The organism is Acinetobacter sp. BIGb0196 (genome assembly GCF_011759595.1).
Classification (GTDB): domain Bacteria; phylum Pseudomonadota; class Gammaproteobacteria; order Pseudomonadales; family Moraxellaceae; genus Acinetobacter; species Acinetobacter guillouiae.
Map to the genome: position 1 here is coordinate 403,700 of NZ_JAAOZA010000002.1, position 115,343 is coordinate 519,042.

Annotated in this window: 109 protein-coding genes, 2 tRNA genes, 6 pseudogenes and 1 riboswitch (2 of these 118 running past the window's edge); of the genes and pseudogenes, 80 read left to right on the forward strand and 37 right to left on the reverse strand. The window is 37.4% G+C overall.

The window, feature by feature from the left end:
• The 3 genes in view from FHR28_RS14610 to FHR28_RS14620 are tightly spaced (at most 40 nt apart) and all read right to left on the reverse strand, a layout consistent with a single transcriptional unit that may run on beyond the window.
• Positions 1-220, reverse strand: the 5' portion of a protein-coding gene (locus tag FHR28_RS14610; protein WP_166782943.1) for a VanW family protein. Its footprint begins 491 nt before the window's first position; 220 of the gene's 711 nt are visible here — the first part of the coding sequence; its start codon is at positions 218-220; the stop codon falls past the left edge of the window.
• A 16-nt stretch (positions 221-236) separates the two neighbouring features.
• Entirely contained in the window at positions 237-938 is a 702-nt protein-coding gene (locus FHR28_RS14615; protein WP_166782944.1) for a class I SAM-dependent methyltransferase, read from the reverse strand.
• Between the two features lie 40 nt (positions 939-978).
• A complete protein-coding gene (locus FHR28_RS14620; protein WP_035371612.1) occupies positions 979-1,179 on the reverse strand; it encodes a DUF3565 domain-containing protein in 201 nt (66 codons plus the stop codon).
• A gap of 110 nt (positions 1,180-1,289) precedes the next feature.
• Between FHR28_RS14620 and gshB the strand changes: the two genes are divergently transcribed.
• From gshB to lpxC, 8 genes are all read left to right on the forward strand, one after another.
• Positions 1,290-2,234 carry a glutathione synthase gene (gshB, locus tag FHR28_RS14625; protein ID WP_166782945.1) on the forward strand — a complete coding sequence of 315 codons (945 nt, stop codon included), beginning with the start codon at positions 1,290-1,292 and terminating at the stop codon, positions 2,232-2,234.
• Between the two features lie 305 nt (positions 2,235-2,539).
• Positions 2,540-3,637: an undecaprenyldiphospho-muramoylpentapeptide beta-N-acetylglucosaminyltransferase gene (murG, locus tag FHR28_RS14630; RefSeq protein WP_016539102.1), complete on the forward strand. Its 1,098-nt coding sequence runs from the start codon at positions 2,540-2,542 to the stop codon at positions 3,635-3,637.
• Between the two features lie 13 nt (positions 3,638-3,650).
• On the forward strand, positions 3,651-5,099 hold the full coding sequence (murC, locus tag FHR28_RS14635; protein WP_004718629.1) for a UDP-N-acetylmuramate--L-alanine ligase: 1,449 nt from the start codon (positions 3,651-3,653) through the stop codon (positions 5,097-5,099).
• Between the two features lie 81 nt (positions 5,100-5,180).
• Positions 5,181-6,110: a D-alanine--D-alanine ligase gene (locus FHR28_RS14640; RefSeq protein ID WP_004818390.1), complete on the forward strand. Its 930-nt coding sequence runs from the start codon at positions 5,181-5,183 to the stop codon at positions 6,108-6,110.
• A gap of 4 nt (positions 6,111-6,114) precedes the next feature.
• Positions 6,115-6,969: a cell division protein FtsQ/DivIB gene (locus tag FHR28_RS14645; protein WP_004718624.1), complete on the forward strand. Its 855-nt coding sequence runs from the start codon at positions 6,115-6,117 to the stop codon at positions 6,967-6,969.
• 63 nt (positions 6,970-7,032) lie between these two features.
• Entirely contained in the window at positions 7,033-8,295 is a 1,263-nt protein-coding gene (gene ftsA, locus FHR28_RS14650) for a cell division protein FtsA (RefSeq protein ID WP_004718623.1), read from the forward strand.
• A 163-nt stretch (positions 8,296-8,458) separates the two neighbouring features.
• Entirely contained in the window at positions 8,459-9,652 is a 1,194-nt protein-coding gene (gene ftsZ, locus FHR28_RS14655) for a cell division protein FtsZ (RefSeq protein WP_004718620.1), read from the forward strand.
• Positions 9,653-9,777: 125 nt separating this feature from the next.
• Positions 9,778-10,680, forward strand: a complete 903-nt coding sequence (gene lpxC, locus FHR28_RS14660; RefSeq protein WP_016539103.1) for a UDP-3-O-acyl-N-acetylglucosamine deacetylase — start codon at positions 9,778-9,780, stop codon at positions 10,678-10,680.
• Positions 10,681-10,777: 97 nt separating this feature from the next.
• On the opposite strand, the gene FHR28_RS14665 is transcribed toward lpxC, so the two are convergent.
• On the reverse strand, positions 10,778-11,227 hold the full coding sequence (locus FHR28_RS14665; protein WP_004718616.1) for a hypothetical protein: 450 nt from the start codon (positions 11,225-11,227) through the stop codon (positions 10,778-10,780).
• Positions 11,228-11,332: 105 nt separating this feature from the next.
• Here FHR28_RS14665 and FHR28_RS14670 point away from each other — a divergent pair, with 105 nt between their 5' ends.
• From FHR28_RS14670 to recJ, 10 genes are all read left to right on the forward strand, one after another.
• Positions 11,333-12,010 carry a M23 family metallopeptidase gene (locus tag FHR28_RS14670; protein WP_004718614.1) on the forward strand — a complete coding sequence of 226 codons (678 nt, stop codon included), beginning with the start codon at positions 11,333-11,335 and terminating at the stop codon, positions 12,008-12,010.
• 288 nt (positions 12,011-12,298) lie between these two features.
• Entirely contained in the window at positions 12,299-15,007 is a 2,709-nt protein-coding gene (gene aceE, locus FHR28_RS14675; protein WP_004718613.1) for a pyruvate dehydrogenase (acetyl-transferring), homodimeric type, read from the forward strand.
• A gap of 2 nt (positions 15,008-15,009) precedes the next feature.
• Positions 15,010-16,995 carry a 2-oxo acid dehydrogenase subunit E2 gene (locus FHR28_RS14680; protein WP_171527394.1) on the forward strand — a complete coding sequence of 662 codons (1,986 nt, stop codon included), beginning with the start codon at positions 15,010-15,012 and terminating at the stop codon, positions 16,993-16,995.
• Positions 16,996-17,543: 548 nt separating this feature from the next.
• Positions 17,544-17,700, forward strand: a riboswitch (yybP-ykoY riboswitch).
• Between the two features lie 89 nt (positions 17,701-17,789).
• Entirely contained in the window at positions 17,790-18,368 is a 579-nt protein-coding gene (locus tag FHR28_RS14685; RefSeq protein ID WP_166782947.1) for a TMEM165/GDT1 family protein, read from the forward strand.
• A 213-nt stretch (positions 18,369-18,581) separates the two neighbouring features.
• Positions 18,582-19,379, forward strand: a complete 798-nt coding sequence (locus FHR28_RS14690) for an MBL fold metallo-hydrolase (RefSeq protein ID WP_004718609.1) — start codon at positions 18,582-18,584, stop codon at positions 19,377-19,379.
• Between the two features lie 89 nt (positions 19,380-19,468).
• Positions 19,469-19,834: a YkgJ family cysteine cluster protein gene (locus FHR28_RS14695; RefSeq protein ID WP_081401065.1), complete on the forward strand. Its 366-nt coding sequence runs from the start codon at positions 19,469-19,471 to the stop codon at positions 19,832-19,834.
• A gap of 222 nt (positions 19,835-20,056) precedes the next feature.
• The gene (gene guaB / locus FHR28_RS14700; protein ID WP_004718605.1) at positions 20,057-21,523 is read left to right on the forward strand and encodes an IMP dehydrogenase; all 1,467 of its coding nucleotides are present in this window, start codon (positions 20,057-20,059) and stop codon (positions 21,521-21,523) included.
• Between the two features lie 118 nt (positions 21,524-21,641).
• On the forward strand, positions 21,642-22,973 hold the full coding sequence (gene glmM / locus FHR28_RS14705) for a phosphoglucosamine mutase (protein WP_004718603.1): 1,332 nt from the start codon (positions 21,642-21,644) through the stop codon (positions 22,971-22,973).
• Between the two features lie 32 nt (positions 22,974-23,005).
• Complete coding sequence (gene pdxH, locus FHR28_RS14710) at positions 23,006-23,662, forward strand: pyridoxamine 5'-phosphate oxidase (protein WP_105713893.1); 657 nt, start codon at positions 23,006-23,008, stop codon at positions 23,660-23,662.
• Positions 23,663-25,366 (forward strand): single-stranded-DNA-specific exonuclease RecJ, encoded by a 1,704-nt coding sequence (gene recJ, locus FHR28_RS14715; protein ID WP_166782948.1) that lies wholly within the window; start codon positions 23,663-23,665, stop codon positions 25,364-25,366.
• A gap of 55 nt (positions 25,367-25,421) precedes the next feature.
• Here recJ and FHR28_RS14720 read toward each other — a convergent pair whose 3' ends face one another.
• Complete coding sequence (locus FHR28_RS14720; protein ID WP_166782949.1) at positions 25,422-26,183, reverse strand: putative porin; 762 nt, start codon at positions 26,181-26,183, stop codon at positions 25,422-25,424.
• 377 nt (positions 26,184-26,560) lie between these two features.
• On the opposite strand from FHR28_RS14720, the gene FHR28_RS14725 reads away from it, so the two are divergent.
• From FHR28_RS14725 to FHR28_RS14750, 6 genes are all read left to right on the forward strand, one after another.
• Positions 26,561-27,103 carry a PadR family transcriptional regulator gene (locus FHR28_RS14725; protein WP_166782950.1) on the forward strand — a complete coding sequence of 181 codons (543 nt, stop codon included), beginning with the start codon at positions 26,561-26,563 and terminating at the stop codon, positions 27,101-27,103.
• Between the two features lie 38 nt (positions 27,104-27,141).
• Complete coding sequence (locus FHR28_RS14730; RefSeq protein ID WP_154129943.1) at positions 27,142-27,537, forward strand: Fur family transcriptional regulator; 396 nt, start codon at positions 27,142-27,144, stop codon at positions 27,535-27,537.
• 35 nt (positions 27,538-27,572) lie between these two features.
• Positions 27,573-27,875 (forward strand): DUF3861 domain-containing protein, encoded by a 303-nt coding sequence (locus tag FHR28_RS14735; protein ID WP_166782951.1) that lies wholly within the window; start codon positions 27,573-27,575, stop codon positions 27,873-27,875.
• Positions 27,868-28,191, forward strand: coding sequence for a DUF2798 domain-containing protein (locus FHR28_RS14740; RefSeq protein WP_374759599.1), 324 nt, complete (start codon positions 27,868-27,870; stop codon positions 28,189-28,191). The genes FHR28_RS14735 and FHR28_RS14740 overlap by 8 nt, the downstream gene beginning before the upstream one ends.
• 265 nt (positions 28,192-28,456) lie before the next feature.
• Positions 28,457-29,404 (forward strand): pirin family protein, encoded by a 948-nt coding sequence (locus tag FHR28_RS14745; protein ID WP_034611289.1) that lies wholly within the window; start codon positions 28,457-28,459, stop codon positions 29,402-29,404.
• A 157-nt stretch (positions 29,405-29,561) separates the two neighbouring features.
• Positions 29,562-29,960 carry an OsmC family protein gene (locus FHR28_RS14750; protein WP_004718587.1) on the forward strand — a complete coding sequence of 133 codons (399 nt, stop codon included), beginning with the start codon at positions 29,562-29,564 and terminating at the stop codon, positions 29,958-29,960.
• Between the two features lie 114 nt (positions 29,961-30,074).
• On the opposite strand, the gene FHR28_RS14755 is transcribed toward FHR28_RS14750, so the two are convergent.
• A complete protein-coding gene (locus tag FHR28_RS14755) occupies positions 30,075-30,521 on the reverse strand; it encodes a surface-adhesin E family protein (protein ID WP_034611292.1) in 447 nt (148 codons plus the stop codon).
• Positions 30,522-30,656: 135 nt separating this feature from the next.
• Here FHR28_RS14755 and FHR28_RS14760 point away from each other — a divergent pair, with 135 nt between their 5' ends.
• Together FHR28_RS14760 and FHR28_RS14765 are read left to right on the forward strand one after the other, a co-directional pair.
• The gene (locus FHR28_RS14760) at positions 30,657-31,298 is read left to right on the forward strand and encodes a glutathione S-transferase family protein (protein WP_004718584.1); all 642 of its coding nucleotides are present in this window, start codon (positions 30,657-30,659) and stop codon (positions 31,296-31,298) included.
• Positions 31,299-31,324: 26 nt separating this feature from the next.
• Positions 31,325-31,924: an alpha/beta fold hydrolase gene (locus FHR28_RS14765; RefSeq protein WP_105713888.1), complete on the forward strand. Its 600-nt coding sequence runs from the start codon at positions 31,325-31,327 to the stop codon at positions 31,922-31,924.
• A 41-nt stretch (positions 31,925-31,965) separates the two neighbouring features.
• Here the strand turns inward: FHR28_RS14765 and dinB are convergent, their stop codons facing one another.
• From dinB to mdtD, 3 genes are all read right to left on the reverse strand, one after another.
• Positions 31,966-33,021: a DNA polymerase IV gene (gene dinB / locus FHR28_RS14770; protein WP_034611297.1), complete on the reverse strand. Its 1,056-nt coding sequence runs from the start codon at positions 33,019-33,021 to the stop codon at positions 31,966-31,968.
• 122 nt (positions 33,022-33,143) lie between these two features.
• Entirely contained in the window at positions 33,144-33,902 is a 759-nt protein-coding gene (locus FHR28_RS14775; protein ID WP_056517195.1) for a GH25 family lysozyme, read from the reverse strand.
• Positions 33,903-33,981: 79 nt separating this feature from the next.
• Positions 33,982-35,373: a multidrug transporter subunit MdtD gene (gene mdtD / locus FHR28_RS14780; RefSeq protein ID WP_166782952.1), complete on the reverse strand. Its 1,392-nt coding sequence runs from the start codon at positions 35,371-35,373 to the stop codon at positions 33,982-33,984.
• 201 nt (positions 35,374-35,574) lie between these two features.
• Between mdtD and FHR28_RS14785 the strand changes: the two genes are divergently transcribed.
• Positions 35,575-37,407, forward strand: a complete 1,833-nt coding sequence (locus FHR28_RS14785) for a choice-of-anchor I family protein (RefSeq protein ID WP_166782953.1) — start codon at positions 35,575-35,577, stop codon at positions 37,405-37,407.
• A gap of 155 nt (positions 37,408-37,562) precedes the next feature.
• On the opposite strand, the gene tenA is transcribed toward FHR28_RS14785, so the two are convergent.
• The gene (gene tenA, locus FHR28_RS14790) at positions 37,563-38,234 is read right to left on the reverse strand and encodes a thiaminase II (RefSeq protein WP_166782954.1); all 672 of its coding nucleotides are present in this window, start codon (positions 38,232-38,234) and stop codon (positions 37,563-37,565) included.
• A gap of 234 nt (positions 38,235-38,468) precedes the next feature.
• On the opposite strand from tenA, the gene FHR28_RS14795 reads away from it, so the two are divergent.
• From FHR28_RS14795 to ssb, 3 genes are all read left to right on the forward strand, one after another.
• Positions 38,469-39,551, forward strand: coding sequence for a DUF475 domain-containing protein (locus FHR28_RS14795; RefSeq protein WP_171066888.1), 1,083 nt, complete (start codon positions 38,469-38,471; stop codon positions 39,549-39,551).
• Between the two features lie 139 nt (positions 39,552-39,690).
• Positions 39,691-41,055 (forward strand): MFS transporter, encoded by a 1,365-nt coding sequence (locus FHR28_RS14800; protein ID WP_016539108.1) that lies wholly within the window; start codon positions 39,691-39,693, stop codon positions 41,053-41,055.
• 51 nt (positions 41,056-41,106) lie between these two features.
• On the forward strand, positions 41,107-41,715 hold the full coding sequence (ssb, locus tag FHR28_RS14805; RefSeq protein ID WP_166782955.1) for a single-stranded DNA-binding protein: 609 nt from the start codon (positions 41,107-41,109) through the stop codon (positions 41,713-41,715).
• An 84-nt stretch (positions 41,716-41,799) separates the two neighbouring features.
• Here the strand turns inward: ssb and FHR28_RS14810 are convergent, their stop codons facing one another.
• The gene (locus tag FHR28_RS14810; RefSeq protein WP_166782956.1) at positions 41,800-42,264 is read right to left on the reverse strand and encodes a hotdog fold domain-containing protein; all 465 of its coding nucleotides are present in this window, start codon (positions 42,262-42,264) and stop codon (positions 41,800-41,802) included.
• A gap of 150 nt (positions 42,265-42,414) precedes the next feature.
• Between FHR28_RS14810 and FHR28_RS14815 the strand changes: the two genes are divergently transcribed.
• Positions 42,415-43,050 (forward strand): TetR/AcrR family transcriptional regulator, encoded by a 636-nt coding sequence (locus tag FHR28_RS14815; protein WP_166782957.1) that lies wholly within the window; start codon positions 42,415-42,417, stop codon positions 43,048-43,050.
• Positions 43,051-43,082: 32 nt separating this feature from the next.
• Here FHR28_RS14815 and FHR28_RS14820 read toward each other — a convergent pair whose 3' ends face one another.
• A complete protein-coding gene (locus FHR28_RS14820) occupies positions 43,083-43,418 on the reverse strand; it encodes a hypothetical protein (protein WP_034611310.1) in 336 nt (111 codons plus the stop codon).
• A gap of 220 nt (positions 43,419-43,638) precedes the next feature.
• Between FHR28_RS14820 and ahpC the strand changes: the two genes are divergently transcribed.
• The gene (gene ahpC, locus FHR28_RS14825) at positions 43,639-44,202 is read left to right on the forward strand and encodes an alkyl hydroperoxide reductase subunit C (protein WP_004718560.1); all 564 of its coding nucleotides are present in this window, start codon (positions 43,639-43,641) and stop codon (positions 44,200-44,202) included.
• Positions 44,203-44,270: 68 nt separating this feature from the next.
• Here the strand turns inward: ahpC and FHR28_RS14830 are convergent, their stop codons facing one another.
• Both FHR28_RS14830 and ycaC read right to left on the reverse strand, forming a co-directional pair.
• Entirely contained in the window at positions 44,271-45,194 is a 924-nt protein-coding gene (locus FHR28_RS14830; RefSeq protein ID WP_034611312.1) for a LysR substrate-binding domain-containing protein, read from the reverse strand.
• Between the two features lie 131 nt (positions 45,195-45,325).
• Positions 45,326-45,952 carry an isochorismate family cysteine hydrolase YcaC gene (gene ycaC / locus FHR28_RS14835; RefSeq protein WP_004818434.1) on the reverse strand — a complete coding sequence of 209 codons (627 nt, stop codon included), beginning with the start codon at positions 45,950-45,952 and terminating at the stop codon, positions 45,326-45,328.
• A gap of 277 nt (positions 45,953-46,229) precedes the next feature.
• On the opposite strand from ycaC, the gene FHR28_RS14840 reads away from it, so the two are divergent.
• The 3 genes from FHR28_RS14840 to FHR28_RS14850 all read left to right on the forward strand — a co-directional run bounded on the left by FHR28_RS14840 (position 46,230) and on the right by FHR28_RS14850 (position 50,098).
• Positions 46,230-47,105, forward strand: a complete 876-nt coding sequence (locus FHR28_RS14840) for a pirin family protein (RefSeq protein WP_166782958.1) — start codon at positions 46,230-46,232, stop codon at positions 47,103-47,105.
• A gap of 815 nt (positions 47,106-47,920) precedes the next feature.
• On the forward strand, positions 47,921-49,219 hold the full coding sequence (locus tag FHR28_RS14845) for an FAD-dependent oxidoreductase (protein ID WP_105713877.1): 1,299 nt from the start codon (positions 47,921-47,923) through the stop codon (positions 49,217-49,219).
• 60 nt (positions 49,220-49,279) lie between these two features.
• Positions 49,280-50,098 carry an SAM-dependent methyltransferase gene (locus FHR28_RS14850; protein ID WP_166782959.1) on the forward strand — a complete coding sequence of 273 codons (819 nt, stop codon included), beginning with the start codon at positions 49,280-49,282 and terminating at the stop codon, positions 50,096-50,098.
• A gap of 102 nt (positions 50,099-50,200) precedes the next feature.
• Here FHR28_RS14850 and FHR28_RS14855 read toward each other — a convergent pair.
• Both FHR28_RS14855 and FHR28_RS14860 read right to left on the reverse strand, forming a co-directional pair.
• Positions 50,201-50,276: transfer RNA gene (locus FHR28_RS14855), tRNA-Thr, on the reverse strand.
• Between the two features lie 344 nt (positions 50,277-50,620).
• Positions 50,621-50,848, reverse strand: a complete 228-nt coding sequence (locus FHR28_RS14860) for a hypothetical protein (protein WP_004718547.1) — start codon at positions 50,846-50,848, stop codon at positions 50,621-50,623.
• Positions 50,849-51,130: 282 nt separating this feature from the next.
• Here FHR28_RS14860 and FHR28_RS14865 point away from each other — a divergent pair, with 282 nt between their 5' ends.
• On the forward strand, positions 51,131-51,451 hold the full coding sequence (locus FHR28_RS14865) for a hypothetical protein (RefSeq protein ID WP_105713875.1): 321 nt from the start codon (positions 51,131-51,133) through the stop codon (positions 51,449-51,451).
• A gap of 178 nt (positions 51,452-51,629) precedes the next feature.
• Here FHR28_RS14865 and FHR28_RS14870 read toward each other — a convergent pair whose 3' ends face one another.
• Entirely contained in the window at positions 51,630-52,157 is a 528-nt protein-coding gene (locus FHR28_RS14870; RefSeq protein WP_166782960.1) for a hypothetical protein, read from the reverse strand.
• A gap of 936 nt (positions 52,158-53,093) precedes the next feature.
• Positions 53,094-53,825, reverse strand: a complete 732-nt coding sequence (locus tag FHR28_RS14885; RefSeq protein ID WP_166782962.1) for a hypothetical protein — start codon at positions 53,823-53,825, stop codon at positions 53,094-53,096.
• A 362-nt stretch (positions 53,826-54,187) separates the two neighbouring features.
• Between FHR28_RS14885 and FHR28_RS14890 the strand changes: the two genes are divergently transcribed.
• From FHR28_RS14890 to FHR28_RS14900, 3 genes are all read left to right on the forward strand, one after another.
• On the forward strand, positions 54,188-55,021 hold the full coding sequence (locus tag FHR28_RS14890) for a hypothetical protein (protein WP_166782963.1): 834 nt from the start codon (positions 54,188-54,190) through the stop codon (positions 55,019-55,021).
• A 212-nt stretch (positions 55,022-55,233) separates the two neighbouring features.
• On the forward strand, positions 55,234-55,863 hold the full coding sequence (locus FHR28_RS14895; protein ID WP_166782964.1) for an EcsC family protein: 630 nt from the start codon (positions 55,234-55,236) through the stop codon (positions 55,861-55,863).
• Positions 55,864-55,916: 53 nt separating this feature from the next.
• On the forward strand, positions 55,917-56,255 hold the full coding sequence (locus tag FHR28_RS14900) for a hypothetical protein (RefSeq protein WP_166782965.1): 339 nt from the start codon (positions 55,917-55,919) through the stop codon (positions 56,253-56,255).
• A gap of 521 nt (positions 56,256-56,776) precedes the next feature.
• On the opposite strand, the gene FHR28_RS14905 is transcribed toward FHR28_RS14900, so the two are convergent.
• On the reverse strand, positions 56,777-57,346 hold the full coding sequence (locus FHR28_RS14905) for a hypothetical protein (RefSeq protein WP_166782966.1): 570 nt from the start codon (positions 57,344-57,346) through the stop codon (positions 56,777-56,779).
• Positions 57,347-57,395: 49 nt separating this feature from the next.
• Positions 57,396-57,812 (reverse strand): annotated as a pseudogene (locus tag FHR28_RS14910) (hypothetical protein).
• Positions 57,813-58,044: 232 nt separating this feature from the next.
• Here FHR28_RS14910 and FHR28_RS21945 point away from each other — a divergent pair.
• The 4 genes from FHR28_RS21945 (at position 58,045) to FHR28_RS14925 (ending at position 62,687) form a co-directional block, all read left to right on the forward strand.
• Positions 58,045-58,275 (forward strand): HTH domain-containing protein, encoded by a 231-nt coding sequence (locus FHR28_RS21945; protein WP_228722091.1) that lies wholly within the window; start codon positions 58,045-58,047, stop codon positions 58,273-58,275.
• Positions 58,248-58,946: a WYL domain-containing protein gene (locus FHR28_RS14915; RefSeq protein ID WP_228722092.1), complete on the forward strand. Its 699-nt coding sequence runs from the start codon at positions 58,248-58,250 to the stop codon at positions 58,944-58,946. Before FHR28_RS21945 ends, FHR28_RS14915 begins: the two co-directional genes overlap by 28 nt.
• 115 nt (positions 58,947-59,061) lie before the next feature.
• Positions 59,062-61,347: an McrB family protein gene (locus tag FHR28_RS14920; RefSeq protein ID WP_166782967.1), complete on the forward strand. Its 2,286-nt coding sequence runs from the start codon at positions 59,062-59,064 to the stop codon at positions 61,345-61,347.
• A 5-nt stretch (positions 61,348-61,352) separates the two neighbouring features.
• Complete coding sequence (locus tag FHR28_RS14925) at positions 61,353-62,687, forward strand: McrC family protein (protein WP_166782968.1); 1,335 nt, start codon at positions 61,353-61,355, stop codon at positions 62,685-62,687.
• A gap of 81 nt (positions 62,688-62,768) precedes the next feature.
• Here the strand turns inward: FHR28_RS14925 and FHR28_RS14930 are convergent, their stop codons facing one another.
• The 3 genes and pseudogenes from FHR28_RS14930 to FHR28_RS14940 form a co-directional block, all read right to left on the reverse strand.
• Positions 62,769-63,245 (reverse strand): hypothetical protein, encoded by a 477-nt coding sequence (locus tag FHR28_RS14930; protein ID WP_166782969.1) that lies wholly within the window; start codon positions 63,243-63,245, stop codon positions 62,769-62,771.
• Positions 63,246-63,257: 12 nt separating this feature from the next.
• Positions 63,258-63,656, reverse strand: coding sequence for a lysozyme inhibitor LprI family protein (locus FHR28_RS14935; RefSeq protein WP_166782970.1), 399 nt, complete (start codon positions 63,654-63,656; stop codon positions 63,258-63,260).
• Positions 63,657-64,397: 741 nt separating this feature from the next.
• A pseudogene (locus tag FHR28_RS14940) lies at positions 64,398-64,621 on the reverse strand (Arm DNA-binding domain-containing protein); the annotation flags it as partial.
• 354 nt (positions 64,622-64,975) lie between these two features.
• Between FHR28_RS14940 and FHR28_RS14945 the strand changes: the two are divergent.
• Positions 64,976-65,706 (forward strand): annotated as a pseudogene (locus FHR28_RS14945) (Fic family protein).
• A gap of 42 nt (positions 65,707-65,748) precedes the next feature.
• Here FHR28_RS14945 and FHR28_RS14950 read toward each other — a convergent pair.
• Positions 65,749-66,618 carry a hypothetical protein gene (locus FHR28_RS14950; RefSeq protein ID WP_166782971.1) on the reverse strand — a complete coding sequence of 290 codons (870 nt, stop codon included), beginning with the start codon at positions 66,616-66,618 and terminating at the stop codon, positions 65,749-65,751.
• Between the two features lie 611 nt (positions 66,619-67,229).
• Here FHR28_RS14950 and FHR28_RS14955 point away from each other — a divergent pair.
• The 4 genes from FHR28_RS14955 (at position 67,230) to FHR28_RS14970 (ending at position 70,196) form a co-directional block, all read left to right on the forward strand.
• Positions 67,230-68,099, forward strand: a complete 870-nt coding sequence (locus FHR28_RS14955) for a YagK/YfjJ domain-containing protein (RefSeq protein WP_166782972.1) — start codon at positions 67,230-67,232, stop codon at positions 68,097-68,099.
• Positions 68,100-68,206: 107 nt separating this feature from the next.
• On the forward strand, positions 68,207-68,503 hold the full coding sequence (locus FHR28_RS21950; protein WP_166782973.1) for a hypothetical protein: 297 nt from the start codon (positions 68,207-68,209) through the stop codon (positions 68,501-68,503).
• Positions 68,504-68,633: 130 nt separating this feature from the next.
• Positions 68,634-69,287: a hypothetical protein gene (locus FHR28_RS14965; protein WP_166782974.1), complete on the forward strand. Its 654-nt coding sequence runs from the start codon at positions 68,634-68,636 to the stop codon at positions 69,285-69,287.
• Positions 69,288-69,440: 153 nt separating this feature from the next.
• Positions 69,441-70,196, forward strand: coding sequence for a hypothetical protein (locus FHR28_RS14970; protein WP_166782975.1), 756 nt, complete (start codon positions 69,441-69,443; stop codon positions 70,194-70,196).
• A 55-nt stretch (positions 70,197-70,251) separates the two neighbouring features.
• On the opposite strand, the gene FHR28_RS14975 is transcribed toward FHR28_RS14970, so the two are convergent.
• From FHR28_RS14975 to FHR28_RS14990, 5 genes are read right to left on the reverse strand one after another with little or no spacing between them, the layout of a single operon-like run.
• Positions 70,252-70,653, reverse strand: coding sequence for a hypothetical protein (locus tag FHR28_RS14975; RefSeq protein WP_166782976.1), 402 nt, complete (start codon positions 70,651-70,653; stop codon positions 70,252-70,254).
• A gap of 21 nt (positions 70,654-70,674) precedes the next feature.
• Complete coding sequence (locus FHR28_RS14980; RefSeq protein WP_166782977.1) at positions 70,675-71,031, reverse strand: hypothetical protein; 357 nt, start codon at positions 71,029-71,031, stop codon at positions 70,675-70,677.
• A 44-nt stretch (positions 71,032-71,075) separates the two neighbouring features.
• Positions 71,076-71,300 (reverse strand): hypothetical protein, encoded by a 225-nt coding sequence (locus FHR28_RS14985; RefSeq protein WP_166782978.1) that lies wholly within the window; start codon positions 71,298-71,300, stop codon positions 71,076-71,078.
• A complete protein-coding gene (locus tag FHR28_RS22035; RefSeq protein ID WP_259191802.1) occupies positions 71,297-71,428 on the reverse strand; it encodes a hypothetical protein in 132 nt (43 codons plus the stop codon). Before FHR28_RS22035 ends, FHR28_RS14985 begins: the two co-directional genes overlap by 4 nt.
• 2 nt (positions 71,429-71,430) lie before the next feature.
• Entirely contained in the window at positions 71,431-71,685 is a 255-nt protein-coding gene (locus FHR28_RS14990; protein WP_166782979.1) for a hypothetical protein, read from the reverse strand.
• Between the two features lie 667 nt (positions 71,686-72,352).
• Between FHR28_RS14990 and FHR28_RS14995 the strand changes: the two genes are divergently transcribed.
• The 4 genes from FHR28_RS14995 (at position 72,353) to FHR28_RS15010 (ending at position 75,896) form a co-directional block, all read left to right on the forward strand.
• Positions 72,353-73,384 carry a DUF932 domain-containing protein gene (locus FHR28_RS14995; RefSeq protein ID WP_166782980.1) on the forward strand — a complete coding sequence of 344 codons (1,032 nt, stop codon included), beginning with the start codon at positions 72,353-72,355 and terminating at the stop codon, positions 73,382-73,384.
• A 101-nt stretch (positions 73,385-73,485) separates the two neighbouring features.
• Positions 73,486-74,553 (forward strand): YqaJ viral recombinase family protein, encoded by a 1,068-nt coding sequence (locus FHR28_RS15000; protein ID WP_166782981.1) that lies wholly within the window; start codon positions 73,486-73,488, stop codon positions 74,551-74,553.
• Between the two features lie 104 nt (positions 74,554-74,657).
• Positions 74,658-75,587: a hydrolase or metal-binding protein gene (locus FHR28_RS15005; protein WP_166782982.1), complete on the forward strand. Its 930-nt coding sequence runs from the start codon at positions 74,658-74,660 to the stop codon at positions 75,585-75,587.
• 81 nt (positions 75,588-75,668) lie between these two features.
• Positions 75,669-75,896 carry a helix-turn-helix transcriptional regulator gene (locus tag FHR28_RS15010; RefSeq protein ID WP_166782983.1) on the forward strand — a complete coding sequence of 76 codons (228 nt, stop codon included), beginning with the start codon at positions 75,669-75,671 and terminating at the stop codon, positions 75,894-75,896.
• 118 nt (positions 75,897-76,014) lie between these two features.
• Here the strand turns inward: FHR28_RS15010 and FHR28_RS15015 are convergent, their stop codons facing one another.
• Entirely contained in the window at positions 76,015-76,464 is a 450-nt protein-coding gene (locus FHR28_RS15015; protein WP_166782984.1) for a hypothetical protein, read from the reverse strand.
• A 206-nt stretch (positions 76,465-76,670) separates the two neighbouring features.
• Between FHR28_RS15015 and FHR28_RS15020 the strand changes: the two genes are divergently transcribed.
• The 10 genes and pseudogenes from FHR28_RS15020 to FHR28_RS15060 all read left to right on the forward strand — a co-directional run bounded on the left by FHR28_RS15020 (position 76,671) and on the right by FHR28_RS15060 (position 89,546).
• Positions 76,671-78,242, forward strand: a complete 1,572-nt coding sequence (locus FHR28_RS15020; protein ID WP_166782985.1) for a type I restriction-modification system subunit M — start codon at positions 76,671-76,673, stop codon at positions 78,240-78,242.
• Positions 78,242-78,490: a DNA-binding protein gene (locus FHR28_RS15025; protein WP_166782986.1), complete on the forward strand. Its 249-nt coding sequence runs from the start codon at positions 78,242-78,244 to the stop codon at positions 78,488-78,490. The genes FHR28_RS15020 and FHR28_RS15025 overlap by 1 nt, the downstream gene beginning before the upstream one ends.
• A 287-nt stretch (positions 78,491-78,777) precedes the next feature.
• Positions 78,778-78,984: pseudogene (locus FHR28_RS22150) on the forward strand (restriction endonuclease subunit S); the annotation flags it as partial.
• Positions 78,964-79,638, forward strand: a pseudogene (locus FHR28_RS22155) (restriction endonuclease subunit S); the annotation flags it as partial. The pseudogenes FHR28_RS22150 and FHR28_RS22155, both read left to right, overlap by 21 nt.
• 56 nt (positions 79,639-79,694) lie before the next feature.
• Complete coding sequence (locus FHR28_RS15035; RefSeq protein WP_166782988.1) at positions 79,695-80,810, forward strand: PD-(D/E)XK nuclease family protein; 1,116 nt, start codon at positions 79,695-79,697, stop codon at positions 80,808-80,810.
• 170 nt (positions 80,811-80,980) lie between these two features.
• The gene (locus FHR28_RS15040; RefSeq protein ID WP_166782989.1) at positions 80,981-81,805 is read left to right on the forward strand and encodes an HNH endonuclease; all 825 of its coding nucleotides are present in this window, start codon (positions 80,981-80,983) and stop codon (positions 81,803-81,805) included.
• Positions 81,806-81,821: 16 nt separating this feature from the next.
• Positions 81,822-82,733, forward strand: a complete 912-nt coding sequence (locus FHR28_RS15045; RefSeq protein ID WP_166782990.1) for a DUF5655 domain-containing protein — start codon at positions 81,822-81,824, stop codon at positions 82,731-82,733.
• Positions 82,734-82,855: 122 nt separating this feature from the next.
• Positions 82,856-85,765 (forward strand): type I restriction endonuclease subunit R, encoded by a 2,910-nt coding sequence (locus FHR28_RS15050; protein ID WP_166782991.1) that lies wholly within the window; start codon positions 82,856-82,858, stop codon positions 85,763-85,765.
• A 254-nt stretch (positions 85,766-86,019) separates the two neighbouring features.
• Positions 86,020-86,961: a DUF1837 domain-containing protein gene (locus FHR28_RS15055; RefSeq protein WP_171527369.1), complete on the forward strand. Its 942-nt coding sequence runs from the start codon at positions 86,020-86,022 to the stop codon at positions 86,959-86,961.
• An 8-nt stretch (positions 86,962-86,969) separates the two neighbouring features.
• Positions 86,970-89,546 (forward strand): DEAD/DEAH box helicase, encoded by a 2,577-nt coding sequence (locus FHR28_RS15060; RefSeq protein ID WP_166782992.1) that lies wholly within the window; start codon positions 86,970-86,972, stop codon positions 89,544-89,546.
• Between the two features lie 117 nt (positions 89,547-89,663).
• Here FHR28_RS15060 and FHR28_RS15065 read toward each other — a convergent pair.
• Positions 89,664-89,843, reverse strand: a pseudogene (locus tag FHR28_RS15065) (integrase); the annotation flags it as partial.
• Positions 89,844-90,031: 188 nt separating this feature from the next.
• Between FHR28_RS15065 and FHR28_RS15070 the strand changes: the two are divergent.
• The 4 genes from FHR28_RS15070 to FHR28_RS15085 all read left to right on the forward strand — a co-directional run bounded on the left by FHR28_RS15070 (position 90,032) and on the right by FHR28_RS15085 (position 96,708).
• Positions 90,032-90,961, forward strand: coding sequence for a hypothetical protein (locus FHR28_RS15070; RefSeq protein ID WP_166782993.1), 930 nt, complete (start codon positions 90,032-90,034; stop codon positions 90,959-90,961).
• A gap of 96 nt (positions 90,962-91,057) precedes the next feature.
• Positions 91,058-94,027, forward strand: coding sequence for a type VI secretion system Vgr family protein (locus tag FHR28_RS15075; protein ID WP_166782994.1), 2,970 nt, complete (start codon positions 91,058-91,060; stop codon positions 94,025-94,027).
• Positions 94,020-95,735, forward strand: a complete 1,716-nt coding sequence (locus FHR28_RS15080; RefSeq protein WP_166782995.1) for a hypothetical protein — start codon at positions 94,020-94,022, stop codon at positions 95,733-95,735. Before FHR28_RS15075 ends, FHR28_RS15080 begins: the two co-directional genes overlap by 8 nt.
• Before the next feature lies 1 nt (position 95,736).
• Positions 95,737-96,708 (forward strand): PoNe immunity protein domain-containing protein, encoded by a 972-nt coding sequence (locus FHR28_RS15085; RefSeq protein WP_166782996.1) that lies wholly within the window; start codon positions 95,737-95,739, stop codon positions 96,706-96,708.
• An 82-nt stretch (positions 96,709-96,790) separates the two neighbouring features.
• Here the strand turns inward: FHR28_RS15085 and FHR28_RS15090 are convergent, their stop codons facing one another.
• Both FHR28_RS15090 and FHR28_RS15095 read right to left on the reverse strand, forming a co-directional pair.
• Positions 96,791-97,963 carry a tyrosine-type recombinase/integrase gene (locus tag FHR28_RS15090; RefSeq protein ID WP_166782997.1) on the reverse strand — a complete coding sequence of 391 codons (1,173 nt, stop codon included), beginning with the start codon at positions 97,961-97,963 and terminating at the stop codon, positions 96,791-96,793.
• A 182-nt stretch (positions 97,964-98,145) separates the two neighbouring features.
• Positions 98,146-98,236, reverse strand: a tRNA-Ser gene (locus FHR28_RS15095).
• A gap of 121 nt (positions 98,237-98,357) precedes the next feature.
• On the opposite strand from FHR28_RS15095, the gene FHR28_RS15100 reads away from it, so the two are divergent.
• The 3 genes from FHR28_RS15100 to FHR28_RS15110 all read left to right on the forward strand — a co-directional run bounded on the left by FHR28_RS15100 (position 98,358) and on the right by FHR28_RS15110 (position 102,183).
• Complete coding sequence (locus FHR28_RS15100) at positions 98,358-100,238, forward strand: potassium transporter Kup (protein WP_004718533.1); 1,881 nt, start codon at positions 98,358-98,360, stop codon at positions 100,236-100,238.
• A gap of 597 nt (positions 100,239-100,835) precedes the next feature.
• Positions 100,836-101,858 (forward strand): DNA/RNA non-specific endonuclease, encoded by a 1,023-nt coding sequence (locus FHR28_RS15105; protein WP_228722124.1) that lies wholly within the window; start codon positions 100,836-100,838, stop codon positions 101,856-101,858.
• A gap of 79 nt (positions 101,859-101,937) precedes the next feature.
• Positions 101,938-102,183: a hypothetical protein gene (locus FHR28_RS15110; RefSeq protein ID WP_004818484.1), complete on the forward strand. Its 246-nt coding sequence runs from the start codon at positions 101,938-101,940 to the stop codon at positions 102,181-102,183.
• Between the two features lie 107 nt (positions 102,184-102,290).
• Here FHR28_RS15110 and aqpZ read toward each other — a convergent pair whose 3' ends face one another.
• A complete protein-coding gene (aqpZ, locus tag FHR28_RS15115; protein ID WP_105713870.1) occupies positions 102,291-102,983 on the reverse strand; it encodes an aquaporin Z in 693 nt (230 codons plus the stop codon).
• Positions 102,984-103,258: 275 nt separating this feature from the next.
• The gene (locus FHR28_RS15120) at positions 103,259-104,266 is read right to left on the reverse strand and encodes an AraC family transcriptional regulator (protein ID WP_166782999.1); all 1,008 of its coding nucleotides are present in this window, start codon (positions 104,264-104,266) and stop codon (positions 103,259-103,261) included.
• Positions 104,267-104,418: 152 nt separating this feature from the next.
• Between FHR28_RS15120 and FHR28_RS15125 the strand changes: the two genes are divergently transcribed.
• The gene (locus FHR28_RS15125; RefSeq protein WP_034618016.1) at positions 104,419-105,057 is read left to right on the forward strand and encodes a sterol desaturase family protein; all 639 of its coding nucleotides are present in this window, start codon (positions 104,419-104,421) and stop codon (positions 105,055-105,057) included.
• 375 nt (positions 105,058-105,432) lie between these two features.
• On the opposite strand, the gene FHR28_RS15130 is transcribed toward FHR28_RS15125, so the two are convergent.
• Both FHR28_RS15130 and argH read right to left on the reverse strand, forming a co-directional pair.
• Positions 105,433-105,702: an oxidative damage protection protein gene (locus tag FHR28_RS15130; protein WP_004818487.1), complete on the reverse strand. Its 270-nt coding sequence runs from the start codon at positions 105,700-105,702 to the stop codon at positions 105,433-105,435.
• Between the two features lie 11 nt (positions 105,703-105,713).
• Positions 105,714-107,144 carry an argininosuccinate lyase gene (argH, locus tag FHR28_RS15135; RefSeq protein WP_004718519.1) on the reverse strand — a complete coding sequence of 477 codons (1,431 nt, stop codon included), beginning with the start codon at positions 107,142-107,144 and terminating at the stop codon, positions 105,714-105,716.
• Between argH and FHR28_RS15140 the strand changes: the two genes are divergently transcribed.
• From FHR28_RS15140 to FHR28_RS15185, 10 genes are all read left to right on the forward strand, one after another.
• Complete coding sequence (locus tag FHR28_RS15140; protein WP_034617632.1) at positions 107,135-108,295, forward strand: sensor histidine kinase; 1,161 nt, start codon at positions 107,135-107,137, stop codon at positions 108,293-108,295. The genes argH and FHR28_RS15140 overlap by 10 nt on opposite strands.
• A gap of 49 nt (positions 108,296-108,344) precedes the next feature.
• Complete coding sequence (locus FHR28_RS15145) at positions 108,345-109,082, forward strand: LytR/AlgR family response regulator transcription factor (protein WP_004818489.1); 738 nt, start codon at positions 108,345-108,347, stop codon at positions 109,080-109,082.
• Between the two features lie 96 nt (positions 109,083-109,178).
• Positions 109,179-110,102 (forward strand): hydroxymethylbilane synthase, encoded by a 924-nt coding sequence (hemC, locus tag FHR28_RS15150; RefSeq protein ID WP_166783571.1) that lies wholly within the window; start codon positions 109,179-109,181, stop codon positions 110,100-110,102.
• A gap of 13 nt (positions 110,103-110,115) precedes the next feature.
• Positions 110,116-110,898: a uroporphyrinogen-III synthase gene (locus tag FHR28_RS15155; protein WP_166783000.1), complete on the forward strand. Its 783-nt coding sequence runs from the start codon at positions 110,116-110,118 to the stop codon at positions 110,896-110,898.
• Positions 110,895-111,725 (forward strand): hypothetical protein, encoded by an 831-nt coding sequence (locus FHR28_RS15160; RefSeq protein WP_166783001.1) that lies wholly within the window; start codon positions 110,895-110,897, stop codon positions 111,723-111,725. The genes FHR28_RS15155 and FHR28_RS15160 overlap by 4 nt, the downstream gene beginning before the upstream one ends.
• A 4-nt stretch (positions 111,726-111,729) precedes the next feature.
• Complete coding sequence (locus FHR28_RS15165) at positions 111,730-112,923, forward strand: heme biosynthesis protein HemY (RefSeq protein ID WP_166783002.1); 1,194 nt, start codon at positions 111,730-111,732, stop codon at positions 112,921-112,923.
• Between the two features lie 9 nt (positions 112,924-112,932).
• Entirely contained in the window at positions 112,933-113,370 is a 438-nt protein-coding gene (locus FHR28_RS15170) for an acyl-CoA thioesterase (RefSeq protein ID WP_004718508.1), read from the forward strand.
• Positions 113,371-113,595: 225 nt separating this feature from the next.
• Positions 113,596-113,922 carry an H-NS family nucleoid-associated regulatory protein gene (locus FHR28_RS15175; RefSeq protein WP_004718506.1) on the forward strand — a complete coding sequence of 109 codons (327 nt, stop codon included), beginning with the start codon at positions 113,596-113,598 and terminating at the stop codon, positions 113,920-113,922.
• Positions 113,923-114,085: 163 nt separating this feature from the next.
• A complete protein-coding gene (gene gspN, locus FHR28_RS15180) occupies positions 114,086-114,829 on the forward strand; it encodes a type II secretion system protein N (protein ID WP_004718504.1) in 744 nt (247 codons plus the stop codon).
• A protein-coding gene (locus FHR28_RS15185; protein WP_004718502.1) for a type II secretion system protein N crosses the window boundary here: on the forward strand, positions 114,829-115,343 show its 5' portion. It continues 331 nt past the right edge of the window; only the first 515 of its 846 coding nucleotides appear in the window; it begins with the start codon at positions 114,829-114,831; its stop codon lies beyond the right edge, outside the window. The genes gspN and FHR28_RS15185 overlap by 1 nt, the downstream gene beginning before the upstream one ends.

Here is a 115,343-nt window from a genome sequence, read left to right on the forward strand (position 1 = left end):
CCAAACCGTTTATGCTCTGAATCGCAAGATCAATGTTATGGGTTTTATTTTCAAAATAATGATTTATCTTGATGCTTTGTTGGGTTGAAATTTGCTGGTCTGATTGCCACAGTGTTTGATGTTTTAAGGCAAACTGTAGCTTCGAGAAAAGGTGTTCACGACAATACCTGCGTAATAACTGATAAAGCAGTTTCCATGATTTGGGTAAATATTGCCGCATATTCCACCTGCTTATTCTAATTGTTTACTGACGGTTGTTTTTCTAAAACGACAACCAAGTATGATGCATATTCTTTTAAAAATGAACGGCACATCAAGCTGTCTAGGCTTCTAAACAGTGGGCGTAAAATCGTTGGAATACGATGGATAGGGAAAAATAAAAAGCCCTGACTTTCAACCAGCTTCCATTGAGGGCCAAGCAGCTTTTCAATCTCTGCCAATGTCATTTGATGAGCAGCATGCCAGCTTTGTTGTTGATGCTTTACAGCTTGTCGACGTTTGGCAGAGGGGAAATCAAAAATAAGCTTGCCATTGGTTTTTAATTTTTGATGCGCCTCATTCAGAAACTGTTCTGTGGTTGTATGGTCTTGATGCATGATCACATGAAAGCTATAAATGACATCGAGCTGATGGTTTTCGATTGGAATTTCAGTCAGAGAGCCTTCAAGCAAGATTTTATGCGGATATTTTTCTCTAGCGACTTTCAGCATTTCAGGGCTGAAATCTACACCGTAATCGGCATAATCGAGTAAACGACCTGTACCACAACCGATATCCATACAATGTGTAGGTGCTGTTTTACTGAGAATACGCTTGAGAAAAGAACGCTCTTGTTGGTCTAAATATTGCCCATAACTGTTGTTAAAACGGTTGTTATCGTAGTCGTGCGCAAGTTTGTTATAGTAATTTTTAATCTCTGAGTCAGGTTGATTCGACATTGAATAACTCTTTTTATTGACGAATAGAAACTAATTTAACTTATAAACTATTTTGTTGAAGATCACACGTTTTACACGCTAAAAACATGCCTATTTTTTCCTGCCGTCCTTGTTCTGTCAACACCCACGGACGATTCTGCCAAGGCGGAAGATGACGTACATGTTGTTGATGCCCACACGCAAGTTCAGCAACATAATGTTGCTCCTCATCCAAATGAAATCCCACAATGGCTTGTTGCATTTCGATCATCATATTCACAATAATTGCTAAGAGTTTAGCGAAATTTCGAAAAAGTACACCAGATTCTCCGCTATACTGCATTCAATCCAAAATTTTATAAGAGCATCAATATGCGCGTACTTGTTGTGATGGATCCCATCGAAAGTGTAAACCTGAAAAAAGACTCAACAATGGCAATGTTATGGGCGGCTACACGTCGAGGGCATGAGTTAGGCTATGCATTACAACAAGATTTATATATTGACCAAGGCAAAGCATTTGGTTTGATTTCACCGCTTCAGGTTTTTGAAGATTATGATCACTACTATGAGTTAGGTGAAAAAGCCAAAGAGTCACTTGCGGCCTATGATGTAGTGTTGATGCGTAAAGATCCGCCTTTTGACATGAACTTTGTTTATACCACTTATATTTTGGAACAGGCAGAGCGTGAAGGGGTGTGGATTATTAACAAACCACAAAGTTTGCGTGACTGTAATGAAAAACTATTTGCGACCCAATTTCCAGATCTACAAGTACCCACTTTAGTGACCTCACAGCAAAGTTTGATTCGTGAATTCTTAAAAGAACATGGTGACGTTATTGTTAAGCCACTGGATGGTATGGGTGGAATGGGGATCTTCCGTTTATATCAAGATGGCGTCAATATTGGTTCAACCATTGAAATTTTAACTGAAAATGGCACACAACCGATTATGGCACAACGTTATATCCCTGAAATTGTGGATGGTGATAAACGTATTTTGCTGATTAATGGTGAGCCTGTACCTTATTGCTTGGCTCGTATTCCTCAAAATGGTGAGGTGCGTGGGAATTTGGCAGCAGGCGGTTTGGGTGAAGCTCGTCCATTGACTGAAAATGACAAAGCCATCGCCGCCAAAGTTGGACCATTCTTAAAAGCCAAGGGTTTGGTTTTTGTCGGATTAGATGTGATTGGAAATTATGTCACTGAAATCAATGTCACCAGTCCAACCTGTATTCGTGAAATTGATGATCAATTTGGTACTTCAATTGCAGATGATTTGTTTAATGTACTAGAAGCAGGTCAGTCAGTTTAATTTAAGCTGGGATACTGCATTCTAAATCTCAACTAAAAAATAGAGTCGTTCGCGGCTCTATTTTTTTGCTGTCGATTGGCTATAAAAATGATAAATCATCGAGAAATATAAAAAAATAACGTTTAATTCCACTTTTTTTAACGGATTAATGATAAAAGTAGTTTAAACTTTCAAATCAGTAGAAAAAAACAATGAAAGGCTTGGTGAAAAAAAGTAAATAAACTTTTCCCCATAGCGGATTGTGATTACAATTGGTTGTTTAAGATATTCGTTAAATATTTATTTTTGCATTGAAGAATTAGACCGTGACCGAACCCCAGCAAAGCACACCGAAACACATCATGATGATGGCGGCAGGTACAGGTGGACATGTATTCCCTGCACTGGCAGTTGCAAAAGAATTGCAACAACAAGGCAGCCAAGTGTCTTGGTTGGCGACTCCGACAGGTATGGAAAATCGACTTTTAAAACAACATGATATTCCAATCTATCAAATTGATATTCAAGGTGTACGTGGCAATGGTATTGTACGTAAATTAGCTGCACCCTTTAAAATTTTAAAAGCAACCTTGAGCGCAATGCGCTATATGAAACAGCTCAATGTCGATGCAGTGGCTGGTTTTGGGGGGTATGTTGCGGGGCCAGGTGGTTTGGCTGCACGTTTGTTGGGTATTCCTGTGATTATTCATGAACAAAATGCAGTGGCAGGCTTTACCAATACCCAGCTTTCAAGAATTGCTAAAAAAGTCTGCGAAGCATTTCCAGATACTTTTCCGAAAAGTGAAAAAATTGTGACGACAGGTAATCCTGTACGGGCAGAAATTACCGCAATTTATAATCCTTCTTTTCGTTATAAAGAACGCGAAAATGCGGCTGAACCCTTACATATTTTAATTGTTGGCGGTTCTTTGGGTGCGCAAGCCCTGAATGAATGTGTACCTCAAGCCTTAAAACAATTTGATGTTCCATTAAAAGTATTTCATCAGTGTGGGCAAAACAAGCAAGAGACCACACAGGCTTTATATGCGGATGCACCTGCAAATATACAGGTTGAGGTTCAGCAATTTATTGAAGATATGGCACTGGCCTATAGCAACGCAGATTTAATTATTTGTCGTGCTGGCGCACTAACAGTCACTGAAGTGGCGACGGCTGGTGTGGCGGCAGTATTTGTGCCATTACCAAGTGCGGTGGATGATCACCAAACTGCCAATGCAAGATTTTTGGAGAAAACAGGTGCTGCGAAAATCTGTCCGCAGCAGAGCATGACTCCAGATTCGTTAAAGGATTTACTAACACCGTTGATGAACCGCCAATTACTGATGGAAATGGCGGTAAAAGCTCGTCAACAAGCTCAACCAGATGCAACACAACGTGTGGTTGGTTTAATTCAAGATTTGTAAGTTAGAGTTGATTATGTCTCCAACAAGCCCTGCTGATAAAGCAAAAAACCTAATTAAAATTCCAGAGATGCGCCGTATTAAACATATCCATTTTGTGGGTATCGGTGGCGCTGGGATGTGCGGTATTGCAGAAGTATTGAAAAACCAAGGCTATAAGGTTTCTGGTTCTGACATTAAGGCATCAAAAACAACGGTTCAACTTGAAGAAAACGGCATTAAAGTTTTTATTGGACATACGGCAGACAATATCAAAGGTGCAAATGTACTGGTTGTTTCTACTGCAATTGACCCTGAAAATTTAGAAGTAAAAGCAGCAATTGAAAATCGTATACCAGTAGTTCGTCGTGCAGAAATGTTGGGTGAATTGATGCGTTATCGTCATGGTATCGCGGTTGCAGGAACCCATGGTAAAACCACCACAACCAGTTTAGTGACCTGCATGTTGGCAGAAGAAAACATGGATCCAACTTATGTGATCGGTGGTCTGTTAAACCGTACCGGTGTTAATGCTGCGTTGGGTGCTAGTCGTTTCATTGTCGCAGAAGCAGACGAATCAGATGCATCATTTTTACATCTAGAACCTATGGCGGCCATTGTTACCAATATTGATGCAGATCATATGGATACCTATGGCGGTAGTTTTGATGTACTTAAAGACACCTTTATCAAATTTTTACAGAAAATGCCGTTCTATGGCTTGGCTGTAGTTTGTGGTGATGATGCCAATATTCGTGAAATCATGCCACGTATTGGTCGCCCAGTGCTGACCTATGGTTTTGATGAAGACAATGATATTCGCGCAATTGACGTTGAACAAGTCGGTATGCAGTCAAGCTTTACGGTATTGCGTAAAGGTCGTGAACCATTACGTTTAACCATTAATCTTCCGGGTTTGCATAATATTCTAAATGCACTGGCTGCGATTGGTATTGCAACAGATGAAGGTGTTTCTGATGCTGCGATCGCACGTGCCTTAGAAAGCTTTAGTGGTGTAGGTCGCCGTTTCCAAGTTCAAGGTGAGTTTGAGTTGGATGAAGGCACTGTAAAACTTGTAGATGATTATGGGCATCATCCGAAAGAAGTTGAAGCGACCATTAAAGCTGCACGTGCCAGCCATCCAGATCGTCGTTTGGTGATGATGTTCCAGCCACATCGTTATAGTCGTACTCGTGACTGTTTTGATGATTTTGTAGATGTGTTGTCACAAGTCGATCAATTGTTGTTGTTAGAAGTATATTCTGCAGGTGAGAAACCGATTGTTGGTGCAGATAGTCGTTCTTTGGCGCGGAGTATTCGTCTGCGTGGCGAAGTTGAACCGATCTTGATTGACCCAGTGGAAGGCAATTTGCAGAACGCGATACAAAAAGTGTTACAAGCGAATGACTTGTTATTAACACAAGGTGCGGGTAACGTGGGAGCAATTTCTGTAGAATTGGCTCAAAACCAACTGTATTTAAAATAATTGATTTGGCTTTGTTTAAATTTGGATTTGAATAAAGCCTAGAAATTAAATTGACTAACTTATAAGTTTAAGGATTTAAACGTGTCAAATGCTTCTAAATTCGGCAAAGTAGCGGTATTGCTTGGTGGGAAATCTGCTGAGCGTGAGGTGTCATTAGATAGTGGTAAAGCTGTTTTAGAAGCATTATTACGTTCGGGGGTGAATGCTGAAGGCTTCGATCCACAAGAGCGTAGTGTGACGGAACTCGTGGGCTATGATCGCGCATTTATTGTATTGCATGGTCGTGGTGGTGAAGATGGTCAAATCCAAGGCGCGTTAGAATGGATGAATGTACCGTATACAGGTACAGGGGTTCAGGGTTCAGCGATTGGCATGGACAAAGTTAAGACCAAACAAATCTGGCAAGGTTCAGATTTACCGACTGCGCCGTATCGTATTATTTCCAAAGATTCTGATTTAACTGAAGTGATTGAAAGCCTTGGCTTACCATTAATCATTAAGCCTGTACATGAAGGTTCTAGTGTTGGTATGAGCAAGGTTGAAAAAGCTGAAGACCTTGCTGCTGCAATTGAAAAAGCTACAGTACATGATGCTGTGGTGATGGCTGAAAAATGGATCACGGGGCGTGAATACACTATTTCTTTCCTCAATGGTTTGCCATTACCTGTGATTCGTTTGCAACCGCCTGCTGATGTTGCATTCTATGACTATGAAGCAAAATATAACCGTAATGACGTGGAATATGGTATTCCATGTGGTTTAAGCGAGTCAGAAGAAAAGAACTTACAAGAATTGTGTTTACGTGCTTTCCAAGCCGTCGGTGCCAGTGGTTGGGGACGGATTGATGCGATGTTAGATGAACAAGGTCATTTCTGGTTGTTAGAAGTGAATACAGTACCTGGCATGACCAGTCACTCGCTTGTGCCTAAAGCTGCAAAAGCTGTAGGTTATAGTTTTGATGAATTGTGTGTTGCGATTTTAGCGCAAACGCTCACGGAACAAGCACACTAAGTTTATGGCTCAACTTCCTGCTTCGATGCGTCGCAAACGTGCGGCTATTACATCAATACACGATAAGCCGCCAACACGTCAGGAAAAGCTTCTCAACGTGGGAAGCTGGTTGCTTATGGTCATTGCTATTGCTGTGCTATTTGCAGGAATCTATGGTCTGTATAAAGTGATTACCGATGCTCGGGTGGCCACACTTCAAGTGGTAGGTACTACCTCATCGGTAGAGTCACAAGCAATTACACAACATTTGGCACCTGTTGTTAAAAATAATTATTTCACCTCGGATTTAGAACAGATTCGAGATAAAGCACTAGAAGTATCATGGGTGGATCGTGTTGTGGTTTCACGGGCATGGCCAAATGGTATTCGCGTGCGGATTATGCCACGTCATGCAATCGCTCGTTGGGGAACCGGGCGATTACTGAGTGATGCTGGAGATGTCTATACAGAAGCGGTGGCGAAGAATTATTCAAACCTGCCATTGCTTCATGGGCCGCTCAGCCAATCCAAAGTGATGATGCGTCGCTATAATGAAATTAATCAATTATTTCACCCAGTCAACTTACGTTTAAAAGAGCTTTATCTCACTGAACGTATGACTTGGTTTATGCAGTTTGATTCGGGACTACGGGTGATCGTAGATCAAGATCAAACCATGAGTAAGCTACAACGTTTAAGTCACTTGGCACAAACTGATTTGAAACCTACTTGGTCGAATATTTCCGCCATTGATTTGCGCTACCGAAATGGTTTGGCAATTCAATGGAGAAATTCTATTTCACCAAAAATTGTGAATGGTCAGTTTGTTGTAACCAGTAATGACATAAGCGTTGCAGGTGGGATGGTTGCACAGCCATAATACGTGGCTTGAAAAAGAGGCATATAGCCAAACATAAACAATGAAGATAATGGTAGCAAAGTGATGAATGAAGCTGTTCCCTCAGTTGTTGCAATTGACATTGGGACACATAAAGTTTCAGTACTGATTGGTAAAGTACATGCCCCTGATAATATTCAGGTTATTGGCATGGCAAGCGCACGCAATAAAGGAATGAATAAAGGCAAAATTGTGAGCCTTGATAAAGTCACAAATGCAATTAAACAAGCCGTTCAAGAAGCTGAAGATATGGCTGAGTGTCGTATTCATTCAGCTTGGGTTTCTATTCCAAGCACCGAATTACAAAGCCATTATGCGATTGGTCGTACGCCGATTTCAAATTCAGAACATACCATTACGACAACTGAAGTGGTGCGTGCATTAGAGCTTGCTAAAGCTAGTCATATGACAGCCGATCATTACTTAGCAAGTGCAGTGCCTTTAGGTTTTGAGCTGGATGATTCAAGTGAGTGGGTACAGAACCCAATCAATTTATCTGCCAATAGTATGACAGCCCATTATCAATTGATGATGATGCCAATCAGTACTATGCAGAACTTGGATCGTGCAATGAAAGGCGCCAATATTTCGGTTGAAAAAATGGTGGTATCTTGTTTAGCAACTGCAGAAGGCAGTTTGCTGAAAGATGAAAAGGAATATGGCGTTTGTTTGCTCGATATTGGTGCTGGAACGACCAATATTGCAGTCTATATTGAAGGGCATTTGGCATTAGCCCATACCATTCAATGTGGTGGTGAAAATGTCACACGTGATATTGCAACAGTGTTGCAAACCACAACCGAAGAAGCTGAACGGATTAAGCTACTGCATGGTTGTGTTGATATTCACCAAGTTAAACCGGATCATATGATTCAGTTTGAGGCAATTGATGGCCCACAAACCATTAGTCGTATTGAGTTGACTGAAATTATTATCGCACGTTATGAAGATATCTTGGGTAAAGTACGATACGAATTAGAACAACGTAGTGCACTACAAAGTTTGTATCATGGTGTAGTGCTGACAGGTGATGTTTGCCAGATTGAAGGCATGGTGACATTGGCTCGTCGTATGTTGGGTATCTCTGCACACTTAGGCAATCCACCGTTACAAGTGGTGACCGATGATCAGAATTTACCATCTTTACGTCGTTCAATGTATGCTACAGCAGCAGGGTTACTTTTGTTTAGTCAAAGTGACATGCAAGAGGCGATTGAAGAACCTGAAGTTCAAGGTGGAAGACCATTCTTTGATCGGATTGTGAATGGTTGGAATGCCTTAAATAACAAATTAAAAGGTATTTTTTAGGTGTGGTTTTTTGGGGAATATTGTTAGGAAGTTGTAAGTGTTCTGTCCAATACTTGACAAGCTCTGCAATGAACAGCATCCTAAAAACAATTTTTATTATTGAAGATCAAGGCAGTATACGGGCTTAAGTGACTGCCAAATTATATTAGGAAATCTAAAGGTCATGGCCTCATTTGAATTTTTAGACGATGGACAAACCGATAACAACGGTCAAGCCCGTTTTACTGTGTTTGGTGTTGGTGGCGGCGGTGGTAATGCTGTACAACACATGGTGCAATCTGACATTAAAGGTGTGAAATTTGTTTGTGCAAATACAGACAAGCAAGCCCTTGATCGCATGAATGCCCCTTTTAAAATGCAACTTGGTGAGCAAAGCACACGCGGTTTGGGTGCTGGTGCTAATCCAGATGTAGGTCAAATTGCTGCTGAAGAAAGCCGTGAGCAAATCCGTCAACACCTTGAAGGTGCGGATATGGTATTTGTGACCGCTGGAATGGGCGGTGGTACAGGTACAGGTGCTGCACCCGTTGTTGCTGAGATTGCTCAAGAAATGGGTATTCTTACCGTGGGTGTGGTGACAACGCCATTTAACTTTGAAGGTCGTCGTCGTCAACGTTCGGCTGAAAAAGGGATTGAAGCATTAGAACAACATGTTGATTCTTTAATTATTATACCGAACCAACGTTTACTCAGCGTTTATGGTGACATCTCTATGCAAGATGCTTACCGTAAAGCAGATGACGTGTTACTGAATGCGGTACGTAGTATTTTTGATCTGGTTGTTCGTCCTGGTCATATTAACCTTGACTTTGCTGACTTGAAAACTGCGATGAGTACACGTGGTTATGCGATGATGGGTGAAGGTAAGAGTAGTGGTCCAGACCGTGCTGAAGAAGCTGCACGTTTGGCGATCCGTAGTCCGTTATTGGATAATGTAAATATCATGAATGCCAAAGGGGTGTTAATTAACATCACTGGCGGTGCTGATGTTACTTTACGTGAAACTGAAGTGATTACAGATGTTGTGAACCAGATTGTTGACCTTGAAGAAGGTGAAGTGTTCTTTGGTACTGTATTTGATCCAGATGCACGTGATGAAATCCGTGTCACTGTGATTGCTACAGGTTTAACACGTAATGCCAGTGATGCAACTGAAGCAAAACGCAGAACCCATATCAGCAATGTTGCCCAATCATATAGCCAGCAAGCTAGCCACAACACTGTGGTTGATGAAGATGACGTTCCAGCGATCAATAAACGTCAAGAAGATGGTGCACCTGTTGCAGCACCAAGTTCAAGCGGTCGTTCTACGCCAATGAGTATTCAAGATTATTTGAAAAATCAACAGCGTAAATGATTGATAATTATTAAAAATAATTAATATCAACGAAAAAGGTAGTGAGATTCATTACCTTTTTTGTTTTTTATCAATGGCTAAATGTGCTAACGTATAGCGGATTTGAGAATGAAGACCGAATTAGCATGTTGAAACAACGTACCCTGAAGCGAGTCGTTAAAGCGAGTGGCATCGGACTACATAGCGGACAAAAAGTCATGATTAACTTTTTACCGCATGTGGCGGACGGGGGTATTGTATTTCGCCGTATCGATTTAAATCCACCTGTCGATCTGCCAGCAGATGCTATGCTGATTCAAGAAGCATTCATGTGTTCCAATTTGGTTAGTCATGAAACCAAGGTTGGAACCATTGAACATGTCACCAGTGCAATCGCTGGCTTGGGTATAGATAACCTGATTATAGAAGTGTCTGCTTCTGAAATACCAATTATGGATGGTAGTGCAGGTCCATTTATATATTTACTCATGCAGGGCGAATTAGTAGAACAAGACGCACCGAAAAAATTTATTCGAATTCTCAAACCTGTTGAAGCACTCATAGAAGATAAGCGCGCAATTTTTACCCCTCACGATGGTTTTCAAATCAATTTTACTATCGACTTTGATCATCCTGCATTTGCAAAAGAATACCAATCGGCGACCATTGATTTTTCAACAGAAACGTTTGTCTATGAAGTCAGTGGTGCACGTACTTTTGGTTTTATGAAAGACCTCGATTATTTAAAAGCCAATAATCTGGCACTGGGTGCGAGCTTAGATAATGCTGTCGGTTTAGATGATACTGGCGTGGTCAATGAAGAAGGTCTACGTTTTGCTGATGAGTTTGTTCGGCATAAAATTTTGGATGCAGTCGGTGATTTATACCTACTTGGGCATCAAATTATTGCCAAATTCGATGGCTATAAATCGGGTCATGCACTGAATAATCAACTTTTACGCAATGTTAAAAGCGATCCAAGCAGCTATGAAATTGTAACATTTGATGACGAGAAGCTGTGCCCAATTCATTTTGTCAACGTGACATAAGTCTTTGTCTTTTAGGCATTGTGTTATAATGTAACAATAAAAAGTGTGATATCTGTCATATTTTAACCAGTTTTAATCTTAATTTAATCTAATTAGGTTACTTTTTATTGCTTGCCAAACGTAGTAAAGCTTGGCTAAGCTTAGGGTCGCTCACAAAACTAGCGGCATTTTGTAACATTTCAGATGTTGCAGGTTGTATGCTTCTTACAGTTTTATGGAGTTGTGGGGGTGTTTCAGTATTGCTGTTTTGAATACGTAAACGAACTTGCAGTTTTTGTAAATCACGAAGTTCGTTGATTTGTGACAATTGAGAAATATACTGTTTTTGAAGATAACCGAGTTGACTAATCATGGCTTGATTTTCACCGGTGATGGTCAAAATACCGTATTGATAACAGACAACTCGCCAATTCTCAGGTTGAGGAAGTAGCGGTTGAATTAATTTAGTAAGTTTTTGCCATTCGGCAACTTGCTTTGTAAGAAACGATAAGTTTCCTGTTTTTAAGTGTTGTCTTGTTGGTTGAAAGACGTTTTTGGGTTCAGACATACATGGTTCCTACATATTTATGTCTTATCTTAAGCGCTCATTTCGATAGATATCAAGGATGAGATCACTCAAGAAACTTGACTAAGAACAGTTAAAGAGGTTTTTATGCACACGCGACGTATTTTATTGGCTTTTACTTTAGCAGCTTCCGCTGCAACCGCTGCATTTGCAGACTTGGTTCAATCACCAGATCGTTTAGAACAATTATCCAAGACTTTATCTCAAGGCTCTTATAATCCAGATGATTTAGATCTTCCTGCTTCAGCAAAGATGAATATTACTTTACGTAGCCAGGATGCACCAATCGAGTTAAACAATGCAAGTATCGCTAAAAAATACGGTTCTAGCGCAAACTCTGCTTCTCGTTACACTGCAAACTCTCCATATTCTTGGTTAGTCACTCATCCGCTTCCAGATATGAAGCGCGTAAGCTCTGATTTTGGTGGCCGTACAATGGGTGGTCGTGCAGAACATCATTCTGGTTTAGACCTTTCAGCACCAAGTGGCACACCAATTTATGCAACAGGTCCTGGTATTGTGACCAAGTCTGGTTGGGGCACTGGTTATGGTCAATATGTAGAAATTAACCATGGTAATGGCTATATCACACGTTATGCGCATGCTTCACGTCTAATTGCCCGTGTAGGTGATCAGGTGAAGGCTGGTGAACATATTGCCAACGTGGGTTGTACAGGGCGTTGCACAGGTCCACATTTGCATTATGAAGTAGTGAAAGATGGTCAACGTAAAAATCCATCTTCTTACTTAGCAATGTTGCCTTAACGCTAAACATTTGATTGTTGAGCTTATGACTGATGCTCTGTATGCATGGTTGAATTCGTAGTCGCGATGAATTAAATAGTGTATTCAGACTATCATCAAATAAAAAATTATTTTGTATAAAAAACCGCCTTTATTGGCGGTTTTTTGTTATTTTAAGTGTTAATTAGTCAACAACTATTTAGTTGCTAAATAATCCTTACAATCTGCATTTGGCTGTAACGATAACTTAACAGGCCCAAAACATGATACATATAATATATAGAAAACTATTCAAGGAGTAAGTGGGAAATGGCGTATTATGGTGATAGCGACGCTCAGGAAACACAAGAATGGCAAGATGCCTTTGATTCAGTGCTCCAGCATATGGGTACGGATCGTGCTGCGTTTTTATTAGAAAAATTATATCAACAAGCAATTTCGAAGCATGTACCTATTCAGCGTCTAAATACCCCTTATTTAAATACCATTCCAGTTGAAGAATCTCCAGCGATGCCAGGCGACCAAGATATGGAGCGTCGTATTCGAGCATTAATTCGTTGGAATGCTTTGGCAATGGTTCTACGTGCCAATAAAACAGGTGATGACTTAGGTGGTCACTTGGCAAGTTTTGCGTCTTCAGCAACCCTATATGATGTCGGTTTTAACCATTTCTTCCGTGCCAATAGTGATAGCTTTGGTGGCGACATGATCTATTACCAAGGTCATTGTGCACCAGGTATTTACGCACGTTCATTTTTAGAAGGTCGTTTGACTGAAGATCAATTGAGTAATTTCCGTCGTGAAGTGGGTGGTCAGGGGCTTTCAAGTTATCCTCATCCTTATTTAATGCCAGATTACTGGCAGTTCCCAACCGTTTCGATGGGCCTTGGTCCAATCATGTCAATTTATCAAGCGCATATTCAAAAGTACTTGATGAATCGTGGTTTGATCAAAGAAGAAAACCGTAAGGTTTGGGCGTATCTTGGCGATGGTGAAATGGATGAGCCAGAAAGCTTAGGTGCAATCTCGCTTGCGGGTCGCGAAAAATTAGACAACTTAATCTGGGTGGTTAACTGTAACTTACAGCGTCTAGATGGTCCTGTACGTGGTAACGGTAAAATCATTCAAGAGCTAGAGTCACTGTTCCGTGGTGCAGGCTGGCGTGTGATTAAAGTGGTTTGGGGTCGTCATTGGGATCCTTTGATCGATAAAGACACTTCAGGTGCTTTAAAAGCCCGTATGGATGAAACGCTAGATGGTGAATACCAACGCTACCAAGTAAAAGGTGGCGCTTATACCCGTGAAAAATTCTTTGGTAAATACCCTGAAGCTGCGGAGTTGGTAAAAGGCTTAAGTGATGAGGATATTGATAATCTGAATCGCGGTGGTCATGACCCATACAAAGTATATGCCGCGTATGCAGCAGCAATGACCAGCAATGGTCAACCGACTGTAATCTTAGCGAAAACAGTGAAAGGTTATGGTTTGTCTGACGAAATTGAAGCTGTCAACAAAACCCACCAAATCAAGAAAATGCAACACGATTCATTGAAATATGTACGTGACCGTTTCAATTTGCCATTCTCTGATGAGCAACTTGAAGAGCTTCCATTCTATCGTCCAGGTGAAAACTCACCTGAATTGAAATATATGAAAGCACGTCGTGAAGCTTTAGGTGGTTATTTACCTGCACGTCGTAAAGACAGTGAAGTATTGGCGATTCCTGAGATTTCAGTATTTGATGGTGTGCTTAAAGGCAGTGGTGGTAAAGAGCAATCAACCACGATGGTTATGGTGCGTTTGATTGCTGCATTGTTAAAAGAAAAAGCCATTAAAGACCGTGTTGTGCCTATCGTACCTGATGAAGCGCGTACTTTCGGTTTAGAAGGCATGTTCCGTCAGTTGGGTATCTATGCTGCGCATGGACAAAACTATACCCCAGAAGACCAAGAACAGCTCATGAACTATCGTGAAGCGAAAGATGGTCACATGTTGCAAGAAGGGATCAATGAAGCAGGTGCAATGAGCGCTTGGTCAGCATTGGGTACCAGTTATTCAACCAATAACTTACCAATGATTCCGATGTATATGTATTACTCAATGTTTGGTTTCCAACGTATTGGGGATATTGCATGGGCAGCGGGTGATTCTCAGGCACAAGGCTTCTTGTGTGGTGCAACAGCTGGTCGTACCACATTAAATGGTGAAGGTTTACAACACCAAGATGGTCATTCTCATATCTTGGCAGGTACGATTCCAAACTGTGTAGCGTATGATCCTTGCTTTGGTTATGAGTTAGCCGTGATTGTGCATGATGGTTTACAACGTATGTATGTGAATCAGGAACGTGTGTTCTATTACTTGACCCTCATGAATGAAAACTATGATCAACCTGCATTGCCTGAAGGTGCTGAAGAAGGCATCAAACGTGGTATGTACTTGTTCAATAAAGATGAAAAAGCCACAGTTCAGTTATTGGGTTCAGGCGTGATTCTGCGTGAAGTGATTAAAGCTGGGCAAATTTTACGTGATGAATACCAAATCCATTCCAATGTATGGAGTGTAACAAGCTTCAATGAATTGGCGCGTGATGGTATGGCTGTTGAAGAATACAATCGTCTACATCCACTTGAAGATGGTAAAGAGTCTTGGGTTTCTCAGCAATTGCGTGACACGGATGGTATTGTTGTTTCAGCAACAGATCATATGCGTGCCTATAGCGAACAGATCCGTGCTTACCTTCCAGATAGCCGTCCATATGTAACATTGGGTACAGATGGTTATGGTCGTTCGGATACACGCAGTAATTTGCGTAGTTACTTTGGTGTAGATGCGGCACACATTGTGGTTGCAACATTGAAAAAACTTGCAGATGAAGGTGAAGTTGATCCACGTTTAGTGAAAGATGCAATCTCTTCATTTGAACTTGATGTTGATCGTCCAGTTGCATGGTTACCGCAAGCGCACCCATCTGTACAAGAAGTTGCTGCTTATACTGAAGTGACAGAGGAGAAATAATGATGCAAGTTAAAACTCCTGATATTGGCGTTGATAAGGCCACTGTTGCAGAAATCTTGGTGAAAGTAGGGGATACCATCGCTGTTGATGACAGTATTGTTCTACTTGAGTCAGACAAAGCCTCTGTTGAAGTGCCAAGCACTTCAGCGGGTGTGGTTAAAAGTATTGCTGTTACGGAAGGTGATGAGGTTTCAGAAGGTGCTGTGTTGATCGAAGTTGAATCAGCGGATGCAACAGAGACAGAAACTTCAGCACAGCCTGCTCAAGAAGCTGCAAAAACTGAACCTGCTGTAGAAACTAAAGCTGAACCTGTGGCGCCTGCTGCACCTTCAGCATCCGCGCCAGCTTCATCTCAAACAGTTGAAGTTCAAGTGCCAGATATTGGTGTTGAAAAAGCTTTGGTCGGCGAAGTTCTGGTTAAAGTGGGCGACGAAATTGCGGTAGATGACAGCATCGTCGTAGTGGAATCGGATAAAGCAACGGTTGAAGTTCCAAGTACAGTTGCCGGCACGGTTGAAAGTGTTGTGGTCAAAGAAGGTGATAATGTTAAAGAAGGTGTGGTACTGATTACAGTGAAAACTGTAGGCGCTGCAACGACTTCGGCGGCAGAACCTACTGAAGCGCCTCAACAAGCGTCAGCAACACCAACTCAAGCTGCGGCACCAGAAGCATCAGCGCCAGCCCAATCGGGTAAAGTTGAAGTTGCTGTTCCTGATCTTGGTGTAGATAAAGCAACAATTTCTGAAATCTTGGTGAGCGTAGGCGATCAAGTTGAAAAAGACCAAAGCCTTTGCGTCGCTGAGTCGGATAAAGCCTCTGTAGAAGTGCCAAGTACGGTTGCAGGTACGGTGACGGCGATCCATGTGGAATTGAATCAGTCTGTGAGTCAGGGCACTGCTTTGGTGACGATTGAAGCACAGGGTCAGACTGCACCAGCACCACAAGAAAAGCCAGCTGCTCAAGCATCACAAGCTGCATCAGCACCAGCCGCGAAAACGACAGCATCAGCGCCAAAAGCTGAAGTGGCCGTTGCTCAAGCGGGTACTGAAAAGTTATCTAAAGCACAACAAGCTGAAAATGCCAAAGTTTATGCTGGTCCAGCCGTGCGTAAGCTTGCGCGTGAACTGGGTGTGGTTTTATCACAAGTCGAGGCCTCTGGTCCTCATGCACGTGTGATGAAAGATGATGTTTTTGCTTTTGTTAAAGCCAAATTGACTGCACCACAAGCAGTAGCTCAAACCGCCGCTGCGCCAGCCGCTTCAGGATTGCCTGCATTACCAGATTTCAGTGCATTTGGTGGTAGTGAAATTGCACCAATGACGCGTTTACAGCAAGTGTCTGTACCGCAATTGTCATTAAATAATTTCATTCCACAAGTGACACAATTTGATTTAGCAGATATTACTGAATTAGAAGCTTGGCGCGGTGAGTTAAAAGGGAAATTTAAGCAAGATGGTATTAGCTTAACGATCCTTGCCTTTATTGCAAAAGCGGTGGCGTTCTTACTTAAAGAAGAGCCTTATTTTGCGGGTCACTTGGCAGATGATCAAAAGTCTGTGCTGTTGCGTAAAGAAATTCATATGGGAATCGCTGTGGCGACACCAGATGGTTTAACTGTTCCAGTATTGCGTAATCCTGATCAAAAATCGATTAAGCAAATTGCCATTGAATTAGGTGAGTTAAGTAAAAAAGCACGTGATAAGAAACTTTCTCCGAAAGACTTACAAGGTGCAAATTTTACCATTACCAGCCTAGGTTCAATTGGTGGTACTGCATTTACGCCATTGGTGAACTGGCCGCAAGTTGCGATCTTGGGTATCTCACCTGCAACGATGCAACCGGTATGGAATGGCTCAGGCTTTGATCCAAAACTGATGTTGCCATTGTCATTGTCTTATGACCATCGTGTGATTAATGGTGCGGATGCTGCGCGATTTACCAATAAATTGACCAAGTTGTTATCAGATATTCGTAACATCTTGCTTTAAGTTCTAAATCATAGAAGACCTCGCTTTAGGCGAGGTTTTTTATATGCATCTAATTTTGTTTTATCAATAATTTTCAAATCTGCTTTAAAGTTATCATTCAATATAGTCAATCTGTCAAAAAACTCAGGCACAAGAATATAATTTCTCTTAATTAATATTTTTTATTAAATCAATTATATGAAAAACAAATTATTTGATTATAAAAAAGCGTGCAATGCCACACCTTACATTCAAAGTTTAAATACCATTGCGTAGGCGATGCTTCACTTTTCGTAGGGGGATGCCAAACCTTGCGCTGCAAACAAAGCCGTACTTTGTTTTTGCTCATGGGCGAGGGGTACGTCCTGTACCCCCGCCCAACGGCGACATCCATGTCGCCCCACGATAGGATAACCATCTAGGGTTGAAAATTAGTGAAGAAACGAAATTGAATTCATCCTCTGCGGGCATTAAAAATGCTTTGGCGCGATATTTTTTGAAGTTTATCTGAGCTTTAAATTTTTTAATTTTTAAAAATTGAAAATGATTGATAAAGCGTTGTAGAATAGCTGTACTTCATTGGGGAGTAGCCGCTGTTTATCATCTGCGAGATGATAAATGGGTGATGATCAACATAATTACTCAACAGAGTATGGTCATCATAGCAAAGAACCAATTTAGCTGAAGGTGTTTACTCAGCTATCTTTTGTTGGCAAGACCTTTGATTTATCACTCCGCGTTGAATAGGCGACTATTCATATTGGCTAGCAGGAGGGGTAAGTCATCGGTAAATATTGCTAGCCAGAGACTTTGAAATGTTAAATGCCTTCCTCATCTCTTTAGTGGTTGTCGCTTTATCCGAAATGGGCGATAAAACACAACTGCTCGCATTACTTCTTGCTGCACGTTTTCGTAAACCTATTCCTATTTTAATTGCAATTTTATTAGCAACCATCGTCAATCATGGTGTATCGGCAGTGCTTGGTCAGTGGATTACCACGGTCCTTAGCCCGACAGTGTTACTTTGGATTGTGTCACTTGGCTTTATTGGTATGGCTGGGTGGATGTTGATTCCAGATGAATTGGGTGATGAATCTGAAAGTATTAATAAATGGCAAAAATATGGGGTCTTTGGTGCAACCTTTGTATTATTCTTCCTTGCAGAAATTGGGGATAAAACCCAAATCGCCACAGTGGCACTTGCTGCACGCTTTGACAATATCGGTTGGGTAACCATAGGTACGACATTGGGGATTATGCTGGTCAATGCACCTGCTGTATTTATTGGGAATAAATTGGCAGATAAATTACCTATTGCATTGATTCATAAAATTGGAGCTGCAATCTTTTTTATTATTGGTGTCGCAGCTTTAGTTCAGCATTACTTTTTTTAAGCGCAATTCTCCAAGCTTATTTAACATCAATAAAGTCATCTATTTTTAAAGCTGAAAATCCAACTTAATGTTGGGTTTTTTATTATTCTGAGAATGATGACACAAATAATCTTTAAACTTAGGTTGTAGATTTATTGTAACTTTGAAGAAAACCTTATATGTTGTATGGGATAACTAAAGATTTATTTTAAAAAAGGTTTTGGGGTTTCTGGTATGGCTTTAGATCGCACCACGTCGCAAGTTTTGTTTGATAATGGCACTCATAAATGTATAAGTTTTACCAGTTTGGTGAAAGGTGAAGGTGTACAAGCCAATCAGTTTCTTATTTTAAATAATGAACGTGCAGCAGTATTAGATCCAGGTGGTGATTTGACCTATGTACCCCTGACCATGGAGCTTAATAAATACACCCGATTACAAAATTTAGACTATGTCATGGCATCTCACCAAGACCCTGACATCATTACCTCAATGCCACGTTGGTTGGTCTATACCGATGCCAAAGTGGTCGCATCTAAATTATGGGCACGCTTTTTACCTCATTTAAACTCTGCATTTATGAGTGATCGTATGAAAGGGGGCTGGTTAGAACGTCTGATCGAATTGCCAGACCAAGGTGGCTCTATTCCATTGGGAGAAACGCGCATCATCGTGGTTCCTGCGCATTTCTTACATTCCGTTGGAAATTTTCAGTTTTACGATCCAATTTCAAAAATTTTATTCTCAGGTGATATGGGTGCATCGATTGTTGATGATGCCTCGAAACCAATTGAAGATTTTGCAATGCACATTCCAACCATGCATGGTTTTCATCAGCGCTATATGTGTACCAATCGGGTGATCCGTTTATGGGTGAAAATGGTGCGTCAAATGGATATTGAAATGATTGTGCCGCAGCATGGTAAGCCGTTTATTGGTAAAGAGATGATTCATCAGTTTTTAGACTGGATCGAAAATTTACAATGTGGTGTCGATTTGATGGATGAGTCTGTGTTTACCTGCCCGCAATAAAAAATTCAAAAAAGATATTGAGTTTGAGTGCGACTTTTTTTAGGATTTTCTTGCCAAAATTTTAAATTGATAACGAGAATCTTAAAAAAATGTTGTCACAAATCTCAGCACAGGATGCGTGCTTAAGTTGCGGGGCGTGTTGCGCCTTTTTCCGAGTCTCATTTTATTGGGCTGAAGGAGAGGCCATGCCGCCAGATTATGTCGAACCTTTGACAGCCGTGTATTCTTGTATGCAGGGCACCAATCAAAAGCAACCGCGTTGTGTGGCATTAAAGGGTGAGATTGGACAGCAAGTCAGCTGTAGTATGTATGAGCAACGGAGTTCTTCATGCAAACAGGTACATGCTGGGGATTCACAATGTGCAAAAGCAAGACAAGGCTATGGTTTAATTCCCCTGATCGAAATAGAAGTCGCTACATCCAGCAATGATGAAGACTTTGATCAGGTGTGTTAACGCTAAAGTGGGAAAATTTAGGATATCAGGCAGAGACTGTAAGTCGACAGTCTACTGTGGTGTTAAATCCACGATAATTTTATATTCAAAGCCCATTTTTATTTCAATAAGATACTGAAAAATAAAGTGTGATTGAGAATAAGATAAATCCGCACAATAAAAAATGAAAATTGAACGGAAATTTGTATATAATAGCTCACGGAAATTACCAGCGAGACTGTTATGTTGACCATCGTTCAAGAAGCGCTAACCTTCGATGATGTCTTATTACTCCCTGCCTATTCTACTATCCTCCCAAAAGATGTCTCTCTAAAGACACGCCTCACACGCGGCATTCAACTGAACATCCCTATGGTTTCAGCAGCAATGGATACTGTGACTGAGTCACGTATGGCGATTGCAATGGCGCAAAACGGTGGTATTGGTATTTTACATAAAAACATGGATATTTCTGCACAAGCTGCAGAAGTTCGCCGTGTAAAAAAATTCGAAGCGGGAATGGTGAAAGATCCAATTACCGTGACACCTGAAACCACGATTCGTGATTTGATGGCAATTACACAAGCCAACAACATCAGTGGTGTACCTGTCGTTAAAGATGGCAAAGTGGTTGGGATTGTAACTGGCCGAGATACTCGTTTTGTAACGAACTTGGAACAACCAGTAAGCAATATCATGACAGGGCAAGATCGTCTTGTGACTGTTCGTGAAAATGAATCGAAAGAAAATATTCAAGCATTATTGCAAAAACACCGTATTGAAAAAGTATTGGTGGTTGATGAAAGCAATGCACTAAAAGGCTTAATTACAGTTACAGATTTCCGTAAAGCGGAATCTTATCCAAATAGCTGTAAAGATGAATTAGGTCGTTTACGTGTTGGTGCTGCAGTGGGTACTGGCGCTGAAACCCCAAGTCGTGTTGAAGCTTTGGTTGAAGCGGGCGTTGATGCGATTGTAGTGGATACAGCGCATGGTCATTCTGCGGGTGTGATCGAGCGTGTACGTTGGGTGAAAGCAAACTTCCCTCAAGTTCAAGTGATTGGCGGTAATATCGCAACGGGTGATGCTGCTTTGGCATTACTTGATGCGGGTGCAGATGCAGTGAAAGTAGGTATTGGTCCTGGTTCAATCTGTACGACACGTATCGTTGCTGGTATTGGTATGCCACAAATCTCTGCAATTGACAGTGTTGCCAATGCATTGAAAGACCAAATTCCATTGATTGCTGATGGTGGTATCCGTTTCTCTGGGGATATGGCCAAAGCAATTGGTGCTGGTGCAAGCACGATTATGGTGGGTTCACTTATGGCGGGTACTGAAGAAGCGCCTGGTGAAGTTGAATTCTTCCAAGGTCGTTATTACAAAGCATACCGTGGTATGGGTTCTTTAGGTGCAATGGCTGGTGCAACGGGTTCTGCCGATCGTTATTTCCAAGACTCGAAAGCAGGCGCTGAAAAATTAGTCCCAGAAGGGATAGAAGGCCGCGTACCGTACAAAGGTCCAATGGGCAATATCGTACATCAAATGATGGGTGGTTTACGTTCATCTATGGGCTATACCGGTTCTGCAACCATTGAAGATTTACGTCAAAATGCAAAATTTGTGAAAATTACCGCTGCAGGTATGCAAGAGTCACATGTGCATGATGTAACGATTACCAAAGAAGCACCGAACTATCGTGTAGGTTAATCTTTTGTAATATTTTGATTGGAAAAAGCCGTCAGTTTATGACGGCTTTTTTATTTTGGTGTAAAGTAGTAAACCTTAAAAATTGATTGTTATACAACACATAATAAGTGGGTAAAAGATGAGTTATTTTGGAACAGACGGGATTCGTGGAAAATTTGGTGAACTCCCAATTACCCCAGAATTTGCACTTAAACTCGGATTTGCGGCAGGGAAAGTATTAAAGCAAATTAGCCCCAAATCAAAACCGATTGTGGTTTTAGGTAAAGATACCCGTTTATCAGGTTATATTCTTGAAGCAGCTTTACAGGCGGGTCTCAATGCGGCAGGTGTTTATGTACATTTACTTGGACCGCTGCCGACCCCTGCAATTGCCCATTTAACCCGTGCATTGCATGCCAACTTAGGGATCGTGATTTCTGCTTCACATAACCCTTATTTTGATAATGGGATTAAATTCTTCTCAGATGAAGGGAAGAAGCTTCCAGATACGATTCAAGATGCGATTAACCGAGAGCTTGAGAACGATATCATCATTGAAGACACCGCAAACTTAGGTAAGAGTGTGCGTGTTAAAGATGCCAATGGTCGTTATATCGAGTTTTGTAAATCGACATTCCCGTATCATTTCAATTTACGCCATTTAAAAATTGTGGTGGATTGTGCCAATGGTGCAGCGTATAGCGTCGGCCCAGCAGTATTTCGTGAATTAGGCGCAAAAGTTATTGCGCTTTATAACGAACCAGATGGTTTAAATATCAATAAGGATTGTGGTTCGACGCATCCTGAAAATTTACAAAAAGCAGTGATTGAGCATCAAGCAGATTTAGGTATTGCTTTTGATGGCGATGCAGATCGTGTGGTTTTGGTTGACCGTTTTGGTAAATTGATTGATGGCGACCATATTCTTTATATTTTAGCAACTCAAGCATCCCAAAAACCGGCGGGTATCGTGGGTACAGTGATGAGTAACATGGCATTAGAGTTAGCACTTGAAAAAGCCAAAGTTCCTTTTGTACGTGCTAAAGTGGGTGATCGCTATGTATTGCAAAATTTAGAAGAAAACAACTGGGTGATTGGTGGCGAACCATCTGGTCATATTTTGACTTTAGACAAGAGCACAACAGGCGATGCAATCATTGCAGCCCTACAAGTGTTAACAGTATTGGTCGAACAGAATAAAGCTTTAGATGAATTGGTTGCAGATTTTAAAACTTTACCCAATGTTTTGGTCAATGTTCGCCTTGAACAAATGTTTGACCCATTCGCAGTGCCAGCATTGGTTGCCGAGTTTGATAAAGTAGAAGCAGCACTTAAAGGACGTGGGCGAATTTTAATTCGTAAGTCAGGGACGGAACCGATCATCCGTGTTATGGTAGAAGGCGATAATCTGCAAGAAGTAACTGATTTGGCAAATCATTTAGCAGATGCTGTTCGTCAAAATGCGGCTTAAAATATTGTATCGTCTGTAGAAGGTTTTGCTTCATGCGTGATGTAATTAAAGACTTAAGTGAGCTTCGTCTTACTTATCAAAAAGGTGAACTACATGAGGAGCAAGTGGATGCTCATCCTCATGCGCAGTTTCTCAATTGGTTTAATTTGGCTTTAGAAGCAAAACTGCATGAACCCTATGCAATGTCGTTGGCAACCGCAAATGCACAAGGGCGTCCACATGTGCGTACTGTGTTATTGCGTGGTGCTACCGAGGCTGGTTATGATTTTTATACCAATTATGACAGTCAAAAAGGCTTAGACTTAGCTGAAAATCCTTATGCAGAATTGCTATTCTATTGGCCTGAGTTAGAACGTCAGGTTCGTGTGGGTGGTCAAGTTCAGAGAATATCTGAACAAGAATCTACTGATTATTATCATAAACGTCCGCGTGATAGCCAAATTGCAGCACATATCAGCACCCCACAAAGTGGCGTGATTGAAAGTCGTGAACATTTACAACAGCGTTTTCAAGCATTGTATGATCAAGTGGCTGAAAAAAATGAATTGGCTAAACCCGAATTTTGGGGAGGCTATCGTTTAGAGCCGACGTATTATGAATTCTGGCAAGGCCGCCCAAATCGCTTACATGATCGCCTAACTTATGAAAAAGTAGGTGGATCTTGGACAATACAACGTTTGATGCCATAAATGCAAAAATTACAAATTAAACAACGACCATTGATCACACGCCCTGAAAACTTTCAGGGCGTGTTACCCTTTATTGCTGAAATTTTAGCCCGTCGTGGTGTGCAATCTGAACAAGAATTAGATTTAAAACTTAAATATTTACTTGCACCAGAAATGAAAGGTTTAGAGCAAGCCATTCAAATTATTGATCAAGCTTTAGATCAAGATAAAAAAATTGTGATTGTCGGTGATTATGATGCAGATGGTGCCACCAGTACCGCACTGATGATGCTGGCTTTACGAGAAATGGGTGCCAATGTTGAATACCTCGTTCCAGATCGCTTTAAATATGGTTATGGCTTAACCCCTAAAATTGCCGATTTGGCTTTTGAAAAATATCAGCCGGATCTATTAATTACGGTCGATAATGGAATTTCCAGTCATGCCGGGGTAGCACAAGCGCAGTCATATGGAATGCAGGTGATTATCACCGATCACCATTTAACGACCAAGGAAACGCCTCAGGCTGAAGCGGTTGTTAACCCAAATCAGTTAGGTTGCGAATTTCCAAGTAAGGCTTTGGCTGGCGTTGGCGTGGCATTTTACCTATTGGCAAAGTTAAGTAGCCATCGGGCAAAACAGGGAAAATCGGCTGCAAAAATGCCGCAATATTTGGATTTGGTTGCTTTGGGTACTTATGCCGATGTTGCTAGCCTCGACCATAACAATCGTATCTTAGTGGATGCAGGGGTTAAACGGATTCAACAGAATCAATGTCGTGCAGGAATCAGTGCCTTATTAGACATTGCAGCGCGTGATCCTGCTGAGTTAAAAGCCTCTGATTTAGGTTTTGTGTTAGGGCCTCGCCTTAATGCCGCAGGGCGTATGGAAACCATGGACATTGGTATTGAATGTCTTTTGGCAACCGATACGCAGACAGCTCACGCTTTGGCACGCCAGCTCAATGATTTAAACTTAGAACGTCGTCAAGTTGAGTCGGAGATCAAACAAGAGGCTTTGGCAGCGCTGGAAAATCTACAGCTTGATCAAGATCATTTGCCCGCAGCGCTGGTCATGTTTGAAGAACATTGGCATCAAGGGGTGATTGGTATTGTGGCAGGGCGTTTAAAAGAGCAATTTCATCGCCCTAGTATTGTATTTGCGGCGGATAAAGATGGGATTCATATCAAAGGTTCCGCACGTTCGATTGATGGTATTCATATTCGAGACAGTATTGAAAAAGTTGCCGAGCAATATCCTGATTTGATTAGTCATTTTGGTGGGCATGCGGCGGCGGCGGGTTTGACCATTCAAAAGCAACATTTTGAAGAATTTAAACAACGGTTTACTGAGTTGGTTGCTCAATCAGATGATGCACTATTCCAAGCGGTGTTGTGGACGGATGGTGAATTACCTGCTCAGGCATTTCAACTGCAAACTGTAGATACCTTGGCGCAATTGGGACCGTGGGGGCAAAAGTTTCCTGCACCGGTATTTGAAGGGCATTTTAAAGTCATCGATTATCGTTGGTTAAAAGAAGTGCATCTGAAATTGCGTTTAGCTTTGGAAAATGGCCAACCGATTGATGCGATTGCCTTTAATGTACGCGATAAATTCAATTTTGATCCTATGCAAGATATGGTACGTATTGTTTATGAATTGGATAAAAATCAATTTAATGGCAATGTGAGTTTGCAGTTAAGAATGCTGCATTTAGAACAGTAAATTTAGAGATAAAAAACCGCTCATACGAGAGCGGTTTTTTAAAGTTTACCAATAATTAGAAGCGGTAAGCAGCGCGAAGACCATAGATATTATAGTCATCAGAAAAATCAACAGAACCTTCTAAGCTGATTTGTTGAGTAAAGAATTTTTTTGCACGAATTGTGAATGTGTCTTCATCATTCCCATCAGCACGGCTACCTGAATAAGCCAATCCGACACTCAAGGTTTTATCTAGATATAAATCTGTACCTACGCTGTAAGCATCGGTATCACCAAAGCTTGCGCCACCTTCAAAGTTCATGTCATAGCGACCCACTTGAGTGACATATTTAGCACGGATAGTTGGATCTATATCATCATTAAAATCATTATCATAGCCCGCTAAACCAACCGCGATCAAAAGACCTGGGATTGGCAGATAACCCACTTCAGCAGTGTAAGTTGTATTGTCAAAATCTTCAAAACCATCTTCTTTATCTGTAGAGCGAGCGATAGTCGCACTTGCATAAAAATCAGTATTTGGAACGAAATATTCAATACCAACACCATAACTTGTGATATCACCATGATCATAATCGATATAGCTAATCTCACCATTTACGTTGCTTGCACGATCTAAAAAAGCGGCTTCGTTTAATGGATTGTTTTTAACTTGGACAGGATTAAAGTAATATTTTCCGTCGATAGCAAAACCAGTAGATGTATCCCCTTTATCTGGATCAACAATACCGAGTGAACCACCGATTTCAGCCTGGTATGCATGTGCAGACCCAAAAGAACTAGCAAGTAATGCAGCAAATAAAGTTTTCTTAAACATTGTGTGACCCTTTTGTTATAAAAATATTAATTTTTTGTTACAAATGGCATTGTATGTAAATTAATCTCTATGTCAAGACTAAAGATCTGAAAATTAAAAGTTTGCTGTCCCAAGATATAAAAACGATGCTTAAAAAATGGGTAACTAAGTCAAGCTTTAAGCAATCCATAACAACAATAAAAATAGCCAATAGATTCGGTTTAAAGGCTTTTAATCGGTCTTTTTTATATCTTAAATTTTTAAGATAGATCGATTTAAAATTATTTAATTCATTATTTATCAAAATATTATAATTGATTTTGTTCTATCGTCTTGCCTTAAGACTTATTAAGATATATCTTAATACGCATAAATTAATCGATTTGAGAAGAATAAAGATGAAATCAGAGCGACATGATCATTCACAAAATGATTTTGAGCATCGTGAACAGCATACCGAACGAGGCTATGGTGGGCGACGAGGTCGGTTGTTTGAATCGGGTAAAATGAAGCTTTTGGTTTTACATCTGATACAGCAACAGCCAAAGCATGGTTATGAAATTATCAAAGCCATCAGTGATCTGGTCGGTGGAGGCTATACTCCAAGTTCAGGCACAATCTATCCAACCCTGACCTATCTTGAAGAAATTGGTTTTGTGCATGCTGAAAATACAGAAGGTGATCGTAAGCAATATCACATTACTGATGCTGGAAAATTACATTTAAAAGAGCAGCATGCACATATCAAACACTTATTAGAGCGTTTGGAAACTCGACGCGAAATTCATGAAAACGACCAATATTTGGATATTCATCGTGCGATGGAAAACTTAAAAACATCATTACGCTTAAAGCTCAAGGGTAAAGATTTTGATGCTGAACAAGTTAGACAAGTCGCTGAAAAAATTGATCAAGCCGCCGTAGAAATTGGGCGTTTATAACAATGCAATAATAGGGCAATAGAAGGTTTAGGTGAGACATGAGTATTGAGGTACAACAAAAGCTGCGGCATGCAAATTTAAAAGTGACCCAAGCAAGAGTGATTGTATTCAAAGCGCTGTTGGACCAAAAAACACAACTGAGCGCAAAGCAGATTTATCAGCAATTATATGTACAAAATAAGCAGATCAGCTTATCGACCATATATCGAGTGGTGAGCGATTTAGAAAAAGTCGGTCTGATTACTCAAAATTTGCATGGCAGAGATGAAGCCAAATATGCTTTGCCTTATTTATCCGAAGTGGAGTCACTCAATATTCAATGTGCTGACCTAACCCAGATCAATAAAGCGTCTTTAATCGCTTCACTGGAACAGGTTTTTCAAGCGTTTGATATTGATGTTTTGGATATTAAATTTAGTACGACCCTACATTAAACCCAGCCGAATATTTAACAAGTTAGAGAAATCTTATGAAACAACATCAATATTATGTAACTGTTCAACATCTTGCAGATGCACAAGGTCATCCGTCAACCTACAATGAAAATATCGAATTTAACGTGGGCAATCACGATGATATTTTCCAAATCGTAGAGCGCTTAAAAGCTGCTGAGTTTTTTGATGAAGAAACCACTAAAGCGTTTGCGGTAGGGCTAAAACTCTTTTTAGAGGTGATGATTACCCACCGTGATCATGCGCTATTTCAAGACTTTGAACCCGCAGTTAAACAATTTATGAAAAACTTAAAGCAGAACGTCAAGAAAAATGCGTGATTTAAAACCAGAGATCAAGATCGAAAATAGACCCGATCAACATAAACCTGCTATGATTTTTGCTGGAATTCCGAAATTACCAGCAAAATATGCGGGCTGGATTATGCCGTTCATACTCTCAGCTTTGATGAGTGCGACCATTTCCATGATTAACTTATGGAAAAATGTGGGGTGGTTCGATGGATTTTTTGCAAAATGGTTTAGCGTCTGGCTATTTTCATGGATGATTGCCTTTCCCACAGTGTTAATTTTTTTACCTCTGGTTCGCCGTTTCACAGGCTTATTTGTGGATCTTACGCCACCACCTTCTGCTTAATTCGATCAAGACTTTGAACATGCTATAGGGTGATGATGGGCCTATAAGCATTTCAATGTGAATATGCAACTCGGTAAAGTATTGCTTCCAGATTTTCTAATCAGAAACTGCATAACAAAAACCAAACTATTATTGTCCTATTCATGGTATTCAGCGTATTAAGATAGCTATAGGTCGATGTATATAAAACCGATAAGCTAAATAAAATGAAATTGTAGATGTTGCAATAACGTCCTGAGCTGATGGACAAATTTAGGATAACAAAATGACCAATACCAACTATACCGAGATTTCTAACTCTGACGATTGTGAAAAATATGTGAATCAGTTTATTCAAGATTTTCCAATCCGTTCAGCAGAAATAGGCAAAGGCACCGTCATTAAACGTGCATTACCCAGTCGTCAAAAACGCATGATTGGCGCATGGTGCTTTTTAGATCACGCTGGCCCAGTCGTATTTCCTCAGGGAGATGGATTGGATGTTGGACCGCACCCACATATTGGATTACAAACCTTCACTTGGATGATCGAAGGGACGATGATGCATACAGACAGCATCGGCTCTAAACAATTGATTCGTCCTAAACAAGTGAATCTAATGACTGCTGGTTATGGTATTTCCCATACAGAAGTTGCTCCCGATACTGAAACAAGAATGCATGCTGCACAGCTTTGGATTGCATTGCCTGATGATAAGATCAATATGGCACCGCAGTTTGATCATTATCCAGAATTACCCATCGTAGAGCAGGACCATATCGAATTTACAGTTTTAGTCGGTGAATTCATGAATACCAAATCTCCTGTCAAAGTGCATACGGAATTAGTGGGGATCGATTTTTTTGCAAAAGAATCAACCAAGACACGTATTCCACTGAATCCTCATTTTGAATATGGATTTATGGCATTAGAAGGTGAAGCAACAGTAAATGGTCATGATTTAAATAGTGACAATATGGTAGTGATAGAACCTGGAATTTCACAGATTGAGGTTGAGTTACCAAAAGGCTCGCGTTTACTGTTGATTGGTGGTGAACCTTTTGAGTCGCCTATTTTATTGTGGTGGAATCTTGTGGGCAGAACACAGGAAGAACTAAAAACAGCAACAGAGCAATGGGCAAATCAGGATGCCCGTTTCGGAACGATCCCTGATTATGATGGTCCACGTTTAGAAGCACCAGCATTCCCAGACAAGATGCGAGCATCGAAGTGATGTGCTGCATTGCGCATTATCGATCTTTAGACAGGGATTCAAAGTAAATAATTTGCGTTAAAGACGTGCTTGATCATCCTTTAGCGCAAGTGTTGTGTTTAAAAAGTTTTATTTAAACTGGCATTCACTAAAAATTTAAAGATTAAAGGAAAATAAAATGGCAATTATTGCAAATGCAAAGGTAAAAACCTATCCAGAACCATGGTCAGGTGAGGTGGTGAGTGGAAAACATCAACTGATTACCGATAAACCAGAATCATTCGGTGGGCAAGACAAGGGCTTAGCACCTTATGATTTTATTTGTTCAGGTTTAATTTCTTGTACCATGATTACTTTGCGTATGTATGCTCAACACAAAGGGCTTGATTTGGGTGAGTTTACAGTTGAAGCTGATTTTAATGCCAATAAAGAGGGGAAAGAATGGGTCGAGCGTCGCTTGTCTTTTGCCACTCCGTTGTCTGAAGAGTTGCATCAAAAAGTGTTAGACATTTGCCAAAAAACCCCAGTGACCAAGACTTTATTGCGTAGTGTGGAAATCAATACCACGATTATTTAAAAAACGGCTATGTAAAAGATGGTCGTTGTCGCTGATCCGTAAAAAGATATTTTGTATAAAAACAAAATATCTTTTTTTTCTGTCATTAAGATTATACAAAGTTGCTTTTATTGATTATTTACAGGTGTTTGCATAAATTTTGTTATAGAACTTATCTTGATTCAAGGCTTTAAACTCTAAGTCGTCAAAGGAATAAAAAGCTGCTCCCGTTTCACCATCATGGCTCAAGGTAAGGTCATCAAATTTTTTCACTAATTTACTGTTTGATGTTTTTCCTGCAAAGTAATCAGCGCCCCGAATGGCGATGGTTTTTCCTGTGCAATCTACAATAAGCTGTTTAATAACTGATTGATATGTTGCACCTTGCTCATCTTTAATAGGGTTGGCATATTTTTCATAGATGACAGCTTGCTTAAACGAATCACGAATTTTTTGATGTGCATTTACATCAATAAAGGACTCACCCTTATTCTCAAGAGATCCCAGTAACATAAGCTTGGGTTGATAGGCATATAGATTTGAACAAATAAAGAAGAAAATTAACGGGATAAGTGACTTCATTTTTATTCTCAGAATAACCAATATTGAATCTAGAGTATAAACAAAGTTGATAAAAAAATGATTTAAATACAGTAATAGAATTGTTGAAAAGTTGAGATCAATTTATAGTCGAAGGATAAAAACTGAGGCAATACAATGATTACATTACATCACCTAGATCAATCTCGTTCACTCCGTATTATCTGGGCTTTAGAAGAGCTGGGGCTTGAGTATCAGATTAAGCACTATAAACGCTTGCCTACTTTTGCTGCACCCCCTGAGTTAAAAGCAGTTCATCCGCTTGGAAAGTCACCTGTATTGACCGATGGTGACCTGACTATTGCAGAATCTGCTGTGATTTTAGATTATCTTCAAGCAACCTATGATACAAAAAATCAGTTTAAGCCTCAGAACCCTAAAGACTTAATGCAATATAACTACTGGATGCATTATGCCGAGGGTTCTTTAATGCCTTATTTGTTGATGACCTTGGTCATGACCAATATGCCAAAACATGTTCCTTTTTTAATTCGTCCTATTGCAAAGAAAATTTCAGAAGGTGTCCGTGGCGGCTTTAGTAATCCTCGTTTAAAAGAACATGCAGCCTTTTTGGAAGCTTATTTTAGTCAACATGACTATGCCGCAGGTGAGTTTTCTTTTGCCGACATTCAAATGAGTTTTCCCGTGATTGCCATGCAACAACGAACCAAAAATAAAACCCCTCGACTGGCTGCATATGCTGAACGAATTCAGCAGCGTCCTGCTTTTCAACGCGCTAAACTAAAGAGTGATGATTAAATTTTGTATATCAAGGTGATGGCTGAATGCATTTAATTTTTTTACCAGGCGCATCGGGAAGTACAGCGTTTTGGCAACCTGTTATGCAGCAGCTTTCAGCCGATCATCAAAAAACAGTGATGGCCTATCCAAGTTTTGCTGGGTATCCAGAGCATCCGCATATTGATAGTTTTGACGATTTACAGGGCTATATTCTCGACCAAATTCAACAGCCCTGTATTGTGATTGCTCAATCTATGGGAGGTGTTTTTGCAGTTCAAGCAGCATTACAAAAACCTGAATTGATCAAAGCTTTGGTTTTGGTTGCAAGCTCTGGTGGAATTGATTTAAGCCCTTTTCAGGTTGCGGATTGGCGAGGGAATTATCAGCAAACATTTGCAGTGCCCAATTGGTTTGTCGATCATCAATCCCATTTAGATGATTTATTATACAAAATAGCGTGCCCAGTCCTGTTACTCTGGGGAGATGCAGATCCCATTAGCCCTGTGGGCGTGGGTAAATATTTGCATGAAAAAATTCAGCATTCCAGATTGCATATCATTGAACAAGGGGAACATGATTTGGCCAATGTACACGCAAATCAAGTGGCCAGATTAATTCACGATTTTATTTCTGATATAAAGTAAAAGATTAAAGCTGAAGTCGCACATGTCTTTTTCATTTATGTTTACCATAATGACAATTGTGCTTCATCTTGCTGATCGGTCAGTTGATACAAACCCACTCCGATTAAACGGAATTGGAAATGCTCAGGAATTTGCATTTCGCTTAATAATATTTGAATGACCTGAACCATTTCTTGTTGCGATTGAAGTGCGGTTTTAAAACTTTTACTGTGCTGTAAAACCTGAAAATTCTTGAGTTTTAACTTAACGGTGACACCGCGAGCCTGCATGTGTTTTTTTTCTAAACTGAGCCAAACACGTTCAATTAAATTGTCCCAATAGATTGAACACTGTTCAAGGCTGAGATCATCATCAAATGTGGTTTCTTTGGAAATTTGCTGACGTTGTCGTTCGGCTTGTACTGGGCGATCATCAATACCTTGGGCATATAAAAACAACTGTCTACCATATTTGCCAAAATGATGGATCAGTATATTTTCTTCAATTTTTTGCAAATCCCCCAAAGTCTCTAAGTTTAAGCTTTTCAGTTTTTCCTGAGTGACTTTACCGACACCGGGAATTTTTTTCAGGGGTAAATCATGGATAAAATGTTGAACTTGGGTCGGTTTAATGATGCAAATGCCATTGGGTTTATTCCAATCCGAGGCAATTTTGGCAAGAAATTTATTCGGTGCCACACCTGCTGAAGCCGTAAGCCCTGTTTGTTGAAAAATATCAGCTCGAATTCGTTCCGCCACTTCAGTGGCACTGGGAATATTTTGTAAATTTTCAGTGACATCTAAATAAGCTTCATCTAAAGATAAAGGTTCGATAAGCGCAGTGTATTTCTGAAAAATCTCATGAATCTTTACAGAAACGTCACGATACTTTTCAAAATTCGGTTCAATCACATAGACTTGAGGGCAGAGTTTTTTTGCCTGAGACATCGACATGGCAGAGCGTAATCCAAACTGACGCGCTGGGTAGGATGCAGCAGCAATCACAGCCCGAGGATGATGTGAGGAAATCACCACAGGCAGATGCTTTAATTCAGGGCGGTCGAGTAGCTCTACAGATGCATAGAATGCATCCATGTCAATATGGATGATTTTTCTCATGAATTACACAGTGTTGAAACGCTGTGTGATTATTCTAACCGATCTTGATTTGTTTCTATTGATGAATTTGAATTTTGTAAAGAATATGCGACAGCTTATGTCATGAATGATCTTGATTGCGCTTAATTCAACTTATTTTTCTGTAAAAACTGCTGCCATTGTTCTGCATCACCATAAAATACATTTAAATCGACATTTTTTTCGATGCCTTGAATTTTGCCTTGGTTGCTCTGTTGCCAAAATGTCCATGCACGTTGGTCTTTTAAATCAGGCTTATCTTTATATTCACGAATCCAAATCGGTGTATCTTTAAACTCACCTGTTAAAACCATGTTGTAAAAGATTTTAGAGGTATAAAAAATCGGTTGTTTACCGTAATGCTTTTGCAATTGATCATGCATACTTTTGATGTGTTTGATTAATTGTTCTTTGGTATAGGTGTTTATGCAACTGCTGTCATATTCCAAGTCCATCACAGGGGGCAAGGCATTGCTTTTATTTGGCACTGTTTTGATAAAATTTTGTGCTTGAATGTCACCATCACGACATAAACGAAAGAAGTGATAAGCCCCCACACGCAGACCACGTTCACGTGCTTCTAACCAATACTGCTGAAACTTATCATCTTGATAATCGCCACCTTCAGTGGCTTTAAGATAGACAAACTGATAGTGCTGCGGAGAAATTTTTTTCCAATCAATATCACCTTGATGATGTGATACATCGAAACCTTTAATCGGATAGGCTTCAGCCAAGGCGGCATTATTATGAACAAAAAACAAAGTCCCGAGTATGACGCAGCAGAAAAGTGCGATCGCTAAAACTGAGCTATTGCGAGTGATTTTTTGCTGTTTGTGTTTTTTCGCAGCGTATTTTGACATGGTTTTTCTAAATATCCAGATGGATCAGTTTAACGTGCTTTGGTTCTAAAAAACGATGGCTGAATAAAAATTGCAACACTTAAATTTGCGCATCTTTGGGAATTTGAAAGAATATCAACGCCGTAATGATGTTAATCGCACCTAAGCAAATTAGGGTATAGTGAAATGCTTGTGTTATATGCGCTTCACTAAAATAGCCTGTAAATGCATTGAGTAGAGTACCTGCCAAAGCAACCCCAATACTCATTGATAACATCATAATCATCGATAAAAAGCTATTCCCACTACTGGCATCCTGTTGCGGGAGATCTTTAAGCGTAAGGGTATTCATGGTCACAAATTGTAATGAGTTGAGTACACCAAAAATAAAGAAATGCACCACACCTAACCATGTCGGGGTATCCGCTGTATGTAACGCAAAACTGGCAATACATGCACCGATCAATAAGGTATTGACCAGAAGAAATGGACGATAACCGGTACGTTGTAAAATCGGGCGAATGATGGGTTTAGAAAATAATGAACCGAGTACAATTGGGGTCATCATTACCCCAGTCATCAAAGGTTCCATTTTAAATGCAACTTGGAGCATCAGCGGCAAAATAAAGGGAACGGCATTTCCACCAAAGCGCGCAAAGAAATTACCGAGTACACCAATGGTATAGATTTTATTTTTAAACAGTCGACTACGAAACAATGCATTTTTATGGGTATGGGCATGATAGGCATAGACCAATGCTGAGATTATCCCAGCGAAAAGTAAGCCTAAGCTCAGGTTTCTGGAGATTTCATTGCTGGCAATATTTTCAATCCCTAATGCCATGCCCACCATTGCGATTGCCAATAGGATAAAGCCACTGGAATCAAAGGATTTTACAGATGCTTCAGCCACATTGGGCATGGCTTTAAAGGTAACAAAAGTGCCTAAAATACCGATGGGTAAATTAATCAGAAAAATCCAGTGCCAAGAGGCATATTCGACCAACCAACCGCCTAAGATCGGACCCATTAATGGACCGAGTAAGCCTGCTAAGCTCATCAAACTCATTGCAGAAAGAAACTGCTCACGAGGGATGATTTTTAACATGGCGAGTCGCCCGACTGGAACCAGTAACGCGCCACCGATACCTTGAATAACTCGAAATACAATAAGTAGATTGAAGTCATTGGACAGTGCACAGCCCAATGAGGCAGCGGTAAAAATTACGATCGCTGCAAAAAAGATATTTCGTACCCCAAAGCGATCTGCCAGCCAACCGCTTAAAGGAATACACGCAGCAACCGCCAAGACATAGCTAATCACGATGCCATGCATTTTTAATGGATTTTCTTGCAGGCTTTCTGCCATAGCAGGCAAAGCGGTATTGATAATCGTGGTATCTAAGCCTTGCATGAAAAAGCCGATCGAAACTAAAAAAACCAATAAATAGAATTTAGGTTGGAGTTTACTGTGCGATGGCGTAGTCGTCATAGAACTTAAATAATCTCATTTTGTGAATATTTTAAAACAATCATCTGACTAAATCTGTATGAAATCGTTGCTTTATATTGAATCAGACGCAGTACCCAATTGAATGTTCAAGAAATTGCCATAAAACTGTAATCTGCTTGTCATGGAACTTACACCCATGATGAATACATTAAGCCAAATTAAACAAAAAATGGGCTGTTTATGAACATAAAAGTTTCAGCATTGTGTTTAGCAATGCTTTCTGTTGGCTTAGTGGCATGTAATGATGATAATAAAACAACAGCGCCAACGGTTGAAGAAGCCACACCTGAAAGCATTAATTTAAGTTTATTGGGGCGTTATGAAACGGGTATTTTTGCTGAAAGTGCAGCAGAAATTCCTGCATATGATGCAATAACAAAACGGGTATTTGTGGTCAATGCCAAAAAGGGTTTAGTTGATGTATTAGATGTGTCTAAACCCGAAACACCTGTGCATATTGGTGAGCTTTCGGCCCGTGAAGCTTTAGCTGATTCAGAAGTAAATTCAGTTGCGATTAAAAATGGCATTGTGGCACTAGCCGTTCAAGCCAAACAAAAAACAGATAAGGGTATTGTGGCTTTTTTTAATGCCAAAGATTTGAAATTGATCAGTAAAGTCGAAGTTGGTGCTTTACCTGATATGCTGACATTTAGCCCAGATGGTAAAACTGTTTTGGTGGCAAATGAGGCTGAACCCAATGATGACTATAGTATCGATCCTGAAGGTTCAATCAGTATTATTGATATCAGCAATATTCAACGACCAACCGCCAACCTTGCCGATTTTAAAGCGTTTAATGATAAAAAAGCCGATTTGATTAAAGCGGGTGTACGCATTTTTGGTCCTAAAGCGACAGTGGCTCAGGATCTAGAGCCTGAGTACATCACCATCAGCAATGATGGGAAAACCGCTTGGGCGACCTTACAAGAAAATAATGCCATTGCCAAAATTGATATCGTTGCTAAAAAAGTGACTGATATTTTTCCATTAGGTTATAAAGATCATGGGCTTGCCAATAATGCGCTAGATGTCAGTGATAAAGATGGAAAAATTAATATTCAGGCTTGGCCGGGTTTGGTGGGGATGTATCAACCTGATTCAATTGCCCATTATCAAGCCAATGGGGCAAGTTATTTAGTCACAGCCAATGAAGGTGATTCACGTGAATGGCTAAAAGACTCAAAAGCGTACTATGCTGGAGATCAAAGCCAAGGTTTTGTTGAAGCGATTCGGATGAAGGATTTATTCAGCGTTAAAGGTTTTAGCAATAATATAAAAGATTATCCTGCTCATTTGACCAATATTGCCGCAGGTGTAAAAGGTGCCAAACTAGATGCAACGGTTTTTGCCTATTGTGGTGCAACGGCGACTGATCCGGGCTTGTGCCGTGATGATAAATCATTAGGACGTTTAAACATTGCTTGGAATATGGGTTATCAAACCAACATGGATGGCTCACCAAAATTGGATGCCAATGGATTATTGACCTATAGCAAACTTTATAGCTATGGCGCGCGTTCATTCAGTATATGGGATGTACAAGGCAAGTTAATTTGGGATTCAGGTAGTGAGTTTGAGCGTAAAGTTGCTGAGCTATTTCCAAATTATTTTAATAGTGATCATGAAGCGGCGGCTTTTGATGACCGAAGTGGCAAGAAAGGACCTGAGCCTGAAGGTTTAGCGCTGGGTACAATTGGTAAAAAAACCTTTGCCTTTATTGGCTTAGAGCGCCAAAGTGGGATAATGGTATACGACATTAGCAATCCACAAAAGCCTGTGTTTATACAGTATTTTAATAATCGTACCTTTAAACAGGATCAGGTTTATAAAGATGCCCAAGGTCAGCCAATCTTAAACAAGGATGATAAGCCGGTTCTGATTGAGAAAAGTGATTTAGGTCCTGAAGGACTGACATTTGTCTCTGCCAAAGATTCACCAAATGCAAAGCCTATGTTGATTGTGGGCAATGAAGTCAGTGGCAGTACAGCAATTTATCAGATAAATTTAAAATAGCGGTTTAATGTATTCTGTTGCGAGTAAAGAGTGCTTTGGCACTCTTTTTTATTGAGGCTATCCCTCAGTTTTATGAGGGATAGTTGTAGATGTGATATATGAAGTAGCTTAATTATTCATCTTTATATACATCGTCAATTTTCAATAAAATTGTATTACTGATCTAAGCCCAACCACTGTCTTTGATGATAAGCGCTATCCCAGAACAACCATTCTAATTCAGCGCCTTTGGTATAGGCTTTATGCATTTTCTCAAGGGTATCTGCATCGCAATGTTCTGCAATACGGTCAATCGTTGCTAAAACATTTTTAACTGCTTCGTTAAACTCTTCACCTGAATAGGTATCGATCCATGCTTGATATGGATTATTGGCAATAGATTTACTCACAATATCTTTTCCAACTTCTGCATAAATCCAGAAGCAAGGCAGTAACGAAGCCAAAACCACAGGATAGCTTTCAGACCAAGCCGTCGCAGTTAAAAAAGAAGTGTAGTGATGGCAGGCAAGGGTAAGCGGGGTATTCTCAAAGTCAGCTTTGCTAATCCCAAAATCTTTCATAAATCCATCGTGTAGGCTACGTTCAACCACAATCGCTTCTTTCGCACCTTGGGTAAATTGGATGATATCGTCAGCATCAAATGCTTTTGCACCACAGACAGCCAATGCACGACCATAAGCCACCAGATAATGCGCATCCTGAATCACATAATGACAAAAAGCTTCTTTGTTTAATGAGCCTGTCGCAAGTTCTTGGTTAAATGGAAGCGCTAAAGTTTTGTTATATAAAGCAAGATTACGTTGCCATACGTCTTGAGAAAAAGACATGTCATTTTCCTATGCAATGATTCAAGTTATAAAATGATTTCAGTTTGCAAGACTATAACAACTCTAAATTGCTTTAGGTATTTGAATGCAGAAAATTCGGCTGTATTTGCATAAAAATATGACAAAGAACTTTGGATAAATGTGAAAAAGTCGTCATAATGTGCGCATTAAAAACGCGATTTTTATTTCAGTTTTCTGATTCAAAAACTATTCTCCGTAGGTCGAATTCCCATGATGAAACATTTTGGTTTCTCAATATTTTTTACGATCGTGTGTTTGGCAATCTCTGCATATTGGGGCTTTACCCATGGTCCAAATGCAGGCGTGCAAGCCATGCTCTCTGCACTGACCATTACGGCAATTCTTGCTGTTATGGAAGTGTCTCTGTCTTTTGACAATGCTGTTGTAAATGCATCTGTACTGCGTAATTGGGATCATTTCTGGAAAATGATCTTTTTAACCGTTGGTATTTTGATTGCTGTGTTTGGTATGCGACTGGTATTTCCTGTTGTGATTGTTGCAGTCACAGCGGATATGGGCATGTTTGATGTTGTAAAAATGGCATTAAATGATCCAATTCAATACTCAGAAAAATTATTGGCACATCATGCTGAAATTGCCGCTTTTGGTGGTTCATTCCTGTTATTGGTATTTTTAAACTTTTTCTTGGATGAAGGCAAAGATACCCATTGGTTTAAATGGATTGAAAAGCGTTTAGCCAACTTAGCCAATGTACCAGCAATGTCGGTATTCCTTGCTTTAGTGGCATTGCTGATTATGGCTGCAAATGTAGATGAAGCGAAACGCCTTGTGGTCACAATGGCGGGTATCTGGGGCATCGTGATTTATATCGGTGTACAAGTACTCAGTCATTTACTGGGTGGCGAGCCAGAAGTGGATGAAGACGGCAATGCTGTGGGTCATGATGCCAATGGTGCACCTACAGGTGTGATCAAAGCGGGTATTGGTGGCTTTATTTACCTAGAAGTTTTAGATGCATCCTTTAGTTTTGACGGCGTGATCGGTGCGTTTGCGATTACCTCTGATGTTGTCATTATTATGCTTGGTTTGGCCATTGGTGCGATGTTTGTTCGTTCAATGACAATTTACTTGGTCGATAAAGGTACACTTGATGCCTATATCTACCTTGAGCATGGTGCGCATTATGCCATTGGTGCTTTGGCATTTATCATGATTGCAAGTGGTACAGGTTTACATGTACCTGAGGTGGTAACAGGTTTGATTGGTGTTGCCTTTATTGTTTGGGCAGTCATTGCATCGATTCAATATAACAAGCGAATTGAACAACAGAGTTAATCCTTTTTTAAGAAAAGAGATTACAATACAAGAGCACTTTAACAGTGCTCTTTTTTATGCTCAATGTTTCCACAAAGTTGCCACAATATGCGATGATGTGTTTGATAATTAGCTCGCCAGTTTTGATAAGCCAGTAGATATGATGAATCCTTTAGAACGCCGCTCGACCTTTGCATTAAGTAGTATTTTTGCTTTACGCATGTTGGGGTTGTTCATGATTATCCCTGTGTTTGCGGTGGTTGGTCAGTCTTATCAGTATGCCACACCTGCTTTGATCGGTTTAGCGGTCGGTGTCTATGGCCTCAGCCAAGCACTTCTGCAAATTCCTTTTAGCTTATGGGCAGATCGTTTTAGCCGTAAACCTTTGATTGTTTTTGGCTTACTGCTGTTTGCTTTGGGTGGTGCTGTTGCAGCAATGTCTGAAACCATTTATGGGGTCATTATTGGCCGTGCGATTGCTGGCGCTGGCGCTGTATCTGCGGTTGTTATGGCTTTGCTGGCGGATGTCACCCGTGAAGAGAATCGAACCAAAGCCATGGCTGTGATGGGCATGAGTATCGGATTGTCCTTTGTTGTGGCTTTTAGTTTAGGGCCTTGGCTCACCAGTTTGGTGGGGATTTCAGGGCTATTCTGGGTAACAACAATTATGGGATTATTGGCAATTCTCATGTTGTTTATGGTGCCTAAAACCACACGTCATCATAAAAACTTTAAACAAGGTTATCTGCATCAGCTCAAACAAGTCTTAAAAATGGGCGATCTGAATCGTCTACATGTTTCAGTTTTTGCGCTGCACTTATTGCTTACCGCAATGTTTGTTTATGTGCCTTCTCAATTGATCAATTTTGCCGGAATCCCTTTGGCGCAACATGGCATTGTTTATTTGCCTTTGTTGGTCATCAGTCTGTTCTTTGCATTTCCGAGCATTATTCTGGCTGAAAAATACCGTAAAATGCGCAGCATTTTTCTAACGGCAATTGCAGGAATTATAGCGGGATTAGTTGTTCTGATTTTTGGTTATGAATCCAAATATATCTTGTTGTTAGGCCTTGGATTGTTCTTTATTGCCTTTAATGTCATGGAAGCATTACTCCCTTCATGGTTGTCTAAAGCAGCACCGATTCAATCCAAAGCAACAGCGATGGGTGTCAATGCAAGTGCTCAATTTTTAGGGGCTTTTTTTGGTGGCACACTCGGTGGACAATTAATTTTGCTCAATAATACAACAATGGGTTGGAGTGTCTTATCAGCTATTGCTATACTTTGGTTGCTCATTAGTTTTGGGCTAGCTCAACCACGATATTTAACATCAATCGTATTACGATTGCCTGAGGATAAACAAACCGATAATTGGACTTCTCAGTTGTTGTCAATTCGTGGTATTGAGGAAGTTGTGGTTATGTCTGACCAGCAAGTTGCGTATATAAAAGTTGATAAACAGCAAATTGATGATGCTGCGCGACAACATTTAACGCAGTTGTTTGGGAAAGAGGTAGCCATTTAAACATAACTCTTATAAAGTAAAACATAGAATCGAATAGGAAGATAACATCTAATGCGTGGTGTAAATAAAGTTATTTTAGTTGGTACTTTAGGTCGTGATCCTGAGACTAAAACTTTCCCAAATGGGGGTTCTCTCACTCAATTTTCAATTGCGACAAGTGAATCTTGGACAGACAAAAATTCCGGTGAAAGAAAAGAACAAACGGAATGGCATCGTATTGTATTGCACAACCGTTTAGGTGAGATTGCACAGCAGTATTTACGTAAAGGTTCAAAAGTTTATATTGAAGGTTCTTTACGTACCCGTCAGTGGACGGATCAAAATGGTCAAGAGCGCTATACCACTGAAATTCGTGGCGAACAAATGCAGATGCTTGATAACAACCGTCAACAAGGTGAAGGCGCTGCTGCTGACAATGGTGGTTATAACCAACCACGTTTCAATAACAACCAGCAAGGTGGTTTTAACAACAACCAAGGCGGTGGTGGTTATGCGAATCAAGGTAATCAAGGCGGTGGTTACGGCAATGCCAATCCACAAGGTGGCTATGGCAATGCCGGAAACAATGTAAACCAAGGTTTTCAATCGCCTAAACCTGCAGCTGCACCATCAGCACCTACTGCTGCCCCTGCGGATTTGGATGATGACTTACCGTTTTAATTGATAAGAATGGTCAAGCTTTATCAAAACCCTTTGTGAAAACAAAGGGTTTTTTTATGAACCTCATGATTTGGTTTTAGACAATCACTTTTTCGCAGAAACCCACATGGTAATCACGGCTTTAAACACCAGATTATTTTGCGTGTCTTTGACCTCCACATTGACCAAATAATCACTACCTTGATTCCACTGAAAATTGCGCTCAACAGGCGTGGCAATCGCAATTAAATCAGTTTCAGCCTTCTTTAAATATTCAACAGTCATCCCTTTGGGAATCCAACGGTGCGTGGAAGGCACGGTTACATCGGTCATGGTTCCGCCAGCAAGCTCAGCCATATTACACATGGCAATAGCATGGACTGTACCAATATGATTGAGTATAGCACGGTGTTTTTTGATTTTAATTTCAGCATAATTCGTTTCGAGTCGTTCAAAAACAGGTGAAATACTGCTGAAATAAGGCGCTTTTAAGCATAATAATTTTGAAAATGTCCATTTGCCAGCAGGCTTATTTTTAAATCTATTCCACAGTTTTAGGGTTTGGCTCATTGTTGTATTCCTTATTTAGTTTACAGAATATTATTTATTTTGCAGAATATTATTCTAATACAGAATTAAATTCTGTTATTGGCTCGACAGACGATTTGAATCGCGTAAAATGTCATATAGAAAATGCTTAAATAAAATCAAAGGCTGTACATGAATAATCAAAGTTTGTTGGAACGTCGTTATAGTGGACGTCGTGCAGAATTAAAACGTGTGATTTTAACGGAAGCATTAGCCTGTTTTTTAGAATATGGGATTGAAACAACAACAATAGAAATGATCCGTGAACGTGCGCAAACCAGTGTGGGGGCGATTTATCACCATTTTAAAAATAAAGAAGGTTTAGTGGCAGCCCTGTATATTTTAGCCATAGAAGACCAAGCAGAACGCCGTGATCAAGCATTATTGTCTGCACAAAGTCTACAGCAGGGTATTCAAGTGATGACAGCAAGCTATATAGACTGGGTCATGGATTATCCTGATTTCGCCAGATTTTTATATACTGCCAATTTTAGTATTTCTAAAAGTTCTCAGCGCGATCAGCTAAAACAGCAGAATCATTTACGTAATCAGCACTTACTGGCTTGGATGAAACAGCAACCCGATTACGGGGTGATCAAGAACATTCCCCATGAATTATTATTGTCATTTATGGTTGGATCGACAGAAAGTTATTGTCGGGCATGGTTGTCAGGTAAAGTGAAAGCCACGCCAAAAGTTTACCAAGCAGCATTGTCACATGCGGCTTGGTGCAGTTTAGAAAGCGTATATCAGCAACAACAAGGCTAAATAATCAAGCTTGTTGAATTACGATGCTGTGATTAAAAAATTCGTGAGCTTTGCATATAGTGCGCTGTGACTTGATCTAAGTGATTAAGAATGGTTGCACGATCTTGAGTTTGAATTGCTGTGTCCAGTTGCTGCATATAGCCTAGCAATTGGTTTTTTGCTTTTGCCGCAAATTCAGCAGTAATGGCTTGATCTTCATAGAGTAAAACATAGTTTTTGGCAAAACCATAAATCATAAAAATTGCCGTTTTCTCAAAATCAGCCTCAGAATGAGCAATTTGAGATTCACAGTTTATTTTCAGTTGTTTAAAAGCGTCTGTACCAAAAGGAAGGTTTTGGAATTGCTCCAAAAGAATTGAGAACGTCATTTTTTAAAGTCCACTCAAAAAGAAAATCTATAGAGTAAATGGTGAAAGGTCAAGCAAAGTTTGAAATAATATTTTCGATCAAACCAAGCCAACAGATTGGAAAGATAAATCTATAATACCGATTACTTTTATTAAAAACTCCAGTTTTACCGATTTAATAATATTTCGTATAGTGATTTCACAGATAAGCAATCCCTGAAACCTATTGAAGGAAGACCAAATGAGTTTGATCAATACTGAAGTTAAAGCATTTAACGCAACTGCATATAAAAATGGTGAATTTATCGAAGTGTCTGAAAAAGACTTCTTGGGTAAATGGTCTGTGGTATTTTTCTATCCTGCTGATTTTACTTTTGTCTGCCCAACAGAGTTAGGCGATCTAGCAGATAACTATGCTGAATTCCAAAAAATGGGCGTAGAAATTTACTCAGTTTCTACCGATACACACTTTACCCATAAAGCATGGCATGACAACTCAGATGAAATCAAAAAGATCCAATATCCAATGGTGGGTGATCCAACATGGGCTTTGGCAAAAAACTTTGAAGTGTTGATTGAAGCTGAAGGCCTTGCAGATCGTGGCACTTTCGTAATTGATCCTGAAGGTAAAATTCAAATTATTGAAATCAATGCCGGTGGCATTGGACGTGATGCACAAGAATTACTGCGTAAAGTGAAAGCAGCACAATATGTACACGCACACCCTGGCGAAGTATGTCCAGCAAAATGGAAAGAAGGCGATGCAACACTTGCACCTTCAATTGATTTGATCGGTAAAATCTAATCATTGCCTAGGATTAGAATTGAAAAACCAGAAGTTTAACTTCTGGTTTTTTTATTGTTCGCTTGGCTTTATAAAATATAACCATCGTGTTTAGGTGCATAGGCACGAATACCTTCAACTAAATCTTCAATTAATTTTTCCATGACTAAGCGTTGACCTTTGCGTGATGCATAGACCAACTGTACAACACCGATATTAGAACACCACTCTGGTAACAGATGGATTAAACGCCCTGAAGCAATGTCTCGTTCTACCGTTAAATAGGGAAGATCAGCAATACCTAAGCCATCGAGTACCGCATAATACGCACCCATTAAGTCATTGCTTTTGACCCGAGGCTGTAACGGAATATCGATTTCTTCTCGTTGCTGAATATGATGTAAATGCCAATGATAGTGCTGTTTATCTGTACCTAATACAATGGTTGGAAATTCACAAAGTTCTGTGACATGTTGAATTTCACGATCGCCTAAAAGTTCAGGACTAATCACTAAACAGTGCGTGGTTTTAATCACATCTCTAACGATAATGCTGGAGTCTTCATTGCTTGAAAAGTTAGTACGAATGGCCAAATCAATATCATCATGCAGCACATCGATACGTCGACTGGTGAGTGCTAATTCAACCCGAACTTTGGGATATTTTTTTAAAAACTGATTTAGAATTGGTCGAATTTGATGTTCCATCATCACCGGTGGGCAACTAATTTTAATCAGACCCTGTAATTCAATTTCTTGTTTTAATAAGACATTCTGGGCATTATCCGCCTGTTCAATAATCTTTGCACATTCCTCAAAGAATTCTTGTCCTAGTGGTGTGACTTTAAAATGCCGTGTCGAGCGTTGAATCAGAGTCACATTAAATTTGGCTTCTAAATCCAGAATACGTCGGCTCAGTTTAGACTTGGTGATATTACTGGCTTCACTTGCAGCACTAAATCCACCATGTTTTACCACCAGATAGAAATAATAGTAATCATCAAAAGAGTGCACAGCTTCATCTCAGGTGTGTTGATGATAGAATAGTATCATTAATAGGAAAATATTTTAAAATTTGTACAAATAAAATGCAGAAACAAAAGCTAGGAATGCAAAGGCTTACATTCCTAGCGACAACGATTATCTTATTTTTGAGAAGTGTTTTGTGTGTAGCTGTTGATCAGATTACGATAGTCAGGGATATGATTACCAAATAGCGTACCTAAACCTTCAATATCATTACGCCAATCGCGATGTAGCTCACAAGAGGCACCAAACCAAGTCATTAATTGTGCACCGGCATTGCTCATACGGTCCCACGCTGAGTCACGTGTTAGCGGGTTAAATGTTCCTGAAGCATCGGTGATCACAAAGACCTCAAAATCTTCTTCAAGGGCAGAAAGTGCAGGAAAGGCAACACAAACTTCGGTGACAACACCCGCAATAATCAGTTGTTTTTTACCTGTTGCTTTTACTGCTTTGACAAAGTCTTCATTGTCCCAAGCATTGATTTGACCAGGGCGAGCGATATAAGGCGCATCTGGAAAAAGCGCTTTTAACTCGGGTACCAGTGGACCATTGGGGCCATCTTCAAAACTGGTGGTCAGAATAGTGGGAAGGTTAAAATATTGGGCCGCAGCAGCCAGTGCCAAAACATTGTTTTTAAACTTATCTGGGTCAATGTCGCGGACTAAAGAAAGTAATCCAGTTTGATGATCGACTAACAATACCGCAGCATCATCTTTGTTTAAACGAACGTAAGGTTTTCCCATTTTTTATATCCTTGAAGTCACTAAAATTTAAATTGTGCTTAAATACAAAACAAATTATTTTGCATGGATTTCATGTTACGTGGCTTAATCATGATAATTAAGCCTATAAACTGAGATTAATAATCTCATAAATAAGATGATTGATTAAAAACTACGCTGTGCCGTCGCTATTGAATATCCTATATTTGGGATTCAGCGTATTGGTAGATTGCTGTATTGATCACTTTAAAAAACCTAAAATGGATTCATATTAAAGCCTAGAGATAGGAGTATTGAGATGAAAAGAATTATTGGTGTATACCGCAATCAAAATATGCATTGGGTCGGTGATGGCTTTCCTGTAAAAAACTTGTTTTCTTATGATCGTTTAGGTCAAGCGATTAGTCCTTTTTTATTATTGGATTATGTAGCGCCTTACACATTTGCACCTAGCCATGAACAGCACGGTGTAGGTTCACATCCACATCGTGGCTTTGAAACAGTAACGATTGCCTATCAAGGTGAAGTTACCCATAAAGACTCCCATGGTGGCGGTGGAACCATTAAAACAGGTGATGTGCAATGGATGACTGCGGGCGCAGGCTTGGTTCATGAAGAATTCCATTCACACGAATTCACTGAAAAAGGTGGAATCTTTGAAATGGTTCAGCTTTGGGTGAATTTACCTGCAGCAGATAAAATGACCCAACCAAAGTATCAAGCAATTTCTGCGCAAGATATTCCTGTGATTCATTTTGATGATGATGCAGGCCACTTACGTGTGGTTGCTGGGAAATATGCTGAACAACAAGGTGCTGCTTCAACCTTTAGCCCAGTCAATGTTTGGGATGGTCAGCTTAAAGCGGGTCATGAGCAAATTATTCATGTACCTGTTGACCACAATACTTTGGTGGTTGTACTCGAAGGTGAAATGCTGCTCAATGGCACACAAAAGGTACTTGATAGCTCGATTGTCATGTTTGAAAAAGATGGCGATGCAGCAATTCAACTTGAAGCAGTGCAAGATGCTAAGTTTTTGGTCCTTACAGGTAAACCACTGAATGAGCCAATTCAAGGCTATGGTCCATTTGTGATGAATAGCAAAGAAGAAATCGTGCAAGCGTTTAACGATTTCAATAATGGCAAATTTGGTGAAATTGTAGCGGAAGCTTAGTTGATTTTGATGATAGGTATTTGTGTATAACGGATAGCTTGCATGTCTTTCGTCTATAAGTTCAGCCATGTATGAGATATCGAGAAGTCAAAAAGCGGATTGTAAAATCCGCTTTTTTTATATGTAAAATTTTTAGCACCAAAAAGGTCAGAAATTTAAAAAAAGAAAAGAGCTTTGCTCTTATCGAACAGAAGCTCTCTTACGCTGTAGTTTTTTTCTTTAGATGATTATGTCTTGTTTTGATTGGGTTGTTTTGTTATTCGCGCATCATAATTAATTAAAAATGTGAAGTAAAGCACAATATATTTCATTTGGTTAATTTATATGCGTTGTTTTAGTATTTTTTGTATGCCGTCATTTTACAAGTGGTGCAATTGATCTGCTTAAAAAGCAAATTCAAAGTAAAAAAAAGGATCTCTATTCCACACTATAGAGATCCTTTTTATGCTGTAGTTTCTTTTATTGTGTGTGTTGTCATAATTATTTGTTTTTATTGTAAATGTGAATTATTTATCGTTTTTATGCTGTAAATAATAATTAATAAATTGGCATTTGTAAATGTTTTTTTAATAAATAGTTAAATTATCTGTATGTTTTTAACAGTATTTTTTTATATATATAAATATCAATCAAGTATAAGCAGGGTGTCGCACAGGAGCTTGGCCTAAAACTGCTAAAATTAAATACAGACCGAGGAATGGAGATTTTTCCTAAAAAATTTCCAACAAAAAAAGTTAAAACTGGAACTTTTTAATACCGCGATTTAATCGGCTATAGCTCATAATAAAAAAAATGGTTACGCACGGATAATAACTTTGGATATTGCAGTGATTGGTAGTGGTATGGCTGGCCTGGCCACCGCAAGAATTCTTAAAGATGCAGGTCATAACATTACCATCTTCGAAGCATTACCTGGTCGTGGTATGGATAGTCACAGCATTGAGTTTGAAGGTGGTTTAATTGATGCACCTTTGCGCGTGATGAATCAGCATTTATGGAAAAATACACTGAGCCTTGCAACACACCTCGGCATAAAAACCTTTCCAGTGCGTACCTTTATGGCATGCAGTTGGTTATTTGAAGATAAAACAGAAACTTGGTTGACCACATCACGTACCCGTATTGGTAATTTCCCCATTATCAATAACCGTAAAGGGATTAAGCAGTATGGTTGGCGTTTAGTCAAAGGGATGTTGCAGCTTAAAACCGCCATTTCTCAATTTTTTAAATCTAAAAATCAAGACATTACCCTTGCTGATTTTATCAATCACAATGACATTGAAGAAGTATTTTGGCACGGTGCAGTAATGCCTGTGCTTTATACCATTTGCACCTGTGACCCTAAAACCATTGGTGAATGGCCAGCAAAACCGCTCTTAATCTTCTTAAAGCAATTAACCGATGGTGATGCTTTATTACGTTTACACGGTGGAACGCCTGCTTTTGTCGATAAATTGATTGAAGGTATTGATATTCATAGCGGTTCTGAAATTACCAAAGTTGAGGAACAGGGTAGTGCTGTTCTGGTTGAAAATGCACATGGTGAGCAATTTCAATTTGACCGTGTGGTGGTTGCAACACCGACCAATAAATTAGAAAACTTTTTAAATAAACAACAATTTGCTGACGATATTGCTTTATTGCAAAAATTTAAGTTTGAGCAAGGCGAGTTGGTTATGCATACCGATGCATCCGTGATGCCGCCAAATCGTAAAGATTGGGCTGTATTGAGTTATATGATGGACCGTAAATTTACCAAACAACAATTCACAGTTTGGTTGAACTCGATTGAACCAAGTTTGGTGGGTAAATCTCCAGTGTTCCAAACATGGCGTCCTGTAACCAGCATCGATCCGAAGAAAGTCATTTCTACAGTGACCTTAACCCGTGCTGTGGTGGATTCTGAAACAGTGGCTTTAAACATCGAGTTGCAAGCGCGCCATAAAGTCGCCAACCGCAAAGTATTCTATTGCGGTTCATGGTCATGCGATGGTTTGCCAATTCTTGAATCTGCGGTGACTTCTGCAATGCATATCGCAGAAATCTTTGGTGCACCATTGCCATTTGTTGGATTAAAACCTAAAGTTGAGGTGGCTCCCCAACTTGGCTATTAAAGCCCAGTGAATTCATATAAAACTTAATGAATTCATAACTGAATAAGTGAATGATTTAAAATGAAATGGCTTCAAGCGATTCAGCAAAAACTTCCAAAACATAAATATGCAATCGATGCAAAAATGTTAGGAGATAATGCTGAGTGTGCTTGGACCAACTTAGGGTATTGGGATGAAGCTACACCCTCTTACCCTCAAGCCTGTCAGCAACTTGCTGAACGGCTTGCACAAGCGGTACAGCTTAATCAACATGATCGGGTACTAGACCTAGGCTGTGGTCAGGGTGCCAGTTTAAAATACTGGTTAGAACATTACCAAATTCAAGATTTAGAGGCGGTTGAGTTACAACAACAGTGTGTCGATAAAATTCAAAAACAACTCCCGCAGATTAAGGCCATTCACTGCCAATCTTTTTTAAATTTAAATGCGCTTTTATTTACGCAACCTTTTGATGTGGTGTTGTGTATTGATGCGGCTTATCACAGTGATTTAAATTTATTTTTAAATTCAGTCGTTCCAATTTTAAATTCAAAAGGTCGTTTGGGTTTTCATACGTTGATACTTTCAGACACAGTTTTAAATTCAAAACAAAAAATGAAATATAAATGGCTACTTAAAGCCGCTGATGTCGATTTAAAATCACTGATGACCACGACTCAAATCAATCATGCACTGCAACAGCATGGTCTTGAACAAATCGCGCTAGAAGATCTCTCTACAGCAGTATTGGCTGGCTTTAGTCAATATATTACGACAAGAGCGAAAACAGAGCGTGGAGGGCTAGATCAGCTCAAAATACAAATGACCGCAAAACTTTGTCAAAGGTTATTTGAAGAGGGAATTGTTCGATATATACAGCTCAGCGCGGTCAAAACATAATTTTTATTATTTGTGATGAGATCAAGCAGATTTAAAAATTATAAGAAAATGCCTAAGCTAAAAACAACAAAGCCTCACTAAAAAAGCGAGGCTAAGTAAAAATGGTGCCGGCACACGGATTCGAACTGTGGACCTACTGATTACAAGTCAGTTGCTCTACCAACTGAGCTATGCCGGCAACGTGGCGAGAATTTTACAGAATATTTATAAGATTGCAAGCCAAAAAATAAACAATTGAATAATCTTTAATATTTATAGTCTTAGCGATCGGGTCTTGGCCTGAAGCTGATAATGCCGTGTGCTATGAATGCTTAGATTTTTAGAGAGAAAGGATTTTATCGCTTTTAACTTGTAGACAGACAAAATAGCAAAGATAGCTAGAGTAACGGCAATTAGAGTAATGACAACTAGAGTAACGATTAGCAATCGCTTTAATCTTCCGATTAAAAAGGCTTACGGAGGGGTAAGCCTTGAGTATTTGGGGTTAAATCAATAAATCTTTATCAGTTTTGAAATATAGACTTATTTTCTCCTTAAAATATGATCCAGATCTTGTGCGCATTCTTCTAGGGTGATTGCCATATCTATTTGCATTTGGGGTTTCAATTCGTTTGCGAGTTTTCTCCATTGCTCAATCAATTGGATAGCTTTCTGAATTTTATGCTTATTTACATCTTTGGCAATAGTTGGGGTGTATCCACCACGTTTAGCATTTTTGACTTGTCTTACATAATTGGCGCTGTTATTCATTGTCACTCCCGAATAGCAGTTTTATGCTTTTAACTTGTTTGAATCGCTAATAAGTACCGCATCATGATTATCTTAAGAGAACGTTACATCTATATGATTTTTATTTTGTATTTCACCTCCTTTGAATCGTGCTAGAAGTTCTTTTCACTTGATACTAATTCAAGAAAGTTTGAATTGAAATAGTCAATTGTCTTTTTAGTTGAGTGGATATGTATCTATTTGCTTCAAAAAATAGTTCAAATATCGTATAACTAAGCTAAGTAAAAACTAGAACAATTGAGAATGAAACGATTCAGTATTTTATTATTATTGGTTTCTGTCGCACATGCTGAAGCTCCTAAAGAATGTCAGTTACTTGAACAGACCTCCGAAATGTTAATGCAGTTACGTCAAAACGGTTTATCGTTGGATGATGTTGATTTTAATCCTGAAGCATTGTCTGCAAAAGAACAGGTATTGTTAAAAGGTATGATTGACGATGCAAAGGGTGTACCGATTTATCAGATACCTTTAACCCGACAAAAAGCGATTAATGATTTTAAGCTAAAATGGCAAGAGGTGTGTCAGTCTGTGGATGTTGTGATGCCAACTGAGTCGAGATAAAGGATTGTTTTTTATTTCAACTATAGGGTTATGGGTAATAGAGGGTTTGGTCGCGCTATAGAAACATGACTAGATGCAATTCTAAGCGATAAAGGTACCGCTCAAGCTAGCGTACAAGTAAGCGATCAAGTTCAGATAAGCTGAAAAGTATTAAACAACGATATAGAGTGAAGTGAAATTACCTTTTTTTGAAAAGGAGGTAACTAAATAAACCTAAAAACATGAAGATAATTGCTCCTAGAAGCCCTTGTATTTCAGATAGATAAAAGCTAACTTTTGACATTCTTATGTTTATATCTTTATCTGAAATAAGAATCTTCGATTGATTTTGATTATTTTTATTAAGCCATAATTCAACTTTATTGTTTTGGTAGTATTCATTCCAAATTTTTAAATTCTGATTTTTTAAATCTTGGCAGCTTTCAAATATATATAATTTATAAATAACAATTACATCATTTTGTTGAAAAATTTTAGACTTTCTATTATTGAAATATTCATAAGTTATATTTAATTTTGATAAATTATCAACGCCTGGTCCTATTCTTGAGCATACAGTATTGGATTCTAGTATTCTAAAATTTTTGACTTGAATCCAATTTGGATGGGTGATTTGAAAGATTTTAAACTTTACAGATGGAGAAATATTGACTAATAAAAAGACAATTAGGGTTATTATACTCAAATATAGGAAGAGTTTTTTCATATATAGACCTGTTATCACTTTGCTGTACTTACGCTCAGCGGATTTTTATTGAATACTGTTTATCGATGAGCCATCAGGCTTTATAGTGAAAGAAACCGATTAGCTTATCCGTAGCGCCAATCGGTTTGACAAGTTCTATACTTTCAACATAGTCATGGTTTTTAGGCTAACGGCTATCATATTAAGTAGGGAATATCTTACTTACTTTTAAAACAATAAAAACCACTTAGAATCAAGAAAATGGATTGGAAAATAGTCCATCCGAGTACAGAATAATTCGAGCACTTTGTGATGGAATCATAAATAATTTCTTTATAAGATACGGTCTCCATCATATTTAATAATACTAATTCAAAAATTAATAATATAAATGTGGTGACAGAGTAAATGTATTTATTTTTTATAAAAATTAAAATTATTGAAAAGATGATGGATAGCATACCACACATCCCTAACATTGATGAATCATTAGCTGAAACACCATTTAATTCTTTAAAATAGGTAATAGACCCAATTTCAAGATACTCATGAATACATAAATCTTGACCAAACTTATCAATTGTATATCCCGCTAATCCAGATAAGAATAAAAATATTACAGCTATATACCTAATCATAATTTATAAACTCAATTGTAATGAAGGATCAAACTTCCAAGTTTCGACTTGTCTGTCCTCTCACAATCATCTGGAATTGCAATGACATCACTATTTAGAGCTAATTTTATTGCTTCTTACCATTTCCATGATCGTGCATAAACCGCTTTCTCTAATCTAGCTTTTGGGATTTTTCCATTTATCCAACTATCTAATGCTTTTTCCCCTGCATTATAAAAGACGGTAGATTCTTGTCGTGTCAGTCTTCGGCGGATTATCCTCGATCCTCGGACAACATTTTCTCTTTAAAGACGATAGAGGCAATGATTTGGGGATATTGTTACTTCCAAAATAAGATTTTTTGCAAAAAGCTCTTTTTATGTATCGTTGACATATCAGTATTGTCAGTAATTATTCCATGCCCCAATCTAATTCTATTTTCAACCTCATAAAATTCATGGATAAAATCAAAGCCTAAATATTCATTTGATAAATAGCTTAACAATAGTCTAGATAAATGGTTAGTAGAGTTTTCGATTGAATCAATATAATAAAATTTAAAATAATCCTCCCATTCTTCAACCTCATCCATGGAAAAATTAGGATCGGTTATAATCTCTTCTTTCCATTCATCACCATCCTGATAGCTGTGCTCATAGCCTATTGATGCATTAAGCCATTCTTTTTCAAAGTCTTGGGGTTGACCTTCTTGATAAAAATCTTGCTCCCCTACTTCAGAAACTCTTCTGACTTCTATATTGTTTTTAAATATTAAGTAACTGGCTGCATCGGAGCTATCTACGCATTCAAAAAATATTACCCATTCATTGAATGAAGCATTCTTGAGTCTTTGTTGCCATAACTCTTTATCCTCAAAAGCAGAGTAGAAAAAACTGGAGTTATGAAGAATGACTAAACTATCTTGAATGAACTCTAATTCAATGGTTTCATTTGCCTTCAAGTTAGGTTCTAAAATCTCAAATTCTTTTTCACTCCAATTGTTAATTAAGTCTATTAGTTCTTTAGACTTACCTTTAAATGGAAATATCATTCCAGCAGATCTATAGCCCATAATTATTATTTTCTGGTTATTAAATTTTGATCTTATCAGAAATTTAGAATATCCAAAATTACTGTATTGATATCTAATGTTTGATAAATTAGCTAAACATATAGCTGGTCCCAATAGTCTTAATAAAGTATGGGGAATTTTTATAAAAAACTACAGTTTTGCAACTTGTGTTATGAAAAAGTAAAAAATTAAATGGTTTCTTTTGGCGCTCGATCAAAAGAAGGAAGTTTATTCGCTTTTTATCTGAGCGAAGTGAATAATTCTCAGTATCATTTATCATAATAATTATTTATTATTACTTAACAATATCGAAAAGTGTGCATGTTTTTAATATCTCAACCATTCTTCAGGCCTGTTTTCATATGAATAAGTCTTTCTTAAGCCTAATCGTCATTGCGATGATTGCAACTGGGTGTACAACAACCAAATCCATTCAATATCCTGCAAAAGGCAGCAACACGACAATTTCAGTATCATCTGAACAAATTTCAGCGATGACGGAATCTGGTGGTGGGGATCATTTTATTGAGGGAAGCCAAATTACTGTCGGAGATGCAAGCAATGCGCTTTCCAACCCTGCATCAAATGCATTTGGACTGATTGGTGTTGGTGTTGCTACAGCGATTGATAAACGAAATAATGGCGCAGCTATCTCTAACAGTAATTTAAAGCAAGCCATTAAATTTGATGAGATCGTGAATAAAAAAATTAGCTCGGCTTTACAGGAGAATCAAGCAGATACTTCTCTTAAACTACTGACTTCAAATCAGGCTTCTGACGTTAAAATTGTCCCATTTGCACGGCTTTCGTTTAAAGAAAAACCTGATGTCAAGGCAGTATTTGGACTGAAAGCTGAATTTAAAAATGCTGCTGACAATAATAAGTCTGCAAAGCGTTTATACAATTATATCAGCCAGAAAAAAGCACCATTAACTGAATGGGATGCAAATAATAATACGGTCTTTTTTACACAAGCAAATAAAGCTTTTGACGCATTAGCACAGGTTCTTGTATTAGATATACAGCATCAATTAAACCTTGAGGCGGCCAGTGAAGTAGATCAGAAAAAATGTAAATCAACGGGCGATTTCTCGGGTATCACTTTTATTTCAGCGCCTGAAAATTTATGTGTAGGTGTGTTAAAGACCAACAAAGGGGTAGTGTTACCAAATTTTGTGCTGGTGATAGAACAGTAATTCATATCTTTTGAAAGAAGGTATTAGTCCAAATCGTCCGCTAAGAAAATCACAAAAGTGCATATTCTAAAAGCGGACATTTTATTTGGGGGATTACAAATTTATTTCGTATAAGGTTAATTATATTCAATAAAATTTTAAAAATTTGATTTATAGTTAACTTTTTATGTTTATAATTAGATAATTAACTTTACTAACAAGAAAATTTGAAAATGGCGAATGATTTAAATGAAAATAAAGTAATGGACTTATTAAATTGGTCTTATGAGAAGGCAGTGAAAGGGGTAGTTGGTTTAGATTCTGCTTATGATTTAGCTGAAGACTATATGAAAGGTAATGGTAGTTTATATGAACGAGTTAATTCACTAATTAGATGGCAAAATACTAAAGCAGGTACTTCTGGATTTCTAACAGGATTAGGGGGGATTATCACTTTACCAATAGCAATACCCGCTAATGTTGCTAGTGTTATGTATGTTCAAATTCGTATGATTGCAGCTATTGCTTATATGGCGGGTCATAATTTAAATGACGACAGAGTAAAATCTTTAGTTTTTGTTTGCTTAACAGGAAATGCTGCTAAAGATATTTTAAAAGATGTCGGTATAGTTGTTGGAAAAAAACTCGCAGAAAATGCTATTAAAAATATTAGTGGTAAAACGATTATAGCAATTAATAAAAAAGTAGGCTTTCGGCTACTTACAAAATTTGGTGAAAAAGGGGTAATAAATTTGGGCAAGACTATTCCTCTTCTAGGTGGCGTAGTTGGTGCAACATTTGATTCAGTTTCAACAAATACTGTAGGAAATATAGCTAGAAACACTTTTGTATATAAAGATTAAATTATTGATTTATAATTTATTTTTATTAATTTTAAAATCATCGGGAGATAGAAATGGGATTTTGGAGTAGTGTTGCTGGTCTTGCTAAAGGTGCGGGAAATGCAATGCAGGAAAAAATAAAAGAGCAACAATATGAGATGTGGAAAAAGCTATCAGTTCTTCCTGAAGAAAGACTAGTAGATATCATTAAACAACATGAGGATCGAAGACAAATGCAATCATTAGCTATTCTTGCTTTGTCATTAAAGAATCGCTCAGCTGCTCAAAGTTTGATGGATGATGATATTAAAAGCAGTTTTGAGCGTATGAGAAAAAACTTAGCTTTGGAAGAGAATAGATATGCTGAAGAGCAGCGACAAGCAATTGATTCATTATTAAGATCGTATTATTAATTTTTAGTAAACTAAGCCCTTAGGGACTTAGTTTTTTATTAATAAGTTTTTATATGAAGCCTAGATATTATGTCTGGGTTTTTATATTAAATACTGAAAGAAAAACTTTATTGCTAGTAAATTTGTAATATTAACTAAATATTCTTTAGTAGGGGTTAATCGTAATTTGTTCCCTTTCTTATCATACACATAAAACTAACTCCTTTTTTTGATATTGAAAATCGAGGATATAAATCCATGTAAAGTTGGGCCATTTCAATAATCATCATATTAGAATGGCTTTTCATGATTAATCTGGTTCCACATTTGTTATTAGAGTAATGCAGTATATTTTTATAATCATACATGCTACTTACAGTAGAGTTGCTTTGATTGATTTACACGCCTTCAATGTTGGTTGGATGGTCATTCATTGCTCTGTTCCAACTCAGCTTAATGATGAATATTTGCGCTGATTCAATATGAGGCATTGAGCTGAAACAGAGAAAAGGGTTTATTTACCTGTCATTGTTTTAAAGAAATTATTCTTCAACAATGGCACGGTAAGTTAATTTTCCATGTGTGGTATAAAGATAAACCTCCTTGATTTCCTGAGCAGAGCAGCCTTTTAAAACAAGATTAAACACATCTCCATAATAGGTCTCTTTAGGAAATTTGACGGTAAACGGTTCTACACCAATGAGCTTACAGTTCGGATTATCTACTTCGACTTTATCAAGTACATCTTCAATTTCAGAGATGACTTTTAAACGCGTAACATCATAAACAGTTTGTCTGATGACGTTAAAGTTTGGAGAAGTGTCGATAGGGCGAAACTGAACCTCTAGTGCTTCACTTGTTAACAATTTACGCTTGAGTTGAGGCGGTGGAATAACAACATTCTCAGCTCTCTTATAAATACTGTCAGGATCATAGCGATTATGAGCAATGGCAGCAGCCTCAGCTTCTTTCTCTTGCATTTCTTGATAAGAGCCAACTTGAGATTGAGCGTGAGCTGCTTCGTTTGTAAGATCAAGCGAATACGACTCAGGTATCTGAAAACATGCTGTTAAAGTTGATACAACCGTGACTGTGATGATTAATTTTTTCATGACTAGATTTCCTCGTAACTTGAGCATGGAACATAGACAGATTTATCAATCACAGCTGGTTAAACTGAGTACGTTGAACATACTTAAGGACAGCTAAACCTTTGATATACAACCATCGATCATTAAAATTCTCTGCACGATAATCAAAGACCTGATAAGCGAAGTTATCAATATCAATTAACTTCTGTTCCTTTAATTATTTACCTTCTCGAATAAGGGCGTTTAGATCACCGCTATAAATAAAATAACGTAATCGATCATTTTTAGGGATGAGTTGCCATTGCTTGCTTATCGCAACAAACGCATTGCAATTGATATTGCCTTCACAACGTCTAATCACGGGAGCAGCGGATGGGGTATTGATCAGTGCTATTACTTGATTTATATCCGCATGACAAAGTGAGGTTATTGAAAAACAGGCAACAACGGCACTGTATTGTAAGAATATTTTGATTTGGCTATTCATAAAAATAGAATCCTGATTCTTGTTGTTAGATATATTTTTAATTGGATGAATTAAACATCGATGTCTGATTCCAAAGGTGTAGAAATGATTTACTGTAGTGAAAATTCCATAATTGAAATTAGAAACTAAATTCAAAAAAGATATAAATAATAATTTGTTATATTTATCATGTATTCCAAATGTTGAATGATTCAAGATAAAATTACAGTATGAACTTCTGAAACAAATTATTATGTCTGAAAAGCAAAAAAATCATGTTCGGTTAGCTGACCGTTTAGCGAGTATTCTAACTAAGTTAAATCAAGGGCAGTATCTGGACTATAAGATGCTGAAAGATGAGTTTGATGTTGATGAGCGTACGATTCGACGTGACATAGATCGTTTATCAGCAGCAAATTTACCTATCTTAAAAGATGAAAAAACACATAAGTTTTTTTGCAGACCCACTATGTTGGAAAAATAACGCCAAATGATGTTAAAAATTTTGCACAACTTTCAGGGATCGCAGGTTTATATCCAAACTTGGATATTTCATTTATTCGGGAATTGTTGGATAAGCATGCATCAGAAGTCTATACCGCAAAGGGGTACTCTTTTGAAGAAGCTTCTCAATATGAAGATTTATTTAAGATAATCAGCGACGCAATCAAAAAAAGGCGCATATTTCAGTTTATCTATAACGATAAACAACGACGAGTAGCGCCCTATAAATTGGTACATCATCATGGAAGTTGGTATTTGGCTGCGGTGCAGGAATATCAATTACGTGCATTTAAACTAAGTCGAATTAATGACTACAAGAAAGTTTTAGACTTGGATGAATTTATTCTTGATCCGATCATTATAAAACAGCTTGAAAATGAAGAGAGTATTTGGTTTGGAAATGATAAAAATCGGATATTACTCAAAGTAAATGCTGAAATTGCAGAGCATTTCAGTCAAAGGCAAATATTTCCTGAACAAAAAATTGAGCAAATATTTGAAAATGGCGACTTACTAGTCTCAAGTAGAATAGCACACAATGATCAAATTAAATCTTCAATTCGTTTCTGGCTACCACATGTAAGGGTACAAGATCCGATTGAGTTACAACATGAAATTGAGGGAGACTTAAAACGGTATTTAAAACTGTAGAGATGAGACATTTTTATTAAAAATATATGTTTTAAAGGTGATTTTGACAAAACTTGTCTACTGAGCTTTTTATAATTTTGTCGGTAATTAAATAATAGTGATAGTGAATTGAAATATGGCTTTCAACGATGTACAAAACTTGTGGGATGAATTTTTAGTAAATTGGCCTCTTGAAAAAGTTCGCTCAATGACGTTAGAAGAATATTCAAAGTCTGGTGATCAGAAAAATTTTACATATTGGATTGAGAGAAAAACTAAACCAATTGCGAATATTCTTGGTGGTTCGGCATTTAAATTTGGTATTTATCATAGGAGTGCAACGGGCGATATTGAAAATAATAAAGGTAAAATTTATCAAGATGATTATGCATGGTTAGAAAAATATGGTAATAGTAAAGAAAGTGTTTTTAATGAAGTTAAAAAGCGAATTATTCAGACAATTGAGTATGTTCAATCTGGAAATTTAGCAGCAATAGATGAGATTGATTTCTCTCCAGTAGTAAAATGGAAAATTGCTTTTTTATATCAAAATCAAGAACGACCAAACATAATTTCAGTTTTTTCTAGAGCTATGCTAGATTTTCTGACAGGAAATTATAATCTTAAATATTCTGAAATATATAATCAGCTAATTCAGCAAATGGGAACCCAACCACTATTAGAATATAGTTTTGATTTGGTAGAGAAATATGTAAAGGCTCATCCCAAACAAAGTCATCTTACACCAAGTGAGGTTGATGAAATTCTGAGTGTAAAATATCCTGACAAATATAAGAGTCGCCAAAAAATGACTTTGGTTACAAATGATAATGGTCGAGAAATTGGTTTGGTACTTGACGGGAAAAAAGCAAATTTTTTTATCCAGGTCGATCCTGAAAATAATGGTGTATTTCAGTTTGAGTTTTCTAGAAAAAAAGATGGTTCAGTTGCTAAATATAGCGAAGATGATTCAAGACATTCTAGTTTGAATTCATTGAGTGAATATTTGAAAGTTGGTTTCAAAACCTATCATATTCAGATAGATAAAATTGAGGAATTTGAAAAGTTCTGTGATTGGTATGAATCTGAAAATATATCGACTCATTCAGGTTTAACTAAAAATGAAGAAAAACATATGAAATATAGTCAAAATAATCATCCTTTAAACCAAATTTTATTTGGTCCTGCTGGAACAGGCAAAACGTATCATACTGTGAATCATGCATTACAGATCATCGATCCAGGCTTTTATGATGCACATAAAGAGCCAGAACAACGAGATATCTTAAAACAAGAATTCCAAAAATATGTGGATCATGGTCAAATTCAATTTGTGACTTTTCATCAAAGTTTTAGTTATGAGGATTTTGTAGAGGGAATCCGTGCTGAAACAGTAGATGGAAGCTTAACGTATAAAATTCAATCTGGTGTTTTTAAAGCATTAGCCAAATCCGCAAATATTGTAGGAGCTGAGTTTAAGAAAGATCATTATATATTGTGTGCAAATGGAAGTTGTATTGATGTAAAAAAACCAAATGGAAATATTGTGACATTATCAACTAAATTAGTTGAATTTTTACTAAGTAATGTTAAAGATCAAAAAATTACAATTGAAGATATAAGCTCTAAAAATGTCATAAATATTTTGGGTGAAAATGTAATTCTAGAACCATTTATTGTTAATGGGTATAATAGCTTATTAGCATCATTAGTCGATTTTTTGATCCAATTACCAAGTCAAAAAAGTCAAAATTCTGAACCAGTTGTGCTTATCATTGACGAAATTAATCGTGGCAATATCTCACGTATTTTTGGTGAGCTGATCACATTGATTGAAGAGTCAAAACGAAAAGGTAATGCTGAAGAACTAAGTATAATTTTACCGTATTCAAAAGAATCGTTTGGCGTACCAAATAATCTTTATATTATTGGAACAATGAACAGTTCAGATCGTTCATTAACAGGTTTAGATCTTGCTTTACGTCGCCGTTTTACATTTACTGAAATGGCACCAAAGCCTTCACTATTATCAGATGTAAAAGTACAAGGTATTCAAATTGATCGCTTGCTCGATATTATAAATCAGCGTATAGAAGTTTTACTTGATCGAGACCACTGTATTGGCCATGCTTATTTTATGCCATTGAAAGATAAGCCAGAATTAAGTGTCTTAAGAGAAATATTTTTACAGAAAATTATTCCATTACTGCAAGAGTATTTCTTTGATGACTGGGAACATATTCATACAGTCTTAAATGAAAATGGAATGCTGAAGCAAAAATACAACACCGCAAAAATGAATGGGCTGTTTAAAAACCTGAAATCAATGAATCGTGATATTTGGGAAGTGAATACTCAAGCATTCGATAATCTGAATGAGTATAAAATAATTTATGCAGGTACTAATGCAGAAGCAGAGTAAATGTAATGTATAACATCACTGTACGTGAATATGCTCGGCTGAAAAGAACAGATCATCCTACAGAGCAAAATCCTTCAATGGATTTTGCTGAAATTAGTCCAAGTGCATTTGAATATCTATATGAATTGAATCAAGAGCTCGCAGAACAAGGGCAACAGTTTTTAGATTTGGGAAGGAATACATCGGAACTAAGAGTTCAAAATTTTGTCGGAGTGATTGAAACACCCTGCGGGACAGAAATTGAAATACTACCTAAAAATGATAGTGTTTTAGGTAATAGAGCTCAGTCACGTTACCTTTTGATTAAAATGTTGAGCCAAGTGCTCAACCTGCCTCAAAAAAATTCTGGTCTGGCTTCTATTGATCAATTTAAAGTCCCTGTTACAGAATGGTTTTATTTACAGTTTTTACAGGCATTGCAAAAACTATATCAAATTGGTATTCGATTTGATTATCAAAAAACTGATGAAGAGACTTTGTTTCTGAGAGGGCAGTTAGATACGGTAAGACAAATACAAAAGCCAGTCACCAAACAAAACGAATTCAGTATTCGGCATGATATTTTTACGGCAAATCGAGCCGAAAATAGGCTGATTCGTTCTTGTATTGACTATATTTGTAAGCGAACTAAAAACTCAGACATTTGGCGTAAAGCGCATAAATACCATTTGTTATTTGCCGAAGTCTCACCTGCTCAGGATGTACGGCAAGATTTCAAACAATGGAAAAATGATCGCTTAATGTCGCACTATACTGAGATTAGGTATTGGTGTGAGATTATATTAGGTCAGGAAATACCATTTGCTGTGAAAGGAAACAAACGAGGCAAAAGTATTTTGTTTCCGATGGAAAAGTTATTTGAAAAATATGTAGAGATACGCTTACTCAATCAGCTTGAAAAAGGGGCAAAACTGGAATCGCAAAAGTCGAGCCACTATCTAGCGAAATATGAAGTTGGACAAACGACGAAAAAAATATTTAATCTGAAACCTGACTTAATGATTGAATATCTTTGCCAGCAAGAAAGTCGAAAAAAGTATCTCATCTTAGATACAAAATGGAAGTTAATTAATAGTGTCGTGGATGAAAACTTTGGGTTAAAACAAAGTGATTTATATCAAATGTTTGCTTATAATCATATGTATCAAGGTCACCAGTCAGATATTGTTTTAATTTATCCTAAGCATGCTCATTTTGATCAGGCACTGCAACCATTTTTATTTAATATTCATAGCTCTTTAGGGGATGAGCTACAGCCTAAAATTTGGATTGTACCCTTTGATTTGCAGTCAGATAAATTAGAAATTGGTGACCTAAATATCTCTGGATTAGTCACTTGAGTTTTTTAGTATTTATTTGATTTTATGACAGGACAGTGAATGTATTAAACATCGCTTTCACTGTCCTATTACTTGATTTACCTAAGAACACTTATTTTTTGTTATGACAGAGATGAGTTCTTTTTTATAACTATATGGATCATAAATATCCTCGATTTTACAAGATTGACCATGACATTGAACTTGGTAATCAATATGGAATTTTTCACCAAAATTAACACCTTGAGCACGGACTAACCCATTGTTTAGTAATGTAAACTTCATTTTATTCAACTTTACATCAAAGTCATTGCCAGGAATGACTAGATTACGTACCCATTCACACATTTCCCCTGGGTAATTCAGTTCCAAGGTATCTCTTTGTGAAATCAGTTGTCTTAGTTCATTTGCAGAATTTTGTTTAACAATATCAATATTTAAATATTGTTCGCTAATTTTCATAGAATAAATCTTTTTGATGAAATTGATTTTTGCTAAGTTTTGCGATGTTGATTCCGCAAAGACATTTGGTGTAAATGATGCAAAAAATAGTAGTGCGATTGAACATATACGATTCATAATTTTATCCGATTAAACAGGTCGATAGTTTGTGCAAAAACTAGAAGAGCTCTCTAAGCCACAATCTTGCATGTATTTAAGTTCCATGATTCTGCGATTATTTAAATTAATCATGCATTGCGAAGATAATTGCTCTGTAATTGTTCCACCGTTTGATACTTCAAATTTACATTGTTTGGTTTTATAGCTAATCCAAGTACGCTGAAGATCAAGCAACTGTTTTTGTTCATTAGCATTTAACGTATTTTTATAACTGCTATAAACTTCCAGAATTTTTTGGTCAGACTTTTTGACTTCTTTGTCATAGCAATTATTGATTGAAATGGTATTGTCATGATTTCTTTCATTTTCACATAAGGCATGGGTCGCAAAAGAGACCATAAATAATGGTAAAATAAGTAATGGTTTCATATTTGTTCCTTACAAAAATAAAATTACTGCCCACATTGAGAACAATGCCAATTGTTGGATATAGCTGTAGTTGGTTTTGCGAATACATGCCAAATAAAGAGTAAAAGCCAGATCCAAAACCAAAATGTTAAAGTGATACAAAATAAAAATATATGCATAACCCAACTCATTTGTTTAGTGTTTTTCTGGTGCAATGTACTGTGACTACAGTTCTTGCACCTTTTCATTTTTTGAGAAATTACTCGCGCCATAATTTGTATGAAATAGTGGGATTGGTTGCATTTAAATAAATTTGTCTGACAAGTCGTGTCTGTTTTGAAATTATTATTTTTAAAAGCGATGTTTATATAATGTTCCTTGATCTCTACCAGCTTTAATGAAATGCGTACGTACAATATGTGTGTGAAGAGGAGAAAATCCTATTTCTCCTCATTCAATCAATTTTTGTAAGATTACTCATTTGAAGGAAAAACTTTTATACCGTTACTAGCAGGTACAACCATAGATTTCACCCATTCCTGAGATAAGAATTTAGGCTTTTTTGGATTAAGATGATCGAGTTTTTAGTTACATCCGTAGCTATTGTTTTAGACTGAATCTGTTTGGAATATGACATGGTTTGAACTGCATGTTGCTCATCTAAGACGCTTTTGGTGACTTTTTGTAATTTACCTGAACGAGTGGCATGTCTGATTTGATGAAAGTGTAGCCATTCTTAGCTACATTGAGATTAATCTAACCTTTTAGTTTTAATCGAGCTCCATCTCTCATTCTTCTTGCTTGAGCAAGTGACGTTTCAGGATATGTACCGATATTGAAAATGTTTTCCTTACCGCTAAGTCCAAATTTCATACGCCAATCCATACCACCTGAAGGCGTAACTTCTAAATACATGCTTTTTCATTAGAATATTTAATTTTCTTTTCTAATGCTTTTATTCTTCTAACCTTGGCATCTATAAGCATTGCAATGTATTTGTAGAAATTTGGAGGGTATAAAAATTGCAGTAATGAATTATACCCCCAACCATATCAAGATTTTGATCATTAGAAAGACAACAAAAAAGCCTAAACCATTACAGTTTAGGCGTTTCAGCTTCCAATGGATGAGGTTGGAATAAATATGGCGGTGAAAGAGGGAATCACATTTTTAAATTAAGCTTTTGAAATAGTGAAACATAAATGTAGAGTATTTCTATTTTTACCCCCAGTTATACCCCCAAGTGAATTTGGGTACTACGTTACCCATTGAAGTATTGTGGCTATTTTAGCATAAAAGCTTAATGTATGATCTTTTGATTGTTTTTACAGAGATTTGGCATGTTTGAGTTCATAGATAATTTAAAGGCCAAATTAGATCAATATCGACCATTTCCATCTTCAATAACGAGGAATTTGCAAGAAGATCTTATTCTACGTTGGACATACCACTCTAATGCCATTGAAGGCAACTTCTTAAAGTTGCTAGAAACCAAAGTCGTGTTAGAGGGAATTACTGTTGCTGGAAAGACTTTAAAAGAACATTTTGAAGTGATCAATCATCGTGATGCAATCTTGTATGTTGAAGATATTGCCAAAAAATAAGAACCTTTTTCAGAATGGCAAATTCGTAATATTCATCAATTGATTTTGAAAAATATTGATGATGAAAATGCAGGACGATATCGTCAGCAAAATGTCTAAATCTCAGGTGCTACTACCAATCCTACAGATCATACATTGCTTAATGACAAAATGGCACAGTTTATAGATTGGTATAACACGAAAGCTCATATATTGCATCCAATTGAACGAGCTGCCAAGGTTCATGCTGATTTTGTAGGCATTCATCCCTTTATTGATGGAAATGGTCGTAAATCACGGTTGTTGATGAATCTTGAGTTGCTTAAATCAGGTTACCCACCTAGCGTGATTACTGTAGATAATCGACTAGCCTACTATGAGGCCCTTGATCAATGGATGGCCTATGGTAATACCGAGCCATTATGAATTTAGTTGCTACTGTTGTGCTAGATGGATTTAAGCCTTATCAGGTTGTCTTAGGAATTTAATTTCTACAAAAATCTGTGTAGATGGATTTTTGGCCTTGTTGGCTACAGTTTAGATGCTCGTTTTCGGGCATCATGTGTTTTCTTATGCCAAGCCAATTGAACTTTCTTTAAGACTTTGTCATACTTTTCTTCATCTAAGAGATACCATAAATCAAGCTGATGTAGCATAAAATTGGTTTTCTCTTCAGAAGTATAAGGTGTGTAATCTGTATTTTGTGTCATTTCACCATGAATAATATTTTTCTCAATATAACTAAATAACCATTCAGTGAATCCTTCTTTATTTAGATTTCTTTCGATAATTGTTTTTGATTTTTTTTTAATAATTTCTAGTTTTTTAAAGTAAAGATTGAAAGTGCTTTCATAGTTTTCTTTTTCAAAATATAAGCTCATCAGAACAAGATTTGCAAGTAACGATGTGTTGTTGCTGTAAGTCTGGATTAGTTCATTAGAGTGGAATACAAGCTCTTTACTAGGTTCCCTTGCTATAAGATCATCTAGATTAAATTTTTTATTGATTTCAATTAAATTTGAATAAATAGGACTTATATTGTAATAAATAAAATCAGATAATCGCGTGTTATTGTTAATGGCTTTTAAAATTCTCACTAAATTTTGTGTTGGATATTCATTAATAAGTTCATGTATATATCTTAGCTTAGTTTGATGATTTATTTCTAAATCTAGAATTAATAATAAAGCTTTGCTTTTAGCGTCCTCATTTTTTTCACATGCATGAATGGTGGTTAATAATATCTGAAAAATACTGCTGTTATTAAGGTTAATTTTTAATTGGTTTCCCAGTTCATTTCTAAATTTACGCATAAATTTCATCATTACCCAAATAGATAAATTTGGATCAATCTTTTTAATGCTTGCCTCTAGTTCTTTTAGTTCATCTTTTTTACTCATGTAGAGGAGCCTTATCTTGTATAAAAAGGTAATAATAATTTCATAAAGATAGCATAAATAGGTTGGGCTTTATCAATATTCTTGTATTTTTGTTGTAAGATATTGGTAATAAAAAAATCTACAAACTGCTGTTATTATTTGAATAATTGTTTTTATGGATTAAGAATGACGTTTTTTTGGGGTATTGTCAAGTCGATCAAAACTTAAAATATTAAAGCGCTTCAGAACGCTTTTGTATAGATATGCTTTTGGGTGGTTTTGCTTTAAATCATCTTATTGTAGCGACATGATTGCAGCCATTTGAATGCTGATTCCAGCAGTAGTCAAAATGGAAAAAATTCTTCCTTCACTTTATAGATGAGTGCCAGATATCTTCTGCTTTGTAAAACTTATATTTTTCTTTGTCTAAGCTTTATGGTTATACATCTAAATATAAGCTTCAAAATAATAATAGAGCGGGTTATTAATTTAATTATTAAAATATAGAACACCTAGAATGATTTAATTCTTAATGCTCAGTATGAACTTAGTTAATCTTTAAATAATCAAGTAGGTTAAAAATTACAGAACTGTTCTTCCTATGTAATTAAATTAACGCATAGGAAAGAAAAATGAGTACAGCTGTAAATGAATCAAAAACTTTAATCAAGATTGAATTTTTTGTTGAGGGGATTGTAGATAGAAGAAGAGTGCCTCGGAACTTCTATATTGAGTTATCTGACCTACTCATTGAATTTGGTGCAATCTATAATCCAGAATTTCATTACTCAGCCTTAATCCAAGCTTTCATCGAATTGCTCTTAGATATGGAAGAATATTTAGCTAGTCGAAAGCGATTAATAAAAAGATTATCTGAAATACCATTTTTGGATATTCAAGGGGATTTTAAAAAGCATAATCACAGACATAAACGTCAGTTAAGCAATCATCGTTATAGTGAATTACAAAATACCCAGCAACTAGTTGAGCGTATGGAAAACGTCATTGATCAGTATTCTCGTATCTTAGTGGTTCGGGTTGATCTTGCTTATCCATTAAAGCATCAAGGTCAGGTCGGTATTCAAGAGTTTAATGATGATATGAGTGAGCTAAGAAAAAAGATTCATGATCGAGATACTATATTTAAAGGATTGATTGAATATGCATGGGCGTTAGAGCAAGGTGAGAAGAAAGGCTATCATTGTCACTTACTCTTGGTCTATAAAGGGTATCAACGTCGTAAGGCTTATGGGATTGCACAGCAGGTTGGTAAACTCTGGAGAAAAATCACGAATGGTCTCGGATGTGATTTTAATTGTCATGATGCGGAATATCTAAAACAGTTTTCTGATCGTAATACTTTAGGAATTGGTATGATCCATCGTCGTAATCAAGATGAAGTGAATAACATGCTCAATACGGTGAAGTACTTGGTTCGTCCAGAAAAGGATAATCAGTATTTACGGGTTAAGTGTAAGAAGCGTATGCGTACCTTTGGCTAAATAGAATAAATTTCAAACCTACATTATCCACATGAACATGGGTGAGTCTCATCCAATATTGAGGGTTTTATTCATGAAGCCCATTTCTATTCTTGTGGAGAAATTTAATGCAAATTCTTTGTCCTTATTGTCATTCTGAACATGTACAACGCATGTTACATACATCACCGCAGCAATCGAATAATCAATCAAACTTACTGGGTTCCTCAGCTACCTTTGCTAGTATCGGTGCAACCTTATCCAAGAGTGTTTCTAAGCAGCTGTCAATTTCACCTTGGGTAGGAGGGATCGCTGGTATTATGATAGGAGGGGTGCTTAGTAGTTTGTTTGATTCCCCAAAAACTTCTACACAAGCACCTGTCAGCTATTTCTACTGCCAAGCTTGCAAGCAGAGTTTTCAGTAATTAATTAAGGTTCATCATTTCGATGAACCTTCTATTTTTAGTCTCTAATTCCAAAGAATAAAATTTTTTGTTTACTAATTTGTTTATTTTAATTAAATTAATTTGTAAGTATAAATTTATTTTTTAAAAAATGAGAAATCCGACTTTATTTTTACATGAGTTATTTATTTACTCATTGGTTTACTTTTTTTACACTTTGCTAGCATTTTTAGTTTTTTCATTTTTGGGGCCAATTATTAATGGTGATGGTGGAAAAAAGGAGGTTAGTAAAAGTCGGGGTGATAGTAATGTAGAATGTTTGACTCAGAATTATGGAGAGGATAATTTCGTATATGGGCTTGCTAACAATGTTCTTGATTTTGTTAATGCGTTTATTCCCTCTAACAGTACAGTATTAGTTTTTCTTTTTGTAGCTTATTTGATATATCTGATTTTTGTTGTTTATATAAAGAATAAAAAACCAGCTGTGAACTCTAGTGTTGTATATGCTGCTAAAGCCTTTGGCTCGATAGGGACAGGTATAAATTCATTAGTGTATTTTATTACAGCTACATTTGTTATATCTTATTTTTTTCTTACAATATTTGTAGGTAAGTGTTTATTTAATATAAAAAATATGGTTGGTTTTGTGCTGTTAATTTACATTTTTTGTTCAATATTTATTTTCTGGTTAGACCATAAAATATCATTTGTTTTGACTAATTTTTCTAAGCCAAAGGCAATTTTAGGTCTTAAGAATAAAAATAAAAAATGGTATCAATTTGGTCAACCAGATCATTTTTAGTGTTTTTAATTCGAATGATTGAGATTTTATAAGTCAGTAGGTGGTTTGAGGTGCTTATATTTTTATTAAAAATAATAATGATTTATTTAGTTGTAAGTTTGAATGATTGCTCTATAGTTTATGTTTTTATAATATTTTTATTGATGAAATAAAGTGAAACGTTTAAAAAGTATTGATGAAAGAGTTTTTCCAATAATGCATCAACATATAAAACCTTCTAATCCCTTCTCTATAGAACGAGATAGGGCATACAAGAAGGAAAACCTTATCCATTCTATTGAACAACTGATTACAGATGCCTTTGTTGATGCAACTTTAGCTCCTTGTTCAGTGGAGTATGAAGGGATCATAAGGCCATATATTGAAGAGTGGCGTTGTAACTTTAGAAGTATAAGCCGTAAGAAGTTAACTTATATTTTTGATTATGTTTATATTGCATGTTCAACAGATGATTTTTATAAAAATAGGAATCAAAGTGTAATTACTTCATTTTTACAGGAGCTTAGCTTTAATTCTAAATTATTGCCATTAGGTCAGGTTTTTTTTAGGGGGGTAAAAAAGCAAATAGGCTTTCAAAAAGTCGGTGATGAAATAACTGTTATGGATAGACCTTTATCTATGACACTATTACCAGATGTCGCAGCTTCGCATGCTGACAGAAATTCATGTAATAATTTTGGTAGTAGGTTTTTGCAAAGTACTATTTATGTGATTACCAATAAATGCAATAAATCTAAAGGATATGTTGTTAATCATGATGACGTTGATGTCAATGATGAGAACATAGCTCAAATGATGGAGCATGAATTTGAAATCATTCTAAGTCCTCCCTATAAATTGAAAATCAACTTAATACAGGTTATAGGAGATTATGAATTCCTCCATATTAGTATTGAACCTCTCCCTTAGTAACTGATTTAATTTGAACCCTATCTATAGTAGGGTTCAAATATAGTTAAGTACATCAAAGAACGTAGCGTTTATTTCCGATAACAAAAATTGTTTTTCGAATGCCTTGAGGTTTACATTCTGAAGTCATAACCTCAAAACTATCTTTCGCATAAATCGTTTCACCATCAGGCCCCCAACTGTCTAACTCACAACGTTGATTTTGAGTGTTGTAGACTTCGATTTGATCAATGCTAATATTACGGGAAGTTGGGTTGCTGATATTTAGCGATGTACCCGAGTTATCATATTTTTTTAGCTGATAACCTAAGGTAAAAGCTGTGGCTTGATTTTTACAATTGGTCGAGATGGTTTGACCACCACACGTTATCATTTGCTGAGTGATCTGTTTGGCATTTGTTGTCACGGTCAAAGTACACAGCGATACAGCCAAAGCCAGTAAAGCAATCTTATCCATGAGATTCTTCCTTACTCAGTTTTACCAAACACAGATTTTAAAATCACTACCAACCCAACAAGCCTTTTGTTGTTGAGAGCGATAAGCTTCCCCCCAGATAGAACCACCGCCACTGAGTTTAGTCGCTTCAACAATGGCTTGATCTTTCTTTTCGATCATCACGGTGAGGCCTGCAACTTTTAATTTTTGTGTGATATTGGGATGGCTAATATAAAAACTTCCACCACCTTGAGGCTCGAAATTACATTTACCTTTGTAACGTATTTTCCCGCCTTCATCAATTTGACACACTGCGGATTTAGCTTTGGCTTGAGCCAGTACAGGACAGCTTGCAAGTACAGTCAAAGAGAGTGCAAGACATAGATTCATTTTTTTCATGAGATGATCCTTCAGATATTTTTAAATCAGAATAAGATTTCAATTTATTTAGAACGGAAGACTAGACCGCCAATAATCAGTAACAGCAGTACGCCACCAATGAATTTTCCTACAGAAGGGAACATTACCGCAGGCCAGATCACGCCTTGTCCCAAGTTATAGGCAAAGGATTTATAGCTGTATTGCCCCCAAAAGTGTTGATAGATCGCAAACAACACACCAATGATCAAGTAGCCACGGATCAGCCAAGATTGAATAGATGCGTTCATTTATTTCCCCCAAAAGCATATTGAAACAGTAAGCCAAACAGCCCAAACAGGATCATTAGACCGATAAAAGGCAAACCTAAAAAGCAGATGATTGCAATCACACAAATGATTCCTGCAATAACTCTCATGGCTATTCCCTCATGCATTGCAGACTGCTTTGCATCATGTCGTATTGAAATGATTCAGTCTGATTGAGGGTATAAAGATTGCGCTTTAAGGCATCTTCTCCATATTTGCTTTCAAGCTTTTGATAGACACATTGACATGCAGAGCGTTCCATTCCTGTGGACTGACAACCGCCGAGAAACTCTCGTTCGGCTTTACTGGCGCAGCCTAATGTCAGTAATGAACAACTGATCATTAAAATAGGCATTTGAATGTTCATGATTCCCCTCGAATTTATTGTTTTGTTTATTTGAAATCGTTCTCTTCAGCCGAATGAATTTAATCTAAAGGCACAGGCTATCCATCCAAAGATGAAATGGGCCTTTAGATCAAAATGAACTGAATGAGAACTGAGTGTTATGCCAAGGGCGAGGGAAATACCCAATATGGCTTTAGAGAAAATAAGAATGATAGATGATATTTAGTCATGGTTGACTCCTTGGAATTAAGAAGTTCTACCAACTTACTGCTAAATAATGGTGGTAGAACGAAAGGGGGTTAGCAGACTGGGATCCAAGGAACCAGCACGCACGAGGCGTCCCCCTCCCGTCCTACCATAGAAAAAAAGGGGGACACGAGGGTTCCACGACATATAAAAATAACTTTATACATCGTGCTGGATCAGCGGTCTGCTAAAACCGACTGGCAATGTAGGCCAGCGAATTAAGCATAATCGCCCTCGTGTTTTTAGTCAATTGAGTGATTTAAAAAGTGTTTTATTTACATTCGATTAGAAAAAATCTCAGATATATATCATTGAAGTGAATCAAGAGGTTCAAATTCATTTGATCGTCTTCACCTTTGGCCTGCTCCCCCAGCAGGCCTTTTTTTATGCACAAAATCTGAAATTGAAACAATTCTAGATTGATCTATTAAAGGAAAACCTTATGGCACATTTAGTTGAGACAATGGCATTCGTTGGACAAACTCCTTGGCATGGTTTAGGCAACCAACTTAGTCAAAACCAACCGATTGAAGTTTGGGCACAACAGGCAGGCATGGATTGGCGGATTGAATCCTCTGATGTCAGTTACATGGCACAGAATGAACGTGGACAAAGCATTATCATGCCTTTTGAAGAACAGCGTGTTCTATACCGCTCTGATACCCATGAACCTTTATCTGTGGTCAGTCAACGTTATCAGGAAGTTCAACCGAGAGAAATTTTACACTTCTATAAAGACCTGACAGAACAATCAGGTTTTGAATTAGAAACCGCAGGGGTGCTCAAAGGCGGGAAGAAACTCTGGGCGCTCGCACGGACAGGGCAGACTTTTGCCTTAAAAGGTAAAGATATCAGTAATGGCTATATTCTCTTAGCCACCGCTTGTGACGGTACACTGGCAACCACAGCACAATTCACGTCTATCCGTGTGGTGTGTAACAACACTTTAGCCATTGCTTTAAAAGGACAAAACTCAAGTGCAGGTGTGGTCAAAGTGCCACATAGCACCAAATTCGATGCTGAGAAAATTAAACAGCAACTGGGGATTTCCGTGCGTGCATGGGAAGATCATATGTATGAAATGAAACAACTGAGTCAACGTAAAGTCACCCAACAGGAAGCTGCAGCTTATTTCGATGCTGTATTTAACAACACCAGTTTGAGTATTGCTGAACAGGATGAAGGCATTATCCAATTTTATCGTAATGTTGCTCATCAAGCAGAATCGACCAAAGCAGAACCGAATGGGCGTGCTATGTCGAAAGTTATGACCATGTTTAAAGGGCATGGGAGAGGTGCGGAACTCAGTTCAGCTAAAGACACGGCTTATGGTCTGTTATGTGGCATAACGGAATTCGCTGATCACGAACGTCGTGCGATGAGTCAGGATCATCGTCTTGACTCAGCATGGTTTGGTGCAGGGGCAGGCTTAAAACAACGTGGGCTTGAACAAGCTTTAAGGATGATTGCCTAACACGAATTATCCCATCAATTATTTCAAAAATACATTACATAGCCACATCTTCGGATGTGGTTTTTTTTATGACCGAAATTTAATGAATACAGGAATAAACTATGAATAGTCACTTAAATATTACTACCCCATCCAATGCTGTAATGACCAATACAGCAATGAAAAGCCAACCATTTATTGCACCACGTTTCTTTAGTGCCAAACGTCTGGTAAATACCAAAAGCTTGAGCCAAGCTGAATGGTTGAAAGTGCGTCGGCAAGGCATAGGCAGTAGTGATTGTGCTGCTGCTTGTGGACTGAATCCCTATATGTCGATGCTTGAACTGTGGATGATTAAAACAGGACGGATTCAACAAAATATTGAAGATGAAAGTGAAGGTCATGCACCCTTGTACTGGGGAAAACGGCTTGAACCTTTAGTCGCTGAATATTACAGCATGCATACCAACTATAAGGTGCGTAGGGTGAATGCAGTACTACAACATCCTGAACCCGATAAACATTTCATGTTGGCAAACTTGGACTATGCTGTGGTGGGTGATGCAGAAGTACAACTTTTGGAATGCAAAACCGCAGGAGAATATGGCGCTAAGCTTTGGCGAGATGGCGTGCCTTTATACGTGCTATGCCAAGTGCAACATCAACTGGCTGTGACAGGCAAACAAGCAGCACATATCTGTGTGTTGATCTGTGGACATGAAACTCGAATTTTTAAGGTGACACGTTCAGAATCAGTCATACAACATATCATCCATGCGGAACGTTACTTCTGGGAATGTGTGGAAAAGGATGTTCCACCTGAAGCCGATGCCAGTGAATCGGCAGCCAAAGCTTTGCAACTGCTTTATCCCGAACACGTGCCACTCAGTACCACAGACTTATCCGAAGATGAGCAAGCCAATCAACAGTTTGAACAATTGATTCAAGCACGTCATCAAATTGAAAAACATCAGGAACAATTTGACCTACTCAAACATCAACTGCAAGCCAAGATGCAACAAGCTGAACGAGCGACCTTTCAAACCGGCTCAGTGACTTGGAAAAAGTCCAAGGACTCGATCAGCTTAGACAGTAAGGCTTTACTGAAATCACATCCTGAATTCTTAAACCAATTTCCACAAAGCAAGCAGGGTTCACGGCGTTTCAACATCTATACAGATGATGATTGAAAGGCAATTAGCCTAAGCAAAACAGAATACTCCAGCTAAACATCCCATGCCTGAGCGTATGGGATGTTTAGCTAATTCAATTTTACAGAAAAGAGGAAACTAATATGATCAAAGGCTTAGCAATCACACCGCCTATTTTAGGACGTATCAGTATTGGAAAGCTCATCGAAAAGAATGGTAAACGACTGCCTCAAAAGGATGATCAATTCACCATCACCAGCCAAATCCAAGGTAAGGATGGCTGGATAAAACATCCACTAGATGAGCAACTGAGGACCAAAGCCCCTAATCAAAAACTCAGAATTATTCCAGTGCGAATGATTTTTAATGATCCTGAACTCAATCTCAGAGCAGAATATACCTTATTTGATCGACAAACGGGGCGACCTGTATGTATTGGCAACGGTGAAACCTGTCAAAGACAAACCAATCAAGGTGTAGAACAACATCAATGCCCATCACCTGATTTATGTCCATTGGCACAAGGAGGCAACTGTAAACCCTTTGGACGCTTGCATGTCAACTTAGATGAGTCAGATGAATTGGGTACTTTTATTTTTAGAACGACTGGATTTAACAGTATAAGAACGCTTGCTGCCCGACTCAGCTATTACCATGCAGTATCGAATGGCTTGCTGTCCTGTTTACCACTGCAATTGACTCTTAGAGGGAAGTCGACAACACAAAGTTATCGTACCCCAGTGTATTACGTGGACTTAACTCTACGAGATGGTGTCAACCTTCAACAAGCCATTCAAATGGCAAAAGAGATTGATCAGCAGAGTAAAGCCATTGGTTTTAATCAAAGTGCTTTAGATCAGATGGCTCGGCAGTGTTTTAGTAATGCAAGATTTGAGGTGAATAGCGAGGAGGGTTTGGACTTGGTGGAGGAGTTTTATACAGATGAACTTACTGAGTCTGAACAAGCACAACCTAAGTCAAAATCTAAAGTTAAACCTAAGCTCAATCAGGGTGATGGGTTTGTGCAGGATATTCAGCAGGGATTGCAGGGAAGTGTGAGGGCGGTGAACTGAATGAGCTCAAAGGTTAAAAAATTACAGACCTTGGGGTTATTTGAGCAGTAGCGCTCGCATCAATGATCAGGAGTAAACATCATGAATGCGTTCACAGGTCAAACTTTTCAAATGAATCAAATAATTAATATTAAAGATGTCATTCAATTCACAAGTATTAGTCGGGCAAAGATTTATGAAATGATTAATGTAGATTCCAAGTACTATGATCCAAGTTTTCCAAAGCCAGTTCGCTTAAGTGAATCACGTATTGGTTGGGTGGCTTTGGAAGTTCATCAGTGGATTGAAGATAAGATAAAAAGCCGATAAGTATGGGAGCGAAAGCTCCCTTATTTTTTTGTTAAAAACTTATTGGTTATCGCTCATCAATACAAATTTTAGATTTTGATATCTGGTGATGGTTTAATTTCTGAGGGGTTTTAAACCCTCAGAAATTAAAAACCTTAGCTTGCTGTAAAAAGATAATGATGATGCCTAATATATAGACGAATGCAAATAAAAACCAAATCAGTAAGATACACGCGCCTTCTAAACGAATTTTTATTAAATCTACGTTCTTTAATCCTTTAAATGCTTTTGAAATATCGACTAAGTAGTTATCTTCTTTTTTTGGATGTTTCATTAAACGAATGAGATCGAACTTCTCTCCTTGGCGCCATAAATAATCCCTATAATCATTGTATAAAATACAGGCGTTACTGAGTGCGGAGTATATTGACCAAAGTAAGAGTAGCAGCCCTACTACATATAGGCTAGTAAACTTGAACCATGCTAGATCGGGCTTGGTGTCAGCTCTGTAAAGAGTTAATAGTGCTATACCACCTATGAGTAATTGGGAGGTAATATTTCGAGAAAAGGACTGTAATTCTTTATTCATTGTGTTATCAAATAGCATGATTTACTCATATTTTTAATTGTCTTGATTAAAATAGCTTTTTAATGAAATAAAACAATCGGGTGAGATGATTCATACGACGCAAGGTGTCGTAATACTCAGAACTGTAAAAAATACCACTTAATAAAAGACGCTAAATATGTCAAAGTAACCCCATTCTAAAATGATGATTTTGGTTACTTTTTAACATGACTCAAGTACAGCTCCAAGAACTGCAAAAACAACTTTGGAATATTGCCAATACCCTACGTGGAAAAATGGGTGCAGATGAATTCCGTGATTATATTTTAGGACTCATCTTTTATAAATATTTGTCTGAGAAAGTGTTAAACAGTGCCAATGCTGAACTTGCCGATGAAGGCATTTTATTTTCAGATTTAGATTCGAGTAATGAAGAACATCAAGAGTTTTTAGAAGCACTTAAACAAGAAAGCCTAGAAAATATGGGCTACTTCCTTGAACCAAATCAGTTGTTTCACAGCATTTCGGTACGAGCGAGAAATGAAGAGTTTATTTTAGATACTTTAATTGAAATTTTGAAAAGTATTGAGCAAAGTACGCAAGATGCAGATTCTGCCGATGATTTTGCACATTTGTTTGAAGACCTAGATTTAACTTCAACCAAGTTGGGTAACAATGCCAATGATCGTAATGAGTTGATTTCTAAAGTCATCATTCATTTAGATGCGATTGATTTCGATATTTCCAATACTGAATCAGATGTATTGGGCGATGCCTATGAGTATTTGATTGGTGAGTTTGCTTCAGGTGCAGGTAAGAAAGCGGGTGAGTTTTACACACCGCAGATGGTGTCGACTTTATTGGCTCGTATCGTGACACAAGGCAAAGAGCGTTTACGCAGTGTGTATGATCCTACGTGCGGTTCAGGTTCTTTGCTACTTAGAGTAAAGCGTGAAGTCGGTAATCATGTCGATGCAATTTACGGGCAAGAGATGAATCGTACCACGTATAACTTGGCACGTATGAATATGATCTTACATGATGTTCATTTTTCAAAGTTTGATATTAGACAAGAAGATACTTTAAAAAAGCCACAGCATATTGGGATGACCTTTGATGCGATTGTGGCAAATCCTCCATTTTCTGCGGATTGGTCTGCTGATCCACTCTTGATGAATGATGATCGTTTTAAAGCCTATGGTAAACTTGCACCTAAAACAAAAGCAGATTTTGCATTTGTTCAGCACATGATTCATCACTTGGATGAACATGGCACATTAGCAGTCGTCTTACCACATGGAGTATTGTTCCGTGGTTCAAGTGAAGGTGTGATTCGTCAATATCTGATTGAGAAAATGAATGTCATCGATACTATCATTGGTTTACCTGCCAATATTTTTTATGGGACTTCTATTCCGACGTGTGTATTGGTGCTCAAGAAAAACCGTGAGCATCAAGACAATATCTTGTTTATTGATGCCAGCAATGAGTTTGAAAAACAGAAGAATCAAAATAAGTTATTGCCTGAGCATTTGGATAATATTATTGGTGCATTTGAAAACCGTCAGGATATTGAGAAATATGCATATGTTGCTACGCTGAAAGAAGTAAAAGACAACGATTACAATTTAAATATTCCACGTTATGTCGACACTTTTGAAGCTGAGGATGAAATTGATTTAGATGCGATTGCACAACAATTGCAAGCATTGGAATTAGAGAGCAAAAAAACAGATGCAGTGATTGCAGATTTCTGTAAGGAGCTTGGAATTAACTCACCTTTTGGAGAGTCCAAGTAATGGAGAGTCAAGAAAATTTAATTATTTATCATACGGATGATGGTAAAGACAGAGTTGCCTTATATGCGCGTGATGGCGACTTTTTCATGAATCAAGCACAGCTTGCTGAACTTTTTAACACCTCTGTGCAAAATACAAGCAATAACATCCTAAGTATATTGAATGAAAAGGAATTGTTGGGAAGTTTAGTTGTTAAGGATTATTTGATAACTGCCTTAAGCCCTAAAAAATATAAGGAACAAAAATAATGTCTACGCCTAAGTTACGATTTAAAGAGTTTAATGGGGGTTGGACTAAACAACGAGTAGATAGTTTCTTAGAAAGAGTATCTAATCCTGTAGATGTTATTGCGGATCAACAATATACCCAAATTGGTATTCGTTCTCATGGTAAAGGTATTTTTCATAAAGAGTCTATTGATGGTAAGAGCTTAGGTAATAAAAGAGTTTTTTGGGTTGAACCAAGTGCTTTTGTAGTTAATATTGTGTTTGCTTGGGAACGTGCAATTGCTGTTACAAGTGATGCCGAAAATGGCATGATCGCATCACATAGATTCCCAATGTACTTGCCAAAAAATAACTTATCGAACGTAAATTTTCTACGTTATTTGTTTGTGACAGATAAAGGACAAAGCTATTTAGAGTTAGCTTCCCCAGGTGGTGCGGGTCGAAATAAGACACTTGGGCAATCCAATTTTGCAGAATTAAAGATTGATTTACCTAGTTTAGAAGAACAAACCAAAATCGCTTCTTTTCTTTCAATCATGAATGAAAAGATTAGCTTACTCACAAAAAAACATAAACTTTTAAGCCTATATAAACAAGGCTTGTTACAAAAGCTGTTTAGCCAACAGATTCGTTTTAAAACAGATGATGGGAGTGAGTTTGTAGCGTGGGAGGAGAGAAAACTAGGAGATATTTGTTCACATTTCCAAAGTGGAAAAACTATCACATCAGCCACTATTTCTGATAAAGGAGCGTATCCTGTATATGGTGGTAATGGTTTAAGAGGCTATACAGATACTTATACACATGATGGTATTTTCACACTGATTGGAAGGCAAGGAGCTTTGTGCGGAAATATTAATCTGGTAGATGGTAAAAACTTCATTTCTGAACATGCTATTGCTGTTCAAGCTAAGATAGACAGTAGTACAATATGGCTATCAATATGGCTTGACTATATGCAGTTGAATCGATTTTCCGAATCATCCGCTCAAGCTGGTTTAGCTGTAAATAAACTAGTTAAGTTTGATATTAATGTCCCTTGCCTAGAAGAACAAACCAAAATCGCTAATTTTTTATCAGCCATTGATCAAAAAATTGAAGCTGTAGTTCAACAAATTGAGCAAACCAAACAATGGAAAAAAGGCTTGTTGCAGCAGATGTTTGTTTAATTTTTTAAAGCCAAATCTTATAGGGAGGTTTGGTTTTTTTGTTTTTAGGGGTGGATATGGCGGAATTAGACGATAAAGAATTACAAAGATATGAAAATTTATTGCTTAAAGCACAGCAATATAAAATTCCTGAAAGAGAGGTAACATTCTTTGATTCTGCTTTTAGAAAACATCATGAAAATCCGACCACAGAGTTGCTTCGCTTTTTCCTTGATCCAAATGAAGTACATGGATTAACAGATACATTTTATAAGGGCTTAACTAAAGCTATTCAAGATGAAATTAGCCAACAAGATTTTGGAGCTTTTCAAGATTTAGCCATAGAGCATGTGACAGAAGACAATAAGCGGATTGATCTGTGGATTGAGACTGAAACCGCATTGATTGTGGTAGAGGTTAAAATTGATTATCAACAAAATAATCCTGTAAAGTCTTATCAAAAGTGGGCAAAGACTAAAGTAGAAAATACCAAAAAAAATATTATTTACATGGTATTAAATATTGATGGGAAAACAAGTTTTAAAGGTTGGTCTTCACTTTCATTTCAATTGCTTAGTCACTATATACGCGATTTTTTAGCACAGCAGAGTTTGAAGAACCCTTTGAATAAATGGTTCATTCTCGCCCGAGAATTTCTTTTACATTTAGAAAATTATAATGAAATTATGGATACAAATATGGAAGTTATTAATTTTGTGATGGCACACCATCGTGAAATTCAAAAACTCTTTGTACTTAGAGAGAAAGGTTATGATGAAATTAAAAATCATATTTTAAATCAACTCAATACATATTTTGAAGATTCAAACTTTAGAGTGATACAAGAGCAAAGATTCAAACAAATCTGTAAAGGCTGGCGTTTTTCTAAAATGGGATTGAAATCTCATAGTGATATTGCTTTATATATTAATTTTGAAGAAGAACCCGTGGTGGAAGTTTGGCTTTGTTATGATATGGATGGTAAAGAAAAAGCCAATGCAGGAAAAATATCAGCAAAAATAAAGAAATCTAAAGGCAAGTTCAGTGAGAGTGTTGATTGGGATAAATCAGATGAAGATACAAGATCTTCAGGAACTTTTAAAAGTATTTGTTGGGCGGTTGAATTTTTCGATTTAAATCAAATGACCAATATAATTATTGAAGCTCAGAAAATTTTAAATGAATTTGAGTAATAGGTAATTATGAGATTGATTTTAGGAAAGAAGAAAGTCTTGAATATATCCAGGAAATTGAACAAGTAAGATAGTGAAAAAACCTTGTTACAGCAAATGTTTGTTTTAATGATTTTTCCTCTCTATTTAGGAGATGAGAAGCATTGTTTTTTTAGGGGTGAGTTTTAAGAATGGCAAATTGGCTAGTAACAGTAAACTATGATGATTTTCAATTGGATAAAGCATTTGATGCTTTAACTCAAATTTATTGGAAAAACACAACATCGAAGCAAGACAAAGGTTTACAACTCAATGATATTGTCCATGTCTATGTGACTAAACCAATATCAAAAGTGATTTACCAATTTAAAGTCATTGGACATGCGAACAAATCTGAGTATCCTCTTGCACAAAAAGCTTTTTGGAAAAATTTTAAACAATTTGACAGTATTAACACCTATGCAATTTTTGAAAAATTACAGAAAGTAGATAAAGCTACACTCACGTTTGATTACTTTCTTCGTCAAAAATTAATTCCTGATGCACCAATACAAGGAAGAAGAACTGATCGTGATAAAGCCTCAAATGACCCAATTCGTATTTTCTTAGATCATATTTTTAAAGAGTTTAGAAATGAGACTTTTGAAACTGATTATCCAGATGAAGCTCAAACACAAAGTAAAACCTTTCCAGAAGGCGCTAAACAAACTGTCCTCGTCAACAAATATGAACGTAGCCCTGAAGCTCGGGCAAAATGCTTAGAAATTCATGGTACTCGCTGTAAGGTTTGCGACATGAGCTTTGCTGAAACTTATGGTTTTTTTGCAAATGACTTTATTCATGTACATCACATAACACCGCTTTATCAAATTTTAGAAAGTTACGAAGTCAATCCTGAAACTGATTTGATACCCGTTTGTCCAAATTGCCATGCGATGTTACATAAAACTGAGAATGGGCTACCGATGACAATTGAACATCTCAAATTACTGTTTGAATTATCTAATAATAAATGATTGTAGGAAGAAATTAATGCAACTCTATCAGACGAAATCTAATGGATTAAATGAACTTGTTGAACAACCATTTCGACTAGAAAAAGAGATACAGACTTTATTTGAGGAAAATTTCGCAGAATTTACGGGTTTGGAATTGATTAAATCTGAGTTTGTCATAAAAAGCAATCGTATAGATACACTTGCATTTGATCCTGAAAGCAAAGCATTTGTAATTATTGAATATAAACGCGAACGAAATTTTAGTGTAATTGATCAAGGTGTTTCTTATCTAAACTTGATGCTGGAATACAAAGCAGACTTTGTGCTTGAATATAATGAAGGTCAAAACAATAACCTAAAACGCCAAGATGTAGATTGGTCACAAAGTCGCATAATTTTCGTTTCACCAAGCTTTACAGACTTCCAAAAGCAATCGACCAATTTCAAAGATTTAGGTATTGAGTTATGGGAAATCAAACGCTATCAAGACGGCATCATTTACATAAATCCATTACAAAAAGCCAAGTCTGCGCCATCAATAAAACAAGTGCAAAAAGTAGAATCTGAAGAGATTAAAAAAATTACAAAAGAAATAAAACAATATGATGAGGATTTTCATTTGACTGGTAAGCCAGATCATATAATAGAACTTTATGAACAGTTTCGTGATGCTATTTTAAATTTAGCACCAGATTTAGAAATTAGCGCGACAAAACTGTATATTTCCATTAAAAGACATAAAAAAACTTTTGTTTGTATTGAAATCTATAATAAATTACTCAGATTGACATTGAATGAAAAAATTGGCCAATTAAATGATTCAAAAAAAATATTTAGAGATATGTCTAATACAGGACATTGGGGATTAGGGGACTATCGGGCAGACGTTTCTGATACGGAAAACTTAGAATATATCTTGAGTGTCATTAAACAACTATTTCGATAATCATTTTTTATTTGTATTTATTTTTCTTAGGTTTATATAGAAGCATGATTCAATAAATGTTATTTTTACATGATTAATCAGATACAGATCAAAAATTTATAACCATATTGATGAGATTAAAAGTGAGTATTCAAAAAGAGCTTGAATTAGAAGCATTATTCATTGAAAAATTACAAACTCTAGGTTATGGAAGGGTTCAACTTCGTAATGAAACAGCTTTATTGGGTAATCTTAGAAAACAAATACAACATCTTAATCAAATCACCCAACCGTTTTCAGCGAATGAGTGGCAACAGATTTGGCACTACCTAAGTAATGAAACAACCGTATTTAAAAAAGCTGAATTATTACGTAATCGTTGTCCAGTTAATTTCGATGATGGCACGGTGAAACATGTCCATTTTATTAGTGATAAGTCTGAAGAAAATATTTTCCAAGTTTCAAACCAAATTGTTGCAGATCACCGTGATCTCAATGGGCACAGTAGTCGTTTTGATGTGACTTTACTCATCAATGGATTCCCATTGGTGCAAATTGAAGTGAAGAAACGTGGTGTTGAAATCAGCCAAGCATTTAAACAAACATTAGAATATGCCAAAACAGCGTATAAATCAGGGCAGGGGTTATTTGGCTTTATTCAGTTTTTTGTGATTAGTAATGGAGTGAATTGCCTATATTATTCAAATGGTACAAAAAACATTGAGTTTGCATTCCCTTGGGCGGATGAAAATAATAAGAACATTAATGATCTGACTCAATTCACGGCTGCATTTTTAGCGCCCCAACATCTGACTAAGATGTTGACGCAATATATAGTCATGCATCAGTCTACCCATAGTTTAATGATTCTACGTCCGTATCAGATTTATGCGGTCGAAAAGATCATTGAACATGTCAAAACCTCACAAGACAACGCCTACATTTGGCATACTACAGGGTCGGGTAAAACACTCACTTCTTTTAAAGCGAGTCAATTATTGATCAAAAATCCTGCAATTCAGCGTGTCATCTTTGTGGTCGATCGAAAGGATTTAGATGGTCAAACTGCCGAAGAATTTAATAAATTCCGTGAAAACAGTGTAGACAGTACCACCAATACTGCAAACCTCGTCAGACAACTCCGCTCCTTGGATAATCGTTTGGTCGTAACAACCATTCAAAAGCTCAATAATGCGATTTCCAATGAGCGTTATGAAAATGAAATGGAGGTTCTAAAAGATCCAAATGTGGTGTTTATTTTTGATGAATGCCATCGTAGCCAATTTGGTGAAACCCATCAAAAAATTAAAAAATTCTTTAAAAATGCACAAATGTTTGGTTTTACAGGTACACCAATTTTTAAAGAAAATAGCCATAATGTTGGCGGTGAGAAGTTTACAACGGAACACCTATTTCCTGTACTGTTACACAAGTATGTGATTGTTGATGCAATTCATGATCGTAATGTATTGCCATTTCATATCGATTATTTAGGGCGCTTTGTCCATCAAAATGCAGAAGATGAAGCAGAACAGGAAAAAGTCGAAAATATTAATAAAAAAGAACTTTTTGAAAGTGCAGAGCGTATAGAAAAAATTGTTCGTAAAATTATAGAAGCTCATCCGAGTAAAACTAAACAGCGCCAATTTAATGCGATGTTCTGTGTATCCTCTGTTCCGAATCTGATTCAGTATTACGATAAGTTTGAACAAGTACAAACTGAGTTATTGCAACAAGCACAGCAAAATAATGAACTGTACCAGCCTTTAAATATCGCCACGATCTTTTCTTATGCAAAAGCGCCAACTCAGCAAGAGGCTGATAGTGATGGGGATTTTATTGCTGACGAGGAAGTTGAAACACCTAAGCAAGTTGATACTGTTGCCGAGCAAAAATTAACCCAATACATTGGCAACTATAATCAACTGTATAATACCAACTATAGTTTAGGCACAGGATTTTACGACTATTATCAAAATATAAGCAGTCGATTTAAAGCTTACGGTACAGACAAAAATAAAGGCAAAGAGATTGATATTTTGCTTGTGGTGAATATGTTCCTGACAGGCTTTGATTCAAAATTACTCAATACCCTTTATGTCGATAAGAACTTAAAACATCACGGTCTCATTCAGGCATTTTCACGCACCAATCGGGTCTATACCGAAGCGAAGCCTTTTGGGAATATTGTCTGTTTTCGAAACCTTAAACAGGCGACAGATGAAGCATTGATTATGTTTTCGAATAAGGATGCACAAGACACTGTGATTGTGAAGCCTTATGAGCAAGTCATACAACAATACGAGTCAGCAGTAAGAACCTTATTGAGTATCGTCCCCACCTGTCAGTCTGTGGATGATTTATATCGAGAAAGTGAAAAACTCTCTTTTGTTCATGCCTTCCGTGAAGTGATGAAACTGAATAACCGTTTACGTATGTATTCGGAATATGATCAAGATACAACGTCCTTAACCAAACAAGACTTTGAAGACTATTCTTCTAAATATAAAGATTTAGCCTTTATGTATCAGAAGGCTGATAACGTAATTGAAAAATTTTCTGTATTGGATGAGGTGGATTTTCAACTTGATTTGTTGTTTAGTGATCGTATCAATGTTGATTACATTATGGATTTACTTGGTCTGATCGCTAAAGAGAAGAATCAGGCTCAGCGAGAGAAGAGAATTAAACAGCTCAAAGAAATATTGAATACGGATATTTCTTTATACGATAAACGTAATTTGATTGAAAAATTTATCAATGAACAAATCCCGAAAATGGTTACAGGGCAAACCGTACGAGAAGCTTTTGCTACTTTCTGGGATGCAGAAAAACAGCAAGCTTATGACATTTTCTGTCGTGATGAACAACTGAAAAAAGATGAATTTCATAAGGTTGCTGATAACTTTAAATTTATTGAGCGATTACCGCTCCTCCATGAAATTAAAGAACTACCGATACAAAAGCCACCTTTGTTAAAGCGTAATCGTTATTTCTCTGAGCTTCATACAAAAACTTCTGATTTATTAAGTCGTTATAATTTAAAAATATAGGGTATTAGCGATGTTTCTTGGAAAGGTCAGTCAGAAAGCTTGTTTTGCATACTTTTAAATATAGTGGGGAAATATGAGTTTATATACCGTAGATACAACAAACAAAAAAAATGGTACTAAAGTTAACGAACAATTGCTTACAGAACGTTATGTTTATAAGATTAGTTTATTAATGTTTAACTAATTTAGATGATAACGCTTTTTAAAAATGATCATTTATAAAGGGGCTTAGGAACTTAAGCATACTTAAAATTATGAAAATATTTGAGATACAAGATGCCTTTTCAAAAATTGTAAAGAATAAGGTAAGACCATTAACAGCATATTTACATGAAGTTGAAAAAAACTTGTCAATAGATGGCACAAATGCAATATGCCACTTTCACTGTGTAAATTTGGATGGTAATGGACAAATCAGAATAGATGGATTAGTTGAACATTTATCTAACTGTTTGATAGATTATGCTATTCCGCGAAAAGAAATGGACAGGGTGTTTAAGGACTTTCAGGATACTGGGTCAGCTATCGAGCTTTCTAAATTAAGTAGTAAAGCTAAAGGTTTATTCACATCATTAAGTAACAGTGGTGAAAGTGGGGAGTTACTTTTATTTCTTTTTGCAGAATATATTTTAAAACTGCCTCAGCTAATTAGTAAAATGAGTTTAAAAACAAATAGTCAGCTTCACTATAATGGAGCTGATGGAATACATATTGGAGTAAGTGAGGATACAAAAAAACTCTGTTTATATTGGGGTGAGTCTAAATTATATAAAAATCCTAGTAATGCAATATATGAGTGTATGAAAAGTATAGCTCCTTTATTGAAGGGTAATGGTACAGGATATGATAGGCGTGATTTACACTTGTTAAGTGAATTCATGAATGTCAATGATCCAGATTTAATGCAGGCTTTAGTTTCATATCTTGATCCAGATGATCCAAACTTTAACTTATTAGAATATAGGGGTATTTGTTTAATTGCATTCGACCACGATTGTTACGGTGAAGAAGGGGTAGCTCAAGCTATTGAAGAGGTAACTAATAAAGTTTCTAGTCAGATTGATTTATGGAACAAAAATATTTTAACTAGAATAACAGCTGAGGATTTAGCTAAGATTAAAATTCATGTTTTTTTGCTACCATTCCCAAGTGTTGAAGTGTTTAGACAAAAATTTAACGAAAAAATATTTGGTTAGAAATACTTATGAATATTGAAAATGTATGTAATTACTTAATAAGTAAAAATTACTTAAAAGAATTGGTAGTTAAATTATCAATAAATTATGTAAGTGACCAATTTGAGAATATTAATAAAAAAGAATCGATTGATTTAAATAAGTTGAATGCAGAGGAATTATCCTATTTATTAACTTGCTCAAGTTTATTCTGTAATTCTGAAAATCCATTATTTCAAGATATTGCACTTAAAGTAGCACAATATTCTATAATTACTGAATTAGGATATGAAAGTAAAGATAGAGCTTTACTGATTTTAGATACTCTTACTAATAGAAATTCTATTAAATTAGCTGAAAAAAGGAACTTGGTAGAAGAAGGCTTCTTTAATCGTTTATCTATTGGTGCGAAGATAGAGTCATTTCGAAGAGATCTTGAATATTCTATTGAACTACCAGATCAAAATGAAATATATCTAAATAAATTTCAAAAAAAATGTTGGGATTTTCTTCAAGATAAAAATAATACTCAAATATCTATTTCTGCCCCTACTTCTGCTGGTAAGTCATTTATATTAACTACTTGGGTTAAGGATTTTTTTGATAATATTGAAGATGGATTAATTATATATGTTGTACCAACTCGTGCATTAATCAATCAGGTTTATAATGATTTTTTCAGTATAATGAATAGAGATGTGAACATTAATATAGTTCCAGTACTTGAGGATATTAAATTATATAAAAAAAATATTCTTATTTTTACTCAAGAAAGATTAAATATTTTTCTGTCGACTTATTATAGAAATAAGGTTTCAGTATTAATTGTAGATGAAGCTCATAAAATTGGTGATGGGGTAAGAGGTGTTTATTTAGAACAGGCGATAATGAGCTGTAAGTTTTATAATCCTTGTGTGAAAATTGTATTTGCAAGCCCTTTTACTGAAAATCCAGAAATTTTATTGGATAAAGAAGGAGTATCGGCAGTATATAAAAGTAATTTAATCACGGTTAATCAAAATTTATTATGGGTGGAGCAAAGCAAGAAGGAAAAAAGGTGGCATATTTATCTTAATTATTTTGAAGCGAAAAATAAAATAGGAGTATTTTTATACAATAAAAATAATACTTCAGGATATAAAAGACTAGTTGAGGTTGCTTTCAATATTTCTGGAGAGAGCCCTGGAAATATTATATATGTAAATGGGGCTGCTGAAGCAGAAAATGTTGCACAGGAGTTATACAGATATATAAATAATAGTTTGTTTTATGAAGATATAGAAGAGCTTATTGAATTTTCAAAATCTGAAGTACATAAAGACTTTTTGTTAGCAAAAGTCCTATCTAAAGGTATAGCATATCACTACGGTAATATGCCATTGACGATTAAGTCTGAGATTGAGCGACTATTTTCTGAAAATAAGCTAAGATTCTTAATTTGTACTTCTACATTAATAGAAGGGGTTAATCTTGCGTGTAAAAATATTTTTGTTAGAGGTCCTAAAAAAGGCAATAGAAAATTGATGGAACCTACTGACTTTTGGAATCTTGTCGGAAGAGCTGGACGTTGGGGAAAGGAGTTTCAAGGAAATATATTTTGTGTGGATTCTAATGTAAATGAATTATGGCAAGGTGGTGAACCTCCTATAAGAAAGCAAAAAATCAAGATTGATAAAATATCAAAAAAAAGCATATTTTCTGTAACGGATGTGATTGATTTTATTAATTCATTAGATCATTATTCTGAATGTAGGAAAAATCCGAATTTAGAAGCTTTCTTAAATCTGATATATGTTAATTATTATCGTAAAAATAATCTAGATGATTTTAGTTTTAAAAGTTGTTTTAATGATGTGGAATTTTTATACTTAACGTTGAATGAGCTTATTAAAGAGATAAAAATAACGATAGAGATTGTTGAAAAAAACACTGGAATTAGTCCAATTTTGCTTAATAATTTATACGAATCATTTTATTTTAATAAAGAAAAACCAATTGAGCGTTTATGTCTAGGATCTTTTTCTGAAAGAGCGGACTATAGTAGATATAGAAGAGCCCTTGAGAGAATTAAAAACAATTTGAGCCATAACCTAGGGTTTTCAAATGTTCAGCAAAATTTTTACAATAGTTTGATTTTACAATGGATGTGGGGATATAGTATTTCTAGGATTATAAGTGAAAGAATCTCTTTTATTTTGAAGAAGGAGGGAACTGTTAATTCTAATACTGTAATTAGAGAGGTGCTTGATAATATAGAGCGTATAGCTAGATTTAATGCTCCTAAATATATTGGTTGTTATAATGATGTATTGAATTTATATTTAAATAATAATGGGAGAGGGGATTTAGTCGAAAATCATAGTGACTTCCATTCGTTCCTAGAAATGGGTGTATCTAATCGAACGCAATTAAGCTTAATTTCTCTAGGTCTATCTAGATCTTCCGCATTGAGTTTATCTAAAATGATTGAAAGTTCTGATTATAACAAGAGAGAGATTTTTACTTGGTTGCATGCTAATTTACCAAGTGCCAGAAATGGAATGAATAAAATTTTACTTAAAGAGATAGATGATGCTTTGGCTAAAGAATTCATGAGGCGGCTTTAAAGTATAAAATTCTGTTTTTATTTTTAGATTATATCCATCGACTGAGTTGCTAATTTTTTAAGGCTTCGTTTTAACCAGAGACAAGCAAAAATTGGAGAGCCATGGATATAATGAATTCTAAGCGAATTTAGATTTAGGAAGAGGCATAATTTTATTACGTAAACCATCAATAAAATCAGACCAATCCTGCATTATTTTGATTCGGTACTCTAAATGCTGTGCATGGTTATATGCCTGAGACACAGCATTACCAACCTTATGCGCCAATTGGATTTCAATTGCATCATGCATATAGCCTTATTTATACATTAAAGAATTATCATAATTTTTTATTAATTTTACAATATAAAACAGTATCTTAATTGGATTTTATTGTGTTTGATATATTGGGGGAATTTGCAAAGCTTCTTAAAAAAGTACTTTAAATTTTAAGCTGAACTTGATAAAAGAAGAGTTATTAATCAGCACAATAAATTTCAGTTGTTATGGCTAAAAAATATATACTTTACCCAATAAAAACCATCAAAGATTGGGAGGGTGAAGACTGGGATGTTTATGAGGAAATACGCCTACCGAATGGATTAATGCTGCTTAAAGGTAGAGGATATGAGCGACTTCATGGGCATTGTGCCGAAATTATCCTGACGCATGAACTGGCTGAGTTTATTAAACAAAATCACTCAGTGGAATTGTTCATTTTAGCTGAACAGCTTGGATTCTCTAAAGATGTGTTACTTCGTTTTAGAAAACGTCTTAATATAAGAAGGAAACTAACTGATTATGCATGGGTCATTGCACATCAGGACGAAATACTCTACGAGCGTTGTGATGTGTTGTTTGAAAAATATCAATTAAATCAAGGTGACATTGGTCGATTTGTTCGTTATCTAGTCCATAAAGTTGGCGTTATCAGGACTCGAAAACGGGCAAGAAAGGTTGAAGATGAAATTCAAGAAAAGGTTTTAGCACATAAAGACATCATTGTTTCATGTAATAAAATTATTGATTTGGTTGAGGCGATGGATATTGCTGTCTCTACTGCAACAAGAGTTCATAAACAAATGTGTAAGGAGCAGAACCTTCCGACAACAGCCGAAAAATTAAAACGAAAAAGTGCTGAGAGAAAACAATGGTTATTAGACAATCAACACGCTTTATTAAGTCATGATTTGACTATTAAGGAGATTGCTCAAAATTTTAATCTCACACAATCACAAATCAAATGGGCAAGGATAGATTTAAAAAAGCTACTCAATATCCCCAAAAAACCTTTAGCTATTGTTTGGGTTAGAGCGCATCAAGCAGATTTGGAACAGCTAAGCTATGTCGAGTTACAAAACAAATATCAAATGACTCAAGGGCAAGTAAGGCATGCTTTAAGAGTGCTCAAAAAGCTGAAACAAAATGAGACATAAATTGTTGTATTAAAAATGATCATAGATAACTCTGTATAGACAGATTATTAAGTTTTTGAGTAAAATAGATCACAATCTAAAATCAAATAATAAACTATGTCTAACAATATTTATGCCGCTTTGGAGCAATTAGGTCTTACTGCAAAAATGCGTGCGATACATTTACAGTTCAGCAATAGCTCACTGAATAATCAGGTTTTCCTTCAACGTATTGATGGAACACATGAACTTAATGTAGGTCTGAGTTTACAACTCATTTGCCTTTCAACCAGCTCTCAAATTCCATTAAAGCAGTTTATTGGTTCTCAAATCGCAATTGATATCGTCAACGATAAATCAGAACTCAATCGAATTTCAGGTATTGTTACAAAGGCTGATTCTGGCGCAAGCGATGGTTCTCTTACAATTTATCGTCTCACGGTAGAAGACCCGACAGCACTGTGGAAATATCGTAGAAACAGTCGTGTGTTTATGGCAAAGTCTGTCGTGCAAATCGTGGATTTGATCTTTCAGGAGTGGAGAGAAAAAAGCCCGTTGTTTGCTTCAAGTCTAACTTTGGATAAAAGTGGCTTAACCAAAGACTATGATGTAAGACCATTCATTATGCAGAATAATGAATTGGATAGCGAATTCATTCAAAGATTGCTAGCCTCGGAAGGCATTAACAGTTTAATTGATGAAGCACAACTTAAAGTTTCCAGTTCAAGCCAACTAATCCAACCTCAAAAGCTACGATTAATTGACAGCAATGATCAATACCAAGCACTGGATCGACGTAACATTCGTTTTCATCGTAGCTCTGCTGTAGAAAAGCAAGATAGCATCACGGCATTTACAGGATTACGTTCCATTCAACCCACCGCAGTGCATATCCAACGTTGGCAAGCAGATGCACTCGAAACAGAAGAAGGTGCTGGCTCAGTTCAAAGCAAACATCAACATAGTGAAAATTATGACAATGCCAATTTGGGTTTAGAACAAGCATGGCACTTTAGCCCTGCATGGATACAAGACTTAAATGGTGAAGATGGTGCAACCAAATCAGGCAACAGCCAGATTGAAAAGTTTAACCAAAACCTCAGTAACTACTACGATTCACAAGCTAAACAATTTACAGCTACCTCAACTGTACGAGATGCACATGTTGGGTATTTTTTTGAGCTGAATGAACACCCGACAATCGATCTAAAAGATTCTTCAGATAAGCAGTTCTTGATCATATCTAAGACCTTCTATAACCAGAATAATTTACCAAAAGACCTGACCAACCAAGTTGAAACTTTACTTAAGCAAAGCAATTGGCAAACGACCAATATCACAACAAACAATAGTGATGAACGCCAAGCCAACGAGTTAGTCCTACAGCGACGTAATATTGCGGTTGCACCAGAATACAATCCATTAAAACATCGACCAGTTGCATCACCACAGCGTGCCAGAGTCGTTGGGCCAAGCGGAGAAGAAATTCATGTCGATGAATGGGGCCGTATAAAAGTCCGTTTCCTATTCACCCGTAATGAAGACAACATCCATGATGGTGGTGCTGGATCTAATGACAATGATACCGACTCGGCTTGGGTCGATGTATTGACCCCGTGGGCAGGTGAAGGCTATGGTGCGCGATTCTTACCCCGTATTGGTGAGATTGTCGTAATTGACTTCTTTGATGGCAACATTGATCGTCCATTTGTGGTTGGGCGAATCCATGAAGCACAACGTCATCCAAGCAAGTTTGATGACAAAGGCAAACTGCCTGATACTAAAAAGTTGTCAGGAATAAAAAGCAAGGAATATCAAGGTAATGGCTACAACCAGCTCAGATTTGATGATACGACCAACCAGATCAGCAGTCAGTTACAGAGTAGTCATGGGGTAAGTCAACTCAATCTAGGTAATCTCAGTCATCCTAAAGAAACTGACACCAGCGAAGGACGAGGTGAGGGCTTTGAATTGCGTACAGATCAATGGGGAGCTCTCAGAGCCAAACAAGGCCTATTGCTTTCTACCTATTCACAAGACTCAGCAGGTGGTGATCATCTTGATACCTCTGAAACAAAATCACAACTTGAATCGAGTTTGAATAATTCAAAAGCTTTAAGTGAAGTTGCCAAGAATCAACAGACTGACCCTTTAGAAATGCTAGATGGTCTAAAACAGTTTATTGAGCAAATCGAACAAGAAAGTGAAGCTAAGGCAAAAGCATTTAAACAAGCTTTGATGATTTTGACTTCACCAAATTCTATTGCACTGAGTGCGAATGAGGATATTCACCTTTCAGCAGATGGACAAATCAGCCATAGCGCAGGCGATAGTATTAACCTAAGTACGCAAAAGAACTTGGTAGCTCATGCACAAAGTAAAATCAGTTTATTTGCAGCACAGGAAGGTGCAAGGTTCTTTGCAGGAAAAGGCAAAGTTGAGATACAGGCGCAGGGAGATGGTGCGGATTTGATCGCACGTAAGAGCATTCAAATCATTTCAACTGAAGATACAATCTATATTACGAGTCCTAAAGAGATTAGATTAGTTGCAGATACCTCAGAATTAAAGATCAATGGTTCAGGCGTGTTTGCAACGACTGGTGGTTTGTTTGAGAGTAAGGCGGGGCAGCACAAATTTGTGAGTGGTGTACAGGTCGATTCTCTTATTCCTCCACTACCTAATTTAGAAATAAAACCAGCATGGATCGAACTGGTATTACATACTGAAAATTTGGAACCAGTATCTAATGCACCTTATACGATTTTATTTGAAGATGGCAGTAAGTTAAAAGGTCGCTTAGACCAACAAGGATTCAAACGTATTGACGGTGTTCCTAATATGAAATATGAAGTTTTTTTTGGAGACACAGATTATGTTGAACCATTAAAGCCTGTAACAGAATTAGTCGTGACTGAAGAAAATATTTTGGGAGATTTAAAAGGAATAGGTATTGATGTTGATACACCAGAATTTGATTTGGAAAACTTTTTAAGAGAGTGTTCAGGTCGTGATATAGATCCATTTAATACTTTAAACGATTTAATTGCACAACAAGAACTGAATGAGGGTGAAAATAATGGCTAACACAGGAGCACAAAAAGTTTCTACAAGTGACCCAAGAGCAGATGCGGTTGTTGAAATAGGTAAAGCTATTGCTTTAGGTGCTGTTCCTTTTGCCGGTCAGGCAATAGACATTTATGACACAATTGAAGGGATTTGGGGGGTATATAGTAAAAGAAATAGTACACAACAAGAAAAGGATGAAGTGACTGTTGATTTAATTTTAGCGTTAATAGGGTGGATGCCAGGGCCTGGTGATGGTATAAAAAAAATATTTAGATTAGTAAATCGAGAACCTAAAAAATACGCGCCAGTCATGATGGATTTAGTTCGTTATGTTGCACAAAAAAGTGGTGTAAATGCAAATATTGAACAACTGATTTTAGATGCTACAGATAGCGCAAAACTTAAACCATATTTAGATAGCGCAAAAAAAGTCATCGAAGACTCAAGTCTTTATGGAAGCCTTCCGAAAGATAAACAAAAAATAGTAGGTGATATCTTTCGAATTTTAAGTCAAGTTTTTATGGCTTCAGTTGCTTTATTAGAAAGACGTGTGATTGACTGGCTTAGTTTTGCTCCAAACAATGTAGCTTTTGCTAATAAAATGAAAAAAAGAGGTGGGCATAAAGAAAAAGTTCCAGAGTCAAAAAAACAAACAACAAGTCAGAAAGGAGATAATGCAGCCAACTCATCAAAACCTAATAAGCAACTTGCTGCCACTATTGCTACACAAAGTTTAGATCAATTAACCACAGCATTAGTAGGTGATATGGGCGAACATATAGCAGATTATTATTGTGCTGAGAAGTTAAATTGGGGAAAAACTTGGAAAGGTCATGACAAGGGAGCATCTGGTACTTGGGGGAAAGCAGTCCCTTCTGCACAAATCCCAGGTAAATTAAGTAATTCATATAAATTATTTCAACTAAAACCTGGTAAACCGAATGGTCATGGTATAGATGCTGTATGGCGAGTTGATCAAGATAAAAATAATGATGGAAAACCTTTTGCAATTGTTGAAGCAAAAAGCCATTTACCAATATCATCAAAGCCACATGGATATTTTAGAGGTAAAAATACAAACAAGCCATCTATGACGGGGCGTCTAGGTGTAAATGGTATGGATGCGGTTAAAAGAGAGTTAAAAACTTTAGGTGCATTGTTATTAGATGGTGAAAAATCAGGAACTGCTGATGCAAACTCTTATGCAGATACTACAACTGGTTCGGGGAAACCAAATGGGGGCTCTGGTAAGCCTAGCGGAAAACCAAATGCGGGGAGTGGGAAACCAGGAAAGAATAATTCAACTACCTCCACACCATCGTCTGGCGGAAAAACCAGTAAAACTCAACTAATTGTACAAATGAGCGAAGAATGGATTTCAAAAAATATATCAGCATCAGTTCCTAACTCAATTTATTCTCAAGTTATTAGAAATGGTCGGAACGTTTATAGTAGATATATTGTTTATAGCCCTTTGTATTCCGATACATCTATTGAAACAATAAAAGCGATCCAAGTACCATCTGCAATTAAAGACTCAATTAATCATGCTAAAGTTCTGATGGCGGGAATGCAAGAAAATGAAAGTTTACATCGGGAGCATGCTGCTGTTTTGTATAATGAAGCTGAAGTTAAGACAATAGTGAATAGAATAAAAACAAAACTGAAAAATAAATATTCCAAGAGCCCCAATGTTGATATATCTAAATTAAATCAGGAAAAATAGGATGCAAGTACAAAATCAAAGAAGACAAGTTTTCTTGACAGATGAAATTTTTAATAGGGTTAATACTTTTTATAAGGAATTACCTATTGAAATTCAAGATAGCAAAAAACTGTATGAAGGCAGCTCCGCTGATATCAGACGTTTAGATTATTTTTTATCTCTACATGCTTACGATTTACTAAGTTTAAATTTTACTGCAGGTTTTGATATTTCTGCTTTGAGACTTCAATTAGAAGATATCATTGTTAAATACGAGGAATATACCTTAGCGTTGCGTAAAGATGAGGAGGATAATGATTGGGCTCCGTTTTACTTTACCGCTATAGATGAATATGAGCGTTGTATGCAATTAATTGGTTGGTGTTATTTATTGCATCGACGTGATTTGCTCCCTCGCATTGCTGCAATGCAAGATAAAATTTATCATGATCAAACTGATCAATTAGATACCTTGTATGAGGATTTTTTATCATTCGAATTAAATGATCGTTATGATGTGGATCAATGGTTTTTTGATAATCCATATAGATCTTTAATCTTTAGTAAATATCGAGATACAAAAGAAGAAAGTGTCCAAGATATTCAAGAGTATTTGAAATTATGGTATCCAGCCTTTGAAAGTGCAGCTTGGCATGATACTCATAAAATGGATGAAGGTTTATATTTCGGTTATTGGGCAATAGAAGCTGCAGCATATGTGTACTTACTAGATTTGGATGATAGTGAAATAACTCATCTGGTCTATCCAAAAGATTTAGTTAAATTTGCGCGAGAGTTTGTACCGTCTGAAAATGATATTACTAATCCAAATGCTAAAATATTAAGATGTGAAGCTGGGCAAATTTGTCCACAATCAGGTGACTGGTATAGTCCAGCAAACAATATGGAAAAGCGTCATTTTAATCAAGGTGAAGTTATGCCAGAGATTCCGAATAATGCTTGGGGTGAAACCATTTGGTATATGGACCTATAAAATTGATATAAAAATAACTCACCTGAAGATAGTGAGTTATTTTATCAAATAGAGCATCAATCCAATAAGTTGGTTCTCGGATTTAAGTAGTTTTGTTCCTCAACTCATCAATAAAATCTGACCATTCTTGCATCATCTTTGTTCGGTACTCTAAATGCTGTGCATGGTTATATGCCTGAGACACAGCATTACCAACCTTATGCGCCAACTGGATTTCAATTGCATCATGCATATAACCTTGTTCATGTAATGTCGTTGATGCAAGTCCACGAAAACCATGTCCAGTCATTTTGCCGTTATAGCCCATGGTGCGAATAACGCAGAGTAGAGCATTACTACTCATAGGTTTGGCTGTACTGTGATTATAAAAAACATACTGCTTATTGCCAGTAAGAGAGCGTAAGCTTTCAATGAGTTCAATCGCCTGTTTGGATAATGGAACGATGTGAGGCTGTGCCATTTTCATTTTTTCAGCAGGTATTCTCCATAAATGATTATCAAAATCGATCTCATTCCACTCCATTGCTCTCAATTCAGCTGTACGCACAAATGTTAAAGTCATCAGCTGAATAGCCGTTTTGATCATTGGATTGCCATGATAACGATCCATACGCTCAAGAAAAGGTGGGAACTCAGAAATATCCAGTCGAGCCATATGCTTCACTTTACGAGGCTTTAGAGCCTCTTGAAGATGTGGAGTTGGATCATTCTCAATCAGTCCTTTACGGATTGCAAAACGGAAAATACGTCCAGCTAAAGGAATTGAACGTTTTGCCATTTCTTGAGCTCCACGAGCCTCAATTTTTTTAGCACATGCAAGTACATCTTTACCTTTAATTTGATCAATTGGCATGTGACCTAAAGCAGGGAAGAGATCTTTTTCAAATACAGACAGATCTCGTAAGTAAGTGGTTTCTTTTATGACGGCTTTACGATCTTCCATCCATTCCATAGCAAGTGTTTTAAAAAGTGTATTTTCATCTGCTTGTAATTTTTTTTGTTTCTTCGCTTCGTTGGGGCTAATCCCATCTTTCAATTTCAATCGAGCTTCATCTCTGGCACGGCGAGCTTGGGCAAGTGTCGTTTCAGGGTATGTACCAATACTGAAGATATTCTCTTTTCCATTTAAACGAAACTTCATGCGCCAATGCATTCCTCCAGAAGGGGTGACCTCTAGATACATGCCTTTTTCATCAGCGTATTTAGTTTTCTTTTCTGATGGTTTAATTTTTCTGACTTGAGCATCTGTAAGCATTGCAATGTTTCCACAGAATTTGGGGGTATAATTTTGGGGGTAATTTATTATACCCCCAGTTATACCCCCAACTATATCTAGATTGCAATAGTTCTGATCAGATTGTATTAGACATAAAAAAAGCTTAAACCCTTTAGATTTAAGCTTTTAAAGACAGCATTAGATATTGTAAGAATAGAAAATGGCGGTGAAAGAGGGATTCGAACCCTCGATACGCTATAAACGTATACACACTTTCCAGGCGTGCTCCTTAAGCCACTCGGACACTTCACCAAGGCGTGGGATAATAACCAAAAAAAAGATTTCTGCCAAGCAACAATTGATTTAGAGCAAAAAAAATTTCACAGTGATATGATTGCGCAAAAATAGTGTCTAAATTTTTGAAGACGAATCTATGCAAAGTACTGCAAAAAAAGCCGCGTTACCTGCGATCACACTCGCAGCATTAGGGGTGGTATTTGGAGACATCGGAACCAGTCCCTTGTACGCCCTACGCCAATGTTTTCTAACTGCACACATTGCCATCACCGAAGCGACCGTGCTTGGGATCTTGTCACTGATTTTCTGGTGCATGATGCTCACCATCAGCTTTAAATACGTCACCATTATCATGCGAGCAGATAACAATGGTGAGGGTGGTATCATGTCCTTGCTGGCGCTGAACTTACGATCTAATCGTATCGCAGATAATCGCAAAATCTATTTAATTGCCTTGGGATTTATTGGTGCATCACTGTTTTTTGGTGATGGCATTATTACCCCGGCAATTTCAGTACTTTCAGCCATTGAAGGGCTGAGTATTGCCACACCTATGTTTAATAAATGGCTGATGCCTTTAGCAATCGGCATTCTTACCGCACTGTTTTTGGTACAAAGACATGGTACGGGAACCATGGGTAAGTTTTTTGGTCCAATCACTCTAACGTGGTTTGCCTCTATCGGTTTAATCGGTATTCATAGTATTAGCCAAACCCCCTATGTATTAAGCATGCTCAGTCCACATTGGGCGCTGAACTTTATTTTTCATCAACCCTTTGTGGCGTTTTTAACCATGGGTGCGGTGATTTTGACGGTTACAGGTGGTGAAGCACTCTATGCAGATATGGGGCATTTTGGCCGACTGCCGATTCGTTTAGGCTGGTTTATCATTGTTTTGCCTTGTTTGTTATTGAATTATGCAGGGCAAGGTGCATTATTACTACGTAATCCAAGTGCGATTGAAAACCCATTCTATTTGCTTGTACCTGAGTGGGGCTTATACCCCATGATTGCCTTAGCCACAGCGGCAGCGGTGATTGCCTCACAAGCGGTGATTACAGGTGTGTTTTCAATGGCAAACCAAGCCATTCAGTTACGCTATCTGCCAAGATTAACCGTGCATCACACCTCTGATGTGGAACAAGGTCAGATTTATTTGCCCTTTATCAATTGGATACTCTACGTCTCGATTCTTTTATTGATTGTGATTTTCCAAAACAGTGCCAATCTTGCCAATGCTTATGGTGTAGCGGTCACCATGACCATGTTATGCGATACGATTTTGATTTCAATCTTGGCATATGGTTTTTGGCGTTGGCCAAAGTGGAAAGTGGCATTATTTGCGATCCCATTTTTAGTAATTGATAGTATTTTTATTGGGTCAACCTCATTAAAAATCATTTCAGGTGGATGGGTTCCGATCCTGATCGGTGCAATCGTATTTACTATTTTGATGACATGGAAAACCGGGCGAGAAATTGTCTTTAACCGTTTGGAAAAAGATGCCTTGCCGTTGGATCTGTTTATTAAAAGTGTCAGTTTGAGTGATGAAACACAGTTTGTACCGGGTCAAGCGGTATTCTTAACCGGTAATCCAAATATTGTTCCACATGCGATGTTGCACAATATCAAGCACAATAAGGTCCTGCATGAACGCAATATTATGGTGACGGTGATTACCCGTGATGTTCCGTATGTACCAGACCAAGAAAGAATTCGTGTTGAAGTCTTAGATAAGCGCTTCCAACGAGTTTTTGTTTACTATGGATTTAAGGATCAACCTGATATTCCAAATGCACTAGAGTTGGCTTATAAGCAGCTTGAAGTTGAATTTGACATGATGCATATCAGTTTCTTCATCTCACGTGATCGTTTGATTCATACCGTGGGTGATGGAATGGCGCCATGGCGTGAAAAACTGTTTATTTCGATGCAACGTAATACCAGTCCAGTGAGTGATTTTTATCAAATCCCGCCAAACCGTGTGGTTGAAATGGGCAGCCAGATCGAAATCTAAATTCATATCAATCAAAAGCCAGAAGTCATTCTGGCTTTTTTTTGCCCATGGGTTTTATGTGTTGGTGTATTACATTGGTTCACTTTATTTTTGGCAGAGATTTTTTCTCTAAATCCTGAAAATAAAAATTCTTATTCTCTATATTCTTGGTCCTGCAAAAGTAGATAGGCTGATATTGCACTGAGACAGTATCAAACCCTTTAGAATGCTGAGTTTGAATGGTTCCATCATTCAATTCTCCCTAGCGAATCTTGATACATCAGTATAAAACGATCCTATACGACAAACTGTGTCGCAAGGCTGTCGAACAACACTGCGCAACATGACATAATCATGAGCACAAGTGCGATAAAGCATCTGTAAGATATTTGATTTTCTAGCATTTTTTGTGAAATAAACAATAAATTGTTACATGGAATGTTGTTTAGTTAAGCACAAATCGTAGAAGCTTTACTCGGTTGAAGATCGGCACAATATCTTTCAGTTTATTGACTTGTTAAGCTATTTAAATTCAAAAACTTAATTTGTATGGATTTTGAGTGGATTGTTTATTTAACCTTGTTTAGGAAGCCTTTGTTGAAAAATTCAGTAGTTAAAATGGTGTTGGGTGTTGTTGCTACTGGAAGTTTTGCGATTGCGTTTGGCCAAGAGAAAATTTTTCAGTTACTGCCGTTTACCCAAAGTAGTACCAATAACTCTGCGTGTTTAAATCAGTTCTATCGAGAGCAACCACCTGTTTTAATCAAAGAAAGTTTAAAGAAAAACAGTTATCCCTTATGTTTTAACGGGTTTAATGTAATGTATTCGGGTGTTTCTAAAACACCGTTATGGACAGCAGAATATTTATCTCCACAGCGCTTAAGTCAAAAGATTAAACGTGAAGATAATTTCCACGAAGAGCCACGTGTAAACGCTACACATCGTGCATTATTATCGGATTATCGTGGTTCAGGCTATGACCGTGGTCATATGTCACCCAATGCTGATATGCCCAATAAGGAATCACAGTTCGACAGCTTTTCTTTGGCCAATATGGTGCCGCAAGCTGCTAAAAATAACCAACAAGTTTGGCGTGAGTTAGAAGAAGCAACTCGTGCAATTGTCACCAAGCAAAAGAAAGATGTGTATGTGGTCACTGGCCCAGTGTTTTCTGGCAAAAAACTAAAAACCATTGGAAAGGGTGTGATTGTTCCAACCGCGATCTATAAAGCGATTTACTTGCCTAAACACGGGATCATTGGTGCGTACTATGCGCCAAATAATGATTCACTTCAGGTTAAAGTGGTCAGCGTATGCTATTTAGAAGAACAGTTGGGGATGAATTTATTTCCACAACTGACTGAAGAACAAAAGCGTAATACCTATAAATTGCCTTTGAACGCAAAGCAGGTCAAGGTCAATAAAGAAATTGAGTACTCACATTGGGATGCGGAAAGCCAATGTGCAGAAGAGGTCAGTCAGGATAAAATCAGCGCACTGCAAAAGCAGTTCCAACCCAAAAGTGGTTCAACAGCGACATCGGATGTGCAATTGCCAAAAGTAGACCCAGAAACCAAAGATGCCTTGGTGAAACAATTGGTTGAAGCGTTGTTGCAATATATTTTACAAATTTTGAAATAATTCAGCGCTGATGGTGCAGTATCTTTTGAGAATCTATTTATACTGTGAATAAGATTGAAAAAAATTGAGAAAATTAAAAATGTTTAAACCGTTTGAGAATGGCACAGAATCACATTCAATTCATGATTTAACCTTAGAAAATCAAACTGATTGTGTCAGTATTTATGGCAATTTACAGATCACCAAAGATCAAGCTGGCTTAAAAGCGGCTAAGCTTTTACAAAGCTATCTCAATGAAGTTGTAGCAAGTTTAGAGAAGCAAAGTGATCTACCAGAACAGTTAGCACGTCAAAGCGAAGGTGAAATAGAAAATCCATTTCTTTAAAGAGCATATTTATTTTTAAGCCATTTTTGAATTAGTTATGTTCTAATTTATTGGTTTATATGTATAAAAAAACCTGCCGAAGCAGGTTTTTTACATTGAAAATCTATTTAGGATTGAGGCTCATTACCCACAACCTTATAAATCAATGCCCCAATGATTGCACCGACAATTGGTGCCACCCAGAATAACCATAATTGACTCAATGCTGCTGTTTCAGCAAATAAAGCCACAGCAGTACTTCGAGCTGGATTGACTGAAGTATTGGTGACGGGGATACTAATTAAGTGAATCAAAGTAAGTGCTAAACCGATGGCAATCGGGGCAAAGCCAGCAGGTGCACGTTTATCTGTTGAACCGAGAATAATAATTAAGAAAAAGGCAGTTAATACGATTTCAATTAACAATGCTGAGACTAAAGAATATTTGCCAGGGGATAAATCACCAAAACCATTGCTGGCGAATCCACCAGTTCCTGTGAATCCCGCCTGACCTTGTACGATTAAATACAAAACAAATGCGGCCAAAATACCACCGATGACTTGAGCAATAATATAAGGTGCTAAGTCTTTGGCATTAAAACGACCACCTACCCATAAACCTACACTTACTGCAGGGTTAAAATGCCCGCCTGAGATATGCCCTAAAGCAAAAGCGCCTGTGAGTACGGTTAAACCGAATGCCAGTGCAACACCAGCAAAACCGATGCCCAGTTCTGGAAAAGCAGCGGCAAATATTGCGCTACCACATCCTCCAAACACCAGCCAAAAGGTTCCGATAAATTCTGCGAGATATTTATTCATATTGATTCCTAAATTATTTTTTTGAACGGAATGGGGTTATATGACTATTTTTAGATAGTTGATAACCGTGGGGTGGATACAACTTTTATTTTCTGTATAAAGATAATAGTCTAAAAATATGAAAATAAAATCACAAATAAAAAATATTCATATCAATATCGGCTAATGTTCTGATTTTATTTTAAAAAATTATATTTTACAGATATTTAATGCTAAACAAATGAGTAGTGAGAATGGTGAATCATGCTGTTTTTATCTATAAATTTAATTCACAATTACTTAAATTCTCGATGCTGAAGACGCCATTGTTGCGGTGTTAAGTCTGTCCATTGTTTAAACGCACGTTGGAAAGCACTTTGTTCTGAGTAACTGAGAAGCAGGGCAATTTCATGCAAGCCTAAATGTGGATCTTGTAGATACTGAAAGGCTAATAATTGGCGGACATCCTGAACACGTTGTTGGTAGGTGGTGTTCTGACTTTGTAGATGACGTTGTAACTGTCGTATCGACATATTCAGTTGTTTGGCAATCGCTTCGATTTGATAATTGTTTTTTTGTAATCCCAATAAAATACTTTGTTGTAAGCGTTCATCTAACTGGGTGGCATTGGGTAAGCTTTCAAGTAAGGCCTGCGCTTGTTGCATCAGCAATTTTTGCAGGGTTTGATCACTGCGTTTAAAGGAAATCGCAAGTGCGCTGATGGGAAAGATCAGTTCGACTTTTTCTTGTTGAAAGAGTACAGGACACTTAAAGAATGCTTGATACAGCATGCTGTTTTTAGGTTGAGGATGAATAAAATTAACCTGATACAGCGTTATATCATCGGATATAAATTGTCTTAAAAACTGAATCACCACGGCCATCGCAATTTCATCAGTAATTTGAGTGGTTAAATGGGTGGGTAGATTTTCCCAACGTACCGAGATGTGCTGTTCATCATAATATTCAACTTTCAGCGGGCTTCCATCATAAATCAATCGATGAAAATCATGGTAGCGGGTGAGTGCCTCTCCAAGCGTGTCACAAGATTGTGCAATATAGGCAATGATACCAATATGTTTGGGTTGTACATATTTAGAGATGTCTAGACCCAAAGCTGGGCTTTGTACTTGTGATTGAATGTCATCCAAGATTTCACGCCAAACGGTATAGTCAAAGCGTTCAACATTTTGAATCTGTTGTAGTTTGGATGAGATCTTTAGACCTTTAGCTTCACTAAAAGTATAGAGTAATTGCCCAAGCCCGCCATATATCGAGCCCGCATAGTCCTTTAATTGCATCATTTACACATCTTGTTATTGTGTGATCTACGTCAGCTGTAGTTTAAACATTATACTATTTTAATTTGTCGTAATTTGTCAATGAAAATACTTTTTGATGTCAATACCTATTTCCCAGCATGTTTTATATTCACAATAAGCAAGAGGGATTGATTATGTTAAAAGGTTTTTTAGTCGGATTGGTCGTCGCAAATGGTTTTGAATGGGTTGCGCATAACTATATTTTACATGGTCAACATCGCCCAGGGAAACCACGTTTCAGTCCAGTGCCACGCAGTATGAAATCGCATTGGGAACACCATCGTGAAGTGCGTAAACAAGATTTTCATGATGATGGCTATGTAGAAGGGATTTCAAATTGGCGAACCAAAAATGAAATCGTTTCTTTGGCGGTGGTTGCTGGTGCGGCAAGTTTGATTTTCTACCCGATTTCGAAAGGAATGGTTGCGGCATCGCTTTATAGTGCGTGTAATTATTATTATATCCATCGCCGTGCACATTTAGAGCCAGATTGGGCGATGAAGAAAATTCCTTGGCATTATGATCACCATATGAACTCGAACCAAGATGCCAACTGGTGTGTCACTAAGCCTTGGTTTGACTACCTGATGGGAACACGGGTGATTTCTTCTGCGGATCTGCAAGAGCAGAATCCTTTAGGTGTGAAATTGCCTCAGCCAATCGCAAACTGGTTATCATCCAGCATAGAAAAATATTTTCCAGCCAAATGGGTAGAGAAAAAACCGTTATTGGTTGAGGACAATACACAAAAGCTCAACGATTCTGTGGCCTAATTGGGTTTTTGAACGTTGTTGCTTGTTCTGATCTGTTTAAAACTGCTGTGAAATGAAATGGTTGCGTCGTGTAAAATCTATAATTTGTCGTGATTGGTCAGCGTTTTCGGTATCTTTGGTCAATATTAAGCCATGCCATCAATGTATATTGATTGCACAGCATGTACCTACTGCCGTGTTTTAAGTTTTATAGGAGTCTCCAAGACTCCTTTTTTTATACGTGGGAAAAGTAAATATATAAGATTAAATTTATAGGCTCATGTGATCGCGTCATCTTGTACGATGAAGCAATAAAAAAATCCCCTGACGGGGATTTTTTAGATGTGCATAAGATGCACATCACTTTTGGATTTTTGCCTTAGGAGGCTTCGGTCATTACTCAGGCTTTAAGCCTTCCGCCATTTCCAATGATTGATCATTATCCAAAAATTTTTCACGCTGTTCTTCTAAAAACTTTTTTGCATCTGGTTCAAACACGTTTAAACGTTTTTCATTGATTAACGTGGTTTGGTGTTTTAACCATTCTTGCCAAGCTTGTTTAGACACTGTGTCAAATAACACTTGACCCTTTGGACCTGGAAAGGGTGCAAAGTCTAAACCTTCTAACTCTTTTTGATATTTACGGCAAAATACTTGTCGAGTCATATCAAAACTCCTTATGCATAAAGTTTTTCTAAACGGATATAAGCGCGTTCAATGGCAGCAGCAACCTGTGCAGGCGCAGTACCACCAATATGATTACGTGCATTGACAGATGCTTCAAGGGTTAAAGCTTTTTCAAACACATCTGCTTGAATTAAATCTGAGAATTGTTGTAATTGCTCAAGGCTTAACTCAGAAAGATCTTTCGATTCTTGCACACCTAAAGCCACGGCTTTACCTACGATTTCATGTGCATCACGGAAAGCAACGCCATTTTTTACAAGGTAATCAGCCAAGTCTGTTGCGGTAGAGAAACCACGTAGCGCCGCTTCACGCATGATTTCAATATTTGGTACAAGTGCAGGAATCATATCTGCAAAAGCCATCAATGAACCACGCACTGTATCAATCGCATCAAACAAAGGTTCTTTGTCTTCTTGGTTGTCTTTGTTATAGGCCAAAGGTTGACCCTTCATGAGGGTGAGCAGACTCATTAAGTCGCCATAGACACGGCCAGTTTTACCACGAATTAGTTCAGGAACATCTGGGTTTTTCTTTTGTGGCATGATCGATGAGCCAGTACAGAAACGGTCAGGAATATTCACAAACTTAAATTGTGCAGAAGTCCAAAGAATCATTTCTTCTGACATACGTGATAAATGCATCATGATTAAAGATGCAGCAGCATTGAACTCAATTGCAAAGTCACGGTCAGATACTGCATCTAAAGAATTTTCAGCAACGGCTTCAAAGTTTAACAATTCTGCAGTATAAGCACGATCAATAGGATAGGTTGTTCCAGCAAGCGCAGCTGAACCTAAAGGCATACGGTTGACACGTTTACGGCAGTCGATTAAACGCTCAGAGTCACGCACCAACATTTCAAACCACGCCATCAAATGATGACCAAAAGTCACAGGTTGCGCAGTCTGTAAATGGGTAAAGCCTGGCATGATGGTGTCAGTATTGTTCGCTGCTAAACCCAAGATGCCTTTTTGTAATTTTTCCAGTAAAGTCAAAATCGCATCAATTTCGTCACGTACATATAAACGGATGTCTGTGGCAACTTGGTCATTACGGCTACGACCGGTATGCAATTTTTTACCTGCAATCCCGATACGCTGAGTTAAACGAGATTCGATATTCATGTGCACATCTTCTAAATCAATGCGCCATTCAAATTGACCTGCTTCAATTTCAGCTTTAATTGTGTTTAAACCATTGATAATGTCATCACGTTCTTGTTCTGTAAGGACACCAACTTTTGCTAACATAGTCGCATGTGCGATCGAGCCAGCAATATCTTGTTTATAAAAGCGTTGGTCAAATTGAACTGATGCAGTAAATTCAGCAACAAAGGCATCAGTAGCTTCAGAGAAACGACCGCCCCACATGCCTGACGTTTGGGCTTGTGACGGATTAGAGGAATTAGAAGATGTGGTCATATCGGCTCAGTAGGAAAAAAAGCAGTAGAACTAAACGCAGTATAACAAATTCAGCCTCACTTGCCGAAGTAAAGCGCAATCATTCATCAATAAAATCTGGGCGCGGTTTTTATCAGTCTTATTTCTTTAGCAAAATGGGGCATCGCAAGTATTTATTCGAACTATTTATCTCTAGTAATGTGTTGGCTTTTTTATTGGCATTGGCTGAAGCACAATCATGGGGCAATTTAAATCTTTGGCATGTTTTAGAATATATTTTATATATTAATTGGATATTATTGGCCTTTGCCGCTTTTCAGGATGTATTTGAAAAAAGGCTCTCGCAATATACCTATTTATCTATTTCAATATTCAGTTTTATCCTTTTACAGGCGATTGTGCTGTGTACAACACTGGTTTTAAATATTATTCATTATTGGGGAACGCATTTTTCTTTACAAAATATTTCCATCCAAGACATTTCGCATAATCTTATTTTGCATGTCAGCTATGGGGTATTACTGGGCGCATTTTGTTTACGCTACTTGTATATCCGTGAACAAGCAGTATTGCAGCAAAACAGTGAATTGAATGCGCGTATTCAGGCCATGCAAGCACGTATTCATCCACATTTTTTATTTAATAGTTTAAATAGCGTGGTGAGTTTAATTGCGATTGATCCCGATAAAGCTGAACAAATGCTGATAGATTTATCCAAATTGTTTAGAGCCAGTTTTCAAGAATTAAAGCTCGTGACCTTAAAAGAAGAAATACAGTTATCTCAACAATATATTGCAATAGAGCAAATTCGTTTGGGAGATCGTTTAAATGTGGAATGGAATATTCAACAACCGCTGTTATTAGATCAGGTCAAAATTCCCTTATTAACCTTACAACCTTTAATTGAAAACAGTATTTTTCATGGGGTTGAGCAAAAGATTATCGATGCCAAGATCGGCATACTGGTTGAAATATTGCAAAATCAAGTCAACATAGTCATTACCAACCCATTTTTACAAGATAGAATAAAAGTAAGAGAAGGGCATGGAATTGCTTTAGAAAATGTAAAACAGCGTCTAAAAGCACATTTTGGCGATTCTGTTTATTTTCGGAATTATGCAGGGAATGGATTATTTACAATGGTAATCCAATATCAGTATAAAAATAGATGATTGGGAAATTCATTAAAATAAAGACGATATATTTGGGTAAGGAGGAGCAATGGACATCCTGATTTGTGATGATGAACCGCTTGCAGTGGAACGCTTATCACGATTGGTGTCGCAACTTGGGCATCAGGTTATTGCAACAGCGCAACATGGTCAACAGGCATTGGAAATGGTTCAGCAGTTCGAGCCAGATGTGGTGTTGCTTGATATTCAAATGCCAGAAATGGATGGTTTAAGCTGTGCGCAGCATTTAGCACATTTTAATCCGACGCCAGCCATCGTATTTTGTACGGCATTTGATGAACATGCTTTGCAAGCCATTCAATCTCAAGCAAAAGGATATTTATTAAAACCAATTGCCAAGGATGATTTGGAAACGGTTTTGGAGAGTGTCACTAAACTGACTCAAGCTCAATTAACTCACTTAGAAAAAAAAGAACTCATGGAAGAAAAAGTGCAAAGACAGCAAATTGCTGCAAAAACCTATCGAGGTTTGGAGCTAATTCCTGTTGAAAATATTTACTATTTTTTAGCAGATCAAAAATATGTCACCGTGCGCCATAAAAATGGCAGTGTGCTTATTGATGAAACGCTCAAAGATTTAGAAACAGAGTTCGCAGATCGATTTATTCGTATTCATCGTAATGCTTTAATTTCTCTAGATTATTTAGATGGGTTGGAAATGGTGTCCTCCGGTCAGTATCAGGTACGATGCCGCGAGTTAGACGAGCGTTTGGCAGTTAGTCGTCGCCACTTACCGTTACTGCGCGAACGGATGCAGAATTTATAGTTTGATGGGAAGCTTAAATCATTTTGATAATTTACTTGCATTTTTACGATTGCAGAGTAAGTTTAGAGTGTTTAAAAGTTTGGCAAAGCTGAAATGATGAAAACCTTGAAAATAGCAACTCGCCAGAGCCCGCTCGCAATGTGGCAGGCTGAGCATATTCGTGATCGTTTAGAGCAATTACACGCGCATGTAAAAGTAGAATTGGTTACCTTTGTAACCCAAGGTGACAAAATTTTAGATACACCTTTGGCCAAAATTGGTGGTAAAGGCTTATTTGTCAAAGAATTAGAAGCTGCTTTAATGGATGGTCGTGCAGATCTAGCCGTTCATTCCATGAAAGATGTGCCGATGCAATTACCAGATGGTTTGGAGCTTGCGGTCATTTGTGAGCGTGAAGACCCTTTTGATGCTTTTGTTTCCAACCATTATGCAAAGTTTGATGATTTACCACAAGGCGCAACACTTGGCACATCGAGCTTACGTCGTAAATGTCAGATTTTAAAACGGCGTCCTGATTTAAATGTGATTGATTTGCGTGGCAATGTTGGTACACGCTTATCCAAGCTGGATGCAGGTCAATATGATGCCATCATCCTTGCCAGTGCAGGCTTAAAACGCTTAGAACTCTCCGATCGTATTCGGCATACGCTACCAGCAGAAATTAGCTTACCTGCGGTAGGCCAAGGTGCATTGGGTTTAGAGTGCCGCTCAGCTGATCAAGAGATTTTGGATTTAATCATGCCTTTAATGCATGTTGAAACCAATGCTTGTGTCCGTGCTGAACGTGCTTTTAATGCTTATCTAGAAGGTGGCTGCCAAGTGCCTATCGCAGGTTTTGCCACATTGAAGGATCAAACATTGTCTTTGGAAGGGCGTGTAGGGAGTGCGGATGGACAAACCCTGTTATCTAGCCAAGTCAGTGGTACGCCAGATCAAGCAGAGCAGTTAGGTGTGCAACTTGCACAAAAGCTACTTCAACAAGGTGCTGGAGAAATACTCAAAGCACTTTATCAAGCTTAGTTTTTAGGCTTCAATGCTATTTATTAATACGCGTCCCATCGATCGGGCTCAGCCGTTAACCGAATGTCTGCGCCAGTCAGGTTTTGACGTGGTTGATCTGCCATTATTGGCATTAACACCACGTCCATATAACAACACATTACAACAACTTTATTTACAGCTGTTATCGACTCAAATTATTGTTGTGGTCAGTCCTACAGCTGTTCAGATTGGTATGCAATATCTTCAGCAATCGGGTCTATCACTTATGCAGATCCAGCATATTCAGTGGATTGCTGTAGGGAAAAAAACTGCGCAACGACTCTTAGATTATGGGGTGGAAAGCCATGTTCCTGCGGTGGAAACATCAGAAGGAATGCTAAGCTTGCCGCTGTTTAATCAGGTAAAAGAGCTCAAGAGAATTGCGTTTTGGCGTGGTGAAGGTGGGCGTCAATTTATGATGCAACAATGTCAAGCGCGTCATATTGATGTTTTAAACTTTGTTTTATATGACCGCGCATTTCCTCAACAAACTCAGGCACAATTTTTAGATTTTGTGAGCAAAATTGAGCAATTTGAAAAGCCCTATTGGAGTTGTATCAGCAGTGAAGCCAGTTGGCACAATTGGCTGGCTTTGACCCGAGATCATCAAGAGATCGTGAGTGCTTGTCATTATTTAGTTTTAGGTGAGCGTTTGTATCAATTATTAAGACATGGTAAAAATGCAGCTCAGGCCTGTTTGAATAGCACTCAAATTTCAAATTTAGCGCCAGAAACCATTCTACAAACCATAGTGCAGTTGCAAAGGAAGTTATGAAGAAGTTTATTTATGTCTTATTGTTGATCGCTTTAGGATGGCTCATTAAGTTGAGTTATAACTTCTATCATGTTTCACAACAGCTCAATGATATTCAACAAACACTGCATAAAAGTGAACAAAAGAATGCTAGTTTGAATGATCAATTGGTGGCAGTAAAACGACAAACAGATGAGCCGACTCAAGAGGTGGCAAAGAAAACCGCTTCGATTCAAACGCCTATTGCTGGTATTCATCCCAGTGTAGTGGTTAAACAGCAACTAGAGTTGGTGCAATTTGCTATGCAACAACAACAGTTTGTGTATGCACTTGAGCATCTTACTCAGTTAAATCAATCTTTAGATCAGTATGCGTTGGCAGATGCAGTAAAACAAAGCCTACATCAAACCATTGCGCAAGATATTCAGAGTATTCAACACTTTGTGATTGAACGAAATGCCCAGCGAGATCAAATAGAGGCTTTACTTAAACAAGTTGATCAAGCACTCATCACTGAATTGAAAAATAATCAACTGAAACCAGATCAAGATCAGTCGCAATACTTTTGGGAAAAATGGTTTCAAGTCGATATTGTTGAAACAAATACTCCTGCATTGGCAAACCGTAAATTTATTTTAAAAGAAGTCCAATTAAGATTATTACTGGCACAACAATTATTAGTTAAAGGGCAAACTGCTGAATACCAAGAGATGCTGAATCAAATGATTCAACAATTGGATATATTACCCGATGCTGCTAGTCAGAAGATTAAGCAAAAAATATTAAAAATGAAGCAAACATCGCAGCCGCCGATTCCTAAGCTGAATAGCTTGGCTGTTTTGGGGTAGATCGATGAAACATATTTTTCTGATCTATGCCTTTATTAGCCTGATTATTCTGGCTGTACTGAGTGTATTGAGTTATACCGCAGGGTCAGGTTATGTCTATGTGCTCTGGCACAATATTCAAGTTCAAACCAATTTATGGTTGTTAACATTTGCTGGCGTTGGCATCAGTTTTTTGATGCATGTGGCATGGTATTTCCTCAATCATTATATTCGCCGAGAAAAAAGAAAATTAGAACAAGTACTGAGTTTTAGCACGTTGCACCCATTTGAACAGTTTGGTGTATTGTGGTTATTAGATGGTGAAGATGAACAAGAGCAGGTGATTCAAACGATTTTTGATCAATCTGGTTTATTAAAGCCGATTGTGCAATCCCGATTATTACTCAAACAACTGCATTACTCAGAAGCATTAAATGCTTTAGAACACAGCTCCCCATCCGCTTTTGAATTGGCGGAAATTTTACGTATCGAAATTTATTTGGCCCAACAGGACAGTCAACAAGCGCTGACCCATTTAGAGTTTTTAAATGGACATGAACTTTCGCCGTGGCTGAATCAACTTTCAGAAAGTTATAAATTGTCTGTGCAAAAATTATGGGGACAATTTGCCCTGCAATATCCGTGGCAATATTTACACTCAACTCAATTTGGACAATTAGAAACTGCGACTAAACAGCAGTGGTTAATACAGCTTTTGGGTTGTTATGACCAAGCAAGTTTTGAAGATACTGAACTATTACAGCAAAAATTTTTAGAGATAGAACCGCAACTCGATCAAATGCCTTATGAGACAAAAGTGCTTTGGCTAAAAATTATTACCCGTTTACCTGAACTTGCTCAGCAACAGCAGCAGCTGGTGATTCAAATACTTAATGAAAAATTTGACCAAGATGTGTTCCACTTATGGTTCCAGCAACAGTTGCTTAGACAGAATCCAGATTATGAGTATTTAGAGCAACAGATTATAAATCTTGAATCTAAATATATGAACATTCCTGTTTTTTGCTTTGCTAAATGGCATATATATATTGCAACACAGCGGGAATATGAAGCAGATCAACTTCTGTCATTATATCCAAATGATATTCTAATGAATTATTTAAGAATCAAGTCCACTTTAAATGGAAATGATGAATTAATTCAACAATTGAATTCAATTTTTGAAAAAGATAGCAATTATATTCAATTTAAAATTTGAGAACCCAGCATGAATCCACTGACACAATTCCCGATCGTTTATGAGCAAAAGGTTGCATGGGGCGATATGGACGCTTTTGGTCATGTAAATAATGTGATGTATTATCGTTATATTGAAAGTGCACGTATTGAATATTTTGATCGTTTAAATGTATTTGACCAAGATGTTTTAACTGTTGTTGCCTCAAGTCAATGCAAATATTTAAAACCTGTATTTTATCCAGATGTGCTACATATTGGTGCGCGGGTAGAAGAAATGAGAAATAGTGCTATACGCATGCATTATGTATTATTCAGTCAGCAACAACAGCAGATTGTGGCGGACGGAGAAGCAGTTATTGTTTTTGTCGATAAAGTAGCGATGAAAAAAGCATTAATTCCTCAACAGTTGCGAAAAGTTATAATTGATTTAGAAGCTACAGTGCATAATGATTTGGCAAATACATAAAAATGCCTCAGTTATCATCATTATATTTAAAACATAAGACAGCATATTCTTTTGCATTCGCTTTATTTTGATGTTGAAAATAAGCGCTTTGAGGTAATTATAATAATCTTTTTGTTGTTTTATGTGTTTATTGGGGAATATATGTATTGCTTATTGGAATAAATGAAAATACTATTGCTATGAAGTTATTTTAAATAAGTATTAAGAAATTTACGTGGAGAGTTAATGATGCCTGATATTAGTAATTTATCGGTTGAAGAGTTAAGAAAGTTAACAGCTGAAGCAGAAGCTTTAATTGAAAGTAAAAAAGACCAAGCAGTTGAAGATGCCTATAATAAAATTATTGAAATTGCGCAATCTGCTGGTTTAACTTTGGAACAGTTTATTGAATACGGCGCGCAAAAGCGTAAAAAGACAACGCGTAAAGCTGTTGAGCCGCGTTACCGCAATAAAAAAGATACTTCTGAAACTTGGACTGGACGCGGTAAACAACCACGTTGGTTGGTTGCAGAAATCGAAAAAGGTGCAAAATTAGAAGATTTCTTGATCTAATCTTCATCTAAGTGTCATTCAAAGACCTTAAAATCAAAGAACCAAGCAAATCTGCTTGGTTTTTTTATACGAGTGAATTGGCGTTATGCAAAAATTATGCATAATGTATAAACAAGAGGGCATCATCTTGCATGGAAGAATAAATGAATGATGGTAAAGATGAATGAATAAAAAATCAAAACAGATAACGTGGTGGATTACTGGAGTTGTCGCTTTTTTAATTTTTGTACTTTTGCAAGTTCCTGCAACATGGCTGATTTCTAAATTTTATAAGAACAATCAAACCTTACAAAATGTCAGTGGAAATATTTGGCAAGGGCAAGCAGATTGGCGCAAGGGTAATTTACGTGGTTCCGTTTCGTGGAGAACCCGCCCGTGGGATTTGATTTTATTACGTGTGGGTGCAAATGTTGAAGTGCATAGTGGGCAAACTCAGCTAAATGGGGTTGTAGGCTATGGTATTGGTAAAAAAATAATTATTAATCAGATGCAAGGTCAGATTGCACCAGAAACCTTAAAGAATATTGCAAATTGGCAGTGGCCAGCGAATGCAATTCAAATTTCAGATATGACCCTACGTTTTAAAAAAGACACTGGATTTAGTGATGTAGATGGTCAATTGCATTGGGGTGGTGGCGAGCTTGGTTATACTTTTGGGCAGCGTCAAGATCAAATGAATATCCCGTCTTTAAATGCACAACTTAAAGATGAGGCGGGTAAACTGATTTTGGATATACAAGATCAACGTAGCCAGAAGATGGCCAATATCAGCTTAGATCCAACCATGATGTTAGATGTGCAATTAACCCAACGCATGTTACTCAATGTGCCTTCCTATGATGGAAAGGCTGGTTTAGATACTTTTGTGATTAGTTCTAGACAACCACTCATTCAAGGTGGTTTCTAATGAATATAAAAGAACGTTTTGAAAATATTTCTTGGAAAAAAACAGAGCACCTTGCGCCTGTTGTTTTATTTCTTTTAATTTTAGCATTGTGCTGGAAACTGGCTTCGATTTTTTGGTGGGTGGTTGCACCGCCTCAAGTCATGCAACCAGAGCAAGTGAGTCTAGGTTCGCAACAAATCCAAGTGCCCAATATTTCAAGCTTTTCATTGTTTGAGGAAGTGGGTTCTAGTGCGACTGCAGATGACAGTATTCCGATGGTCTTGCAAGGTGTAGTCGTGAGTTATCCTGCGCGTTTCTCTTCAGCGGTGATTAAAGTCAAAGAAACAGCGGATCGTTATGCGGTGGGTGATCCAATTGAGGGTACCAGTTATCAGTTATCCGAAGTATATTGGGATCATATTGTTTTAAGTCAAAATGGAAATAACAGTAAAGAGTTACGTTTTACCGGGCTGGATAGTTTGTATCAGCCTATGCCAGGGCAATCTACAGATCAAAATACCAGCCCGCCAGCAAG

Excerpts from the sequence above, each read along its gene's own strand:
- FHR28_RS14615 (WP_166782944.1), bottom strand. The coding sequence starts at position 938 with ATGTCGAATCAACCTGACTCAGAGATTAAAAATTACTATAACAAACTT.
- FHR28_RS14620 (WP_035371612.1), bottom strand. The coding sequence starts at position 1,179 with ATGCAACAAGCCATTGTGGGATTTCATTTGGATGAGGAGCAACATTAT.
- gshB (WP_166782945.1), top strand. The coding sequence starts at position 1,290 with ATGCGCGTACTTGTTGTGATGGATCCCATCGAAAGTGTAAACCTGAAA.
- murC (WP_004718629.1), top strand. The coding sequence starts at position 3,651 with ATGTCTCCAACAAGCCCTGCTGATAAAGCAAAAAACCTAATTAAAATT.
- FHR28_RS14645 (WP_004718624.1), top strand. The coding sequence starts at position 6,115 with ATGGCTCAACTTCCTGCTTCGATGCGTCGCAAACGTGCGGCTATTACA.
- ftsA (WP_004718623.1), top strand. The coding sequence starts at position 7,033 with ATGAATGAAGCTGTTCCCTCAGTTGTTGCAATTGACATTGGGACACAT.
- ftsZ (WP_004718620.1), top strand. The coding sequence starts at position 8,459 with ATGGCCTCATTTGAATTTTTAGACGATGGACAAACCGATAACAACGGT.
- lpxC (WP_016539103.1), top strand. The coding sequence starts at position 9,778 with ATGTTGAAACAACGTACCCTGAAGCGAGTCGTTAAAGCGAGTGGCATC.
- FHR28_RS14665 (WP_004718616.1), bottom strand. The coding sequence starts at position 11,227 with ATGTCTGAACCCAAAAACGTCTTTCAACCAACAAGACAACACTTAAAA.
- FHR28_RS14670 (WP_004718614.1), top strand. The coding sequence starts at position 11,333 with ATGCACACGCGACGTATTTTATTGGCTTTTACTTTAGCAGCTTCCGCT.
- aceE (WP_004718613.1), top strand. The coding sequence starts at position 12,299 with ATGGCGTATTATGGTGATAGCGACGCTCAGGAAACACAAGAATGGCAA.
- FHR28_RS14680 (WP_171527394.1), top strand. The coding sequence starts at position 15,010 with ATGCAAGTTAAAACTCCTGATATTGGCGTTGATAAGGCCACTGTTGCA.
- FHR28_RS14685 (WP_166782947.1), top strand. The coding sequence starts at position 17,790 with ATGTTAAATGCCTTCCTCATCTCTTTAGTGGTTGTCGCTTTATCCGAA.
- FHR28_RS14690 (WP_004718609.1), top strand. The coding sequence starts at position 18,582 with ATGGCTTTAGATCGCACCACGTCGCAAGTTTTGTTTGATAATGGCACT.
- FHR28_RS14695 (WP_081401065.1), top strand. The coding sequence starts at position 19,469 with ATGTTGTCACAAATCTCAGCACAGGATGCGTGCTTAAGTTGCGGGGCG.
- guaB (WP_004718605.1), top strand. The coding sequence starts at position 20,057 with ATGTTGACCATCGTTCAAGAAGCGCTAACCTTCGATGATGTCTTATTA.
- glmM (WP_004718603.1), top strand. The coding sequence starts at position 21,642 with ATGAGTTATTTTGGAACAGACGGGATTCGTGGAAAATTTGGTGAACTC.
- pdxH (WP_105713893.1), top strand. The coding sequence starts at position 23,006 with ATGCGTGATGTAATTAAAGACTTAAGTGAGCTTCGTCTTACTTATCAA.
- recJ (WP_166782948.1), top strand. The coding sequence starts at position 23,663 with ATGCAAAAATTACAAATTAAACAACGACCATTGATCACACGCCCTGAA.
- FHR28_RS14720 (WP_166782949.1), bottom strand. The coding sequence starts at position 26,183 with ATGTTTAAGAAAACTTTATTTGCTGCATTACTTGCTAGTTCTTTTGGG.
- FHR28_RS14725 (WP_166782950.1), top strand. The coding sequence starts at position 26,561 with ATGAAATCAGAGCGACATGATCATTCACAAAATGATTTTGAGCATCGT.
- FHR28_RS14730 (WP_154129943.1), top strand. The coding sequence starts at position 27,142 with ATGAGTATTGAGGTACAACAAAAGCTGCGGCATGCAAATTTAAAAGTG.
- FHR28_RS14735 (WP_166782951.1), top strand. The coding sequence starts at position 27,573 with ATGAAACAACATCAATATTATGTAACTGTTCAACATCTTGCAGATGCA.
- FHR28_RS14740 (WP_374759599.1), top strand. The coding sequence starts at position 27,868 with ATGCGTGATTTAAAACCAGAGATCAAGATCGAAAATAGACCCGATCAA.
- FHR28_RS14745 (WP_034611289.1), top strand. The coding sequence starts at position 28,457 with ATGACCAATACCAACTATACCGAGATTTCTAACTCTGACGATTGTGAA.
- FHR28_RS14750 (WP_004718587.1), top strand. The coding sequence starts at position 29,562 with ATGGCAATTATTGCAAATGCAAAGGTAAAAACCTATCCAGAACCATGG.
- FHR28_RS14755 (WP_034611292.1), bottom strand. The coding sequence starts at position 30,521 with ATGAAGTCACTTATCCCGTTAATTTTCTTCTTTATTTGTTCAAATCTA.
- FHR28_RS14760 (WP_004718584.1), top strand. The coding sequence starts at position 30,657 with ATGATTACATTACATCACCTAGATCAATCTCGTTCACTCCGTATTATC.
- FHR28_RS14765 (WP_105713888.1), top strand. The coding sequence starts at position 31,325 with ATGCATTTAATTTTTTTACCAGGCGCATCGGGAAGTACAGCGTTTTGG.
- dinB (WP_034611297.1), bottom strand. The coding sequence starts at position 33,021 with ATGAGAAAAATCATCCATATTGACATGGATGCATTCTATGCATCTGTA.
- FHR28_RS14775 (WP_056517195.1), bottom strand. The coding sequence starts at position 33,902 with ATGTCAAAATACGCTGCGAAAAAACACAAACAGCAAAAAATCACTCGC.
- mdtD (WP_166782952.1), bottom strand. The coding sequence starts at position 35,373 with ATGACGACTACGCCATCGCACAGTAAACTCCAACCTAAATTCTATTTA.
- FHR28_RS14785 (WP_166782953.1), top strand. The coding sequence starts at position 35,575 with ATGAACATAAAAGTTTCAGCATTGTGTTTAGCAATGCTTTCTGTTGGC.
- tenA (WP_166782954.1), bottom strand. The coding sequence starts at position 38,234 with ATGTCTTTTTCTCAAGACGTATGGCAACGTAATCTTGCTTTATATAAC.
- FHR28_RS14795 (WP_171066888.1), top strand. The coding sequence starts at position 38,469 with ATGAAACATTTTGGTTTCTCAATATTTTTTACGATCGTGTGTTTGGCA.
- FHR28_RS14800 (WP_016539108.1), top strand. The coding sequence starts at position 39,691 with ATGATGAATCCTTTAGAACGCCGCTCGACCTTTGCATTAAGTAGTATT.
- ssb (WP_166782955.1), top strand. The coding sequence starts at position 41,107 with ATGCGTGGTGTAAATAAAGTTATTTTAGTTGGTACTTTAGGTCGTGAT.
- FHR28_RS14810 (WP_166782956.1), bottom strand. The coding sequence starts at position 42,264 with ATGAGCCAAACCCTAAAACTGTGGAATAGATTTAAAAATAAGCCTGCT.
- FHR28_RS14815 (WP_166782957.1), top strand. The coding sequence starts at position 42,415 with ATGAATAATCAAAGTTTGTTGGAACGTCGTTATAGTGGACGTCGTGCA.
- FHR28_RS14820 (WP_034611310.1), bottom strand. The coding sequence starts at position 43,418 with ATGACGTTCTCAATTCTTTTGGAGCAATTCCAAAACCTTCCTTTTGGT.
- ahpC (WP_004718560.1), top strand. The coding sequence starts at position 43,639 with ATGAGTTTGATCAATACTGAAGTTAAAGCATTTAACGCAACTGCATAT.
- ycaC (WP_004818434.1), bottom strand. The coding sequence starts at position 45,952 with ATGGGAAAACCTTACGTTCGTTTAAACAAAGATGATGCTGCGGTATTG.
- FHR28_RS14840 (WP_166782958.1), top strand. The coding sequence starts at position 46,230 with ATGAAAAGAATTATTGGTGTATACCGCAATCAAAATATGCATTGGGTC.
- FHR28_RS14850 (WP_166782959.1), top strand. The coding sequence starts at position 49,280 with ATGAAATGGCTTCAAGCGATTCAGCAAAAACTTCCAAAACATAAATAT.
- FHR28_RS14860 (WP_004718547.1), bottom strand. The coding sequence starts at position 50,848 with ATGAATAACAGCGCCAATTATGTAAGACAAGTCAAAAATGCTAAACGT.
- FHR28_RS14865 (WP_105713875.1), top strand. The coding sequence starts at position 51,131 with ATGAAACGATTCAGTATTTTATTATTATTGGTTTCTGTCGCACATGCT.
- FHR28_RS14870 (WP_166782960.1), bottom strand. The coding sequence starts at position 52,157 with ATGAAAAAACTCTTCCTATATTTGAGTATAATAACCCTAATTGTCTTT.
- FHR28_RS14885 (WP_166782962.1), bottom strand. The coding sequence starts at position 53,825 with ATGGGCTATAGATCTGCTGGAATGATATTTCCATTTAAAGGTAAGTCT.
- FHR28_RS14890 (WP_166782963.1), top strand. The coding sequence starts at position 54,188 with ATGAATAAGTCTTTCTTAAGCCTAATCGTCATTGCGATGATTGCAACT.
- FHR28_RS14895 (WP_166782964.1), top strand. The coding sequence starts at position 55,234 with ATGGCGAATGATTTAAATGAAAATAAAGTAATGGACTTATTAAATTGG.
- FHR28_RS14900 (WP_166782965.1), top strand. The coding sequence starts at position 55,917 with ATGGGATTTTGGAGTAGTGTTGCTGGTCTTGCTAAAGGTGCGGGAAAT.
- FHR28_RS14905 (WP_166782966.1), bottom strand. The coding sequence starts at position 57,346 with ATGAAAAAATTAATCATCACAGTCACGGTTGTATCAACTTTAACAGCA.
- FHR28_RS21945 (WP_228722091.1), top strand. The coding sequence starts at position 58,045 with ATGTCTGAAAAGCAAAAAAATCATGTTCGGTTAGCTGACCGTTTAGCG.
- FHR28_RS14920 (WP_166782967.1), top strand. The coding sequence starts at position 59,062 with ATGGCTTTCAACGATGTACAAAACTTGTGGGATGAATTTTTAGTAAAT.
- FHR28_RS14925 (WP_166782968.1), top strand. The coding sequence starts at position 61,353 with ATGTATAACATCACTGTACGTGAATATGCTCGGCTGAAAAGAACAGAT.
- FHR28_RS14930 (WP_166782969.1), bottom strand. The coding sequence starts at position 63,245 with ATGAATCGTATATGTTCAATCGCACTACTATTTTTTGCATCATTTACA.
- FHR28_RS14935 (WP_166782970.1), bottom strand. The coding sequence starts at position 63,656 with ATGAAACCATTACTTATTTTACCATTATTTATGGTCTCTTTTGCGACC.
- FHR28_RS14950 (WP_166782971.1), bottom strand. The coding sequence starts at position 66,618 with ATGAGTAAAAAAGATGAACTAAAAGAACTAGAGGCAAGCATTAAAAAG.
- FHR28_RS14955 (WP_166782972.1), top strand. The coding sequence starts at position 67,230 with ATGAGTACAGCTGTAAATGAATCAAAAACTTTAATCAAGATTGAATTT.
- FHR28_RS21950 (WP_166782973.1), top strand. The coding sequence starts at position 68,207 with ATGCAAATTCTTTGTCCTTATTGTCATTCTGAACATGTACAACGCATG.
- FHR28_RS14965 (WP_166782974.1), top strand. The coding sequence starts at position 68,634 with ATGAGAAATCCGACTTTATTTTTACATGAGTTATTTATTTACTCATTG.
- FHR28_RS14975 (WP_166782976.1), bottom strand. The coding sequence starts at position 70,653 with ATGGATAAGATTGCTTTACTGGCTTTGGCTGTATCGCTGTGTACTTTG.
- FHR28_RS14980 (WP_166782977.1), bottom strand. The coding sequence starts at position 71,031 with ATGAAAAAAATGAATCTATGTCTTGCACTCTCTTTGACTGTACTTGCA.
- FHR28_RS14985 (WP_166782978.1), bottom strand. The coding sequence starts at position 71,300 with ATGAACGCATCTATTCAATCTTGGCTGATCCGTGGCTACTTGATCATT.
- FHR28_RS22035 (WP_259191802.1), bottom strand. The coding sequence starts at position 71,428 with ATGAGAGTTATTGCAGGAATCATTTGTGTGATTGCAATCATCTGCTTT.
- FHR28_RS14990 (WP_166782979.1), bottom strand. The coding sequence starts at position 71,685 with ATGAACATTCAAATGCCTATTTTAATGATCAGTTGTTCATTACTGACA.
- FHR28_RS14995 (WP_166782980.1), top strand. The coding sequence starts at position 72,353 with ATGGCACATTTAGTTGAGACAATGGCATTCGTTGGACAAACTCCTTGG.
- FHR28_RS15000 (WP_166782981.1), top strand. The coding sequence starts at position 73,486 with ATGAATAGTCACTTAAATATTACTACCCCATCCAATGCTGTAATGACC.
- FHR28_RS15005 (WP_166782982.1), top strand. The coding sequence starts at position 74,658 with ATGATCAAAGGCTTAGCAATCACACCGCCTATTTTAGGACGTATCAGT.
- FHR28_RS15010 (WP_166782983.1), top strand. The coding sequence starts at position 75,669 with ATGAATGCGTTCACAGGTCAAACTTTTCAAATGAATCAAATAATTAAT.
- FHR28_RS15015 (WP_166782984.1), bottom strand. The coding sequence starts at position 76,464 with ATGAATAAAGAATTACAGTCCTTTTCTCGAAATATTACCTCCCAATTA.
- FHR28_RS15020 (WP_166782985.1), top strand. The coding sequence starts at position 76,671 with ATGACTCAAGTACAGCTCCAAGAACTGCAAAAACAACTTTGGAATATT.
- FHR28_RS15025 (WP_166782986.1), top strand. The coding sequence starts at position 78,242 with ATGGAGAGTCAAGAAAATTTAATTATTTATCATACGGATGATGGTAAA.
- FHR28_RS15035 (WP_166782988.1), top strand. The coding sequence starts at position 79,695 with ATGGCGGAATTAGACGATAAAGAATTACAAAGATATGAAAATTTATTG.
- FHR28_RS15040 (WP_166782989.1), top strand. The coding sequence starts at position 80,981 with ATGGCAAATTGGCTAGTAACAGTAAACTATGATGATTTTCAATTGGAT.
- FHR28_RS15045 (WP_166782990.1), top strand. The coding sequence starts at position 81,822 with ATGCAACTCTATCAGACGAAATCTAATGGATTAAATGAACTTGTTGAA.
- FHR28_RS15055 (WP_171527369.1), top strand. The coding sequence starts at position 86,020 with ATGAAAATATTTGAGATACAAGATGCCTTTTCAAAAATTGTAAAGAAT.
- FHR28_RS15060 (WP_166782992.1), top strand. The coding sequence starts at position 86,970 with ATGAATATTGAAAATGTATGTAATTACTTAATAAGTAAAAATTACTTA.
- FHR28_RS15070 (WP_166782993.1), top strand. The coding sequence starts at position 90,032 with ATGGCTAAAAAATATATACTTTACCCAATAAAAACCATCAAAGATTGG.
- FHR28_RS15075 (WP_166782994.1), top strand. The coding sequence starts at position 91,058 with ATGTCTAACAATATTTATGCCGCTTTGGAGCAATTAGGTCTTACTGCA.
- FHR28_RS15080 (WP_166782995.1), top strand. The coding sequence starts at position 94,020 with ATGGCTAACACAGGAGCACAAAAAGTTTCTACAAGTGACCCAAGAGCA.
- FHR28_RS15085 (WP_166782996.1), top strand. The coding sequence starts at position 95,737 with ATGCAAGTACAAAATCAAAGAAGACAAGTTTTCTTGACAGATGAAATT.
- FHR28_RS15090 (WP_166782997.1), bottom strand. The coding sequence starts at position 97,963 with ATGCTTACAGATGCTCAAGTCAGAAAAATTAAACCATCAGAAAAGAAA.
- FHR28_RS15100 (WP_004718533.1), top strand. The coding sequence starts at position 98,358 with ATGCAAAGTACTGCAAAAAAAGCCGCGTTACCTGCGATCACACTCGCA.
- FHR28_RS15105 (WP_228722124.1), top strand. The coding sequence starts at position 100,836 with ATGGTGTTGGGTGTTGTTGCTACTGGAAGTTTTGCGATTGCGTTTGGC.
- FHR28_RS15110 (WP_004818484.1), top strand. The coding sequence starts at position 101,938 with ATGTTTAAACCGTTTGAGAATGGCACAGAATCACATTCAATTCATGAT.
- aqpZ (WP_105713870.1), bottom strand. The coding sequence starts at position 102,983 with ATGAATAAATATCTCGCAGAATTTATCGGAACCTTTTGGCTGGTGTTT.
- FHR28_RS15120 (WP_166782999.1), bottom strand. The coding sequence starts at position 104,266 with ATGATGCAATTAAAGGACTATGCGGGCTCGATATATGGCGGGCTTGGG.
- FHR28_RS15125 (WP_034618016.1), top strand. The coding sequence starts at position 104,419 with ATGTTAAAAGGTTTTTTAGTCGGATTGGTCGTCGCAAATGGTTTTGAA.
- FHR28_RS15130 (WP_004818487.1), bottom strand. The coding sequence starts at position 105,702 with ATGACTCGACAAGTATTTTGCCGTAAATATCAAAAAGAGTTAGAAGGT.
- FHR28_RS15140 (WP_034617632.1), top strand. The coding sequence starts at position 107,135 with ATGTGGTCATATCGGCTCAGTAGGAAAAAAAGCAGTAGAACTAAACGC.
- argH (WP_004718519.1), bottom strand. The coding sequence starts at position 107,144 with ATGACCACATCTTCTAATTCCTCTAATCCGTCACAAGCCCAAACGTCA.
- FHR28_RS15145 (WP_004818489.1), top strand. The coding sequence starts at position 108,345 with ATGGACATCCTGATTTGTGATGATGAACCGCTTGCAGTGGAACGCTTA.
- hemC (WP_166783571.1), top strand. The coding sequence starts at position 109,179 with ATGAAAACCTTGAAAATAGCAACTCGCCAGAGCCCGCTCGCAATGTGG.
- FHR28_RS15155 (WP_166783000.1), top strand. The coding sequence starts at position 110,116 with ATGCTATTTATTAATACGCGTCCCATCGATCGGGCTCAGCCGTTAACC.
- FHR28_RS15160 (WP_166783001.1), top strand. The coding sequence starts at position 110,895 with ATGAAGAAGTTTATTTATGTCTTATTGTTGATCGCTTTAGGATGGCTC.
- FHR28_RS15165 (WP_166783002.1), top strand. The coding sequence starts at position 111,730 with ATGAAACATATTTTTCTGATCTATGCCTTTATTAGCCTGATTATTCTG.
- FHR28_RS15170 (WP_004718508.1), top strand. The coding sequence starts at position 112,933 with ATGAATCCACTGACACAATTCCCGATCGTTTATGAGCAAAAGGTTGCA.
- FHR28_RS15175 (WP_004718506.1), top strand. The coding sequence starts at position 113,596 with ATGATGCCTGATATTAGTAATTTATCGGTTGAAGAGTTAAGAAAGTTA.
- gspN (WP_004718504.1), top strand. The coding sequence starts at position 114,086 with ATGAATAAAAAATCAAAACAGATAACGTGGTGGATTACTGGAGTTGTC.